Annotated in this window: 104 protein-coding genes, 2 tRNA genes and 1 riboswitch (2 of these 107 cut by a window edge); of the genes, 48 read left to right on the top strand and 58 right to left on the bottom strand. The window is 69.8% G+C overall.

All coding sequences use genetic code 11. The annotated features are described in order from the left end of the window. On the top strand, positions 1-483 hold the final stretch of the coding sequence (locus ADK65_RS12960; RefSeq protein WP_053670493.1) for a glycosyltransferase family 87 protein. It extends 1,032 nt beyond the left edge of the window; the window shows 483 of its 1,515 coding nt (coding positions 1,033-1,515); its start codon lies off the left edge, out of view; its stop codon occupies positions 481-483. A 102-nt stretch (positions 484-585) separates the two neighbouring features. Here ADK65_RS12960 and ADK65_RS12955 read toward each other — a convergent pair whose 3' ends face one another. The 3 genes from ADK65_RS12955 to ADK65_RS12945 form a co-directional block, all read right to left on the bottom strand. Next, positions 586-1,617, bottom strand: coding sequence for an alanine racemase (locus tag ADK65_RS12955; RefSeq protein ID WP_053670130.1), 1,032 nt, complete (start codon positions 1,615-1,617; stop codon positions 586-588). 81 nt (positions 1,618-1,698) lie between these two features. After that, positions 1,699-2,820 carry a peptidoglycan bridge formation glycyltransferase FemX gene (femX, locus tag ADK65_RS12950; protein WP_031137685.1) on the bottom strand — a complete coding sequence of 374 codons (1,122 nt, stop codon included), beginning with the start codon at positions 2,818-2,820 and terminating at the stop codon, positions 1,699-1,701. A 169-nt stretch (positions 2,821-2,989) separates the two neighbouring features. Next, a complete protein-coding gene (locus ADK65_RS12945) occupies positions 2,990-3,295 on the bottom strand; it encodes a hypothetical protein (protein ID WP_053670129.1) in 306 nt (101 codons plus the stop codon). Positions 3,296-3,557: 262 nt separating this feature from the next. On the opposite strand from ADK65_RS12945, the gene rpsF reads away from it, so the two are divergent. From rpsF to rplI, 4 genes are all read left to right on the top strand, one after another. Next, positions 3,558-3,848: a 30S ribosomal protein S6 gene (gene rpsF / locus ADK65_RS12940; protein WP_030847098.1), complete on the top strand. Its 291-nt coding sequence runs from the start codon at positions 3,558-3,560 to the stop codon at positions 3,846-3,848. Positions 3,849-3,918: 70 nt separating this feature from the next. Then, complete coding sequence (locus ADK65_RS12935) at positions 3,919-4,506, top strand: single-stranded DNA-binding protein (protein ID WP_053670128.1); 588 nt, start codon at positions 3,919-3,921, stop codon at positions 4,504-4,506. A gap of 45 nt (positions 4,507-4,551) precedes the next feature. After that, entirely contained in the window at positions 4,552-4,788 is a 237-nt protein-coding gene (gene rpsR / locus ADK65_RS12930; protein ID WP_003949403.1) for a 30S ribosomal protein S18, read from the top strand. Positions 4,789-4,806: 18 nt separating this feature from the next. Then, entirely contained in the window at positions 4,807-5,253 is a 447-nt protein-coding gene (rplI, locus tag ADK65_RS12925) for a 50S ribosomal protein L9 (protein WP_033309881.1), read from the top strand. A 167-nt stretch (positions 5,254-5,420) separates the two neighbouring features. Here the strand turns inward: rplI and ADK65_RS12920 are convergent, their stop codons facing one another. Next, complete coding sequence (locus ADK65_RS12920; protein ID WP_053670127.1) at positions 5,421-6,758, bottom strand: MATE family efflux transporter; 1,338 nt, start codon at positions 6,756-6,758, stop codon at positions 5,421-5,423. Between the two features lie 460 nt (positions 6,759-7,218). Here ADK65_RS12920 and dnaB point away from each other — a divergent pair, with 460 nt between their 5' ends. Further along, complete coding sequence (dnaB, locus tag ADK65_RS12915) at positions 7,219-8,700, top strand: replicative DNA helicase (RefSeq protein WP_053670126.1); 1,482 nt, start codon at positions 7,219-7,221, stop codon at positions 8,698-8,700. A gap of 69 nt (positions 8,701-8,769) precedes the next feature. Next, on the top strand, positions 8,770-10,155 hold the full coding sequence (locus ADK65_RS12910; RefSeq protein ID WP_053670125.1) for a serine hydrolase domain-containing protein: 1,386 nt from the start codon (positions 8,770-8,772) through the stop codon (positions 10,153-10,155). 56 nt (positions 10,156-10,211) lie between these two features. On the opposite strand, the gene ADK65_RS12905 is transcribed toward ADK65_RS12910, so the two are convergent. Both ADK65_RS12905 and ADK65_RS12900 read right to left on the bottom strand, forming a co-directional pair. Further along, entirely contained in the window at positions 10,212-10,664 is a 453-nt protein-coding gene (locus ADK65_RS12905) for a GNAT family N-acetyltransferase (protein ID WP_053670124.1), read from the bottom strand. A gap of 63 nt (positions 10,665-10,727) precedes the next feature. Continuing rightward, positions 10,728-11,192, bottom strand: a complete 465-nt coding sequence (locus tag ADK65_RS12900; RefSeq protein ID WP_053670123.1) for a MarR family winged helix-turn-helix transcriptional regulator — start codon at positions 11,190-11,192, stop codon at positions 10,728-10,730. Between the two features lie 141 nt (positions 11,193-11,333). On the opposite strand from ADK65_RS12900, the gene ADK65_RS12895 reads away from it, so the two are divergent. After that, positions 11,334-12,542 (top strand): MFS transporter, encoded by a 1,209-nt coding sequence (locus ADK65_RS12895; protein ID WP_053670122.1) that lies wholly within the window; start codon positions 11,334-11,336, stop codon positions 12,540-12,542. 67 nt (positions 12,543-12,609) lie between these two features. After that, positions 12,610-13,032 carry a GlcG/HbpS family heme-binding protein gene (locus ADK65_RS12890; RefSeq protein WP_053670121.1) on the top strand — a complete coding sequence of 141 codons (423 nt, stop codon included), beginning with the start codon at positions 12,610-12,612 and terminating at the stop codon, positions 13,030-13,032. 68 nt (positions 13,033-13,100) lie between these two features. Here ADK65_RS12890 and ADK65_RS12885 read toward each other — a convergent pair whose 3' ends face one another. Further along, complete coding sequence (locus ADK65_RS12885) at positions 13,101-13,964, bottom strand: GNAT family N-acetyltransferase (RefSeq protein ID WP_053670120.1); 864 nt, start codon at positions 13,962-13,964, stop codon at positions 13,101-13,103. A gap of 570 nt (positions 13,965-14,534) precedes the next feature. Between ADK65_RS12885 and ADK65_RS12880 the strand changes: the two genes are divergently transcribed. Next, positions 14,535-16,172 carry a globin domain-containing protein gene (locus ADK65_RS12880; protein WP_078955940.1) on the top strand — a complete coding sequence of 546 codons (1,638 nt, stop codon included), beginning with the start codon at positions 14,535-14,537 and terminating at the stop codon, positions 16,170-16,172. Between the two features lie 9 nt (positions 16,173-16,181). On the opposite strand, the gene ADK65_RS12875 is transcribed toward ADK65_RS12880, so the two are convergent. From ADK65_RS12875 to ADK65_RS12855, 5 genes are all read right to left on the bottom strand, one after another. Further along, positions 16,182-16,664 carry an NUDIX domain-containing protein gene (locus ADK65_RS12875; protein WP_053670118.1) on the bottom strand — a complete coding sequence of 161 codons (483 nt, stop codon included), beginning with the start codon at positions 16,662-16,664 and terminating at the stop codon, positions 16,182-16,184. Between the two features lie 131 nt (positions 16,665-16,795). After that, entirely contained in the window at positions 16,796-17,701 is a 906-nt protein-coding gene (locus ADK65_RS12870) for a LysR family transcriptional regulator (protein WP_053670117.1), read from the bottom strand. Between the two features lie 196 nt (positions 17,702-17,897). Then, positions 17,898-19,100 carry a cystathionine gamma-lyase gene (locus tag ADK65_RS12865; RefSeq protein ID WP_234352863.1) on the bottom strand — a complete coding sequence of 401 codons (1,203 nt, stop codon included), beginning with the start codon at positions 19,098-19,100 and terminating at the stop codon, positions 17,898-17,900. Beyond that, entirely contained in the window at positions 19,097-19,588 is a 492-nt protein-coding gene (locus ADK65_RS12860; RefSeq protein ID WP_053670115.1) for a low molecular weight protein-tyrosine-phosphatase, read from the bottom strand. Before ADK65_RS12860 ends, ADK65_RS12865 begins: the two co-directional genes overlap by 4 nt. 6 nt (positions 19,589-19,594) lie before the next feature. Continuing rightward, positions 19,595-19,972: a phage holin family protein gene (locus ADK65_RS12855; protein ID WP_053670114.1), complete on the bottom strand. Its 378-nt coding sequence runs from the start codon at positions 19,970-19,972 to the stop codon at positions 19,595-19,597. 60 nt (positions 19,973-20,032) lie between these two features. On the opposite strand from ADK65_RS12855, the gene ADK65_RS12850 reads away from it, so the two are divergent. The 4 genes from ADK65_RS12850 (at position 20,033) to ADK65_RS12835 (ending at position 22,316) form a co-directional block, all read left to right on the top strand. After that, positions 20,033-20,350, top strand: coding sequence for a cupin domain-containing protein (locus ADK65_RS12850; RefSeq protein WP_053670113.1), 318 nt, complete (start codon positions 20,033-20,035; stop codon positions 20,348-20,350). Between the two features lie 164 nt (positions 20,351-20,514). Continuing rightward, positions 20,515-20,727, top strand: coding sequence for a DUF5326 family protein (locus ADK65_RS12845; protein WP_020271174.1), 213 nt, complete (start codon positions 20,515-20,517; stop codon positions 20,725-20,727). Positions 20,728-21,045: 318 nt separating this feature from the next. Further along, entirely contained in the window at positions 21,046-21,783 is a 738-nt protein-coding gene (locus tag ADK65_RS12840) for an IclR family transcriptional regulator (protein WP_267889727.1), read from the top strand. A gap of 98 nt (positions 21,784-21,881) precedes the next feature. Next, positions 21,882-22,316 (top strand): SsgA family sporulation/cell division regulator, encoded by a 435-nt coding sequence (locus tag ADK65_RS12835; RefSeq protein ID WP_033309865.1) that lies wholly within the window; start codon positions 21,882-21,884, stop codon positions 22,314-22,316. Positions 22,317-22,441: 125 nt separating this feature from the next. On the opposite strand, the gene ADK65_RS12830 is transcribed toward ADK65_RS12835, so the two are convergent. Continuing rightward, positions 22,442-24,163, bottom strand: a complete 1,722-nt coding sequence (locus ADK65_RS12830) for a YibE/F family protein (protein ID WP_053670111.1) — start codon at positions 24,161-24,163, stop codon at positions 22,442-22,444. A gap of 72 nt (positions 24,164-24,235) precedes the next feature. Continuing rightward, a riboswitch (TPP riboswitch) is annotated at positions 24,236-24,425 on the top strand. Here ADK65_RS12830 and thiC point away from each other — a divergent pair. After that, positions 24,418-26,202 carry a phosphomethylpyrimidine synthase ThiC gene (gene thiC / locus ADK65_RS12825; RefSeq protein WP_053670110.1) on the top strand — a complete coding sequence of 595 codons (1,785 nt, stop codon included), beginning with the start codon at positions 24,418-24,420 and terminating at the stop codon, positions 26,200-26,202. (Overlaps the previous riboswitch by 8 nt.) Positions 26,203-26,347: 145 nt before the next feature. Here the strand turns inward: thiC and ADK65_RS12820 are convergent, their stop codons facing one another. From ADK65_RS12820 to ADK65_RS12810, 3 genes are all read right to left on the bottom strand, one after another. Further along, positions 26,348-27,214: a hypothetical protein gene (locus ADK65_RS12820; RefSeq protein ID WP_053670109.1), complete on the bottom strand. Its 867-nt coding sequence runs from the start codon at positions 27,212-27,214 to the stop codon at positions 26,348-26,350. Positions 27,215-27,397: 183 nt separating this feature from the next. Continuing rightward, positions 27,398-28,486, bottom strand: a complete 1,089-nt coding sequence (locus tag ADK65_RS12815) for a metallophosphoesterase (RefSeq protein ID WP_107092276.1) — start codon at positions 28,484-28,486, stop codon at positions 27,398-27,400. A 276-nt stretch (positions 28,487-28,762) separates the two neighbouring features. Continuing rightward, positions 28,763-29,878, bottom strand: coding sequence for a LacI family DNA-binding transcriptional regulator (locus tag ADK65_RS12810; protein ID WP_078955939.1), 1,116 nt, complete (start codon positions 29,876-29,878; stop codon positions 28,763-28,765). Between the two features lie 431 nt (positions 29,879-30,309). On the opposite strand from ADK65_RS12810, the gene hisC reads away from it, so the two are divergent. Then, positions 30,310-31,389, top strand: coding sequence for a histidinol-phosphate transaminase (gene hisC / locus ADK65_RS12805; RefSeq protein ID WP_053670106.1), 1,080 nt, complete (start codon positions 30,310-30,312; stop codon positions 31,387-31,389). Positions 31,390-31,440: 51 nt separating this feature from the next. On the opposite strand, the gene ADK65_RS12800 is transcribed toward hisC, so the two are convergent. Continuing rightward, on the bottom strand, positions 31,441-31,833 hold the full coding sequence (locus ADK65_RS12800; protein ID WP_053670105.1) for a cyclophilin-like fold protein: 393 nt from the start codon (positions 31,831-31,833) through the stop codon (positions 31,441-31,443). Positions 31,834-31,982: 149 nt separating this feature from the next. Between ADK65_RS12800 and ADK65_RS12795 the strand changes: the two genes are divergently transcribed. The 4 genes from ADK65_RS12795 to ADK65_RS12780 all read left to right on the top strand — a co-directional run bounded on the left by ADK65_RS12795 (position 31,983) and on the right by ADK65_RS12780 (position 39,213). After that, positions 31,983-33,491: a cytochrome ubiquinol oxidase subunit I gene (locus ADK65_RS12795; protein ID WP_053670104.1), complete on the top strand. Its 1,509-nt coding sequence runs from the start codon at positions 31,983-31,985 to the stop codon at positions 33,489-33,491. A gap of 20 nt (positions 33,492-33,511) precedes the next feature. Beyond that, complete coding sequence (gene cydB, locus ADK65_RS12790; RefSeq protein ID WP_053670103.1) at positions 33,512-34,516, top strand: cytochrome d ubiquinol oxidase subunit II; 1,005 nt, start codon at positions 33,512-33,514, stop codon at positions 34,514-34,516. A 12-nt stretch (positions 34,517-34,528) separates the two neighbouring features. Continuing rightward, entirely contained in the window at positions 34,529-38,044 is a 3,516-nt protein-coding gene (gene cydD / locus ADK65_RS12785) for a thiol reductant ABC exporter subunit CydD (protein WP_053670102.1), read from the top strand. A gap of 101 nt (positions 38,045-38,145) precedes the next feature. Further along, positions 38,146-39,213: a M23 family metallopeptidase gene (locus ADK65_RS12780; protein ID WP_053670101.1), complete on the top strand. Its 1,068-nt coding sequence runs from the start codon at positions 38,146-38,148 to the stop codon at positions 39,211-39,213. A 20-nt stretch (positions 39,214-39,233) separates the two neighbouring features. Here the strand turns inward: ADK65_RS12780 and ADK65_RS12775 are convergent, their stop codons facing one another. The 4 genes from ADK65_RS12775 to ADK65_RS12760 form a co-directional block, all read right to left on the bottom strand. Next, on the bottom strand, positions 39,234-40,103 hold the full coding sequence (locus ADK65_RS12775; protein ID WP_053670100.1) for an HAD-IIB family hydrolase: 870 nt from the start codon (positions 40,101-40,103) through the stop codon (positions 39,234-39,236). A gap of 151 nt (positions 40,104-40,254) precedes the next feature. Continuing rightward, on the bottom strand, positions 40,255-41,157 hold the full coding sequence (locus ADK65_RS12770; RefSeq protein ID WP_053670099.1) for an LLM class flavin-dependent oxidoreductase: 903 nt from the start codon (positions 41,155-41,157) through the stop codon (positions 40,255-40,257). Between the two features lie 84 nt (positions 41,158-41,241). Beyond that, positions 41,242-41,790 (bottom strand): RNA 2'-phosphotransferase, encoded by a 549-nt coding sequence (locus ADK65_RS12765; RefSeq protein ID WP_053670098.1) that lies wholly within the window; start codon positions 41,788-41,790, stop codon positions 41,242-41,244. Positions 41,791-41,965: 175 nt separating this feature from the next. After that, positions 41,966-43,723 (bottom strand): SDR family oxidoreductase, encoded by a 1,758-nt coding sequence (locus ADK65_RS12760; protein ID WP_053670097.1) that lies wholly within the window; start codon positions 43,721-43,723, stop codon positions 41,966-41,968. A 168-nt stretch (positions 43,724-43,891) separates the two neighbouring features. Here ADK65_RS12760 and ADK65_RS12755 point away from each other — a divergent pair, with 168 nt between their 5' ends. From ADK65_RS12755 to ADK65_RS12730, 6 genes are all read left to right on the top strand, one after another. Further along, positions 43,892-44,860 carry an ABC transporter ATP-binding protein gene (locus tag ADK65_RS12755; RefSeq protein ID WP_053670096.1) on the top strand — a complete coding sequence of 323 codons (969 nt, stop codon included), beginning with the start codon at positions 43,892-43,894 and terminating at the stop codon, positions 44,858-44,860. Beyond that, positions 44,850-45,767 (top strand): hypothetical protein, encoded by a 918-nt coding sequence (locus tag ADK65_RS12750; RefSeq protein WP_053670095.1) that lies wholly within the window; start codon positions 44,850-44,852, stop codon positions 45,765-45,767. Before ADK65_RS12755 ends, ADK65_RS12750 begins: the two co-directional genes overlap by 11 nt. Continuing rightward, positions 45,764-46,675: an ABC transporter ATP-binding protein gene (locus ADK65_RS12745; protein WP_053670094.1), complete on the top strand. Its 912-nt coding sequence runs from the start codon at positions 45,764-45,766 to the stop codon at positions 46,673-46,675. Before ADK65_RS12750 ends, ADK65_RS12745 begins: the two co-directional genes overlap by 4 nt. Before the next feature lie 9 nt (positions 46,676-46,684). Beyond that, positions 46,685-47,404 carry an ABC transporter permease gene (locus ADK65_RS12740; protein WP_053670093.1) on the top strand — a complete coding sequence of 240 codons (720 nt, stop codon included), beginning with the start codon at positions 46,685-46,687 and terminating at the stop codon, positions 47,402-47,404. A gap of 101 nt (positions 47,405-47,505) precedes the next feature. Further along, positions 47,506-47,715, top strand: coding sequence for a hypothetical protein (locus ADK65_RS12735; RefSeq protein WP_053670092.1), 210 nt, complete (start codon positions 47,506-47,508; stop codon positions 47,713-47,715). A 286-nt stretch (positions 47,716-48,001) separates the two neighbouring features. Then, a tRNA-Ser gene (locus ADK65_RS12730) sits at positions 48,002-48,088 on the top strand. 21 nt (positions 48,089-48,109) lie between these two features. Here ADK65_RS12730 and ADK65_RS12725 read toward each other — a convergent pair. The 9 genes from ADK65_RS12725 to ADK65_RS12685 all read right to left on the bottom strand — a co-directional run bounded on the left by ADK65_RS12725 (position 48,110) and on the right by ADK65_RS12685 (position 58,049). After that, positions 48,110-48,928, bottom strand: coding sequence for an HAD family hydrolase (locus ADK65_RS12725; protein ID WP_053670091.1), 819 nt, complete (start codon positions 48,926-48,928; stop codon positions 48,110-48,112). Next, positions 48,925-50,202 (bottom strand): serine--tRNA ligase, encoded by a 1,278-nt coding sequence (serS, locus tag ADK65_RS12720; RefSeq protein ID WP_053670090.1) that lies wholly within the window; start codon positions 50,200-50,202, stop codon positions 48,925-48,927. Before serS ends, ADK65_RS12725 begins: the two co-directional genes overlap by 4 nt. 540 nt (positions 50,203-50,742) lie before the next feature. After that, a complete protein-coding gene (pheA, locus tag ADK65_RS12715; RefSeq protein ID WP_053670089.1) occupies positions 50,743-51,675 on the bottom strand; it encodes a prephenate dehydratase in 933 nt (310 codons plus the stop codon). A 62-nt stretch (positions 51,676-51,737) separates the two neighbouring features. Next, the gene (gene efeB, locus ADK65_RS12710) at positions 51,738-53,036 is read right to left on the bottom strand and encodes an iron uptake transporter deferrochelatase/peroxidase subunit (protein WP_053670088.1); all 1,299 of its coding nucleotides are present in this window, start codon (positions 53,034-53,036) and stop codon (positions 51,738-51,740) included. Positions 53,037-53,042: 6 nt separating this feature from the next. Then, positions 53,043-55,139, bottom strand: a complete 2,097-nt coding sequence (locus ADK65_RS12705) for a copper resistance CopC/CopD family protein (protein ID WP_053670087.1) — start codon at positions 55,137-55,139, stop codon at positions 53,043-53,045. Between the two features lie 13 nt (positions 55,140-55,152). Beyond that, positions 55,153-55,626, bottom strand: a complete 474-nt coding sequence (locus ADK65_RS12700) for a copper chaperone PCu(A)C (RefSeq protein WP_053670086.1) — start codon at positions 55,624-55,626, stop codon at positions 55,153-55,155. Beyond that, positions 55,623-56,276 (bottom strand): SCO family protein, encoded by a 654-nt coding sequence (locus tag ADK65_RS12695; RefSeq protein WP_053670085.1) that lies wholly within the window; start codon positions 56,274-56,276, stop codon positions 55,623-55,625. Before ADK65_RS12695 ends, ADK65_RS12700 begins: the two co-directional genes overlap by 4 nt. Before the next feature lie 94 nt (positions 56,277-56,370). After that, the gene (locus tag ADK65_RS12690) at positions 56,371-57,108 is read right to left on the bottom strand and encodes a YcnI family protein (protein WP_053670084.1); all 738 of its coding nucleotides are present in this window, start codon (positions 57,106-57,108) and stop codon (positions 56,371-56,373) included. Between the two features lie 119 nt (positions 57,109-57,227). Further along, positions 57,228-58,049 carry a hypothetical protein gene (locus ADK65_RS12685; RefSeq protein ID WP_053670083.1) on the bottom strand — a complete coding sequence of 274 codons (822 nt, stop codon included), beginning with the start codon at positions 58,047-58,049 and terminating at the stop codon, positions 57,228-57,230. Between the two features lie 245 nt (positions 58,050-58,294). Between ADK65_RS12685 and ADK65_RS12680 the strand changes: the two genes are divergently transcribed. After that, entirely contained in the window at positions 58,295-58,759 is a 465-nt protein-coding gene (locus tag ADK65_RS12680) for an ATP-binding protein (RefSeq protein WP_053670082.1), read from the top strand. A 68-nt stretch (positions 58,760-58,827) separates the two neighbouring features. Here the strand turns inward: ADK65_RS12680 and ADK65_RS12675 are convergent, their stop codons facing one another. From ADK65_RS12675 to ADK65_RS12665, 3 genes are all read right to left on the bottom strand, one after another. Continuing rightward, positions 58,828-61,821 carry a glycine--tRNA ligase gene (locus ADK65_RS12675; protein WP_053670081.1) on the bottom strand — a complete coding sequence of 998 codons (2,994 nt, stop codon included), beginning with the start codon at positions 61,819-61,821 and terminating at the stop codon, positions 58,828-58,830. A gap of 180 nt (positions 61,822-62,001) precedes the next feature. Then, a complete protein-coding gene (locus ADK65_RS12670; RefSeq protein ID WP_053670080.1) occupies positions 62,002-63,465 on the bottom strand; it encodes an aminopeptidase P family protein in 1,464 nt (487 codons plus the stop codon). 76 nt (positions 63,466-63,541) lie between these two features. After that, the gene (locus tag ADK65_RS12665) at positions 63,542-65,056 is read right to left on the bottom strand and encodes a PP2C family protein-serine/threonine phosphatase (protein WP_078955938.1); all 1,515 of its coding nucleotides are present in this window, start codon (positions 65,054-65,056) and stop codon (positions 63,542-63,544) included. Positions 65,057-65,559: 503 nt separating this feature from the next. Between ADK65_RS12665 and ADK65_RS12660 the strand changes: the two genes are divergently transcribed. Both ADK65_RS12660 and ADK65_RS39225 read left to right on the top strand, forming a co-directional pair. Continuing rightward, complete coding sequence (locus tag ADK65_RS12660; RefSeq protein WP_053670078.1) at positions 65,560-66,225, top strand: bifunctional DNA primase/polymerase; 666 nt, start codon at positions 65,560-65,562, stop codon at positions 66,223-66,225. Between the two features lie 454 nt (positions 66,226-66,679). Next, entirely contained in the window at positions 66,680-66,997 is a 318-nt protein-coding gene (locus ADK65_RS39225; protein WP_234352862.1) for a hypothetical protein, read from the top strand. Positions 66,998-67,248: 251 nt separating this feature from the next. Here ADK65_RS39225 and ADK65_RS12650 read toward each other — a convergent pair whose 3' ends face one another. The 3 genes from ADK65_RS12650 to ADK65_RS12640 form a co-directional block, all read right to left on the bottom strand. Further along, positions 67,249-68,238, bottom strand: coding sequence for a DUF5926 family protein (locus ADK65_RS12650; RefSeq protein ID WP_053670076.1), 990 nt, complete (start codon positions 68,236-68,238; stop codon positions 67,249-67,251). 161 nt (positions 68,239-68,399) lie between these two features. Further along, positions 68,400-69,038 carry an ATP-binding protein gene (locus ADK65_RS12645; RefSeq protein WP_053670075.1) on the bottom strand — a complete coding sequence of 213 codons (639 nt, stop codon included), beginning with the start codon at positions 69,036-69,038 and terminating at the stop codon, positions 68,400-68,402. Positions 69,039-69,206: 168 nt separating this feature from the next. Next, positions 69,207-70,034, bottom strand: a complete 828-nt coding sequence (locus ADK65_RS12640) for a glycerophosphodiester phosphodiesterase (RefSeq protein WP_053670074.1) — start codon at positions 70,032-70,034, stop codon at positions 69,207-69,209. A gap of 287 nt (positions 70,035-70,321) precedes the next feature. Here ADK65_RS12640 and ADK65_RS12635 point away from each other — a divergent pair, with 287 nt between their 5' ends. The 3 genes from ADK65_RS12635 (at position 70,322) to ADK65_RS12625 (ending at position 72,941) form a co-directional block, all read left to right on the top strand. Next, positions 70,322-71,737, top strand: a complete 1,416-nt coding sequence (locus ADK65_RS12635; RefSeq protein ID WP_053670073.1) for a S1C family serine protease — start codon at positions 70,322-70,324, stop codon at positions 71,735-71,737. Between the two features lie 63 nt (positions 71,738-71,800). Continuing rightward, positions 71,801-71,887 (top strand) — tRNA-Ser (locus ADK65_RS12630). A 367-nt stretch (positions 71,888-72,254) separates the two neighbouring features. Further along, the gene (locus tag ADK65_RS12625) at positions 72,255-72,941 is read left to right on the top strand and encodes a GAF and ANTAR domain-containing protein (protein ID WP_234352861.1); all 687 of its coding nucleotides are present in this window, start codon (positions 72,255-72,257) and stop codon (positions 72,939-72,941) included. Between the two features lie 84 nt (positions 72,942-73,025). On the opposite strand, the gene ADK65_RS12620 is transcribed toward ADK65_RS12625, so the two are convergent. From ADK65_RS12620 to ADK65_RS12590, 7 genes are all read right to left on the bottom strand, one after another. Then, entirely contained in the window at positions 73,026-74,420 is a 1,395-nt protein-coding gene (locus tag ADK65_RS12620; protein WP_053670072.1) for a tyrosine-type recombinase/integrase, read from the bottom strand. Further along, positions 74,414-74,626 carry a helix-turn-helix transcriptional regulator gene (locus ADK65_RS12615; protein ID WP_053670071.1) on the bottom strand — a complete coding sequence of 71 codons (213 nt, stop codon included), beginning with the start codon at positions 74,624-74,626 and terminating at the stop codon, positions 74,414-74,416. Before ADK65_RS12615 ends, ADK65_RS12620 begins: the two co-directional genes overlap by 7 nt. Beyond that, positions 74,617-76,077 (bottom strand): replication initiator, encoded by a 1,461-nt coding sequence (locus tag ADK65_RS12610; RefSeq protein ID WP_053670070.1) that lies wholly within the window; start codon positions 76,075-76,077, stop codon positions 74,617-74,619. Before ADK65_RS12610 ends, ADK65_RS12615 begins: the two co-directional genes overlap by 10 nt. A gap of 147 nt (positions 76,078-76,224) precedes the next feature. Continuing rightward, positions 76,225-76,947, bottom strand: a complete 723-nt coding sequence (locus ADK65_RS12605) for a DUF2637 domain-containing protein (RefSeq protein WP_053670069.1) — start codon at positions 76,945-76,947, stop codon at positions 76,225-76,227. A gap of 47 nt (positions 76,948-76,994) precedes the next feature. Further along, the gene (locus ADK65_RS12600) at positions 76,995-78,416 is read right to left on the bottom strand and encodes an FtsK/SpoIIIE domain-containing protein (protein ID WP_078955937.1); all 1,422 of its coding nucleotides are present in this window, start codon (positions 78,414-78,416) and stop codon (positions 76,995-76,997) included. Then, positions 78,413-78,625, bottom strand: a complete 213-nt coding sequence (locus ADK65_RS12595) for a hypothetical protein (protein ID WP_053670068.1) — start codon at positions 78,623-78,625, stop codon at positions 78,413-78,415. Before ADK65_RS12595 ends, ADK65_RS12600 begins: the two co-directional genes overlap by 4 nt. Then, complete coding sequence (locus tag ADK65_RS12590; protein WP_053670067.1) at positions 78,622-78,972, bottom strand: hypothetical protein; 351 nt, start codon at positions 78,970-78,972, stop codon at positions 78,622-78,624. Before ADK65_RS12590 ends, ADK65_RS12595 begins: the two co-directional genes overlap by 4 nt. A 170-nt stretch (positions 78,973-79,142) precedes the next feature. On the opposite strand from ADK65_RS12590, the gene ADK65_RS36630 reads away from it, so the two are divergent. Next, the gene (locus tag ADK65_RS36630) at positions 79,143-79,628 is read left to right on the top strand and encodes a GntR family transcriptional regulator (RefSeq protein WP_063788006.1); all 486 of its coding nucleotides are present in this window, start codon (positions 79,143-79,145) and stop codon (positions 79,626-79,628) included. An 894-nt stretch (positions 79,629-80,522) separates the two neighbouring features. Here the strand turns inward: ADK65_RS36630 and ADK65_RS12580 are convergent. From ADK65_RS12580 to ADK65_RS12570, 3 genes are all read right to left on the bottom strand, one after another. After that, positions 80,523-81,365: a protein kinase domain-containing protein gene (locus tag ADK65_RS12580; RefSeq protein ID WP_053670066.1), complete on the bottom strand. Its 843-nt coding sequence runs from the start codon at positions 81,363-81,365 to the stop codon at positions 80,523-80,525. A gap of 70 nt (positions 81,366-81,435) precedes the next feature. After that, positions 81,436-81,879 carry a glycine-rich domain-containing protein gene (locus tag ADK65_RS12575; RefSeq protein WP_053670065.1) on the bottom strand — a complete coding sequence of 148 codons (444 nt, stop codon included), beginning with the start codon at positions 81,877-81,879 and terminating at the stop codon, positions 81,436-81,438. Positions 81,880-82,084: 205 nt separating this feature from the next. Next, the gene (locus tag ADK65_RS12570) at positions 82,085-82,327 is read right to left on the bottom strand and encodes a hypothetical protein (RefSeq protein WP_053670064.1); all 243 of its coding nucleotides are present in this window, start codon (positions 82,325-82,327) and stop codon (positions 82,085-82,087) included. Positions 82,328-82,440: 113 nt separating this feature from the next. Between ADK65_RS12570 and ADK65_RS12565 the strand changes: the two genes are divergently transcribed. Further along, positions 82,441-83,781, top strand: a complete 1,341-nt coding sequence (locus ADK65_RS12565; RefSeq protein ID WP_053670063.1) for an NsdA — start codon at positions 82,441-82,443, stop codon at positions 83,779-83,781. Here ADK65_RS12565 and ADK65_RS12560 read toward each other — a convergent pair. Together ADK65_RS12560 and ADK65_RS39915 are read right to left on the bottom strand one after the other, a co-directional pair. After that, positions 83,759-84,292 carry an NUDIX hydrolase gene (locus ADK65_RS12560; RefSeq protein WP_053670062.1) on the bottom strand — a complete coding sequence of 178 codons (534 nt, stop codon included), beginning with the start codon at positions 84,290-84,292 and terminating at the stop codon, positions 83,759-83,761. The two genes, ADK65_RS12565 and ADK65_RS12560, sit on opposite strands and share 23 nt — an antisense overlap. Before the next feature lie 305 nt (positions 84,293-84,597). Continuing rightward, positions 84,598-84,729 carry an Imm32 family immunity protein gene (locus ADK65_RS39915; protein ID WP_420709026.1) on the bottom strand — a complete coding sequence of 44 codons (132 nt, stop codon included), beginning with the start codon at positions 84,727-84,729 and terminating at the stop codon, positions 84,598-84,600. A gap of 918 nt (positions 84,730-85,647) precedes the next feature. Between ADK65_RS39915 and ADK65_RS38535 the strand changes: the two genes are divergently transcribed. After that, complete coding sequence (locus ADK65_RS38535; protein ID WP_159038775.1) at positions 85,648-86,268, top strand: hypothetical protein; 621 nt, start codon at positions 85,648-85,650, stop codon at positions 86,266-86,268. A 701-nt stretch (positions 86,269-86,969) separates the two neighbouring features. Beyond that, entirely contained in the window at positions 86,970-88,736 is a 1,767-nt protein-coding gene (locus tag ADK65_RS38530; protein ID WP_159038774.1) for a hypothetical protein, read from the top strand. Between the two features lie 508 nt (positions 88,737-89,244). On the opposite strand, the gene ADK65_RS37045 is transcribed toward ADK65_RS38530, so the two are convergent. Further along, complete coding sequence (locus tag ADK65_RS37045; RefSeq protein ID WP_159038773.1) at positions 89,245-89,595, bottom strand: STAS domain-containing protein; 351 nt, start codon at positions 89,593-89,595, stop codon at positions 89,245-89,247. Between the two features lie 226 nt (positions 89,596-89,821). On the opposite strand from ADK65_RS37045, the gene ADK65_RS12545 reads away from it, so the two are divergent. From ADK65_RS12545 to ADK65_RS12530, 4 genes are all read left to right on the top strand, one after another. After that, positions 89,822-90,214: a hypothetical protein gene (locus tag ADK65_RS12545; RefSeq protein WP_053670059.1), complete on the top strand. Its 393-nt coding sequence runs from the start codon at positions 89,822-89,824 to the stop codon at positions 90,212-90,214. 1,002 nt (positions 90,215-91,216) lie between these two features. After that, positions 91,217-92,008 (top strand): alpha/beta fold hydrolase, encoded by a 792-nt coding sequence (locus tag ADK65_RS12540; protein ID WP_053670058.1) that lies wholly within the window; start codon positions 91,217-91,219, stop codon positions 92,006-92,008. Between the two features lie 434 nt (positions 92,009-92,442). Next, the gene (locus tag ADK65_RS12535; RefSeq protein ID WP_053670490.1) at positions 92,443-93,927 is read left to right on the top strand and encodes a peptidoglycan D,D-transpeptidase FtsI family protein; all 1,485 of its coding nucleotides are present in this window, start codon (positions 92,443-92,445) and stop codon (positions 93,925-93,927) included. A 259-nt stretch (positions 93,928-94,186) separates the two neighbouring features. Further along, positions 94,187-94,945, top strand: coding sequence for a glycosyltransferase family 2 protein (locus ADK65_RS12530; protein ID WP_053670057.1), 759 nt, complete (start codon positions 94,187-94,189; stop codon positions 94,943-94,945). On the opposite strand, the gene ADK65_RS12525 is transcribed toward ADK65_RS12530, so the two are convergent. From ADK65_RS12525 to ADK65_RS12515, 3 genes are all read right to left on the bottom strand, one after another. Beyond that, positions 94,940-95,701 (bottom strand): PIG-L deacetylase family protein, encoded by a 762-nt coding sequence (locus ADK65_RS12525; protein ID WP_053670056.1) that lies wholly within the window; start codon positions 95,699-95,701, stop codon positions 94,940-94,942. The genes ADK65_RS12530 and ADK65_RS12525 overlap by 6 nt on opposite strands. A gap of 30 nt (positions 95,702-95,731) precedes the next feature. Beyond that, a complete protein-coding gene (locus ADK65_RS12520; protein ID WP_053670055.1) occupies positions 95,732-95,926 on the bottom strand; it encodes a ferredoxin in 195 nt (64 codons plus the stop codon). 146 nt (positions 95,927-96,072) lie between these two features. Continuing rightward, positions 96,073-96,540: a hypothetical protein gene (locus ADK65_RS12515; protein WP_234352860.1), complete on the bottom strand. Its 468-nt coding sequence runs from the start codon at positions 96,538-96,540 to the stop codon at positions 96,073-96,075. A gap of 445 nt (positions 96,541-96,985) precedes the next feature. Between ADK65_RS12515 and ADK65_RS12510 the strand changes: the two genes are divergently transcribed. Further along, positions 96,986-101,209, top strand: coding sequence for a PD40 domain-containing protein (locus ADK65_RS12510; protein WP_053670053.1), 4,224 nt, complete (start codon positions 96,986-96,988; stop codon positions 101,207-101,209). 189 nt (positions 101,210-101,398) lie between these two features. Here the strand turns inward: ADK65_RS12510 and ADK65_RS12505 are convergent, their stop codons facing one another. The 4 genes from ADK65_RS12505 to ADK65_RS12490 form a co-directional block, all read right to left on the bottom strand. After that, a complete protein-coding gene (locus tag ADK65_RS12505) occupies positions 101,399-101,971 on the bottom strand; it encodes a GNAT family N-acetyltransferase (protein WP_053670052.1) in 573 nt (190 codons plus the stop codon). Positions 101,972-102,051: 80 nt separating this feature from the next. Then, entirely contained in the window at positions 102,052-102,576 is a 525-nt protein-coding gene (locus ADK65_RS12500) for a DinB family protein (protein ID WP_053670051.1), read from the bottom strand. 9 nt (positions 102,577-102,585) lie between these two features. Then, on the bottom strand, positions 102,586-103,050 hold the full coding sequence (locus ADK65_RS12495) for a hypothetical protein (RefSeq protein WP_053670050.1): 465 nt from the start codon (positions 103,048-103,050) through the stop codon (positions 102,586-102,588). Positions 103,051-103,087: 37 nt separating this feature from the next. After that, positions 103,088-103,954 carry a bifunctional DNA primase/polymerase gene (locus tag ADK65_RS12490; RefSeq protein WP_053670049.1) on the bottom strand — a complete coding sequence of 289 codons (867 nt, stop codon included), beginning with the start codon at positions 103,952-103,954 and terminating at the stop codon, positions 103,088-103,090. Positions 103,955-104,324: 370 nt separating this feature from the next. Here ADK65_RS12490 and ADK65_RS12485 point away from each other — a divergent pair, with 370 nt between their 5' ends. The 6 genes from ADK65_RS12485 to ADK65_RS12460 all read left to right on the top strand — a co-directional run bounded on the left by ADK65_RS12485 (position 104,325) and on the right by ADK65_RS12460 (position 109,908). Beyond that, a complete protein-coding gene (locus ADK65_RS12485; protein ID WP_053670048.1) occupies positions 104,325-104,651 on the top strand; it encodes a hypothetical protein in 327 nt (108 codons plus the stop codon). A gap of 184 nt (positions 104,652-104,835) precedes the next feature. Further along, the gene (locus tag ADK65_RS12480) at positions 104,836-105,750 is read left to right on the top strand and encodes a bifunctional MaoC family dehydratase N-terminal/OB-fold nucleic acid binding domain-containing protein (protein ID WP_053670047.1); all 915 of its coding nucleotides are present in this window, start codon (positions 104,836-104,838) and stop codon (positions 105,748-105,750) included. Further along, a complete protein-coding gene (locus ADK65_RS12475) occupies positions 105,747-106,175 on the top strand; it encodes a MaoC family dehydratase (RefSeq protein ID WP_053670046.1) in 429 nt (142 codons plus the stop codon). The genes ADK65_RS12480 and ADK65_RS12475 overlap by 4 nt, the downstream gene beginning before the upstream one ends. A 55-nt stretch (positions 106,176-106,230) precedes the next feature. Beyond that, positions 106,231-107,403 (top strand): lipid-transfer protein, encoded by a 1,173-nt coding sequence (locus ADK65_RS12470; protein WP_053670045.1) that lies wholly within the window; start codon positions 106,231-106,233, stop codon positions 107,401-107,403. 132 nt (positions 107,404-107,535) lie between these two features. Continuing rightward, the gene (locus ADK65_RS12465) at positions 107,536-108,096 is read left to right on the top strand and encodes a SigE family RNA polymerase sigma factor (RefSeq protein WP_053670044.1); all 561 of its coding nucleotides are present in this window, start codon (positions 107,536-107,538) and stop codon (positions 108,094-108,096) included. A 126-nt stretch (positions 108,097-108,222) separates the two neighbouring features. Beyond that, entirely contained in the window at positions 108,223-109,908 is a 1,686-nt protein-coding gene (locus tag ADK65_RS12460; RefSeq protein WP_053670043.1) for a long-chain fatty acid--CoA ligase, read from the top strand. Between the two features lie 30 nt (positions 109,909-109,938). Here ADK65_RS12460 and ADK65_RS12455 read toward each other — a convergent pair whose 3' ends face one another. Continuing rightward, complete coding sequence (locus ADK65_RS12455) at positions 109,939-111,138, bottom strand: MFS transporter (RefSeq protein ID WP_053670042.1); 1,200 nt, start codon at positions 111,136-111,138, stop codon at positions 109,939-109,941. Positions 111,139-111,268: 130 nt separating this feature from the next. Between ADK65_RS12455 and ADK65_RS12450 the strand changes: the two genes are divergently transcribed. Further along, positions 111,269-111,847: a TetR family transcriptional regulator gene (locus ADK65_RS12450; RefSeq protein WP_053670041.1), complete on the top strand. Its 579-nt coding sequence runs from the start codon at positions 111,269-111,271 to the stop codon at positions 111,845-111,847. Positions 111,848-111,862: 15 nt separating this feature from the next. On the opposite strand, the gene ADK65_RS12445 is transcribed toward ADK65_RS12450, so the two are convergent. Beyond that, positions 111,863-114,117, bottom strand: the 3' portion of a protein-coding gene (locus ADK65_RS12445; protein ID WP_078955935.1) for a PAS domain-containing protein. Its footprint extends 2,632 nt past the window's final position; only the last 2,255 of its 4,887 coding nucleotides appear in the window; its start codon lies beyond the right edge, outside the window; its stop codon occupies positions 111,863-111,865.

Here is a 114,117-nt window from a genome sequence, read left to right as displayed (position 1 = left end):
TTCGCTCAGCTCGCCTTCCTGATCGTCGCGGCGTTCATCCTCACCAACAAGGTCTACTCGCCGCAGTACGTCCTGTGGCTGGTTCCGCTGGCCGCTCTCGCCCGTCCGAAGTGGCGGGACTACCTGATCTGGCAGGCCTGCGAGGTGGCGTACTTCCTGGGGATCTGGCTGTACCTCGCGTACACGACCAGTGGAGAGGCCCACAAGGGGCTGCCCACCGACGGCTACCACTGGGCGATCGGCCTGCATCTGCTGGGGACCCTGTACCTGTGCGTGATGGTCGTGCGCGACATCTTCATGCCGGAGCGGGATCCCGTGCGCCGGACCGGTGACGACGACCCCTCGGGCGGAGTCCTCGACGGCGCCGAGGACGTCTTCGTCCTCGGTCCAGCGGCCCGCCCACGGCAGCACGAGACCATCCGGTCTCACGGCGGGACGCCGGTCGAATGGGGAAGGCCTGACGCAACGGGCGGTTCGCTCTGAGCGAACGGCGCGAGACGCCGTAGCCGGGAACGCCGAAGGCCGTACACGGGAAACCGTGTACGGCCTTCCTGCTGTCTTGCGCGGGACGGTGCGCCGCGAGGGTCAGCGGTCGACGATCCGGTCGAACTGCGTGGTGGTGTGCCGCAGATGGGCCACCAGCTCCTCGCCGACCTTCGGCTCGGGCGCGTCCGCCGGGACGAACAGGATCGACACCTGCATGTGCGGTGGCTCCGCGAACCAGCGCTGCTTGCCGCCCCAGACGAACGGAGAAAGGTTCCGGTTCACCGTCGCGAGGCCGGCGCGGGCCACCCCCTTGGCGCGTGGCATGACACCGTGGAGGGCCTTGGGGGCCTCCAGACCCACTCCGTGCGACGTACCGCCCGCCACGACCACCAGGAAGCCGTCGGAGGCCGCCTTCTGCTGCCGGTAGCCGAAGCGGTCGCCCTTGGCGACGCGTGTGACGTCCAGGACCGCGCCGCGGTACTCGGTGGCGTCGTGGTCCCCCAGCCACAGCCGCGTGCCGATGCGGGCCCGGAAGCGGGTCTGCGGGAACTGCTGCTGGAGCCGGGCGAGGTCCTCGGCCTTGAGGTGACTGACGAACATGGTGTGCAGGGGCAGCCGGGCGGCGCGCAGCCGGTCCATCCAGCCGATGACCTCCTCGACGGCGTCCGAGCCGTCGGTGCGGTCCAGCGGGAGATGGATGGCGAAGCCCTCCAGGCGGACGTTCTCGATGGCGGCGTGCAACTGCGCCAGGTCCTGCTCGCTGATGCCGTGCCGCTTCATCGAGGACATCACCTCGATCACCACCCGGGCGCCGACCAGGCCGTACACACCGTCTATCGACGACACCGAGCGGATGACCCGGTCCGGCAGCGGCACCGGCTCCTCGCCCCGCCGGTACGGCGTCAGCACCAGCAGGTCACCACCGAACCAGTCCTTGATGCGGGCGGCCTCGTACGTGGTGCCGACGGCCAGGACGTCCGAACCCAGCCGCGTGGCCTCCTCCGCAAGCCGCTCGTGCCCGAAGCCGTAGCCGTTGCCCTTGCAGACCGGTACGAGGCCCGGGAACTGCTCCTGCACGTGCTTGTGGTGCGCACGCCAGCGCGCGGTGTCGACGTAGAGCGTGAGCGCCATGGCCGGACCTGGAACCTTTCTCGTGGTGCCGTGTATCGGCGGTTTCCGTGTGTCAGAGGTATGGAAGCACTGAACAGGACATCAGCGACGCGACATGTAGATGTCGAGCGCCTTGTGCAGCAGCTTGTTCAGCGGGAAGTCCCACTCGCCGAGGTACTCGGCCGCCTGGCCGCCGGTACCCACCTTGAACTGGATCAGACCGAAGAGGTGGTCGGTCTCGTCCAGCGAGTCGGAGATACCGCGCAGGTCGTAGACGGTGGCACCGAGCGCGTAGGCGTCGCGCAGCATCCGCCACTGCATGGCGTTCGAGGGGCGCACCTCGCGGCCGATGTTGTCGGAGGCGCCGTAGGAGTACCAGACGTGGCCGCCGACGATCAGCATCGTCGCGGCGGACAGGTTCACGCCGTTGTGGCGGGCGAAGTACAGCCGCATGCGGTTGGGGTCCTCGGTGTTGAGGGCCGTCCACATGCGCTGGAAGTACGACAGCGGGCGCGGCCGGAAGTGGTCGCGTACGGCGGTGATCTCGTACAGCCGCTGCCACTCCTCGAGGTCCTGGTAGCCACCCTGGACGACCTCGACGCCGGCCTTCTCGGCCTTCTTGATGTTGCGGCGCCACAGCTGGTTGAAGTTCTTGTGGACCTCTTCCAGGGAACGGTTCGCCAGCGGTACCTGGTACACGTAACGCGGCTGGACGTCACCGAAGCCGGCGCCGCCGTCCTCGCCCTGCTGCCAGCCCATGCGGCGCAGCTTGTCGGCCACCTCGAAGGCGCGCGGCTCGATGTGGTCGGCCTCGATGTCGCGCAGGCGCTTGACGTCCGGGTTCTGGATGCCCTGCTTGATCGAGGGGGCCTCCCAGCGCCGGATGATCACCGGCGGGCCCATCTTCACGGAGAACGCGCCCTGCTGCTTCAGGTGCGCCAGCATCGGTTCGAGCCATTCCTGCAGATTCGGCGCGAACCAGTTGATGACCGGGCCCTCGGGCAGGTAGGCGAGGTAGCGCTTGATCTTGGGCAGCTGGCGGTAGAGGACCAGACCGGCGCCGACCATCTCGCCCGTGCGGTCGTCGAACCAGCCGAGGTTCTCGGAGCGCCACTCCGCCTTGACGTCAGCCCAGGCCGGGACCTGCATGTGGCTCGCCGAGGGCAGGCTCTGGATGTAGGCCAGATGCTGCTCGCGACTGATGGTCCTCAGGGTCAGGCTCATTTAGGGGCGCTCCTCGGGCTGGTGTGTCCCCATGGGTACAGGGGCTCCGGCTCTCGCGCGAAGCCTACTGCGCCGTGGGAGCGCGCCGGTTGGGCGTACGGGGGCTGCGCCCCGGCCCGAGGCCGACCGGGGCGTGGTACCGGTCTTCGGATGAGGAGGTGTCCGGGCCTCAGCCGATGAGTCCGCCGTGTGCCATGCCCAGGAAGAACCCGACGCCGGACGCGCCCAGGCCGAGGATGAGACCGAAGCGCTCCCGGGTGGTCTCCGAGATCCACTGGCCGTACGCACCCGTGAGGATGCCCACCAGGCCGGCCCAGGAGCTGAGTACATGCAGGTCTTCGTCGATGATCGCCGTGAGGAACGACAAGAGGCCCAGCACCAGGGTCACCGCGAGCAGGGCGTCCTGGAGGGGGTGGGGCTTGCCGTCCGTGGCGAAGAGGCCGCCGCCGGTGTTGGGTCGCAATGCCTGTGCCATAGGGCACCTCCTGCGAAAGTCGGCGCATCGTAGCGCCATACGCACCCGATGTGTACAGATTGGCTGCCCTGACGGCCGGATTTCAACCGCAAGCCGCTGTGCGGGTACTCTGTACCGTCCGCACCGGTGTCTGCCCACGTCATGGCAGGGGCTTCTCCTCAGAACCCCGATTGTCAGTGGTGGCCGATACCGTTGCCACGCATCACAACCCTCCTGCCACGGAACGACCGTGGCCGCTGAGTCCAAAGGAGGTGGGTTCCACATGCGTCACTACGAGGTGATGGTCATCCTCGACCCCGAGGTCGAGGAGCGCGCTGTCTCTCCGCTGATCGAGAACTTCCTCTCTGTCGTCCGTGACGGCGGCGGAAAGGTCGAGAAGGTCGACACCTGGGGCCGTCGTCGTCTCGCGTACGAGATCAAGAAGAAGCCCGAGGGCATCTACTCGGTCATCGACCTGCAGGCCGAGCCTGCGGTCGTCAAGGAGCTCGACCGCCAGATGAACCTGAACGAGTCGGTCCTCCGGACCAAGGTCCTCCGTCCCGAGACCCACTGAGCTTCCCGGCTCAGCTGATCCCGGGATTCGAGTAGTAAGCAGCCAGAGCAAACCCGCCGAGAGGTTCCCCATGGCAGGCGAGACCGTCATCACGGTCGTCGGCAATCTTGTCGACGACCCCGAGCTGCGCTTCACCCCCTCCGGTGCGGCGGTCGCGAAGTTCCGTGTCGCGTCCACCCCCCGCACCTTCGACCGCCAGACGAACGAGTGGAAGGACGGCGAGAGCCTCTTCCTGACCTGCTCGGTCTGGCGTCAGGCGGCGGAGAACGTCGCCGAGTCGCTCCAGCGAGGCATGCGCGTCATCGTGCAGGGCCGGCTGAAGCAGCGGTCCTACGAGGACCGTGAGGGCGTCAAGCGCACGGTCTACGAGCTGGACGTCGAGGAAGTCGGCGCCAGCCTGCGCAACGCCACGGCCAAGGTCACCAAGACCACCGGCCGCGGCGGACAGGGTGGCCAGGGTGGCTACGGCGGTGGCGGCGCCCAGGGTGGCGGCGGCTGGGGCGGCGGCCCCGGTGGCGGCCAGCAGGGTGGCGGCGCTCCCGCCGACGACCCGTGGGCGACCGGCGCTCCCGCCGGTGGCAACCAGGGCGGTGGCGGCGGCTGGGGTGGAAACTCCGGCGGCGGTGGCGGCGGCTACTCGGACGAGCCCCCCTTCTAAGGGCGGGTTCGCACCCACACTTCTTGATCACACAGGAGAAACACCATGGCGAAGCCGCCTGTGCGCAAGCCGAAGAAGAAGGTCTGCGCATTCTGCAAGGACAAGGTCACGTACGTGGACTACAAGGACACGAACATGCTGCGGAAGTTCATTTCCGACCGCGGCAAGATCCGTGCCCGCCGCGTGACCGGCAACTGCACGCAGCACCAGCGTGACGTCGCCACGGCCGTGAAGAACAGCCGTGAGATGGCGCTGCTGCCCTACACCTCCACCGCGCGATAAGGGAAGGGTGACCGACTCATGAAGATCATCCTCACCCACGAGGTCTCCGGCCTCGGTGCCGCGGGCGACGTCGTCGACGTCAAGGACGGTTACGCTCGCAACTACCTGATCCCGCGGAAGTTCGCTATCCGCTGGACCAAGGGTGGCGAGAAGGACGTCGAGCAGATCCGTCGTGCTCGCAAGATCCACGAGATCCAGACCATCGAGCAGGCCAACGCTGTGAAGGCCCAGCTCGAGGGCGTCAAGGTCCGTCTGGCCGTGCGCTCCGGCGACGCCGGTCGTCTCTTCGGTTCTGTCACCCCGGCCGACATCGCTTCCGCGATCAAGGCTTCCGGTGGCCCCGAGGTCGACAAGCGCCGCATCGAGCTCGGCTCGCCGATCAAGACGCTGGGCGCTCACGAGACGTCCGTGCGTCTGCACCCCGAGGTTGCCGCCAAGGTCAACATCGAGGTCGTCGCGGCCTGAGTGCCGCGCTGAAGCAGTAAGCGATGGGGCCGCACCCTCAGGGGTGCGGCCCCATTCGTGTTCTCCGGCGCCGACTTGCCGGGTGGGCGTCTGTTTCACGTGAAACACCGCGTTCTGCGGTGCACTCCCTGTTTCACGTGAAACAGGTGCCGTTTCACGTGAAACGGTCAGCGGGTCGCGCCCGTCACGATCCAGCGGCCCGAGCGGGTGCGAAGCCACAGGGTCAGCATCCGCACGATCATCATCAGCGTCATCGTGGCCCAGAGGGCGGTGAGCCCACCGCCCAGCACGGGGACCAGTAGAGCGGCCGGCGTGAATACCGCCAGGGTGAGCAGCATCGCCCAGGCGAGGTAAGGGCCGTCGCCGGCGCCCATCAGTACGCCGTCGAGGACGAAGACGATGCCCGAGATCGGCTGGGAGAGGGCGACGATGATCAGGGCGGGCAGCGCCACATCCATGACGGCCGGGTCGCCGGTGAACAACGGCAGGAAGGCCGGCCGGGCGAGCAACACCACGACGCCGAGGACGACGCCGACGGCGATACCCCACTCCACCATGCGGCGGCATGCCTCCCGGGCGCCCCGAGAGTCACCGGCGCCGAGGTAGCGACCGATGATGGCCTGACCCGCGATGGCGATGGCGTCGAGGGCGAAGGCCAGCAGGTTCCACAGGGAGAGGATGATCTGGTGGGCAGCGATGTCGGCATCTCCCAGACGGGCTGCGACCGCGGTGGCGATCATCAGGACCGCCCGCAGTGAGAGGGTACGCACCAGCAGGGGCACACCGGCCTGTGCGGAGGCCCTGATCCCGGCGGCATCCGGACGCAGCGAGGCGCCGTGCTTGTGTGCCCCCCGCAGAACCACCATGAGGTAGACGGCGGCCATGCCGCACTGGGCGATGACGGTGCCCCACGCGGAACCGGCGATGCCCAGATCGGCACCGTAGACGAGCCCGACATTGAGAGCACCGTTGGCGACGAAGCCCGCGATGGCGACATAGAGCGGGGTTCTGGTGTCCTGCAGCCCGCGCAGGACACCCGTCGCGGCCAGGACGATGAGCATGGCCGGTATGCCGAGTACGGAGATGCGCAGATAGGTGATCGCGTAGGGAGTTGCCGCGTCCGAAGCGCCGAAGAGGTCCACGAGGTGGGGTGCCGTGGGCAGGGCGGCGGCGACGACGGCGGCGCCGAGGAGCAGTGCCAGCCAGATACCGTCCATGCCCTGCCGGATGGCTGCTCGGAGATCGCCCGCGCCGACACGACGAGCCACCGCGGCCGTTGTGGCGTAGGCCAGGAAGACGAAGACACTGACGGCGGTCATCAGCAGGGCCGAGGCGATGCCCAGACCGGCGAGTTGGGCCGTGCCCAGGTGCCCCACGATCGCGGTGTCGGCCATGAGGAAGAGGGGCTCTGCGACAAGGGCACCGAAGGCAGGCAGGGCCAGCGTGATGATCTCTCGATCGTGCTGTCTCCGGCCGGAGGGGTGGCGCGCGGGGGCCTGTGTCATGTGCACTAATCTAATCGTCCACAGGTAAGAGATGCAAAGGATCTGAGACCCTTACTCTTCGTCTCGGTGTGCGTACTGCTGTGCACTGTTCGAGGTGATCTTGCGCCGGTTGGGAAAGTTTTTCTTCTGCACAGCCCGTGGACGGCAAAGATGCAGGTCAAGACGCCTGCCTGACTGAGGGGGTCAGCTTGTTCACAGGCCTGTCCACCGGCTCGTGCACAGGTTTCGCGGAGTTCTCCACAGCATCTGGGCCGTCGTCCACATGGCCTGTGGATAACCAGATTGGCTGACGGTGCCGACGGGCCTACGGTAGTCCGGCGCCCGCTCCGTCCGCCGGTTTCCCAAACGCCACAAAACCGGCGCGAGGCAACCGGAGTTGGGCCTCTTATTTGTCAGTGCCGTGCCGTAGAAAAGAGGGGCACGGCTAGGTCTGCTTCGGCGGACGGGAGGAGGTCGCTCGGTGAGTATTTCCGAGCCCTTGGACGACCCGTGGGCCGACAGCGGTCCCAGTGATCGTCTGCCCGCTTCCCGCCGACGTGGTGAGGGAGGCCGGGGCCGCGACGAGCAGCACGAGCGCGGCAGGGACAACGGCGCGTGGGACGGTGGATCGTCCCCGTCCTTCGAGCGGGTGCCGCCGCAGGACATCGACGCCGAGCAGTCCGTCCTCGGTGGCATGCTCCTGTCCAAGGACGCCATCGCCGACGTCGTCGAGATCCTCAAGGGCCACGACTTCTACAAGCCGGCCCACGAGACGATCTACCAGGCTGTCCTCGACGTCTACGCCAAGGGCGAGCCGGCCGACCCCATCACGATCGCCGCCGAGCTGACCAAGCGTGGCGAGATCAACAAGGTCGGCGGCGCCTCATATCTGCACACGCTCGTCCAGACAGTGCCCACGGCGGCCAACGCGGCGTACTACGCGGAGATCGTTCATGAGCGGGCCGTCCTGCGCCGCCTGGTCGAGGCCGGTACGCGCATCACGCAGATGGGATACGCGGCCGACGACGATGTCGACGAGATCGTCAACCGCGCCCAGGCGGAGGTGTACGCGGTCACCGAGCAGCGCACCAGTGAGGACTACCTCCCGCTCGGCGACATCATGGAGGGCGCGCTCGACGAGATCGAGGCGATCGGCTCGCGCAGCGGCGAGATGACCGGTGTGCCGACCGGGTTCACGGACTTCGACTCGCTCACCAACGGCCTGCACCCGGGACAGATGATCGTCATCGCTGCCCGTCCCGCCATGGGCAAGTCGACGCTGGCCCTGGACTTCGCCCGGGCCGCGTCGATCAAGCACAACCTGCCGAGCGTCATCTTCTCCCTGGAGATGGGGCGCAACGAGATCGCGATGCGCCTGCTGTCCGCCGAGGCCCGCGTCGCCCTTCACCACATGCGGTCCGGCACCATGACGGACGACGACTGGACGCGCCTGGCGCGTCGGATGCCCGAGGTGTCGTCCGCACCGCTCTACATCGACGACTCCCCGAACCTGTCGATGATGGAGATCCGCGCGAAGTGCCGTCGGCTGAAGCAGCGCAACGACATCAGGCTCGTGATCATCGACTATCTGCAACTGATGCAGGCCGGAGGATCCAAGCGCTCCGAGAGCCGTCAGCAGGAGGTCTCGGACATGTCCCGGAACCTCAAGCTCCTGGCCAAGGAGCTGGAGGTGCCGGTGATCGCGCTCTCCCAGCTCAACCGTGGCCCCGAACAGCGCACGGACAAGAAGCCGATGGTGTCCGACCTGCGTGAGTCGGGCTCCATCGAGCAGGACGCCGACATGGTGATCCTCCTCCACCGCGAGGACGCCTATGAGAAGGAGTCACCGCGGGCGGGTGAGGCGGACATCATCGTGGGCAAGCACCGAAACGGTCCCACGGCGACGATCACGGTCGCCTTCCAGGGGCACTACTCACGATTCGTGGACATGGCCCAGACCTGAGCCGACAGGTCGCACAGGCCTGCCCGAATGTGCTCGACGCGGGACTGGCCGGCCGGGTGGACTGGTCCCATGACGACATCTCAGGAAGAGTTGCTCCCCGGCACCCGTCGCGCTTTGTCGCACCGGATCGCCGTCGCGCAGGCAGAGGGGCGGGCGCCCTCGCTCGTCGCGGCCGTCGTGCGCGACGGTGCGACGGTGTGGACGGGCGCACGGACTTCGGTGGAGGGGCACGCGCCGGACGAGAACGTGCAGTACCGGATCGGTTCGATCACCAAGACCTTCACGGCGGTTCTCGTGCTGCGGCTGCGCGACGAGGGCGCTCTGGATCTGGACGATCCGCTCGAGAAGCATCTGCCGGGCACCGGCGTGGGGGAGGCGACCGTCGCCGAACTCCTCGCCCACTCAGGGGGACTGGCGGCCGAGGCCCCGGGCCCGTGGTGGGAGCGGAGCCCCGGATCCCTGCGGCCCGAACTGGCCGACGTGCTGGGTGACCGGCCCCTGCTGACTCCGCCGGGCCGCCGGTTCCACTACTCGAACCCGGGCTACGCCGTGCTCGGCGCGCTAGTCGAGAAGCTTCGCGGGGCTTCCTGGGAGGACGTCCTTCGTCGTGAGGTGCTCGTCCCTCTTGGTCTGCAGCGCACCAGTGTGCGGCCGCAGGCGCCTCACGCGGGGGGCTGGGCCGTGCATCCCTGGGCCGACGTGATGCTTCCCGAGCCCGCCGAGGATCTGGGGCTCATGGCGCCGGCCGGTCAACTCTGGTCGACGAGTGGTGACTTGGCGCGGTTCGCCTCCTTCCTGCTCAACGGCGACGAGCGGGTGCTGAGCGCCGGTTCGCTGAGGGAGATGAGGACGCCGGCAGCGCCCCACGAGACGGCGGATGTGGCGAGCGGTTATGCCTACTGCCTGGGCATGGAGATCCGGCGACGCAGCGGGCGGTCCCTCGTCGGCCATACCGGGTCGCTGCCCGGCTTCCTCGCCTGCCTCATGATCAGCATCGAGGACGATGTGGCAGCCGTCACCCTGGCCAATGTCACGTCAGGACCACTGCTGTTCCCCGTTGCCGCCGATCTGGTCCGGATCGTCGCCGAGGCGGAGCCGCGTATCCCGGCACCATGGAAGCCGCTCCGTGACGTCGACCAGTCGCTGCTGGAGCTGACGGGACAGTGGTACTGGGGGACTCACGCCTTCGCTCTGCGACTGACGGCCGACGGGCTTGTATCGCTGGGGCCGTTGACCGGCGGAGGCCGTCGCTCCCGGTTCCGTGCGAACGGTGACGGCACGTGGACGGGGCTCGAGGGCTACTACGCCGGTGAGCTTCTGAAGGCCGTACGGCGGCCGGACGGGTCCGTGAGTCACCTGGACGTCGGATCGTTCGTGTTCACGCGTCAGCCGTACGACGAGGGTGCTCCGGTACCGGGTGGGGTCCACCCCGAGGGATGGCGCGGGATCGGTTAGCGCAGTGAGGTGTGGGCGTCCTGTTTCACGTGAAACAGGACGCCCACACCGCTCGGTCACAGCTGGAGCTTGAAGCCTGTGTGGGACGCCGTGAATCCAAGCCGCTCATAGAAGCGGTGGGCGTCGGCGCGGGTCTTGTCAGAGGTCAGCTGGACGAGCTGGCACCCCTCGTTCCGGGATGCTTCGATCGCCCACTGGATGAGCTGGGTTCCCAGACCGCTGCCGCGCTCGTCCGCATGGACGCGCACCCCTTCGACGATCGACCTGGTTGCACCCCGGCGGGAGAGCCCGGGAATGATCGTGAGCTGGAGCGTGCCGACGACCCTGCCCTCCCGGACCGCCACGACCACGTGCTGATTCGGATCGGTGCTGAGCCGCTCCAGCGCGGCCAGGTACGGAGTGAGGTCGTTCGGTGACTCGCGCTGCGCGCCCAGTGGGTCGTCCGCGAGCATGGCGACGATCGCTGGGACGTCGTCGGCCGCGGCGGCCCGTATCTCAAGATCTCCCATGGGCGCACCTTACGCACAACCGGCGGTGCTCGGATGCCAGGCGTCGGCTTGAGTTCGGGCGCCCTATGCGGGAACCGGGGCCTTCAGCGTCTCCACGACTCGGACCAGGGGTGCCAGCTCGGGGTTCTTCGCCGCTTCGTCCAGGGCCTCGCGCAGGGCGGTGTCGTTGGTCGGACGCGCCGCTTCCAGCAACGCGAGGCCTGCAGCGGTGACGTTGGTGTAGATGCCCCGGCGGTCGGTGGGGCACAGGTAGCGCTCCAGGAGGCCCCGGTCTTCGAGTCGGGTGACCAGGCGCGTGGTGGCGCTCTGGCTGAGAACGACCGCGTCGGCGACCTGCTTCATCTGCAGGTGCCCCCCGTCGCCGTCGTGCTGCCGGCTGAGTACGTCCAGCAGGGAGTACTCGCGTGCGCTGAGGTCGTGCCCGGCTTGCAGGGCGCGCTCGATGTGCGCCTCGATCCTCCCGTGGAGCAGGGAGAGGGCGCACCAGCTCTGGGCGAGAGCGGTGAGCGCGGGGTCCGTCGCTGTCATTGGCGTTTCCTCCGTCCCGGAGCGGCTGACATCCAGAGTAGAGCAACACCGCAATTGACGGCGCTTGCATATAGCCAGCGTCTGCAATTATTGTGAACGCACTCAAAGCGCTCCTGCAATCGTCTGGAAGGTACCCCCTCCATGCCTCTCGCGCTTCTGGCCCTCGCGATCGGGGCCTTCGGGATCGGGACCACGGAATTTGTGATCATGGGCTTGCTGCCCGAGGTCGCGGCCGACTACGGGGTGTCCATCCCCACTGCCGGTTACCTGGTGACCGGCTACGCGCTCGGCGTCATGTTCGGCGCGCCGCTGATGACCGTGCTCGGCACCAAGATCTCCCGTAAGCGGATGCTGATGCTGCTGATGGGCCTCTTCATCCTGGGCAACCTGCTCTCGGCACTGTCCCCCGCCTTCTCCGTCATGCTGATCGGCCGGATCGTCGCCTCGCTAGCTCACGGCGCCTTCTTCGGTATCGGGTCGGTCGTCGCGGCGGACCTCGTCGCTCCGGACAAGAAGGCCGGGGCCATCGCGATGATGTTCACCGGTCTGACCGTCGCCAATGTCGTCGGTGTCCCGCTGGGCACGCTCGTCGGACAGTCCGTCGGCTGGCGGGTGACCTTCGGCATCGTCGCCGCCCTCGGCGTCGTCGGCCTGGCCGGCATCGCCCGGCTCGTCCCGGACATGCCCAAGGCGGAGGGCGTGCGTCTGCGCCATGAACTGGCCGCGTTCAAGAACGTTCAGGTCCTCCTCGCGATGGCCATGACCGTTCTGGGCTTCGGCGGTGTCTTCGCGGCCATCACCTACATCGCGCCGATGATGACCCATGTCGCGGGCTTCGCCGACGGTTCCGTCACCTGGCTGCTGGTCCTCTTCGGCCTCGGCATGGTCGGCGGCAACCTGGTCGGTGGAGCATTCGCCGATCGCGCCCTCATGCCCATGCTGTATGTCTCCCTGAGCGCCCTGGCCGTCGTCCTGGCCCTGTTCACCCTCACCGCCCACGACAAACTGCTCTCGGCGGTCACCATCGCGCTGATCGGTGCTCTGGGTTTCGCCACCGTGCCACCGCTGCAGAAGCGCGTGCTCGACCAGGCGCACGGCGCCCCGACCCTGGCCTCCGCCGTGAACATCGGCGCCTTCAACCTGGGCAACGCGCTCTCCGCCTGGCTCGGTGGCCTGGTGATCGCGGCGGGCCTCGGCTACACGGCCCCCAACTGGGTCGGTGCCGCCCTGGCGGCCGCCGCTCTGGTCCTGGCCATCCTCTCGGCTGCCCTGGAGCGGCGCACCGATGGCCCCGGCACTGTCATCAGGGGGGCCGCACCAGCCGAGCATCGTGCTGCCGTCCACCACTGAGCAACGGGACCACATCCACCGGCCGCACGACCCGCATCGACCGCAATTCCTTCAGGAGAACCTCTTCATGAGCACCACCACCGCAGTCACCCCGCTGACCACTCAGGACGCCGACGTTCTCGTGGCCGCTGCCCACCGTGCCGCCGAGGTCGCAGGCGTCACCGTCAGCGTCACCGTCCTGGACGGGGGCGGCCATCTGCTCGCCTTCCGGCGTGACGACGAAGCCGTGCTGATCTCCGGTGAGACCAGCACCCGCAAGGCCTACACGGCTCTCCAGCTGAACGCGCCCACCGCCGACCTGGTGGACGCGGTGCAGCCCGGAGGCCTCTTCCACACGCTGCCGACCGCGCTCGACCGGCCGCTGCTGTTCATCGCCGGTGGCGTACCGGTGCACCGCGACGGCCGGCTGATCGGCGCGATCGGTGTCGGCGGCGGTGCCCCGGAGCAGGACCACCGCTTCGCCACGGCCGCCGTGCAGGCTCTCACCTGACCCGGTCCTCACAGCGCGGCGACGCCGGTTCCCTGTTGAGGGAACCGGCGTCGCCGTGTCGGGGCTCGTCAGCCCGCCGCGACCGTGACCGGTGCGAACCGCCGGCTCCAGTCGCCGGGCAACTCGGCGATCCCGTACGTCATCACCGCGTTGAAGGCGACGGATTGCAGGCCGCGCTCCTTCACCCACGCGAGAAGGTCCTCGTGCCGCACGTCGATGTCAGTACGCAGGGGACGGTCGGTGTGGGCGGCGAGGGAGGCGATGAGAGCCTTGGCCACCGACGTGTCGCGAGCGATGAGCGGCCCGACGACGTGGGTGTCCATGTTGGGCCAGGCGGCCGCGTACCCGATGATCCGTCCGCCGTCCTCGGCCACACGCAACTGGTCGGCGAAGGCCGGCAGTCGGGTGACGATGTGGGTGCGGTCGCTCCCGAACACCTGCTCGTCGAGACTGAGGATCGCGGTGAGGTCCTCGGCGGTCGCGGCTCGGGTGGTCACCTCCGGCTCCGGCCCACCGGGAGTGAAGCGCCCGCAGACCATCTCGGCCCGTCCGGTGACCTTGAAGCCGAGTTCCTCGTAAAGGGGGCGGCCGTTCGGTGTCGCGTGCAGGGTGAGGGGCGTGGTGCCCATCGCCGAGACGACGTGACGCATCAGCCGGCGTCCCACGCCCTGCCGGGCGTGCCGCCCGGCGACCAGGACCATGCCGACCGCGGCGAGGGCGGGCTCTTGCGGTCCGTACTCGGTGACGACGCAGGCGCTCACGAGGCCACCCTCGGGGTCGTCGATGCCGTAGCCCTTCCCGGCAGTGAGGAGGAAGCCCCACTTGTGCTCCTCCCGTGGCCACCCCCGATCCTCGGACAAGTCGGCGCAGGCGGCTTGATCGTGGAGCGTCAGACGGCGGATGGGCCATGAGGCAAGGGAAGGAGTCGGCACGCACGTCAGGCTGTCCGACGAGGCCCCCTGACGTCCACCTGTTTCAGGAGAGACGTGTGAGCTTTTGGCCAGTTGTCGCCGCCCGCACAGACCAAGGACCAGTGCCGGACGTTTCACGTGAAACAGGTAAGAACATCGAGCGTCCCGGCGGGACGGTGAACGGGCTTTCCGGCTTGAGGGTTGGTGGCCTTTGGCGATTTGCGCCAGGCCCGCATTCGTGACGAGAGGAGGGGGGACTTGTGTGCACGGCAGTGGCCGGTAGGGTCGAGTCCGGTTCGCACCGGGGACGGGACGCCCCGTCCCGTTCGGGGCGCTGCGGGGCAATGCAGCCTAACGGGACGGAGAGATCTAAGACCCGCGTTTCCGGGTATACGCCGAAAGTGGCCAGGCGGGTGGAAAGCTCGATGAGAGTCACTGCGGCCAATGTCACACTCTCGCCCTACTTGTCCGTACGGAGCCGGAATACGGGTTGAATGTGGCCGCATTGGCCGCGACAAGGATGGGAACGCAGACCGTCCACGGGGGAAGCAGGCACCTTCCGACTCCGGAAGTGCGCAGACCGACCGAAAGATGCTCGAGGCGAGGCACACCATGGACGCTCCGACCACCACGTCGGCCGACAACGGCACTTCTGGCGGCGGGGGCGACTGGTTCACGCCCCGCAAGATCCCGGCGCCAGTACCGGACACCGACGCCGGGGCGCCGGACAGCACGGCGGAAGGGCGTCGACCGGCCACGATCCGCCCGGTGGGCAGGCCCGGGTCCGCCCCGGAAGCACCGGCAGACGGCACGCCCGGCCCTCCCGGCTCGGCGACCGGCAGCCCGGGCGTCGGCGGGCCCGACCAAGGGCGTGAACATCCGGACGCGGTATCCGCATCCGGGCCCCCGGCCACACAGCACGCTCCGGCCCCCTCCGCGGCTCCCGGCCCCGCTATCGTCCCGCCGTCGGGCCCCGCACCCACGGCACTCACCCCGACGCCCTTCGTCTCCACCGTCGCCCCTCCGCCCACTCCCGCCGAACAGCGGGTGCCCGCCCAGGAACACGCACCGGTGTCACCCTCGACTCAGGCCGCCACCGCACCGGCCGAAGAGGGCTCCCCCGACGCTCTCCTCATCCGCCGCACCATGGCCGAGGTCGCGCCGGTCGCCGACAAGGTCACGTCGTACTTCTACGCCCTGCTCTTCGTCCGCCACCCCGACCTGCGGTCGCTGTTCCCGGCCGCCATGGACACCCAGCGGGACCGGCTGCTCAGAGCGCTGCTCACAGCCGCCGAGCACATCGACAACAAGGACGTCCTCGTCGACTACCTGCAAAAGCTCGGCCGGGGTCACCGCAAGTACGGGACGCGACCCGAGCACTACCCGGCCGTCGGCGAGTGCCTCATCGGCGCGCTGAGCAAGTACGCCGCCGGGGTGTGGAACGGGGAGATGGAGGCGGCCTGGATCCGGGCCTACACCACGATCTCCCAGGTCATGATCGACGCTGCGGCCGCGGACGAACTTCGTGCCCCCGCCTGGTGGTACGCCGAGATCGTCACGCACGACCTGAGAACGCCGGACGTCGCGGTGGTCACCGTCCGGCCCGACCAGCCGTACCCGTTCCTCGCCGGGCAGTACACGAGCGTGGAGACGCCGTGGTGGCCGCGTATCTGGCGGCATTACTCCTTCGCGTCGGCGCCCCGGTCCGACGGTCTGCTGTCGTTCCACGTCAAGGCCGTACCGGCCGGCTGGGTTTCCAATGCCCTGGTGCACCGGGCCCGTCCCGGGGACATCATCCGGCTCGGCCCGCCCGCGGGTTCCATGACCGTCGACCACACCACCGACAACGGCCTGCTCTGCCTGGGCGGTGGCACGGGCATAGCCCCCATCAAGGCTCTGGTCGAGGATGTCGCCGAGCACGGGGACCGCCGGTCGGTCGAGGTCTTCTACGGTGCCCGCACCGACCACGACCTGTACGACATCGACACCATGCTCCGCCTCCAGCAGACCCACCCCTGGCTCTCGGTCCGCGCGATCATCGACCAGCAGGCGCACCTGCAGCTGCCGGACGCCATACGCACCTACGGGCCGTGGGACGAGTTCGACGCCTACCTCTCGGGCCCGCCCGGCATGATCCGCAGCGGTGTGGACGCCCTGCGCGACATCGGAATCCCCTCGGACCGCATACGGCACGACTCCGTGGAGGAACTCGTCGCGGCCGGAAGCTGACCAGGCGTCTCAGCCCAGGTCCGGCGCGTGCATGGCGAGGACGCCCTCGATGTTCCCGTCCAGGTAGTGCCGCAGCGACAGCGGCACGAGATGAACGGAGGCGATTCCGACCCGGGTGAAGGGCACGCGCACGATCTCGTACTCACCGACCGGCTCGTCCACCTCGGGGCCGTGGCGCAGGGAGGGGTCCATGGACTCCAGACGGCAGACGAAGAAGTGCTGCACCTTCACCCCGGTCGCGCCGCCGTCCTCCCCTATGTGCTCCATGGTGTCCACGAAGCAGGGCACGACATCGGTGATCTTCGCGCCGAGTTCTTCGTACACCTCGCGGTGCAAGGCATCGACGACGGTCGAGTCCTTGGGCTCGACCCCGCCACCGGGGGTGAGCCAGTAAGGATCCACACCCGGCTTGGTGCGCTTGATCAGGATCAGGTCGGCACCGTCCAGCAGAACGGCGCGGGCGGTGCGCTTGACCACGGGTCGCACGGTCATGAGTGAAATGTGGCCCGGCTGGTTCCACGTGAAACATCGCGGAACGTCACCGGCCGAGCTCCCGGAGTGAGACACGGCCCCGAGCGCCCACAGCTCACGTCCGTGCGACCCGGCACAGGTATCCGAGCGTCTCAGCACCAGTCGGCAGAGGATCGCAGCAACCAGTCATGAGCCCGCGCTATATGGGGCATCGCAAGCGTCCCGGTCCGGACCACCAGGAAGTACGTCCGCAGCGGCGGCACCGCCGGCTCGTGCAGCGCGACGACATCGCCCCGCTCCAGCGCCGCCGCGCACAGATAGCGGGGAAGCACCGCCAGGCCGGCACCTGCCACCGCGCAAGCCAGGACCGCACGCAGGTCGGGGACGATCACGGTGCCCGGGGCGGACGGGTGCGAGTCGAAGACGGAGGCCCAGTAGCGGGAGACGAACGGCAGCGACTCGTGCACCTCCACCACCGGCACCTTCTCCAGGGCCGGTTCCGGACTGCGGTCGGGCTGCCCGGGCCCGGTCTGCTCACACCAGCGCGGGGCGGCGACCAGAACATGCTCCTCGTCGCAGAGCGCAGTCGCCGTGAGCAGGGCACCGCGTGGCTGAGCCGTACTGATGGCCAGATCATGATGCCCGGCGGAAAGCCCTTCCAGCGTCTCCTCGGCGGTCCCGAACGAGGCGCGCAAGGCGAAGCCCTGGCCGTCCTCACCGGTCAGTTCCGTGAGGGCGGGCAGCGCCCGTTCGGCGGTGAACTCCAAAGGGCCCGCGAGGTGCAGCGTCCGTAAGGAGGAGTCGTCGTCGAGGCCGGACTCGGTGATCTCCACCAGGGCGTCGAGATGAGGTGCGGCCTTGTGGGCGAGTTCGTCGCCGATGCTCGTCGGGGTCACACCACGGGCCTGCCGCAGGAACAGAGGGCGGCCCAGCTGCCGCTCCAGCGTCCGTATCTGCGAGGTGACGGCAGGCTGGGAGAGGCCGAGCAGGGCGGCGGCCCGGGTGAAGGAGCCGGCCCGGTGCACGGTTACGAAGGTCCGCAGCAAGGCCAGATCCACCGCGGACTCCCCTCGTCGGACCCTGCTCCCTGCCCCGGCCGGTGCTCAACTATAAATAAGTCGATAGGTTCCTGTCGCTACTGTGATTGGACACTGACAGAGAGTCAACTAGCCTTGGTCACGCGGTTCTTGCGCGCGGAACCGGAGGACGGTCCGAGCCACGAGGGGGGAGGCTCGGACCGTCCGCGGGGGGTGGTCAGGCGGCCGACTCGTCCAACGCGCGCAGTACATCCGCCACCAGGTCCTCGGGATCCTCGGCGCCCACCGACAGCCGGATGAAGCCCTCCGGCACGGCGTCTCCGCCCCAGCGGCCACGCCGTTCGGCCGTGGACCGCACGCCGCCGAAGCTCGTCGCATCGTCCACGAGGCGCAGCGCCTCGAGGAACCGGTCGGCACGCGCGCGGGTGGGCAGCGTGAACGACACGACGCAGCCGAAGCGCCGCATCTGCCGCGCGGCGACCTCGTGGGCGGGGTCGTCGGCCAGCCCGGGATAGCGCAGCCCTGCCACGTCGGGCCGCTCGCGCAGCGCCTGCGCGACGGCAAGGGCCGTGGCGCTCTGCCGGTCGACCCTCATCTGCAGCGTCGCGATCGAACGGTGCGCGAGCCAGGCCTCCATGGGCCCGGGAATCGCACCGGCGATCTTGCGCCAGCGGCGCACGGCAGCCATGGCCTCGGCGTGCCGGCCGACCACATAGCCCAGCAGGACATCGCCGTGGCCGGTGAGCTGCTTGGTGCCGCTGGCCACGGCGAAATCCGCGCCCAGCTCCAGCGGACGCTGACCGAGCGGCGTGGCGAGGGTATTGTCGACGGCCACCAGGGCACCACGCGCGTGTGCCGCCTCGGCGAGCCGCCTGATGTCGCATACGTCGAGCCCGGGATTGGAAGGTGTCTCGATCCACAGCAGCCTCGCACCGTCGAGGACGTCGAGCTGGGCGTCCCCGCCGGTGGGCGCCGTGCGCACCTCGATGCCGTACGCCTCCAGCTGAGCGCGGACCAGCGGCAGCGCCTGGTAGCCGTCGTCGGGCAGGACACACACGTCGCCGGTGCGCAGCTGGGAGAAGAGCACCGCCGAGATCGCCGCCATGCCCGAGGCGAAGACGAGCGTCTGCGAGCCGCCCGCGTCGGGCGCCTCCAGTTCGCCGACGGCACGTTCCAGCAGCGTCCAGGTCGGGTTCTCGTCGCGGCCGTACGTGTAGGGACCCGTCGGGTCGCCCGGGAGATGGAAGTGGGCCGCGAACACCGGGCCGGGCAGGGTGGGTTCGTGCTTGACGGGCTCGGGCAGCCCGGCCCGCACCGCACGCGTGCCCTCACCGGCGCCCGCTGCCAGGCCCGCGAGTCCCGTCACCTCGCGCGCGGCACCCGTCACGTCATCCCTGGCACCCGTCGCGGAATCACTCATGCCGCCTGTCCCTCCACGTCCTCGCGCACGGCCGCGAGCAGACCGGTGCTCGCCGCCTCCACCATCTCAAGGCACTCCTCGAAGCCGTCCATCCCCCCGTAATAGGGGTCCGGTACGTCGAGGTCGTCGCCGGCGGCGGGATCGTACGAGCGGAGCAGCCGTACCTTCGCCGCGTCCTGCTCGGTGGGCGCGAGGCGGCGCAGGGCCCCCAGGTGGCCGGAGTCGAGGGCGATCACCAGGTCGAGGCGGGAGAACCACGACGACCGGAACTGCCGGGCTGTGTGGCCGCCCGGGTATCCGTTGTCCTCCAGGACGGCCACGGTGCGCGGATCGGCGCCGTCTCCCTCGTGCCAGCCGCCCGTACCGGCGCTGTCGACCTCCACCAGCTCGTCCAGACCGGCCTCGGCCACCCGCGCACGGAAGACGATCTCGGCCATCGGCGAGCGGCAGATGTTGCCCGTGCAGACGAAGCAGACCCGGTACGTCATGTCCGCTCAGTCCCCGTCGGGCAGGATGACGTGCAGCGCCCAGGAGACGACCGAGATGATCAGGCCGCCCACGACCGCCGTCCAGAAGCCGTCCACGTGGAAGCTCAGGTCGAGCTTGTCCGCGAGCCACGAGGTGAGCAGCAGCATCAGCGCGTTGACGACCAGCGTGAACAGGCCGAGGGTCAGTATCAGCAGCGGCAGGCTGAGAAGCTTGACCACCGGCTTGACCAGGAAGTTCACCAGGCCGAAGAGCAGCGCCACGATGATCAGGGTGGCGAACTCCTTGCCCGTGCTGTCACCGGTCAGGGTGATCTTGTCGAGCAGCCATACGGCGACCGCCAGAGCGCCCGCGTTCGCGATCGTCTTGACTAGGAAATTCATCATGTGTCTGATCGTGGCAGACCTGATCGGACACGGGCACAAGAGGCAGGGGCGGACAAGGCGATGAAAGCATTCCGGCTGGACGAACTGGAGGCCGAGCGCGCCGCCAACGAGGGCGCCTACCTGCAGTTTCTGCGCGAGCAGAACATGTCGGTCGGCTTGTACGCCCTCGACGCGGGCGAACAGGATCCACAGAAGCCGCACAATCAGGACGAGGTCTACTTCATCGTGAGCGGCCGGGCCGCGATCACCGTCGGACTGGAGACGACCCAGGTGGCGCGCGGCAGCGTGATCTACGTGCCGGCGGGCGTCGCCCACAAGTTCCACCACATCACCGAGGATCTGAGGGTGCTGGTGGTCTTCTCTCCACCCGAGAGCTGAGGCAGCGTCTCGGGGTTCTCTAGGGGATCGGTCAGGGGAGGACAAGGGATGCGAGGCACCCGTTCGACCCCTCGCGGACCTAGCATCGGGTGCAGGACATCAGAGATCCGACAGGACCGACAGAACCCGGCACTCGAACGGGCGGAGAGGTAAGGACGAGGGCGATGCGAGAGATCTTCACGGGACTGCCGTGGTGGGTGAAGTGGATCGCGGTGCCGGTCATCGCCCTCGTCGTGTTCGGCGGGCTGATCGCCAGTGTGGTCGGCTTCGTCATCGGACTGCTCTTCAAGGTGCTGGTGTTCGTGGCCCTGGTCGGCGGACTGATCTACGTCGTACGCAAGTTCACGTCGAGCTCCTCGTCGCGCAGCGACTGGTGAGACCGGTGGGAAACCGGTGGGGGTAGCGGGACACGCCTGGAATCACCGGTTCCCTCGGGCGGGGGAAGTTTCCCTGTGGGGCCGTCTGCACGCGGTGGCAGGCGAATAGAGTCCGGAACTCGACGCGGGGACTTCCCCGCGAGCGGCATACACCCCCACCCGTGTTCCTCCGCACGGGTCTGCCCCCTCGCGCTTCGGGAGAGCCCCTTGGTCCCGGCTGACACCGCACCCGTCCACCTCGGCAGCGTCCCCGCGCAACCCCGCTCGGCGGCGCCTTCCGGACCACGGCCTCCCGCTGCCGCACCTCCTCCGCCGACCCTGATCGGATCCGTGCAGCGCGCGATGCGCCTGCTGGAGACCGTCGCCGCGCACGAGTACGGCGCCCCGGCCAAGCAACTGGCCCGTGAGACCGGGTTGGCGCTGCCGACGACGTATCACCTGCTGCGCACACTCGTGCACGAGGGCTATCTGCGCCGGGACAAGGGCCTGTTCTTCCTCGGTGAGGCGGCCGAGCGGCTGAGCGGCAGCGGGGCGCGGCAGAAACGTCGCAGCACGATCGTCGACGCCCTGGCGCACTGGCGGGACACCCTGGGCGTGCCCGTGTACTACGCGGTCTACCGCGAGGGCGAGATCGAGGTCATGTGCGTCTCCGACACCCCCGTCAATCCGGCGGTCGAGGAATGGGCCGACTTCCGGGAGACCGGACACGCGCACGCGGTCGGACAGTGCCTGCTGTCCCAAGTGGACGAGGAGACCCGCCGTGACCACCTCGACCGCTACCCCGTGCAGCCCCTCACGCCGTACACGGTGCGCGACAACCACAGCCTGCTCAGGCGCCTGGAGCGGATCCGGCGGATGGATCCGGTGACCGAGCGCCAGGAGTACGCCCTGGGCGCGGTCTGTGCCGCGATCCCCCTCACCCTCGGCACAACGGCAGCGACGATGGCCATCTCACTCCCCGCACACCAGGCCGACCGGTTGCTGCCCGCGGCCCGGCAGTTGCAGGCGGAGATGGGGCGGCGGCTCGGCTCACTCGCGCTCTCTATCAGTATGTGAAAACTCACTCCTTGTGATCTGCTGTGTACGTTCAGCAAGATTCCACCAAGTGTCAGAGGTTTGTTCCCGGCCAGTAACGGCGATTGACGGGGTTATCGATGCGCGAGTCCGTACAAGCAGAGGTCATGATGAGCTTTCTCGTGTCCGAGGAGCTCTCCTTCCGCATTCCGGTGGAGCTGCGCTATGAGTCCAGTGATCCCTATGCCGTCCGGCTGACGTTCCACTTGCCCGGTGACGCCCCGGTGACGTGGGCTTTCGGGCGGGAATTGCTGATCGACGGGGTCGGCCGGCCGTGCGGGGAGGGCGATGTACGCGTCACGCCCGTCGAACCCGACGCGCTGGGCGAGGTGTTGATCCGGCTTCAGGTGGGCAGCGACCAGGCGCTGTTCCGGTCGTCGACCGCACCACTCGTCGCTTTCCTCGACCGCACGGACAAGCTGGTGCCGCTGGGCCAGGAGGGCTCGCTCGCCGACTTCGACGCGCACCTCGACGAGGCCCTGGACCGCATTCTCGCCGAGCAGGGCGCCGGCTGAGACATGGCCCGGCAGCACGGTGGAGTAACGCTTCACCGGGCACCGCCGAGCTGTGCAGGAACGCTTCCTCCTGAGATCGTCCTACGATCTTCCTCCGACGGCGGGACGCCCTGGACACTCAGGCGTCAGCGCTTGCGGCGCCTGCCCCTTCCCCCGCGCGCCGGGACCGTGGAGGCCTCCGGGACGGGTACCGCGCCGGGACGGTCGGCCGAGACCACCAGCGCCGCCAGGGCGGTGGTGACCGGCACCGAGGCGACCAGGCCGATCGAACCGACCAGTGTGCGCACGATCTCCTCCGCGACCAGCTCGCTGTTGGCGACCGTCCCCACACTGCTCTGCGCGATGGAGAACAGCAGCAGCAGAGGCAGCGCGGCACCCGCGTAGGCGAGGACGAGTGTGTTGACGACCGAGGCGATGTGATCGCGGCCGATCCGGATGCCCGCCCGGTAGAGCCCCCGCCAGCCCATCGACGGGTTGGCCTCGTGCAGCTCCCAGACCGCCGAGGTCTGCGTGACCGTGACGTCGTCGAGTACGCCGAGCGAGCCGATGATGACGCCGGCCAGCAGCAGACCGCTCATGTCGATCGTCGGGTAGAGGCCGTGGATCAAGCCAGTGTTGTCATCGGTGTTCCCGGTCAGAGCGGCCCAGTCGATGAACACCGAGCCGAGAATGCCGATCAGCAGCAGTGAGATGAGGGTGCCGAGCACCGCCACGGACGTCCGGGCGGACAGGCCATGACACAGGTACAGGGCGATGAGCATGATGGCGCTCGCGCCCACCACGGCCACGACCAGCGGGTTGGAGCCCTGAAGGATCGCGGGCAGGATGAAGAAGTTCAGCACCATGAAGCTGATGGCCAGGGCGACCAGCGCCATGACCCCTCGCATGCGCCCGACGATCACCACGGCCACGGCGAAGATGCCCGCGAGCAGTGCCATGGGCAGCCGGCGGTTGATGTCGGTGACCGAGTACTGCAGGTCCTTCGGAGCCGAGGGCTCGTAGGCGACCACGACCTTCTGGCCCTCGTGCAACTGGCGGGACTGGTCGGGCTGGACGATCTCGGTGAACGTACGGCCCTTGTCGTCGCCGCTGTCGACCCGGATCGTCGCCCGCTTGCAGGTGCCCTTCTCCTCCTGCACCGCGGAGGAACCCTCGGCCGTGGAGGTGTCACCCGTGGGCGGCACACCCGAAGCGCCGGCCTCCTTGCAGCTCACCTCGACCACCTTGGTGACGGTGGCGTCCTGCGTCTGCCGGTCGAAACCGACACCGGTCCGCTCGTGCGCCGGAGCGCCGCCGGGCCACAGCACGGCGAGACCGACCAGCACGGCAGCGGCGAACGGGATCAGGATCGCCGCGATGACCTTGCGCAGATGCTGGGAGACCGGCGTGGCCGGACCGTGACTGTGAGAGTGCCCGTGCCCGCCCCCCGCGCCGGAACCCGGGCCATGGCCGTGTCCGTCGTCGTCGCCGCCGTGACCGTGGCCCTGTCCGCCGGACCCGTCGCCTCGGCCGTGGCCGTGACCGCCGCCTCCGGTGGGCCCTGGTCCGTACCCGCCGTCGGCTTCCTGTCCGGGGCCCTGCCCACCGAGGGGGCCACTGTGACCGGGATGACCGCCCGGAGAACCGGTGCCCCGGCCGCTGCCGGAGCCCGTCCCATACTCACCGCGGTCTCCAGGGCCGAACCCCCCGCCTTGCCCGTATCCGAGCTCAGGGCTCTGCCGCCTGGTCGGCCCCTGCCCGGCTCCGGCGGCGAAATCATGGCCGTCACCACGGCCGTTGCCGTTTCCGGCGCCGGACCCGCGGGGCGGTTCGGGCGGTGGGAAGGAGGGACGCTGCGTCGTGGTCACCGCCCGATCATCGCAAGAACGAGGGGGGCCCTCTGTTCACCGCGCCAGAATTGCCGCTAGCGTGGGGGCACCTTTTGTACACGCGGGAGCTCGGAGCACCGGGCTGAGAGGGCGCTGACCTCCGTCCCAGCGATGTTTCACATGAAACATCGCCGGAGTCGAGTGATGTTTCACACGAAACATCGCCGGACGGAAAACGCTGCGTCGACCGCCGAACCTGTTACCGGGTAATGCCGGCGTAGGGAGTAGGTCTCATGACCAACAAGGACGCACGCACGCCTGCCTCCGTCCAGGACGAGACGTCCGAGGAGGCCGGGAAGTCCATCGGCTGGCACAAGGCGTACATCGAGGGCACCCGCCCCGACCTGCGCGTGCCGGTCCGTCAGGTGCACCTCACCAACGGCCGGTCGGTCACGCTGTACGACACGTCGGGCCCCTACACCGATCCACTCGTCGACACCGACGTCCGCAGGGGTTTGTCGCCGCTGCGCGAGAACTGGATCATCGCCCGCGGCGACACCGAGGAGTACGCGGGCCGCCCCGTCCGTCCCGAGGACGACGGCATCAAGCACACCTCGCCCCGGGGCGGTCTCCGCAACCTCGACGCCGTCTTCCCCGGCCGGCCCCGCCAGCCGCGCCGGGGCAGGCGCGGAGAGGCGGTCACCCAACTCGCGTACGCCCGCCGCGGCGAGATCACGCCCGAGATGGAGTACGTGGCCATCCGGGAGAACGTCTCGCCCGAGGTGGTCCGCGACGAGATCGCCGCAGGCCGGGCCGTGCTGCCGGCCAACGTCAACCACCCGGAGATCGAGCCGATGATCATCGGCAAGCGATTCCTGGTGAAGGTCAACGCCAACATCGGCAACTCGGCGGTGACCTCCTCCATCGAGGAGGAGGTCGAGAAGATGACCTGGGCGACCCGCTGGGGCGCCGACACGGTCATGGACCTGTCCACCGGCCGCAACATCCACACCACGCGTGAGTGGGTGCTGCGCAACTCCCCCGTGCCCATCGGCACCGTGCCGCTCTACCAGGCCCTGGAGAAGGTCGACGGCCGGGCCGAGGAGCTGACCTGGGAGATCTACAAGGACACGGTCATCGAACAGGCCGAGCAGGGTGTGGACTACATGACGGTCCACGCGGGTGTGCGCCTGCCGTACGTGCCCCTGACGGCGAACCGCAAGACCGGCATCGTCTCCCGCGGCGGCTCGATCATGGCGGCCTGGTGCCTCGCGCACCACAAGGAGTCGTTCCTGTACGAGAACTTCGAGGAACTCTGCGAGATCCTCGCCGCGTACGACGTCACGTACTCGCTCGGGGACGGCCTCAGGCCCGGGTCGATCGCGGACGCCAACGACGAGGCGCAGTTCGCGGAGTTGCGCACGCTCGGGGAACTCAACCGGATCGCGAAGCGTTTCAACGTTCAGACCATGATCGAGGGCCCGGGCCACGTCCCGATGCACAAGATCAAGGAGAACATCGACCTTCAGCAGGAGATCTGCGATGAAGCTCCGTTCTATACGCTCGGCCCGCTGACCACGGACGTCGCCCCGGCGTACGACCACATCACCTCCGGCATCGGTGCCGCGATGATCGCCTGGTGGGGCACGGCGATGCTGTGTTACGTCACGCCCAAGGAGCACTTGGGCCTGCCGAACCGTGACGACGTCAAGACCGGTGTCATCACCTACAAGATCGCCGCCCACGCAGCGGACCTCGCCAAGGGACATCCGGGTGCGCAGGAGTGGGACGACGCGCTGTCGGACGCTCGTTTCGAGTTCCGGTGGGAGGACCAGTTCAACCTGGCCCTCGACCCGGACACGGCACGGGAGTTCCACGACGAGACCCTGCCGGCGGAGCCCGCCAAGACGGCTCACTTCTGCTCGATGTGCGGTCCCAAGTTCTGCAGCATGAAGATCTCGCAGGACATCCGCCGGGAACACGGCGGCACACGGGCCGAGGTCGAGGAGGGCATGGCCCTGAAGTCGAAGGAGTTCGCGGCGAGCGGGAACCGCGTGTACCTGCCCATCGCGGACTGACCGCCGCGCACAGGCGGGGACCGACGGGCCCCGCGCCCCATCCGGCCCGGGGCCGACCGGCCCCGGGCTGTGGGACGTGCCGAGCGAGGAGCCGCCCGGGGTCTCACCGCCCGTGGCGGGCGGGGTGCCCGGGAGGCTCCCGTGGTCACTCCGGCTGGTGCTCCGGTCCTCCGAAGTCCGGGCTGGTGTAGTCCGGGCTGCTGAAGCTGGGGCGTGAGCCGCGGTCGCCGTCGTCCGGGCTGGTGAACCCCGGGCGACCGTAGCCGAGGTGCGGCATGCGGCTGACCGGCGTGGACGAGGGCGAGGGATGCAGCGCGGCGGCCGCGCCGGGATCGGCGAGTGCCTCCCGCAGGAAAGGCAGGATGCCGCGTTGCAGCAGGGCCTCCTGCCAGGCCTCCTTGGCCTGGGCCACCTCGCCCCGCAGTTCGCCGTACGGCCCGCCCTCGGCCGTGGGTTTGTTGCGCAGAGCGGTGAGCAGCAGTCCCACCGCGGCGACGAGGATCGCGACCGCGGTCACGGCACCGAACACCCAGCCCGTGGTGAGCATGGTCCGGGCGAACCCCTGCTCGGGGTCGAGCATCCGAAGGATGTAGCCGACGAGCAGGAAGATCGCCGCGGCGGTACCGGCAAGGACGGGTGCCAGGACGGCGACGACGGCGACGGCGCCCGCGCCGGTCGTCTCGGCGACTCCGCCGACGGTGGCAGCGAGCCCCGAGGCACCCGCGCCGGGCTCCAAGGAGTCGGACCCGCGCCCGGCCGGTGAGCCGGCCGACGCCGGCTGACGCAGTTCGTCGCGGACCTTGACGTAGTGCTGGTACTCGGTCGAGGCGGCCGCCGTGATGAGCGCGGTGGCGCTCAGCGCCATGGTGCGCAGCTGTTCGGGGTTGAGCCGCTGTCCGACAGCGGCCAGTTCCGGACGGTGTGGTGCGGAGCGCAGCGCCTCATCGAGGATCCGCTCGTACTCCTGGCGGTCCTCGCTCAGCAGGTGCTGCGGAACGCTGTTCATGTGCATCCCCCGATGCTCCGTAGGGCTTGGGGCTCGGCATGCTGACGAGCCGTCGGGCAGAAACGGAGGGGAGCCTGCTACGGATAGGCCGATGGTAGAGCGGTGAGGGTATGCGGTGACAGGGGGTTTACCGAAATTGGCCCCTCACCGGCCCGGTCCTCCGACCGGGGACGCCTGCCCGGTGAACGGTCACGTATTGAGCGGCAGTTGCTGGACCAGCAGCTTTCCGGCCATGGTCACACCGCCGTCCATCGCGATGGCGAGTCCGTCGGCGTAGACGTGCGGTCCCTCGATCACGGGGTCGCGGTTGTCCTCGTCGTCCTCGGAGCCGACCTCGCCCAGCAGATAGGGGATCGGGCTGTGCCCGTGAACGATGCGGGTGCCCCCGTACGTATCGAGCAGGGAGCGCACGGCGTCCGCGCCGCCCTCGTCGCGGAAGGAGAACCGCTTGGTGAACTTGCGGAACAGGTCCCAGACCTCGTCGGCGTCGTTGCGGGTGATCGTCTCGCGGACGGTGTCGTTGACCTCTTCGATGGAGCGGCCGTAGTCGAGATAGGCGGTGGTGTCGGAGTGGACGAGCAGGTGGCCGTCGACCTCCTCGATGGCGTCCAGGCGGGACATCCACTGCAGGTGGTGGTCCTGGAGGCGGTCCATGTCGGTCTTCTGGCCGCCGTTGAGCAGCCAGGCAGCCTGGAAGGTGGCGGTGCCCGCGCCGGAGTTGACGGGTGTGTCGCCGAACCGCTTCGCACCCAGCAGCAGCAGTTCGTGGTTGCCCATGAGCGCCTTGCAGTAACCGCCGGCCGCGGCGGCCTCGGCGGACAGCCGCATCACCAGGTCGATGACGCCGATGCCGTCAGGGCCGCGGTCGGTGAAGTCGCCGAGGAACCAGAGCCGGGCGGTGCCCGCGCACCAGTTGCCGGCGGCGTCGAGCAGGCCCTTCTCCTGGAGGGCCGACACCAGCTGGTCGAGGTAGCCGTGCACGTCACCCACGACGTACAGCGGGCCCTGCCCGGTGGTGGACTGTGGGGCGGCGGTCTCGGGATCCACGGTCACCTGAACAGTGTCACCCCGATTGATGACGGGAAGGTCGCGCTGGGTCGGCGTGTATCCCTCGGGGTAGGTCTCCTCGGGCGGTGGGGCGACCTCGCCGGGGTGGACGCTGTGGACGTACGGACCGGCCTCGTGGACGTACGCGGGCACCCGGAAGTCGCGCAACGTCGCCGTCCGCTCCACCTCGGGTCCCTGACCGGCCCCCTGAGTCATCGACCCCTCCACCATCGCGCCGCATTGCACCGCATCGGACTGCCTGGTCGTAGCGGCCCGCGGGTGTCGTGGGCCCATCATAGGAATGCGGATCGTGCCATGTGATGACCCAGGGGTGGTGAATCAGAGCAAGAGTCCAGTTCACCGTGGCTTTCGCCCCGATTGGGCCGGGCTTCGACCGCCGTGTGACCGCCCGCGATCTTCTTCTCTTCGCGAGAACGATCCCTTCTCTCCGGGGGACCGGCCCTGTTTCTCCCCAGGAGGGAGTCCTTCCTCTTGTCGGTGCCGGGCCTAGCCCGGTGTCCTCGGTGAGCGCGGAGGGCTGACCGTCGTGCGCGGCGGGCGTCGCTGGGACGAGGTGCGCACGATCAGCTCCGTCGGTATCACCTGTTCCACCGGCTGGTCGGCTTCCACTCCCTCGATGGCGTCGATGAGGAGCTGCACCACCGCGGTGCCGATGCGGCGGGGTTTCAGGGAGAGCGTGGTGATGGGCGGCTCGGTGTTGGCGTACACCGTGGACTCGCTGCAGCAGACCAGCAGCAGGTCGTCCGGGACACGCAGGCCGTAGCGGCGGGCGGCGGCGAGGAGATCGGTGCCGTTCGGGTCGAACAGTCCGTAGACCGCGTCGGGCCGGTCGGGTCGGGCGAGGAGCCGGTCGGCGGCGACGGCGCCCGCGCACGGATCGTGCGCCGGGTAGGCCTCGTACACCGGATCCTGGCCGACGCGCTCGCACCAGCGCAGGTAGGCGGTGGTCGACAGGTGGGTGTAGGTGTCCGTGGTCGTGCCGGTCAGCAGGCCGATACGGCGGGCGCCGGCGGCGGCCAGGTGGTCGAGGATGCCGAGGACGGCGGCTTCGTGGTCGTTGTCGACCCAGGCGGTGACCGGCAGCGCACCGGCCGGGCGGCCGTCGGAGACCACCGGCAGGCCCTGCCGGACCAGCTCGCTGACGACCGGGTCCTGGTCGGAGGGGTCGATGACGACCGTGCCGTCGAGGGCGACGTTCGACCACACGTCGTGGCGGGATGTGGCGGGCAGGATGACGAGGGCGTAACCGCGGGCGAGCGCGGCGGAGGTGGCGGCTCGCGCCATTTCGGCGAAGTAGGCGAATTCCGTGAAGGTGAAAGGTTCATCCCCGTACGTGGTCACGGTCAGGCCGATGAGGCCCGATTTGCCGGTACGGAGGGTCCGGGCGGCGGCCGAAGGCCGGTAGCCCAGGCGGTCGGCGACTTCCCGGACATGGCGCCGGGTGGCGTCCGGGAGCCGTCCCTTGCCGTTGAGGGCGTCGGAGACGGTCGTGATCGAGACTCCGGCGGCGGCGGCCACGTCTCTGATGCCGGCCCGACCCGGTCGACTGCCTCGCCGTGAGGTTTCCGCGCGGCTCACCTGATGCTTCCCTGCTGCTGTCATGGCGAGCCGATAGTAGGGCTCATGCCGTGGGGTAGTGCGGACGCATATGCACGCGTTGACAGGCACGTTTCTGCATGATCATTTAACCCCAACCACCTTGGAAGTCATGGGTGTTGAGCGCTTTCTTGGTAGTACGTGGTGTGTCGGCGCGTACGGGCCTGGCGACCGGCCCAGGTTGCGATGAGGTCTCAACTCACCTGCACGAGGGACGCGCGCCACGGCGTGCACCACCGGCGCATAGATATATGTGCGGCGCGCCCCCGGATTCATACGCCTTGGTGCGGTGATGCCCCAGATGCCGCAGGGACAGGGGAGGACCAGGCCGGCTGCTCGGGCATGGCTATACGCAGCGGCGCCGAATCCTCATAAGGTGAGGAGTATTGGATGTCGGCGGCGGTCATGGGCCGCCGGTCTTCACGAGGAGGACTGCGGTGAGCGAGACGAGCCCCAAGCTGCGCGCCGAGCTGGAGGGGATCCCCACCTACAAGCCGGGCAAGCCCGCCGCGGCAGGTGGTCCGGTGGCCTACAAGCTGTCCTCCAACGAGAACCCCTATCCGCCGCTGCCTGGCGTCATGGAGACCGTGACGGCGGCGGCCTGCAACTTCAACCGCTACCCGGACATGGCCTGTACGGCGCTGATGAACGAGCTGTCGGAGCGGTTCGGAGTGCCTCTCGCCCACCTGGCCACCGGCACCGGCTCGGTCGGTGTCGCCCAGCAGCTGATCCAGGCAACCTCAGGGCCCGGTGACGAGGTGATCTACGCCTGGCGGTCCTTCGAGGCCTATCCGATCATCACGCAGATCAGCGGCGCGACGTCGGTGCAGGTGCCGCTGACGCCCGGGGATGTGCACGACCTCGATGCGATGGCCGACGCGATCACCGAACGGACCCGGTTGATCTTCGTCTGCAACCCCAACAACCCGACCGGCACCGTGGTGCGGCGAGCAGAGCTGGAGCGCTTCCTCGACCGGGTCCCGCGCGATGTCCTGGTGGTCCTCGACGAGGCGTATCGCGAGTTCATCCGCGACCCCGAGGTGCCGGACGGCGTCGAGCTCTACCGCGACCGGCCCAACGTCTGTGTGCTGCGTACCTTCTCCAAGGCCTATGGTCTGGCGGGTCTGCGGGTCGGTTTCGCCATCGCCCACGAACCGGTGGCCGCGGCGCTGCGCAAGACGGCGGTGCCGTTCGGCGTGAGCCAGCTCGCGCAAGAGGCGGCGATCGCCTCGATGCGGGCCGAGGACGAACTCTTCGGCCGGGTGGGCTCGTTGGTGTGCGAGCGCACGCGCGTGGTCGACGGGCTGCGCTCGCAGGGCTGGACGGTTCCCGATACCCAGGCCAACTTCGTCTGGCTGCGGCTGGGGGAGCGTACGGTCGCGTTTGCGCAGGCCTGCGAGCAGGCGGGTGTGGTGGTCCGGCCGTTCCCGGGCGAGGGTGTGCGGGTGACGGTCGGGGAAGCCGAGGCGAACGACATCTTCCTGAAGGTGGCGGAAGGGTTCCGTAAGGAGCAGTAGGGCTTCAGTGCCGGCCGGGAGGCAGCGCGCCGCATCACTCCGCGAGCCTGGTCAGGCGTCCAGGACTTCCACGCGGACGGGGTCTCCGTCCCGCATGGTCGCGAGCAGCCCGGGATCGCCGTCGAGGCGCCCCAGGACATTGCACGGGCCGGCGAGGCGGCATTCATCGCCCCGTGAGATCGGAGTGGGGCCGTAGGGGAGAGCGAGGGCATCGCCGTCGGTCCAGAAGGCGACGGTGCCCGGCTCGACGACCTCTTGGGCGCCTGTTTCACGTGAAACCGACACTCCCGTGTCGAAGTACACCTCGGCGCCCCAGGTGCGGGCCGTGGAGACGAGCGGCAGCGCCTGGACGAGAGCGTGGCTGGTCGGGGTGTCGTCGAGCGAGGCGGTGAGATGGCCCGCGGGCCAGGAGATCCGTATCTGTAGCGGCGTCGGTGCGTGCATGCCACTGATTCAACAATATGTTGAAGTTGGAGCCAAGAGTCTCACTGTGACGGGGGAGACAGGGACCCCCTCAAGGCGCTCGAAAGTGCGTGCTGCATAATGGCTTGTGAATGTGAACGCTTTCACAAGCGTATGTAAGGAGCGGCGACGTGGACCTGGCTTTGGCGCCGGAGACCCTGGCGCGATGGCAGTTCGGAATCACCACCGTCTACCACTTTCTGTTCGTCCCCCTGACGATCTCCCTGGCCGCGCTCACGGCCGGTCTGCAGACGGCGTGGGTGCGGACGGAGAAGGAGAAGTACCTCCAGGCGACCAAGTTCTGGGGCAAGCTCTTCCTGATCAACATCGCGATGGGTGTGGTCACCGGCATCGTGCAGGAGTTCCAGTTCGGCATGAACTGGTCCGACTACTCGCGTTTCGTCGGTGACGTCTTCGGTGCGCCGCTCGCCTTCGAGGCACTGATCGCGTTCTTCTTCGAGTCCACCTTCATCGGCCTGTGGATCTTCGGCTGGGACAAGCTGCCGAAGAAGATCCATCTGGCCTGCATATGGATGGTCTCCATCGGCACGATCCTGTCGGCCTACTTCATCCTCGCGGCCAACTCCTGGATGCAGCACCCGGTCGGCTACCGGATCAACGAGGCGAAGGGCCGGGCCGAGCTCACCGACTTCTGGCTGGTGCTGACCCAGAACACCGCGCTCGCCCAGGTCTTCCACACGCTCACCGCGGCGTTCCTGACCGGCGGCGCCTTCATGGTCGGCATCGCCGCCTTCCACCTGGTCCGCAAGAAGCACGTCCCCGTGATGAAGACCTCGCTCCGGCTGGGCCTGGTCACCGTCGTCATCGGCGGCCTCCTCACCGCGATCAGCGGTGACGTACTCGGCAAGATCATGTACCAGCAGCAGCCGATGAAGATGGCCGCGGCCGAGGCGCTGTGGGACGGCGAGAAGCCGGCTCCCTTCTCGGTCTTCGCCGTCGGCGACGTCGACAAGGGCCACAACAAGGTCGCCATCGAGATCCCCGGCCTGCTGTCCTTCCTCGCGAAGGACGACTTCAGTTCGTACGTGCCCGGCATCAACGACGTCAACAAGGCCGAGCAGGAGAAGTACGGGCCCGGCGACTACCGGCCCAACATCCCCGTCGCCTACTGGGGCTTCCGGTGGATGATCGGCTTCGGCATGACGTCGTTCGCCATCGGTCTGGCCGGACTGTGGCTGACCCGCAAGAAGTTCATGCTGCCGCAGCACCTCAGGGTGGGCGACGACGAGGTGCCGCATCTCGTCCTGCTGCCGAAGAAGGCGCTCGGCCCGACCCTCACCAAGTGGTACTGGCGCATCGCGATCCTCACCCTGGGCTTCCCGCTGATCGCCAGCTCATGGGGCTGGATCTTCACCGAGATGGGCCGCCAGCCGTGGGTCGTCTACGGCCTGTTCCAGACGCGTGACGCGGTCTCCCCCGGCGTCTCGCAGGCCGAGGTGATCACCTCGATGGTCGTCTTCACCACGCTGTACGCCATCCTCGCCGTCGTCGAGGTCAAGCTGCTGGTCAAGTACGTCAAGGCGGGCCCGCCGGAGCTCACCGCGGCCGACCTCGACCCGCCCACGAAGATCGGCGGCGACTCCCGGGACGCCGACAAGCCGATGGCCTTCTCGTACTAGGCCGAGGGAGCTGCACAGTCATGGAACTGCACGACGTCTGGTTCGTCCTGATCGCCGTCCTGTGGACCGGCTACTTCTTCCTGGAGGGCTTCGACTTCGGGGTCGGGGTGCTCACGAAGCTCCTCGCCCGTAACCGGCCCGAGAAGCGGGTGCTGATCAACACCATCGGCCCTGTCTGGGACGGCAACGAGGTGTGGCTGCTCTCGGCGGCCGGCGCGACCTTCGCCGCCTTCCCCGAGTGGTACGCCACGCTCTTCTCCGGCTTCTACCTGCCCCTGCTGCTCATCCTGGTCTGCCTGATCGTCCGGGGTGTGGCCTTCGAGTACCGCGTGAAGCGGCCCGAGGAGAACTGGCAGCGCAACTGGGAGACGGCGATCTTCTGGGCTTCGCTGCTGCCCGCGTTCCTGTGGGGCGTCGCCTTCGGCAACATCGTTCGGGGCGTCAAGATCGACCAGGACTTCAACTACGCCGGCGGCGTCCTGGACCTCCTCAACCCGTACGCGCTGCTCGGTGGCCTGGTCACGCTGTCGCTGTTCACCTTCCACGGAACGGTGTTCGTCGGGCTCAAGACAGTCGGGGAGATCCGGGAGCGGGCGCGGAAGCTGGCGCTGCGCGTCGGAGCGGTGACCGCTCTGCTGGCGCTCGCCTTCCTGCTGTGGACGCAGTCCGACCGGGGAGACGGGTCGTCGCTCATGGCGATGGTCGTGGCCGTGGCCTCGCTCCTCGTGGCCCTGGTCGCGGCACGGGCCGGGCGTGAGGGATGGGCGTTCGCGCTGTCGGGGCTCACCATCGTGGCCACGGTGGCGATGCTGTTCCTGACGCTCTTCCCGAACGTCATGCCGTCGACGCTGAACCCGGACTGGAGCCTCACGGTCACCAACGCCTCGTCCAGCCCGTACACACTGAAGATCATGACCTGGTGTGCCGGGATCGCCACCCCGGTCGTCCTGCTCTACCAGGGCTGGACGTACTGGGTGTTCCGCAAGCGGATCGGTACGCAGCACATCGCCGAGACCGTGCACTGAGGTGTGTTTCACGTGAAACCGATCGATCCGCGTCTGCTCCGGTACGCCCGCGCCACCCGTGTCTTCCTGGTGGCGGTCGTCGCCCTGGGGGCGGTGGGCGCGGGCTTGGTCATCGCACAGGCGATGCTCATCGCCGAGGTGGTGGTCGGCGCGTTCCAGCACCGCATGGCGGTGTCCGAACTGACCACTCCTCTGGTGCTGTCGGCCGGTGTCGCGGTCGGCCGGGCGCTGGTCGGCTGGCTCACCGAACTCGCCGCGCACCGGGCCAGTGCGGCCGTGAAGTCCGAGTTGCGGGGACGGTTGCTGGAGCGCGCCGTCGAACTGGGTCCGGGCTGGCTGGCCGGTCAGCGGACCGGCTCGCTGGTCGCCCTGGCGACCCGGGGCGTCGACGCCCTCGACGACTACTTCTCGCGGTATCTGCCGCAGCTGGGTCTCGCGGTGGTCGTGCCGGTGGCGGTGCTGGCGCGGATCGTCACCGAGGACTGGGTCTCCGCGGCCATCATCGTGGGCACCCTGCCGCTCATCCCGGTCTTCATGGTGCTGATCGGCTGGGCCACCCAGTCCCGGATGGACCGTCAGTGGCGGTTGCTGTCGCGGCTGTCCGGGCACTTCCTGGACGTCGTCGCGGGCCTTCCGACGCTGAAGGTCTTCGGACGGGCCAAGGCGCAAGCCGAGTCGATCCGCCGCATCACCGGCGAGTACCGCCGGGCGACCATGCGGACGCTGCGGATCGCCTTCATCTCCTCGTTCGCCCTGGAACTGCTTGCGACGATCTCGGTGGCACTGGTCGCGGTGACGATCGGCATGCGGCTGGTGCACGGCGAGATGGATCTGTACATCGGTCTGGTGATCCTGATCCTCGCGCCCGAGGCGTATCTGCCGTTGCGGCAGGTCGGGGCGCAGTACCACGCGGCGGCGGAGGGGCTCGCCGCCGCCGAGGAGATCTTCGAGGTCCTTCAGACGCCCCGGCCGGCGTCCGGCTCCGAGGCCGTGCCGGAGGGTGCGCTGTCGTTCGAGGGCGTGACCGTCCGCTACCCGGGGCGGTCGGCGGACGCCGTTGCCGACGTGAGCTTCGGTGTCGAGCCGGGGGAGACGGTCGCGCTCGTGGGACCGAGCGGCGCCGGTAAGTCGACCCTGCTGAGCGTCCTGCTGGGGTTCGTGCGACCGGCCGAGGGCCAGGTGCGGGTCGGAGGTGTCGACCTCGTCGATGCCGACCTGGAGCAGTGGCGCTCCCGGATCGCGTGGGTGCCGCAGCGGCCGCATCTGTACGCGGGGACGATCGCCGAGAACGTACGGCTGGCGCGGCCCGGTGCCGACGACGACTCCGTACGGCGGGCGCTGCGGGACGCCGGGGCGCTGGAGTTCGTCGACGCGCTGCCCGAGGGCGTGCAGACCGTGCTCGGAGAGGACGGCGCCGGGCTGTCCGCCGGGCAACGGCAGCGGCTCGCACTGGCCCGCGCGTTCCTCGCCGACCGGCCCGTGCTGTTGCTCGACGAGCCGACGGCGGCGTTGGACGGGGCCACCGAAGCCGAGGTCGTCGCGGCGGTGCGGCGGCTCACGACCGGCCGGACGGTGCTGCTCGTGGTGCACCGGCCGGCGCTGCTGGACGTCGCGGACCGCGTGGTGCGGCTGGAGAGCAGGGACCGGGCGGCGCGGCCGGCGGAGCCCGCGACCACCGCTGCCCTGCCTGTGACGTCCGCCGCGGCCCCGGCGACCGGCACCGCGTTCGTGGAGATCGAGCAGCCCGCTCGGGATGAGTCCGTCGGAGGGACGGCTCAGGGCGGTGTCCTCACGCGCGTCCGCGCGATGTCCGGTGCCCGGCGCGGGCGGCTGGGACTCGCGCTGCTGCTCGGGAGCCTGGCCCTGGGGAGTGCCGTGGGACTCATGGCCACCTCGGGGTGGCTGATCTCGCGGGCCTCGCAGCAGCCGCCCGTGCTGTATCTGATGATGGCCGTCACCGCGACCAGGGCGTTCGGAATCGGGCGGGCCGTTTTCCGCTACGCCGAGCGGCTGGTGTCGCACGACGCCGTGCTGCGGATGCTGGCGGACACCCGGGTCGCGGTGTTCCGCAGGCTGGAGCGGCTGGCACCGGCCGGACTGCGCCGGGCCCGCCGGGGCGATCTGCTCTCCCGGCTGGTCGCGGACGTGGACACACTGCAGGACTACTGGCTGCGGTGGCTGCTGCCGGCCGGGGCCGCCCTGGTCGTGTCCGCCGCGTCGGTCGGCTTCACCGCGTGGCTGCTGCCCGAGGCCGGGGCGGTGCTGGCGGCCGGACTCCTGGCGGCGGGGGTCGGTGTACCCCTGATCACCGGCGCGGTGGCCCGCAGGGCCGAACACCGGCTGGCACCCGCCCGTGGGGCACTCGCGACGCGGGTGGCCGATCTGCTCACCGGAACCGCGGAACTGACCGTCGCCGGTGCGCTGCCCGCGCGGATCACCCAGACGCGCGAGGCCGACCGGGCGCTGACCCGGATCGCCGCGCGGGCGGCCACCGCCACCGCGCTGGGCGACGGCCTCACCGCGCTGATCTCCGGGCTGACCGTCACGGCCGCGGCGCTGGCCGGCGCGCAGGCGGTCGCCGCCGGGCGGCTCGACGGCGTGGCCATGGCCGTCGTCGTCCTGACTCCGCTCGCCGCCTTCGAGGCCGTGCTCGGGTTGCCGCTCGCGGTGCGGTACCGGCAGCGCGTGCGCCGCAGCGCGGCGCGGGTGTACGAGGTGCTCGACGCCCCGGAGCCCGTGGGGGAGCCGGAGCGGCCCCGCCAGGCACCCGCGTCACCGTTCCCGGTCGTCGTCCGGGGGCTGACCGCCCGGCACGCCGGCCAGGACAGGGTGGCGCTCGACGGGCTCGACCTGACCCTCGACGAGGGGCGCAGGATCGCCGTGGTCGGCCCCTCCGGCTCCGGCAAGACCACGCTGGCGCAGGTGCTGCTGCGGTTCCTCGACGCGGAGGCCGGCTCGTACACCCTCGCGGGCGTGGACGCGTCCGGGTTGCGGGGCGACGCCGTACGAGGGCTCGTCGGGCTGTGCGCGCAGGACGCGCATCTCTTCGACAGCTCGCTGCGCGAGAACCTGCTGCTGGCCAGGAAGGACGCCACCGAGGAGCAGCTGCGCGCCGCGCTGGGCCGCGCCCGGCTGCTGGAGTGGGCGGACGGCCTGCCCGACGGTCTGGACACCCTCGTCGGCGAGCACGGGGCGCGGCTGTCGGGAGGCCAGCGGCAACGACTCGCGCTGGCCCGGGCGCTTCTCGCCGACTTCCCCGTCCTGGTGCTGGACGAGCCCGCCGAGCACCTGGACCTGGCGACGGCCGACGCGCTCACCGCCGATCTGCTGGCCGTCACCGAGGGGCGGACCACGTTGCTCATCACGCACCGGCTGGCGGGCCTCGACGGAGTCGACGAGGTGATCGTGCTGGACCGGGGGCGGGTCGTGCAGCGCGGCCGGTACGCGGAGCTGCTGGCGGTGGAGGGCCCGCTGCGGGAGATGGCGGAGCGGGAAGCGGCCGCGCAGTCGCTGGTGGGAGCGCGGTAGCGGCCGTGAACGGTGTGCACTGGGCCGTTCGGCGCAGCCGGTCCCCCAGCCGCAGGACCTGAACAGGACCGGGCCCGCGCTGCTGGGCGACGATCGCTGACATGCGCTCATATCGCCGCCTTCGGCTGCTGGTTCCGGTCCTGCTGTGTGCGCTGACCGTGCTCGCCGCCCGGCCGACGGCAGCGCCCGGGGAACCTGGTAGCGGCACGGGTACGGGAGGGGACACCAGCCTCAGCGCCGAGGTGGCGCGGCTGTACGAGGAGGCCGCGGTGGCGACACAGCAGTACGAGGCCGGCCGCCGGGAGGCCGAGGAACAGCGGGCCGAGGTCCAGCGGGCGGAGGAACTCCTGGACGCGCAGCGGCGGCACATCGCCGCACTGCACGAGGACCTCGGCCGGATCGCCCGGGCCCAGTACCGCAGCAATGGTGGCCTGCCGGTGGCCGCGCACATGATCCTCGCCGACAGCCCCGACAGCCTGATGCGAGGTCAGCACGCCTTCTCGCAGGCCGATCTCGCCGTGAACAACGCGATCTCCAGGAACCGGCGGGCCGAGGCGCGGCTGGCGGCGGACGAGGCCAGGGCCGCGGACCGGTGGCAGGCCCTGGAGCGGCGCAAGACCCAACTCGCCGGACTGAAGGCGGACATCGAACAGAAGCTGGAGTCGGCGCGCTCACAGCTCCAGGGTCAGGCGGACGCCGCGGCCGCCGCCGGGGCGTGCAGCGGAGCCGTCCGGCTCGACCAGCCGGAGACGGGGTTCACCGAGGACGACTGGGTCGCGCCGGTCGAGACGTACGAGCTGTCCGCGTCCTACGGCAGCGGCGGTCAGCGGTGGTCGAACCGGCACACCGGGCAGGACTTCGCGGTGCCGATCGGCACGCCCGTGCGGGCCGTGGGTGCGGGCCGGGTGGTGCGGGTGTCCTGCGGCGGCGCCTTCGGCATGGAGGTCGTGCTCGAGCACGCGAACGGCTACTACACGCAGTACGCCCATCTCGCTTCGCTCGCGGTCGACCCGGGGGAGCACGTCAGGCCCGGGCAGTGGATCGGCCAGTCGGGCACCACGGGCAACTCCACCGGGCCGCACCTGCACTTCGAGGCCCGGGTCACCGCGGAGTCGGGCTCGTCGGTGGACCCGGTCTCGTGGCTGGCGGCGCGTGGGGTGTCCCTCTGAGACGCCCCGGCTCCGCCGGGCTATGCCAGTTCCGCCAGCAGTTGCTCGATCACGACCGCCACCCCGTCCTCGTTGTTCGCCACCGTCCGGCCCGAGGCGGCGGCGATGACGTCGGGGTGCGCGTTGCCCATCGCGTACGAGCGGCCCGCCCAGGTCAGCATCTCCACGTCGTTCGGCATGTCGCCGAAGGCGACGACCTGCTCGTGCGAGATGCCGCGCTCGGCGCAGGACAGGGCGAGGGTGCTGGCCTTCGACACGCCCGGGCCACTGATCTCGAGGAGGGCGCTGGGGCTGGAGCGGGTCACACCGGCGCGGTCGCCGATGGCGAGGCGGGCCAGGGTCAGGAAGGCGTCGGGGTCGATGTCGGGGTGGTAGGCGAGGATCTTCAGCACCGGCTCGGCGGCGGCCCGGTGGTCCGGGCCCAGCAACTCCTCGGCCGGGGCGAGGCTGTCCGGTGTCTCCATGTGCAGCTTCGGGTACGCCGGCTCCTGGTAGAAGCCGTAGGTCTGCTCCACCGCGTACACCGTGCCCGGTGCCGCTTCGCGCAGCAGCCGTACGGCGTCCAGTGCGTTCTCCCGGGCCAGTTCCCGTACCTTCACGAACCGGTGGGCACCGGGGCCGCCGTGCAGGTCGACCACGGCGGCGCCGTTTCCGCAGATCGCCAGGCCGTGACCGTGCACATGGTCACTGACGACGTCCATCCAGCGGGCCGGGCGGCCCGTGACGAAGAAGACCTCGATGCCCGCCTCCTCGGCGGCGGCCAGAGCGGCGACGGTACGCGGGGACACCGACTTGTCGTCGCGCAGCAGAGTGCCGTCGAGGTCGGTGGCGATCAGTCGCGGCGGGAGGGTCTCGGCCGCGGTCTCGGGCTGTCGGGTCGCTGAGGTCACCCGGCCATTGTCCCGCACATGCCCGCACGGGCGTGCGGGGATCCGCACAGGTGAGTGGACAACGCTCCCACCAGGAGCCCCTCACGTGCAGCCGCTCCCCACGGGCCCTGAGCAGGCGCCGTCGGCAGCGGCCCTCGTGTGTCCCTCCGCCTCAGCGCAGCTGCGCCGGCGCCTCCATCGCGATCTGCTCGAAGACCTTCTCGTCCGCGGCGAAGGGGGAGTCGGGGATCGGCCAGTGGATCACGATCTCCGTGAAGCCCAGTTCCCCATGCCGTCCGGCGAAGTCCACGAACGCGTCCAGGGACTGGAGCGGGGCGACACGGTCCGGCGTGAAACCGGTGAGCAGCACCCGATCGAGATCGGTCATGTCCCGGCCGACCTCGGCGCAGATGTCGTCGAGCCTCTCCGCCTGCCCGCGAAGGGCCTGGACCGACTGCTCGGGCGTGCCGTTCTCGTAGAGCTTGGGGTCGCCGGTGGTCACCCACGCCTGCCCGAAACGGGCGGCGAGGCGCATCCCGCGTGGACCGGTCGCCGCCACGGCGAACGGCAGCCTGGGGCGCTGCACACAGCCGGGAATGTTCCGCGCCTCGTGGGCGGAGTAGAAGTCGCCCTCGTACGAGACGGCGTCCTCGCAGAGCAGGCGGTCGAGCAGTGGGACGAACTCGGCGAAGCGGTCTGCGCGCTCGCGCGGGGTCCACGGCTCCTGGCCGAGCGCGGTGGCGTCGAAGCCGGAGCCGCCTGCGCCTATGCCCAGCGTGACCCGCCCGCCGGAGATGTCGTCGAGGGAGATGAGCTCCTTGGCGAGCGTCACAGGGTGCCGGAAATTCGGCGAGGTCACCAGCGTGCCCAGCCGCAGCCGGTCGGTGACGCTCGCCGCGGCCGTGAGCGTCGGCACGGCGCCGAACCACGGACCGTCGCGGAAGGTGCGCCATGACAGGTGGTCGTAGGTGTACGCCGTGTGGAAACCGATCTGCTCGGCGCGCGTCCAGGCCGCGCGGCCGCCTTCGTGCCAGCGGCGGTACGGCAGGATCACGGTGCTCAGACGCGGACTCATGACACCGAGCCTAAGGGAGGCCGGTGGGTCACCCGTGTTTCACGTGAAACCAGTCACTCTGAGTGTCCGGTCACACCGATCAGGTCAGTGCGGTCCGGGCAAGCGCAGGTAGCGCGGCGGTACGGCCTGGGTGAGCCACACCCCGTTGGCGCTGACGTGGAAGATGTGGCCGTCGGCGTGCATGGCCGCGGCGTCCACTTCGAGCACGACCGGCTGCCCCCGGCGGGATCCGACCCGGGTCGCCGTCTCCCGGTCGGGTGAGAGGTGCACGGCATGCCGGTTCATCGGACGGAGTCCCTCGGCCCGGATCGCATCCAGACTGCGGGCGACAGTGCCGTGATAGAGGTGCGCGGGCGGGGTGGCCGGCGCGAGCCCGAGATCGACTTCCACGCTGTGGCCCTGGCTGGCGCGGATGCGGGTGCCCTCGACGGCGAAGCGCCGCTTGTCGTTGGTGGCGACGACATGGTCCAGTTCGTCGCGGGTGAACCGGAAACCGTGGGCGGCGGCCGCGGCGATCAAGGTGTCGATCTCCACCCAGCCGGCCTCGTCGAGGCTGAGCCCGATGCGTTCCGGCTGGTGGCGCAGATGCTTCGACAGGTACTTCGACACCTTCACGGTGCGTCTTTCGTCCATCCCACCAGAGTGCGGGAGAGACGTGAATCACGCGATCGAGTTTCGGCACCAAGGTTTGATCCACAGCCAAGTATGGTTATCCACAGGGGAATCGGCGGTTCTGTGGACAACTGGCCCCCACCGCAGGGAGTTTGGGGCTCTCAGGCTCAGGCCGTCGATCTCAGGGGCCTCGGCCTCATACCGGCGGCTTCAGTCGCGCGAGGCCCAGCAGTGCCCCCGGCGCCCACCGTGACAGCCATCGCGCACCCCACGCCTCCGGCGTCACCGGCATCACCGCCTCATTGCGCGTGACCGCCCGCAGGATGGCACGGGCGACCTTCTCCGGCGGATAGTTCCGCAGGCCGTACAGGCGGGCGGCGCGCTTCCGCAGCCGCTTCTCCTCCAGGGCGTCGACCCCGGCGAAGTGCGCCGTCGACGTGATGGCCGTGTTCACGATGCCGGGGCAGACCGCCGTCACGCCGATCCCCCGCCCGGCCAGCTCCGCCCGCAGGCACTCGCTGAGCATCAGCACGGCCGCCTTGGAGGTGCTGTACGCGGGCAGCGCCCGGGACGGCTGGTACGCCGCGGCCGAGGCCACGTTGACGATGTGGCCGCCCTGCCCGCGCTCGGCCATCCGACGGCCGAAGAGCCGGCACCCGTGGATGACACCCCACAGATTGACGTCGAGGACCTTCTTCCAGTCCTCCGCAGTGGTGTCGAAGAAGGAACCGGACAGTCCGATCCCGGCGTTGTTCACGAGGACGTCCGGCACCCCGTACTCGGTGGTGACCCGGTCGGCGAACTTCTCCATGGCCTGCTCGTCGGAGACGTCGACCGTTTCGGCCCAGGCCCCGGGGGCGCCCAGCAGACGGCAGGACTCGGCGGTACGACCCGCCGCCTCCGCGTTCCGGTCGGCGGCCACGACGCGCGCGCCGGCCTCGGCGAACGCGAGCGCGGTCGCCCGCCCGATACCGCTGCCCGCCCCGGTGACCAGCACGAGCTGCCCGCCGAACCGCTGGGCGTGCTCGCCGGTGGCCGCCACCGGGTGCCTCCCGCTCTCGACGGACGTCACGAACTCCTCGATCCAGGCGGCCAGTCGGTCGGGGCTGGTCCGCGGGATCCAGTGCCCCGCCCGGATCGTCCTGCGGGTCACCTGCGGAACCCACTGCTCCAGCTCGTCGTGGAGCCGCTCCGAGAGGAACCGGTCCTGCAGAGGCGTGATGATCTGCACGGGCGCGTGGGCATGCGCGTCCGGGCGGGGCGTCCGCAGCCGGGGCCGGACGTTGTCCCGGTACAGCCAGGTCCCGTGGGCCGCGTCCGACGACAGGGAGGCGGTGGGGTAGTCGCCCCGGGGCACCTTCTCGGCGCGCTCCAGCATCCGCGGCCAGCGCTTGCCGAGCGGGCCGCGCCAGGCCATCTCGGGCAGCAGGGGCGTGTGCAGCAGGTAGACGTACCAGGACCGGGCGCCCTGCCCGAGCAACTGGCCGATCCGGCGCGGGGTGGGCCGCTTCAGGCGCCGGTCGATCCAGTGGCCGAAGTGGTCGAGGGACGGCCCGGACATCGAGGTGAACGAGGCGATGCGGCCCCTGGTGCGCTGCACGGTGGTGAACTCCCAGGCCTGCACCGAGCCCCAGTCGTGTCCGACCAGGTGCACCGGCCGGCCCGGGCTCACCGCGTCCGCGACGGCCAGGAAGTCGTCCGTCAGCTTCTCCAGCGTGAACCCGCCCCGCAGCGGCCGCGGCGCCGTCGACCGGCCGTGGCCGCGGACGTCGTACGCCACCACGTGGAAGCGTCCGGCGAGCCGCCCGGCGACCTCGGACCACACCTCCTTGCTGTCGGGGTAGCCGTGCACCAGGACCACCGTCGGCCGCCCCGGATCACCCATCTCGGCCACGCACAAGTCGACTTCGCCGGTCCGTACCCTGCGCTCCCGCGCGCCCGTCCGCAACGTCATCCGGTGAATCTGGCAGTTGTTAGAGAGTTCGTCAATAGAGGGTTCGAGGCCGTGGTAACCCTGAAGAACCAGCTCCCCTAGGGGCCCGTAATACTCAGGGTTGACCCGAAGACAGCTCTGCGGAGTGATGCCCGCCACGCGCGCGGCACCTACCTTCGGAGGGTGACTGTGATCGCGACCGAAAGCCTGAGCAAGCGGTTCCCCCGGGTGACCGCGCTTGACCGGCTCTCCGTGGACGTCGGGCCCGGTGTGACCGGACTCGTCGGAGCCAACGGAGCCGGCAAGTCCACACTGATCAAGATCCTGCTGGGTCTGTCCCCCGCCACCGAGGGCCGCGCCGAAGTGCTCGGTCTCGACGTCGCCACCAAGGGCGCCGCCATCCGCGAGCGGGTCGGCTACATGCCCGAGCACGACTGCCTGCCGCCGGACGTCTCGGCCACCGAGTTCGTCGTCCACATGGCGCGCATGTCCGGCCTGCCGCCCACCGCCGCGCGCGAGCGCACGGCCGACACCCTGCGCCACGTCGGCCTGTACGAGGAGCGCTACCGTCCCATCGGCGGCTACTCCACGGGCATGAAACAGCGCGTCAAGCTCGCCCAGGCCCTCGTCCACGACCCGCAGCTGGTCTTCCTGGACGAGCCGACCAACGGCCTCGACCCCGTCGGCCGCGACGAGATGCTCGGCCTGATCCGCCGGATCCACACCGACTTCGGCATCTCTGTCCTGGTCACCTCCCACCTGCTGGGCGAGCTGGAGCGCACCTGCGACCACGTCGTCGTCGTGGACGGCGGCAAGCTCCTGCGCTCCAGCTCCACCACCGACTTCACGCAGACCACCACGACCCTCGCGATCGAGGTCACCGACACCGACGAGCACCCGGACGGCACCCGGGCGGTCCGCGAGGCGCTGCACGCGCGCGGCGTGAGCGTCGAGGACGGCAGCGGCCTGCCGGGCGCCGGCCACGTCCTGCTGCTCACGGCGCAGGGCGAGGAGACGTACGACCTGGTCCGCGACGTGATCGCGGACCTCGGTCTCGGCCTGGTGCGCATGGAGCAGCGCCGGCACCATATCTCCGAGGTCTTCACCAGCAGCGACGAGCGCGAGCAGCGGAAGGAGGCGGTCGGCCATGGCGGTTGAGCACTCCACGGGGAACCCCGCCCCGGCACCGGGTGACCAGACCCGCATCCACAACATCGGCTACCGCAACTACGACGGCCCGCGCCTCGGCCGCGCCTACGCCCGCCGCTCCCTGTACTCGCAGTCCCTGCGCGGCTCCTACGGCCTCGGCCGCTCGGTCAAGTCCAAGGTGCTGCCGATGCTGCTGTTCGTGGTGATGTGCGTGCCCGCGGCCATCGTCGTCGCCGTGGCGGTCGCCACCAAGGCCAACGCCCTCCCGCTGGACTACACGCGCAACGCCATCGTCATGCAGGCGGTCATCAGCCTGTACGTCGCCTCGCAGGCACCCCAGTCCGTCTCGCGGGACCTGCGCTTCAAGACCGTGCCGCTGTACTTCTCGCGGCCCATCGAGACCGCCGACTACGTCCGCGCCAAGTTCGCGGCACTGGCCTCGGCGCTGTTCATCCTCACCGCGGCACCCCTGCTCGTACTCTACGTGGGCGCGCTGCTGGCCAAGCTCGACTTCGCCGACCAGACCAAGGGATTCGCTCAGGGACTCGTCTCCGTGGCACTGCTCTCACTGCTGTTCGCCGGCATCGGCCTGGTCATCGCGTCCTTCACCCCGCGCCGCGGCTTCGGCATCGCGGCCGTGATCGCCGTGCTGACCATCACCTACGGCGCGGTCTCCACCCTCCAGGCCATCGCCGACGCCCAGGGCAGCGGCGACGCCGTGCCGTGGATCGGGCTGTTCTCGCCGATCACGCTCGTCGACGGCGTGCAGTCCGCGTTCCTGGGCGCGACGTCCGCCTCCCCCGGCGGGATCGCCCCGAGCACCGCCGAGGGCGTCGTCTACGTCGTCGTCGCCCTGGGCCTGATCGCGGCGAGCTACGGCCTCCTGATGCGCCGCTACAAGAAGGTGGGACTGTGACCACGCTCAACATCGACCACGTCTCCCGCTGGTTCGGCAACGTGGTCGCCGTCAACGACATCACCATGACCATCGGCCCCGGGGTCACCGGCCTGCTCGGCCCCAACGGCGCCGGGAAGTCCACCCTCATCAACATGATGGGCGGCTTCCTGGCCCCCTCCACCGGCACCGTCACCCTCGACGGCCAGGCCGTGTGGCGCAACGAGCAGATCTACCAGCACATCGGCGTCGTGCCCGAGCGCGAGGCGATGTACGACTTCCTCACCGGCAAGGAGTTCGTCCTGGCCAACGCCGAGCTGCACGGCCTCGGCGCCAAGGCGGCCCAGAAGGCGCTCGCCACCGTGGAGATGGAGTACGCCCAGGACCGCAAGATCCAGACGTACTCCAAGGGCATGCGCCAGCGCGTGAAGATGGCCTCCGCCCTGGTCCACGACCCCTCGCTGCTCCTGCTGGACGAGCCGTTCAACGGCATGGACCCGCGCCAGCGCATGCAGCTGATGGACCTGTTGCGCCGCATGGGCGACGAGGGCCGCACGGTGCTGTTCTCGTCCCACATCCTCGAAGAGGTCGAGCAGCTCGCCTGGCACATCGAGGTCGTCGTCGCCGGCCGGCACGCCGCCAGCGGCGACTTCCGCAAGATCCGCCGCCTGATGACCGACCGGCCGCACCGCTACCTGGTGCGCTCCAGCGACGACCGCGCCCTCGCGGCCGCGCTCATCGCCGACCCGTCGACCGCCGGCATCGAGGTCGACCTCGCCGAGGGCGCGCTGCGCATCCAGGCCGTCGACTTCGGCCGCTTCACGGCCCTGCTCCCGCGGGTGGCCAGGGACCACGGCATCCGGCTGCTCACGGTCTCGCCGTCCGACGAGTCCCTCGAGTCCGTCTTCTCGTACCTCGTCGCGGCGTAGGAGGCCCTGATGTACGACCCCACAGTCGCCCGGCTCACCTACCGGGCCCTGCTCGGCCGCCGCCGGGCCCTCATCCTCGGTGCCCTGCCGATGCTGCTGATCGTGATCGCCGTGGCGGTGCGCGCCCTGGCAGGCGCGGACGACCAGACGGCGTCCGACCTGCTGGGCGGCCTCGCACTCGCCACGATGGTGCCGATCATCGGCGTCATCGCCGGGACCGGCGCGATCGGCCCGGAGATCGACGACGGCTCGGTGGTGTACCTGCTGTCCAAGCCGATCAAGCGACCGACGATCATCTTCACCAAGCTGATCGTCGCGATCGCCGTGACGATGGTGTTCTCGGCCGTGCCGACGCTCATCGCCGGCTTCATCCTGAACGGCAACGGCCAGCAGGTCGCCGTCGCCTACACGGTGGCCGCGCTGGTCGCGTCCATCGCCTACGCGGCCCTGTTCCTGCTGCTGGGCACGGTCTCCCGGCACGCGGTGGTGTTCGGCCTCGTCTACGCGCTGGTCTGGGAGGCCCTGTTCGGCTCCCTGGTGCCGGGCGCGCGCACCCTGAGCGTCCAGCAGTGGTCGCTCGCGGTGGCCCAGAAGGTGTCCGGCGGCGACCTGGTCTCCTCGGACGTGGGCCTGACCACGGCGACGGTGCTGCTCGTCGCCGTCACGGTGCTGGCCACCTGGTACGCCGGGCAGAAACTGCGCTCCCTGACGCTCGCGGGCGAGGAGTGACGTGCCCCCGCCCTGACGGTGGCTTCATCTCCGCCGGGGCACACTGGGCCGACGGGATGTAGGGGAAGCACAACGGGAGTTGGACGGCTGGGAGGACGGGAATGGCGAGCGAGAAGGACGACTTCGAGGACGTCGTACTGGATGAGGACTTCATACGCTCCGCCGAGACCTCCGAGCCGTCCGCCCGGGCCCGGATGCTCGCCGCCAAGTGGCGGCGCGAGCAACCGGAGCCGCAGCCCTGGCGCTCCGACGAGCCGCCCGCGGGCTGGTTCTTCAGCAAGTCCCGGCGGCGCAGACGGCGCAGGAAGTAACCGGAGCACCACCACGGATCGACCGCCGATTTAATCGGTGGCGGCCCCCTTCACCCGGCGGGCACAGTGGGTGTCGTCACGGCCGGGCGAGGAGCCCGGCGCCACGGTCTGGGAGAGGAGCGGGGCGATGTCCATGCACGGCAGTACGTCCAGCTCCCTTCAGGGCAGCCCGCGGCGGGATCCGGAGTAGTCGCTACCGCTCCGTTGAACCCGCCCCGCACGGGGAGCTGCCCGGGGCGGCCGCTTCGAGCACGCGAACCGCACATTCGCGTGAGGCCGCCCACCCGGAGGATTGGCCGAGTGGTAAGGCACTGGCTTGCTAAGCCATGGTCGGGTCGAAAGGCCCGCGCACGTTCGATCCGTGCATCCTCCGCCGCGCACACGCTACGAAGACTCAGCCCAGCAAACGCTCCAGCACCACCGCGATCCCGTCCTCGTCGTGGGAGGACGTCACCTCGTCGGCCACCGCCTTCAGTTCCTCGTGGGCGTCCGCCATGGCGACGCCGTAGGAGGCCCAGGCGAACATCGGTATGTCGTTGGGCATGTCGCCGAAGGCGATCGTGTCGGCCGCCTTCAGACCGAGCCGGCGGGCAGCCAGGGACAGCCCCGTCGCCTTGGACAGACCGAGGGGGAGCAGCTCGACGATGCCCGCGCCCGCCATCGTGACGGTGACGAAACCGCCGGCGGTGCGCGTGGCCGCCTCGCAGAGCTCGTCGTCGGACAGCGTCGGGTGCTGGATGTACAACTTGTTCAGAGGCGCGGCCCACAGGTCCGACGCGTCCGTGAAGGGTGTGGCGGGCAGGCTGCCCGTGACCGCGTAGCCCGGGCCCACCAGCACCTCGCCGTCGAGGCCGTCGCGGCTCGCCGCCAGGTGGAGCGGGCCGACCTCCGCCTCGATCTTGGCCAGCGCCACCCCGGCCAGCTGCCGGTCCAGCGTCACCGACGTCAGCAGGCGGTGCGTGCCGGCGTCGTAGACCTGGGCGCCCTGGCCGCAGACGGCCAGGCCCTGGTAGCCGAGGTCGTCGAGGATGTGCCGGGTCCACGGGACCGCGCGGCCGGTGACGACGATGTGCGCGGCGCCCGCCGCGGTGGCAGCGGCGAGCGCGTCACGGGTGCGCTGCGACACCGTGTCGTCGGAGCGCAGCAGTGTCCCGTCGAGATCGGTGGCGACGAGCCGGTACGGGAAGGCGTCCGGGGAAGCCGTGTCGCTCACTTCGCCACCGGCTCCAGGACCTCCCGGCCGCCCAGGTACGGACGGAGCACCTCGGGCACGCGCACCGAACCGTCGGCCTGCTGGTGGTTCTCCAGGATCGCCACGATCGTGCGCGGGACGGCGCAGAGCGTGCCGTTGAGCGTGGCCAGCGGGCGGACCTGCTTGCCCTCACGGACGCGGATCGACAGGCGGCGGGACTGGAACTCGGTGCAGTCCGAGGTCGAGGTCAGCTCGCGGTACTTGCCCTGGGTCGGGATCCACGCCTCGCAGTCGAACTTGCGGGAGGCCGACGAGCCGAGGTCCGCGCTCGCCACGTCGATCACGCGGAACGGCAGCTCCAGCGAAGTCAGCCACTGCTTCTCCCACTCCAGCAGGCGCTGGTGCTCGGCCTGCGAGTCCTCGGGAGCGACGTAGGAGAACATCTCGACCTTGTCGAACTGGTGCACGCGGAAGATGCCCCGGGTGTCCTTGCCGTGCGAGCCGGCCTCGCGGCGGAAGCAGGGCGAGAAGCCCGCGTAGCGCAGCGGGAGGCGGTCGGCGTCGAGGATCTCGTCCATGTGATACGCCGCGAGCGCCACCTCGGACGTGCCGACCAGGTAGAGGTCGTCGTCGGCGAGGTGGTAGACGTCCTGTGCGGCCTGGCCGAGGAAGCCGGTGCCCGCCATGGACTGGGGGCGGACCAGCGCCGGGGTCAGCATGGGGGTGAAGCCGGCCGCGGTGGCCTGCGCCATCGCCGCGTTCACCAGGGCGAGCTCCAGGAGCGCGCCCACGCCGGTCAGGAAGTAGAAGCGCGAGCCGGAGACCTTGGCGCCGCGCTCGACGTCGATGGCGCCGAGGAGCTGGCCGAGCGCCAGGTGGTCCTTGGGCTCGAAGCCCTCGGCGTCGAAGTCGCGGATCGTGCCGTGCGTCTCGAGGGTGACGAAGTCCTCCTCGCCGCCCACGGGCACGTCCGGGTGCACGAGGTTGCCGAGTCGCTGGAGGAGCTCCTGGGTCTCGGTGGCGGCCGCGTCGCGGTCCGCGTCGGCCGCCTTGACGTCGGCGGCGAGCTGGCCCGCCTTCTTCAGCAGCTCGGCCTTCTCGTCGCCGGCCGCCTTGGGGATGAGCTTGCCGAGCGCCTTCTGCTCGGCGCGGAGCTCGTCGAAGCGGACGCCGGACGACCTGCGCCGCTCGTCGGCAGACAGGAGGGAGTCGACGAGCGCGACGTCCTCTCCACGGGCGCGCTGCGACGCGCGCACACGGTCGGGGTCCTCACGGAGCAGGCGAAGGTCAATCACGCGCTCAAGGCTACCGGTGTGCGACGACCGCCCACGACTCACTATTCCGCTGGCGGCTTACGTACCGTTATGAGCGAAATGCGCGCAGTGTCAATAAAGAAGACGTCTTTCCCTGGAACGTGGCACTCGACGGGCGTCCGCTTGACTCTAGTCCCTTGGGCGGCAAGGGACTTGGGCCTCGGTTGTCCACAGCGATGCACATCCGGGTCAGAGTTATCCACAGGCTGTGTGGAAGATCTGTGGACTACGGAATTGATCACTCCGAATGGTCGGACCGTCCCAGGAATTCCCAAGACAAACCCCCTCTACTCTCACTTTCGAGTGGAAGTGGGTCACCTCTAAGGGTTACGCAAGGGGAAACGGTGGACGAAGGGTGACCTGCCCAGCGATGGGCGCATCAAGGGCTTGTAGGGCGATTTGTCGACTGACGCGCGGTTCGTTGTCGACTTGTCCCCAGGTCGAGAAGCGGACCTGTGGATAACTTCTGTGGATAACGACAATCAGCCGATGTGAGCAGCTCGGAGCGGGCGGGAAGCCGGACTAGAAACGCCCGTCCTGACACCGCGCGACCCAGTCCGCCGCCCCGGCGAACTCCTCGTCGGACGTCCCCAGCCGTGGCGGCTGCACCTCCCCCGGCCGCATGTCCGCGCGCGGGTAGGAGCCCAGGTAGCGCACCTGAAGGCAGATCCGCTTCAGACCCGCCAGGGCGTCGGCCACCCGGCGGTCGGAGATGTGGCCCTCGGCGTCGATGCAGAAGCAGTAGTTGCCGATGCCGGCGCCGGTGGGCCGGGACTGGAGCAGCATGAGGTTGATGCCGCGGGTGGCGAACTCGCCCAGCAGGTCGCGCAGGCCACCGGGGTGGTCGTCGCGCTGCCACAGCACGATCGAGGTCTTGTCCGCGCCCGTCGGCGCCGCGGGCCGGGCGGGCCGGCCCACCAGCACGAACCGCGTCTGGGCGTTCTCCGCGTCGTGGATCTGGGTCTCCAGGGCCTCCAGACCGTAGCGGGCGGCGGCGAACTCTCCCGCGAAGGCGGCGTCGTACTGCCCCTCCTGGACCAGTCGTGCGGCGTCCGCGTTCGAGGCGGCGGACTCCCAGTGCGCGTCGGGGAGGTTCTTCTTCAGCCAGTTGCGCACCTGCGGCTGCGCGGCTGGGTGGGCGGAGACGGTCTTGATGTCCGACAGCTTCGTGCCCGGGCGGACCAGCAGGGCGAAGGTGATGGACAGCAGCACCTCGCGGTAGATCATCAGCGGCGCGCCGGCGACCAGCTCGTCGAGGGTGGTGGTGATACCGCCCTCGACGGAGTTCTCGATCGGCACGAACGCGGCCTCGGCCTCGCCGGCGCGTACCGCGTCGAGCGCGGACTGGACGGACACGTACGGGATGAGCTCCCGGGTGGCGGCCTCGGGAAGCGTGCGCAGGGCGACTTCGGTGAAGGTGCCCTCAGGGCCGAGATACGCGTAGCTCGCTGGCATGACCTCACCCTAATGGGCCCGCGGAGGCCCTATCCCCCACAAGCACACACAAGGGTGAACCCTCACCCCTCGAGCAACTTCTGCCCCACGTACTCTCCCTCCGCGGCACCGCCCGGCACCGCGAACAGTCCGCTCGACTCGTGCCGGATGAACTGCGACAGGGCGTCGCCGCGGTCGAGCTTGCGCTGCACCGGCACGAAGCCGCGCAGGGGATCGGCCTGCCAGCAGATGAAGAGCAGACCCGCGTCGGGCACTCCGTCGGCGTCGATGCCGTCGTGGAAGGAGAAGGGGCGGCGGAGCATCGCCGCGCCGCCGTTCTGGTCGGGCCGGGTGATGCGGGCGTGGGCGTTGATCGGGACGACCAGGTTGCCCTTGGCGTCCGTCTTCTCCAGGTCCATCGCCGTCGTCTCGGTGCCGCCGGACAAGGCGGCCCCGTCGGACTTGCGGCGCCCGATCACGTCCTCCTGCGCCTTGACGGAGAGCTGCTCCCAGTCGTCGAGGAGCATGCGGATGCGGCGTACGACGGCGTAGGAGCCGTTCGCCATCCAGGCCGGTTGGCCGTTCTCCGGCTTCTCCGGCACGAAGACGCGCCGGTCGAAGTCGGGCTCGGACGGCTTGGGGTTGCGGGTGCCGTCGATCTGGCCCATCAGGTTGCGGGCCGTCATGGGGTGGGAGGTGGCGCCCGGTGAGCGGTTGAAGCCGTTCATCTGCCAGCGCACCCTGGCGGCCCGGCCCGCGTCCTTCTGGATCGCGCGCAGGGCGTGGAAGGCGACCAGCGCGTCGTTGGCGCCGATCTGCACCCACAGGTCGCCGTTGCTGCGGTTCTTGTCGAGGTGATCGGAGGAGAACTCGGGCAGCGGGTCCAGGGCGGCCGGACGCTGCTTCTCCAGGCCGGTCCTCGCGAAGAAGCTGTGGCCGAAGCCGAAGGTGATCGTCAGGGACGAGGGTCCGGCGTCGCGGGCGACGTCCGTGTCCCCGTGGGCGCTCGGCTCACCCGCCATCAGCCGCCGGGCCGTCTCCGACCAGCGGCGGAGCAGCGCGGCGGCCTCCTTGCGGCCAGCGCCCGCCGCGAGGTCGAAGGCGACGAGGTGGCCGCGTGCCTGGAGGCCGTCGGTGATGCCGGGCTGATGTTTCCCGTGAAACATCTTCCGGCCCGTGCCCAGGGAGGTGAGCGGAGCGGCCGCTTCGGAGGGGGCGGCGGCGTAACCCACGGCGGCGCCCGCCGTGCCGAGGACGAGTCCGGTGGCCCCGGCGGTACCGAGCAGCCGCCGCCGTGAGATGCCCTCGTGGGTGGCGGCCGCTTCGCTCTCCCCCGGGGATGCCTCGGGGGTACGGGCCTTCGGAAGGGACTGGTCGGGCATGGTCGTTCAGCCGATCTGCGCGTTCTTGGAGACGGTGACCTCGTCGATGTCGGAGGTCCGCACGGTCACGTCGACCTGCCAGTCGCCGGCCATGGGGATCTGCACTCCGTTCGCCGACCAGTGTCCGGTCGCGAGGTGGTCGGGGACGACGGGCAGAGGCCCGATGTCCTTGGCTTTCAGGGTGAACTCGACCTTGACCTCGGGGATGTCGAAGGCCCGGCCGTTGGGCCGCTCCACGTAGACGTGCATCTCGTTGTCGCCGACGCGTGCGGGGTCGATGTCGATCGTGACGATGCCCTTGCCGTCCTCGCCGCCGGTGTCGAACGGCATGTTCAGCGTCAGTGCCCCGGACGCGCCCGGGTCGGCGGAGGCGGACGCCGAGGACGAGGCGGCCGCCTTGGCCTCCTGCTCGGTGCGTCCCGGCTCGGTCTGCGTCAGCACGGTGGTGACGGCGAGCAGCACGACCGCGACGCCCGCCTCGGCCAGCACGGAGCGGCGCAGCCCGAAGCGGTTCGGATCGGCGTCCCGCATCCGCTTTCGCAGGGCGGCGTCACGGGCGGCCTGCTGCCGGGCGAGCTGAGCGGCGCGCTCGGTGTCTGCGGGCTCGGAGTCGGCGCGCTCGGTGTCTGCGGCCTCGGTGTCTGCGGGCCCGGTCTCGGGCTGCTCGCCGGGGCCGGGGCCGAGGCCGGAGCCGGACTCGTCGTCACCCTCGCTCCGGCCGGGGGCCACCCGGTGGCCTACGACAGCGGCTTTCACGTCTTCGGTGCCGTCCCCCGTGCCCTCCGTGCCCTCCGTGCCCTCGCCCTCCGCGCCGTCCGCCCGCGCGCCGACCCGCTCCTTCTCCCGTTGCGCGGACACGGCCACCGGCGTCGTCTGCGCCAGCCGCCCCGTCCACCGGCGCGAGATCCACGCGACGCCGACCAGGACGACCACGAGGGCGATCTTGGCGAGGAGAAGCCGGCCGTAACGGGTGTCGGTGAAGGCCGACCAGGAGCCGAGCTGGCGCCAGGACTGGTACGTCCCGGTCGCGATCAGGGCGAGGACGCTGCCGAAGGCGACCTGGGAGAAGCGGTGTACGGCCGGTGCGTCGACGGGCGTCTCGGCGGGCGCGCGGTACAGGGCGACCAGCAGCGCGCCGAGTCCGCCCAGCCAGGCGGCGACGGCCAGCAGATGGAGCACGTCGACCGGCATGGCGATGCCCGCCTGCAGGCCGACGGAGGCGTGCTCGGACATGGCCCAGCTCGCCGCGAGCCCGGCCGCCACGACGACGCCGCCGATCGCGAGCCCGAAGGTCAGGTCCCGCTTCTCCTGGGCGTCTTCCCGCTTGTCGTACGCGCCGAAGAGCACGGCGATGAACAGGGCCGCCGCGGCGAGCAGCAGCAGCCGGGAGACCAGGGCCGCGCCGGTCTTGGTCTGCAGCACCTGACCGAGCAGGGACAGGTCGAAGACGTCGGCGATCTTCCCGGAGCCCGTGAAAGAGCCGCGCAGCAGCAGCAGCGCGAGGGTTGCCGCGGTGAGCGCGACCCAACCGGAGACGACGTACCGCTGCACCGGCCGCACCCCCGAACCGCGCCGCCAGCAGGCGAGCACGAAGGCGGCGCCGCCGGCCATCACGATGAAGCCGGCGTAGGACACGTACCGCCCGAAGCCGTAGAGCCAGCCCACGACGCCGTCGTCCGTCGACTGCCCGGAGACCGATACGGAGGTCTTGGAGGGGGCGCCGATGGAGAAGGTCCAGGCGCCGGCGACGGGATGGCTGTCCGCCGAGACGACCTGGTAGGCCACGGTGTACGTGCCGTCGGGCAGACCCGAGTGCAGCGGCACGGCATACGTCGTGCCGCTGACGTTGGCCGGCTTGGCCGTGTCGACGCGCTTGCCCTCGGGGTCGAGCACGCGCAGTGAGTCGCCGGACAGCGCGACCTGCTCGGAGAAGGTGAGCGAGATCCGGGCCGGGGCCTTGTCGACCACCGCCCCCTGCGCGGGGTCGCTGCCGGTCACCGCGGCGTGCGCGGAGGCCGGGCCGGCTCCGGCGAGCAGGGCGCAGGCCGCGGCCAGGAGCAGCAGCACCAGTGTCCGGACGCGGGGGGCGATGGTCTGCGTCACAGGGGTCCCTCCCTCAGTGTCCGGTCTTCGGGGTGTAGGTCGGCGCCTTCACCGGCATCTCGACCTGCACCGGGTCGGAGTGCGCGAAGTGCAGCTCGACGGAGACCGTCTGGCCTTCCTTCGGCTTGCTCTTCAGCTGCTCGAACATCAGGTGGTCACCGCCGCTCCTCAGTTCCAGCCGGCCGCCCGCGGGGATCTTGAGGCTCTTGACCTCCTGCATGGCCCCGTCGACGGTCTCGTGGACGGTGACCTGCCCGGCGACGTCGCTGGTGACCGAGGTGAGCTCGTCGGCGGCGCCGCCCTTGTTGGTGACGGTGAGGAAGCCGGCCGCCATGTCGTCGGACACCGGCTGCGGCATGTAGGCGGAGCCGGCGGAGAGGTCCGGCTTGCCCGAGCCGCTTCCGCCGCCGGAGTCCGAGCCGCCGCAGCCCGCCAGGGCGAGTGCTCCGGCTATGACCAGGGCCGCCGGGCCGAGCCGTCGCCTCACGGGTTCTCCCCCTTGACGATCTTGGGGAGGTCCTTGGTGTAGTCGTCGACGTTGGCGTCCTCGCCGTAGAGCACATAGCCGCCGTCGGTCTTCGGGGAGAACGCGATGACCTGGGTGCCGTGCTCGGAGATGAGCTTGCCGTTCTTGTCCTTGCGTGTCGGCTCGATGGAGATGCCGAGGGTGCGGGCGCCGGCCTGAATGGTCGGGAAGTCGCCGGTCAGGCCGATGAACCGGCTGTCGATGCCCTTGAGCCACTTGCCGAGCTCGGCGGAGGTGTCGCGCTTTGGATCCGTCGTGACGAAGACGACCCGGAGTTCGTCCTGCTCGGCCTTGGGCAACTGCTTCACGGCGACGGCGATGTTGCTCATCGTCAGTGGGCAGACGTCGGGGCAGTGGGTGTAGCCGAAGTAGATCAGCGTGGGCTTGCCCGCGGTCTCCTTGCGGAGGTCGTACTTCTTGCCCTGCGTGTCGGTGAGAACCAGGTCCGGCTTCTCGAACGGCTTGTCGAGGACGGTGGCGGCCCTGTCGGAGCCGGCCTCCTCGGACACCACGGAGACGGGCTTGTCGCTGTCGTCGCCGCTGCCGCAGGCGGTCAGGGTCAGGGAGGCGGCGGCGAGCAGCGCGGCCGCGGCGAAGGTCTTGGTGCGCATAGAAAAATGTCCCAGATGTCGGTGACCCGGCGCGCACCGGGGGCGCCCCCGCCCGGAAGCGGGGGACCGGCGCGCGCCGTCAACGGAAGCAGGCTCAGGCGTCGGACCGCCGGCGCCCGGCGAGCACGCCGTAGGCGACGCCCGCCGCGCCGACCACGATGCCGACGATGCCCAGGACGCGAGCGGTGGTGTCGGTGCCGGCGGAGGAGTCGGCGGCGGTGGTGTCTGCGGAGGTCTTCTCGGCCGGCTCGGAGCCGGAGTCGTCGTCGGCGGCCGCGCCGTGGTGGCCGTCCTCGGAGGCCGCGGAAAGCTCCAGCACGGGGGCCGGGTTGTCGGGCTCCTCCTTGCCCTTCTGCGGCACCTCGATCCAGCGGACGACCTCCTTGTTGGAGTACGTCTGCAGGGCCTTGAAGGCCAGCTGGTCGGTGTCCTCGGGCAGCTGGCCGACGGAGAGCGGGAACTTCTCGAAGTAGCCGGCCTCGATCCCCTTGCCCTCGGCGGTCCAGGTGACCTTGGTGACGGCCTCGGTGATCTTCTCGCCGTGCATCTCCAGCGGCTTGTCCAGCTTGGACTTGGTGACGTCGATCTTCCAGCCCGGCATGGGCTCCGGCATGACGGAGGCCAGCGGGTGGTCGGTCGGGAAGTTGACCTCGAGCTTGGTGGTCGAGGCGTCGTCGCGCTCGTTGGGGACCTTGAAGTCGATGACCGCGTAGCCGCCCTTGGCGGCCGTGCCCTCGGGCTGCACGGTGACGTGCGCGAAGGCGGGGGCGGACAGGGCGAGAACGGTGATACCGGCGGCGGCACCGGCCGCGACGATACGGGAAGCCTTCATGGAAGGGGCACTCCGCTGTGAGTCGGTCTGGATGTGGAAGGAGGGAGGCGCGCACACGCGCGTACCGCACGACGGCGGCCCCTCCTCCGCGGAAGCGGAGTGGTGGTGGTCGCGTCGCGTCAGGCGGCGAGGGCGAGTGCGGCTGCGGAAGCCGTGGCCGTCGGCGGGCCGCGCCGGATCACCGTGTGCTGGAGCGCCGCCGTGCGCGGCATCGGGTGCGCGGACCGCGGGGTGTGTGCGGGGCGCGGGCCGACGTCCGGGGCTCCCGGAAGCCCGGCGCGCAGGGCGCGGACCAGGGCGAGAGCGGCCCGCAGGGAGCGCATCAGCGCCCCCTCGGCGACTCCCTGTGCCGAGAGCTCGGTGAGCCGCAGCAGAGCCAGGTCGCCGTGGCGCAGCAGCCAGCCGGCGGCGAGCGCCGCGAGGAGGTGGCCGAGCAGCATCGGCAGGGACGGCCACAGCGACGCCGACGACCCGGACACGGCGTCCGCGGCCGGATGCGTGTGCGCCCCCGTGGGCGGCTGGATCCGGGCGTCGGTGAGGATTCTGTGGGCCTGCGCCGGGCTGATCGCCGCCGCCGTCGTGCCACATACGAACCGCGCGGCCTGCTGGACCAGAGCGGCGTCACTCCCGCCCGCCGGTGCCGAGGACGTGACGGCGCCCGTACCGTGCTGGCCGAGGCCGAACAGCGTGTGCAGCACCGTCTGGCCGACCGCGAGCAGAGCCGTGATCCCCGCCAGCGAGCGCACCCGCCCGGCGAGCGGAGCCGCCACGGCGGTTACTCCGAGGAATCCGGCACCCAGCGTCCACATCGGGATGCCGTCGCAGGAGGCGAGCGCGTGACCTGCCCCGGCCAGCACGACGCAGACCGCGGCGAACACCGCGGCCCGCAGGATCCGGAGCGTGTGTCCGGAGCGCGCCGCGCGCGCGTGGGGGGCAGTCATGGCGGGCTCATCATCGCACTGGCTTCGCAGGCCTCGTGCGGCAGGTCCACAAGATGCCCTACGGCCGGAACATCACGCTCTGGCCCCGCGCGCCCCCGGATGCGCCGATATCTTCCCCCCATATACACCGATCAGGACCAGCGCGCATCCGCCGTATGGGCGGCGTCACGTCAACTTCGCGCTTACGCAGGGGGACTCGGGGCAATACGTAACGGTATGTCGAGCCGCAGCCAGGAGGCTGGAGCATGAGCATCTGGTGGTCACTCCATCTGCGGCGCGAAGCTGCGAGCGTGCCGCTCGCCCGCCGCCTCCTGATCGGCACGATGGAGACCGCGGGCGTCGACCCGGACATCTCCTACGACCTCTCCGTCGCCCTCAGCGAGGCGTGCGCGAACGCCGTGGAGCACGGTGGGGACACGGGGCGCGGCCCCGGTTCGGAGGCGTACCGGGTCACCGCGTACCTCGACGGCGAGAGGTGCCGGATCGAGGTCGCCGACGCGGGCCCGGGCTTCCCCGCGGCCTCCGCCGGCCCGTCCCGCCCGCCGATCCGCCCCGCTCATTCCGACGCGGAGAACGGCAGGGGGCTGTGTCTCATCGAGGAGCTCGCCGACCACGTCCAGATCGGCAACAAGCCGGGCCGGGGCGGGGCCGTGGTGAGCTTCGACAAGGTCCTGAAGTGGCGCTCCGGCGCTCCGCTGATGGCGGTCTGACCTGCGCAGGGCGGTGTTTCACGTGAAACAGTGCGTTTCACGTGAAACACCGCTCGTGCTCCGCAGCCCTACAGTGCCTGCCAGTCCAGCGTCGTACGCGCCAGCCCCGCCACGTCCGTCAGCAGCGCCAGCCGTGCCGCCCGGATCGCAGGGTCGGGGTCCATGACCAGCACCTCCTCGAAGAAGGTCCCGATCGCCTCGACCAGAGGGGCGGAGACCTCGATCAACGCGCCGAGATCGTCCTCCCGCCCCTGCAGCGCCTGACGCACGGCCTGCGTGCTCTCGGCGAGCGCCAGTTCGGCGGGAGCGGTCAGCAGGGACCCGTCGGCAGCCTCGACACCACCCTCGGGCAGGATGCGCACCACCCGCTGGAAAGCGGCGGCGAGCGCCTCGAACGCCTCGGTGTTGACATGCCGCTCCAGCGTGGTGAGCGTGCGATCGCCGTGGGCGGGCCGGTCGGCCCACACCAGGACGGCCTGGACGAGCCGGTGCTCGTGCCCGGCGTCCGTGAGCTGCTGCTCGTAGCGCCGGGTGATGAGCTCGGCGGCTTCGGCGACCCGTTCGGCGGGCACCTCGACGCCCTGCGCGGCATACCGTACGGCCGCCGCGCGCAGGCCCTCGCTGACCCGCACCCCGGCGACGGCGGGCACGCTCCGCAACACGTTGAGCAACCCGATCGCGGCCCGGCGCACCCCATAGGGGTCGGAGCTCCCGGTCGGCGCGGCGCCGATCAGGAACATGCCCGTCACCAGGTCGAACCGGTCGGCGAGGGACAGCACGGCCCCCGCGTCCCCGGCCGGCAGGGCGCCACCGGCCGAACGGGGCAGCTCCATCTCGGCCAGCGCACGGGCGACCTCGGCGGACTCCCCGGCCCGGCGGGCGTACTCCTCGGCCATGACCCCGGCCAGGCCGGAGAACTCGATCACCATCTGCGAGGCCAGGTCGAACTTGGCCAGCGCGCCGGCCCTCCGCACGACCTCCAGCGACTCCTCCGGGAGCCCGGCCCGTCCGGCCAGGTCCTGGGCGAGGGAGGCGAGCCGGACCGCGCGGTCGGCGACCGTCCCGAGCCGGTCCTCGAAGGTCAGCTTGTCCAGCCGGCGCCGAAACTCCTCCGGCGCCACCTTCAGGTCCGCCCGCCAGAAGAACGCGGCGTCCTCGTAACGGGCCCGCAGCACCGCCTCGTTGCCCGCCCGCACCACGTCGTCGTCGCACAGGGCGTTGGCGAAGGTCACGAAGTGCGGCATGAGCCGGTCGCCGTCCAGCACCGGCAGATAGCGCTGGTGCTTGCGCATCACGGTGGTCAGGACACTCGCGGGCAGTTCGAGGTAGCGCTCGTCGAACGAGCCCCGCACGGCGTACGGGAACTCCAGGATGTCGGTGATCTCGTCGATCAGCCCGGCCTGGTCCTCCACGTCGATGCGCCCGCCCACCTCGGCCGCCGCCTCCAGGGCGCCCCGCACGACCGCGCCGCGCCGGGCCTCACGGTCGAGCAGGATGCCGTGCATGTGCAGGAAGTGCGGGTAGCCCTCGGCGGAGGTCACCCGGACCTCCGGGTAGGGAGCCTGCCGCTGCACCCGCGTGGTGTCGCCGGACGACAGGGAGGACACCACCACGGGCAGCGGGGTGCGCCCCAGCAGCGCGAGCAGCCAGCGCACCGGACGCGAGAACGACAGCCCCGGGTCGCTCCAGCGCATGTTGCGCCCGGCCCGCAGCCCGGAGACGACCTCGGCCAGCAGCTCGCTGAGCACCTCGACGGCCGGACGTCCCTCTTCGTGGCGGGTGACCGCCACGTACTCGACCCCGTTGGCCTCCACGACCCGCACGTCGGCCGGTTCGGCACCCTGGCTGCGGGCGAAGCCCAGCAGCGCGGGCGTGGGAGCGCCTTCCTTGTAGGCGGCGGCGACCTTGGGCCCGCGCACGGTCCGCATGGTGTCGCGCTCGCGCGGCTGCACGCCGTCGACCGTGATCACGATCCGGCGCGGTGTGGCCATCACGTTGATCGCGCCGTGCCCCAGCCGGGTCGCGGCGAGCTTGGCGGTGACCGACTCGCGCACCGCCTCGGTGGTGGCGGGGACGTCGGCGTACGGCAGCTCCTCCACGCCGATCTCGAACAGCAGTGTCTCGACGCCCGGCACCTTGGGCAGCATGGCCCGCTCGGCCGGGGCCGGCGCCGCCGCGCGCCCGAGCGGATGCTCCAGCGCGGCCCGCCGCCGCTCCCACAGCTTGGCCGTCTCGTGCGTCAGCCCGCGCATCAGCGAGAACGCCTTGGCCCGCTCGGTGGTGCTGATCGCCCCGCGCGCGTCGAGCACGTTGAAGGTGTGGCTGCACTTCAGTACGTACGTGTACGCCGGTACGGGCAGCTCCAGGTCCAGCAGGCGCCGGGCCTCGGCCGCGTACGACTCGAACAGCCGGTGGTTGGTGTCGATGTCGGCGTCGTCGAGGTAGTAGCGGCTCATCTCGTATTCGCTCTGCCCGAACACCTCGCCGTAGGTGATCCCCGGCGCATAGGCGATGTCCTTGAAGTGGGACACGCCCTGAAGGTTCATCAGGATGCGTTCGAGCCCGTACGTGATCTCCACCGACACCGGGTCCAGGGCGACGCCGCCGACCTGCTGGAAGTAGGTGAACTGGGTGATCTCCATGCCGTCCAGCCAGACCTCCCAGCCCAGCCCCCAGGCACCGAGCGCGGGAGAGGCCCAGTTGTCCTCGACGAACCGCACGTCGTGCGCGTTGAGATCGACACCCAGGGCGCGCAGACTGCCCAGGTACAGCTCCTGCGGGTTGCCCGGATCGGGCTTGAGGATCACCTGGAACTGGGTGTGGGTCTGCAGGCGGTTGGGGTTCTCGCCGTAACGCGAGTCGTCCGGCCGCACGCTCGGCTCCACGTAGGCGACGCTCCACGGCTCGGGACCCAGCACCCGCAGGGCCGTGGCCGGGTTGGCCGTACCGGCTCCGACCTCGGTGTTCAGCGGCTGCGTGATCATGCAGCCGTTGTCGCTCCAGTACTTCTGCAGGGTGAGGATGGCGTCCTGCATGGTCAGCGCCGTCGATACGTTCGTCATGGTGATCGCGCCTGTTCCCCGAGTCGGACCGGCAAGGTCGGCCATGATCTCATACGTCAACTTGCGCTGACCTGCTGTTTCTTGCCGACCGGGCGCGGACCTCAGGGGAGCGCCGCAAAAGGGCGCCCTACGGCTCCGCCGCGGGGGTGCGGCCGGCTCCCGCACCCCCGCATCCGGAACTCAGCCCTTGACGGACGCCATCCAGGCCTCGACCTCATCCGACCGGCGAGGCAGCGCCGCACTCAGGTTCCGGTTGCCGTCCTCCGTCACGAGGATGTCGTCCTCGATCCGTACCCCGATGCCCCGGTACTCCTCCGGCACGGTCAGGTCATCGGCCTGGAAGTACAGCCCGGGCTCCACGGTCAGGCACATCCCCGGCTCGAGGACACCGTCGACGTACGCCTCGACCCGCGCGGCAGCGCAGTCGTGCACGTCCATGCCGAGCATGTGCCCGGTGCCGTGCAGCGTCCAGCGCCGCTGCAGACCCAGCTCCAGCACCCGCTCCACGGGCCCCTCGACGAGCCCCCACTCGACGAGTCGCTCGGCCAGCACCCGCTGGGCGGCGTCGTGGAAGTCGCGGTACTTCGCGCCCGGCCTCACCGCCGCGATCCCGGCTTCCTGGGCCTCGTACACGGCGTCGTAGATCTTGCGCTGGATGTCGTCGAAGCGGCCGTTGATCGGCAGCGTCCGCGTGACATCCGCTGTGTAGTACGTGTGCGTCTCCACACCCGCGTCGAGCAGCAGCAGCTCGCCCGAGCGCACGGCTCCGTCGTTGCGCACCCAGTGCAGCGTGCAGGCGTGCGGCCCGGCCGCGGCGATCGTGCCGTAGCCGACGTCGTTGCCCTCGACGCGGGCGCGGAGGAAGAAGGTGCCCTCGATGTACCGCTCGGAGGTCGCCTCGGCCTTGTCGAGGACCTTCACCACGTCCTCGAAGCCGCGCACGGTCGAGTCGACCGCCTTCTGCAGCTCGCCGATCTCGAACTCGTCCTTGACCAGGCGCGCCTCGGAGAGGAAGACCCGCAGCTCCTCGTCCCGCTCGGCGGTGACCTTGTCGGTCAGGGCCGCCTCGATGCCGGCGTCGTACCCGCGCACGACCCGCACCGGTCCGGTGGCCTCGCGCAGGGCGCCGGCCAGCTCGCGGACGTCGGAGGCGGGGATGCCGTACAGCTTCCCGGCCTCGGTGAGGGAGTGCCGGCGGCCGACCCACAGCTCGCCCTGGCCGTCCAGCCAGAACTCGCCGTTCTCGCGGTCGGAGCGCGGCAGGAGGTAGATCGTCGCCTCGTGGCCCTCGGCCGTGGGCTCAAGGACCAGGACGCCGTCCTCGGTCTGGTTGCCGGTGAGGTAGGCGTACTCGACGGAGGCGCGGAAGGCGTACTCGGTGTCGTTCGAGCGGGTCTTCAGGTTGCCCGCGGGGATCACCAGACGCTCGCCCGGGAAGCGCGCGGACAGCGCGGCCCGGCGGGCGGCGGTCTCGGCGGCCTGGGGGATGGGCTCGAGGTCGCGCAGCTCGGTGTCCGCCCAGCCGCTCTTCATGTTCTCGGCCAGCTCGTCGGACACGCCCGGGTACAGTCCGTTCTTCCGCTGCTTGATCGGCTCTTCGCTCTCGTCCGGGGTCGCCGGTGTGAGCTCCTCGGCCACGGTCATCCTCCTCGATAACGGCACTGGACCACCGTCCACTGTACGGCGGTGGGGAAGGGGCCCAGGGCGGTGACGAGGAGCGTTACCCGAACCGGACCGCCAGCAGCACGACGTCCTCCGCACCGTCGGCCGCGTCCAGCCCGTCCGGCAGCACGCTTCGCAGAACGTGGTCGGCGATGGCACCGGGCTCGCCGCGCAGGGCCCGGGGCACCGACGCCGCCGCCGCGTGCAGCCGGGCGAAAGCGCGGTCGGTGGCCTCGCCGGTGCGGTGCAGCAGCCCGTCGGTGTAGAGCAGAACCGTCTCTCCAGGCTCGGCGAGGATCTCCACGCTGGGCGCCTCCCAGCAGGCGAGCATGCCCAGCGGGGCGGAGACGGACGTCTCGGCGAACTCGGTACGGCGCTGTCCGATCAGCAGCGGCGGGCTGTGCCCGGCACCGGCCAGCGTGATCTTGCGCGCGGCCGGCTCGCAGTAGCCGAACAGTGCGGTGGCCGACCGGGCCGGTTCGGTCAGCCGCAGCAACAGCTCCAGATCGGACAGGACGGCGACCGGATCCTCCCCCTCCATCACGGCGTACGCGCGCAGCGACGCTCGCAGCCGCCCCATCGCGGCGACCGCGCTGGGACCCGAGCCCGTGACGGATCCGACGGCCAGACCGAGGGCGGAGTCGGGCAGCGGCAGCGCGTCGTACCAGTCGCCTCCGCCGCGCGGGCCGGTGCGGTGCCGAGCCGCGAGCTGGACGCCGGGAACCCGGGGCAGCCGCGCGGGCAGCAGCTCCTCCGACATCGTGGCCATGGACGTGCGGGTGCGTTCCAGTTCGAGGAGGCGGGCCAGGTGCTCGGCGGCGTACCGCGCGTAGAGCCCCGCGAGATGGCGCTGCCGCTCGCCCGGTTCGGCGGGCTCGTCGTAGAGCCAGACGGCGGCGCCGAGGCGGACGGCGGTGCCGGGGGTCAGGGGGAGCGCGTAGCTGGCGGCGTAGCCGAGGCGGGCCGCGACCTCGCGGTGGCGGGGGTCGAGCCCCTCCTGGGCGAAGAGGTCGGGCTCGGCGATGCCGTCCTCGTCGCCGGGCAGCCCGTCGAGGATCCGGCCGTAGGACAGGGCGCTGCGCGGCACGGTCTCGATGTGGCCGAGATCGGCGCGGGCGAGGCCCAGGCCGGTGGTGGTGTCGGGGCCGAGTCCGTCCCCGGGTTCCAGGACGACGAGGCCGCGCCGGGCACCCACCAGGGCGGCGCCGGCCCGCAGCACCTCCTGGAGCGCCTCGTCGAGCGTGGTGGTGCGGGCCAGGCGTTCGGTGAGCTCGTGCAGGGTGGTGAGGTCGGAGACCCAGCCGGCGAGTCGGTCCTGGAGCACGGCACCGGCAGGGGCGGGGGGGTTCGCGGGTACGGCCGGGGGCGAGCCCGCCGCCACGGGCGCGACAGTGTGTGCGGGCGCCGGAACCGTTGAATCGATTCCGGCCACTTTCGGAGGGTGCGGAGCGTTCATGGCGTCCGGCCTTCCCACCGGCACGTACTGCTCAAAAGCATCGCAAACCCCCATGTCATTCTGCGTCGCTAGCAGTGTCTCCACATGTACACGCACTCGTGAGGAGATGTCCAGCATTGTCCTGCTGGGATTCCTGGTGTCCGTGTGATGCGAGGGGACAACTTCCCTTCCTCTTGCGGAAATGCAAATTTGGCTTAAAACTGCCTCAGGGGACGGCTTATTGCGGTCGACTGGGGCTGCTCGACGGAGCGTCACAACGGTCGTGATGGGTACGTACTCGGTGAAGGCCAGGGGTGGTTGGGAACCACCCGGAACCTGGTGACGGAACCGGGCGTCCTATCCACCGACGACCGTGCCCCATCCTCCCGTGGCGGAGGCGGAGAGAAATACGCGCGACGGCAAACGCCATACTTCGCCACCCCCTACGCCAGCCCGTGCTTTCGACAGACGCAGTATGGGCGGGACGGCCGCGGAGGCAGCCCAAGCTCGGCCCATAGGGGTTCCCCTTGCTTCGCGCAGGGGTGTGATGCGCCAACAGGTACGCACAGTGAAGTGATCGACACATGATGTGATGTGGACCACGGTGTTGCCAGGCGTGCAACGGAAAGGAACGAGCGCTCATGCGCGAGATCCTCGGAAGGCGACGCAGGCTCCTGCCCCAGCGCAGCGACGGGAAGCCTGAGCTGATCGACGCGGCCCTGACCTACGCGACGCAGTGGCAGTGGCCCGTACTCCCGGGCGTGGCGGCGGACCCGCAGGGGCACTCCCGCTGCAGCTGCCCCGACCCCGACTGCACGGTGCCCGGCGCGCACCCCTTCGACCCCGGCCTCCTCGCGGCGACCACCGACGGACGCATGGTGCGCTGGTGGTGGGCCAACCGGCCGACCGCGCCCATCGTGCTGGCCACCGGCGGTCACGCGCCCTGCGCGGTCTCGCTGCCGGCCCCGGCGGCCGCCCGCGCCCTCAAGGCGCTCGACCAGACGGGCATGCGGCTCGGCCCGGTCGTCGCCTCCCCCGCCCGCTGGGCGATCCTCGTCAAGCCGTACTCCATGGAGCAGCTCGGGGAACTGCTCTACGCCAAGGACTTCGTGCCCGGCTCGCTCCGCTTCCACGGCGAGGGCGGCTACCTGGCACTGCCGCCCTCCGAGACCGGCCAGGGCGAGATCCGCTGGGAGCGCGCACCGCTGCCCGGCTCGGCCTCGCCGTGGGTGCCCGATGTCGAGGCCGTGGTGGACGCCGTGGTCGAAGCGCTCACTCGTACGGGTGTGAGCGCGCCCGAGTTCTAGGGCTGTCGGGCGCGCCGAGCCCGGCGCCCGCCCAGGCGCGTTAAGTTCCGGAACCATGCGGCGTCACGCCCGGGGCCGCTCCCGGGACCCTCGAAAGATCAGACTGTTCGCCCTCGCGGGCGTCGTGGTGGCGTGCGCGATCGCACTGCCGCTGGCAGCGGCGTCCGCGGGGCAGGTGGAGTCGGCGGGGGCCCAGCGCGCTGCGGTTTCGGTGGGCGCGGGCGCCCGAACGTCCGATACCGGTGCGGCCTCCCGCTCGTCCGGTCTCGGGGCCGGCGCCCGTTCGTCCGATTCCGGTGCCGACTCTCGCTCGTCGGGTTCCCGTCCGGGTACCGACTCTCGCCCGTCGGGTTCCGCTGCCGTACGGCCTTCCGCGCGTGCCGATGGCAAGGCGCCCGGGGCGTCCTCCGGCGCCCCCGGCCTTCCGGCGCTCGGCCAGGGCCTGTCGACCGCCGTGCGGTGCGGTCCCGAACTCGCCTCACCCGACGGCGTCGAGGCGCAGACCTGTGTGGTGACGCAGGGGGCGCAGACGTGGGCGCGGACCTACTACCGCAATACGACGGGTGGGGCGCTGGACGCCACACTGACCCTGATGAGTCCCGGCGATCGCACGGTGCGGATGAGGTGTGCCCTGGAGGCGGGGGACGAGCCGGGAACGTGTGAGACGCCCCGGGAGCCCGCACGCGGGAAGCCGGCGGCGTACACGGCCGTCGCGGAGTTCGCCGAGCGGGGCGGGCGGGGGCCGCTGCTGCTGCGCTCGGGAAGCAACTAGCCTGCGCAAAAGGGTAGTTGAGGATCCGCTGCGTGCCGTGAACGGAAGCGGAGACGCAAAGACCCGGTTGCTGGCGACGGGGGATGCACCAGCAACCGGGCTACGGGAACGGTAACAAGAGATCGGCGGTTCGCAAATTCGAACTCGCCTTTCCGGTCACCGACTGGCTTGTCCGCAACGGGAGTTGTGATCCGACGGGGCGCACGAGGCCGACCGGCCGGGGGCCGGCCGGCACGATCCCGGAGCGGCCGTCAGCTGAGCGTGACCTGCCGGTTGGTGAGACCGCCACGGGCGCGGCGCTCGTCCGCGGTGAGCGGCGCGTCCGTCGCCAGGGCGGCGGCGAGGCGCTCGGCGAACTCCGCCGCGGGCTTCTCCACGTCCTCGGCGGTGACCCCGCTGGGCAGGTCCCACACCGGCACCGTGAGCCCGTGAGCACGGAACGAACCCACCAGGCGAGTGCCCTCGCCGAGGCTGGAACGGCCCGCGGCGTGCAGCCGGGCGAGGGCGTCCAGCAGCAGCTCCTCGGCGTGCGGCATGACCCATCGCAGATGGTTCTTCTCCGGCGTCTCGCACCAGTACGCGGCGTCCACGCCCTGGAGCTTGACGGTCGGGATGGCCGCCGAGTTGGCCCGCTCCAGGGAGGCGGTCACGTCGGGCGTGGCGTTCTCCGGGTCCGGCACCCAGAACTCGAAGCCGCTGTGCACTTCTGGCTCGAAGGCGCCGTCGGGGGCGAGCAGATCCTGCAGCCGAGGACTGCCGGCCGGGGCGCGGCGGCCCTGGACGGGCGTGCCGGGCTGGGCTTCGAGGGCGCGCTGAAGGGTGTCGGCGAGGTCGCGGCTGATGTCACCGGAGGAGGTGTCGTTCTGCAGGCCGAGCAGGACCGAGCCGTCGTCGCGACGTAGTGCCGGCCATGCCATGGGAAGGACCGTGGCCAGGGTGACCGCCGGGACGCCCTCGGGCAGGCCGTCCTTCAGGGTCAGCTCGACCGTGGCCGCCGGGACCAGCTCGCGCAGGGCCACCCAGTCGCACTCGCCGGGCAGGCCCTCGAAGGGGCGGTGCACCAGCTCGGTGGCGGCGTGCGAGGCGGCCCGGCCGTGACAGGCCTTGTAGCGGCGGCCGCTGCCGCAGGGGCAGGGCTCACGGGCGCCGACGACCGGAACGTCTCCCTCGGCACCTGCGGTGCGGGCCCCGCCCGTGGTCTGCGGGCGCTTGGCCTTCGTCTGGGGTCGCTGCTTGGCCATCGATGGGTCTCCCGGTTACGGCTCGTCTCGTACGGTCGCGAGCCTAGCCGTTCGTGACCCGGGCCACGGGGTCCTGTGGACAACACCCGACCCGCGCGGCGTACGCGCCCGATCCCCTCGGCCACCGTCCCGGTCGCCGCGCGTCTCGGTCCTGGCCGGTGTCAGTCCATGTCCTCGAAGGCGTCCGCGAAGTCCAGCCCGGGTATCTGGGAGACCGCGGGCGCGGCGACGCGCGTCGCGAAGTCGTCGCGGCGGTGGCCGGCGTCCGGATCGTGCACGTCGTCGTGGACGATGACCCACACGGTGACCTCACCGCGGATGCCGTCCCGTACGCCCCAGTCGTCGGCGAGGGCGGTGATGATGTTCAGCCCGCGGCCGCCGTGCGCCGTGACCGACGGGGTCGCGGGGGCGGGGCGGGTCGGGCCGCCGCCGTCCGTGACCTCCACGACGAGCCGGCCGGCCGGCTCCACGCGCCACGCCGCACGGACGTCACCGTCACCGGACAGCGCGTCGCCCAGGGGTCTGCCGTGCTTGCACGCGTTGCTCAAGAGCTCGGAAAGGATCAGTACGGCGTCGTCGATGACCGATTCCGCGACTCCACCTCCGCGCAACTGCGTACGCATCCGGTGTCGCGCTTCCCCCACGCCCGCAGGGCCATGGGGAACGGCCATGCTCGACGACGTGGGCACCTCCTGTGCCACCACCAACGCCACCCCCGAGACCTCCTTCGCCCCACGCCACGGTGTGGATGCCCCATTGGCCTGTACCGGAAACCGGCCAATCCACGCCCGGTGACGCATTCACCACGACCGAATACGGATCGAACGCGCCGGAGCACTCCCTGTAATCAGTGGCTGGAAATCGTCGGTGTGGCGGAGAAGCGAGGATCCCGCCCGGCGCGGTGCGGGGTCAAGAGGTGTGCGTGGGGCTGGTGGGGCGTGAGAGGCCGGTCGCGCCGGGGCCGGACGTCAGCGGCCGAGCTGGTCCAGCACCGCGCGCGGGCGGTTGGTGATGATGGCGTCCACGCCCAGCTCCACGCAGTGGTCGACGTCCCGGGGCTCGTTCACGGTCCACACGTGCACCTGGTGGCCGGCCTGCTTCAGCCGCTCGATGTACGTGGGGTGGTTGCGCACGATGCGGAGGGAAGGACCCACGATCCGCACGCCCGGCGGCAGCCGTCCGTCGCGCAGCCTGGGTGAGAGGAACTGCGTCAGGTAGACCGTCGGAAGCGTCGGCGAGGCGGCCCGCACGCGGTGCAGGGAACGGGCCGAGAAACTCATGACCCGTACCTGCGACTCGGCGGCGGAGGCCGGGGCGTCGAGGCCGAACCGCTTCAGCAGGTCCAGCAGCCGGTCCTCGACCTGCCCGGCCCAGCGCGTGGGGTGCTTGGTCTCGATGGCCAGTTCCACGCGGCGTCCCGCGTCGGCGACGAGTTCCAGCAGCCGCTCCAGGGTGAGCACGGACGTCGCCTCGCGGTCCTCGGGTCGGTGCTCCCAGTCGGGCTCCTCGTCGCGCCCCTTCCAGGCCTCGCCCGTCTTCCAGGAGCCGAAGTCCAGGGCGGCGAGGTCGGCCAGCTCCAGTGCGGAGACCGCGCCGCGGCCGTTGGACGTACGGTTGATCCGGCGGTCGTGGACACACACCAGGTGGCCGTCGGCGGTCAGGCGCACATCGCATTCGAGGGCGTCCGCGCCGTCCTCGATGGCCTTGGTGTACGCGGCCAGGGTGTGTTCCGGGGCGTCCTCGGAGGCTCCGCGGTGGGCGACGACTTGAATCACGTGCTGTCGTGCGTGGGTCACCGCGTCATGGTGCCACCGAGTGCGGGTACGCGTCCGGTCGGACGGACTCGACGGAGACGCAGGTCCGGACGGAGGCATTGGGATTGCATCCTTTTCGCCGGTAATGACCTATATAAAGAATGGCCTCGGACGCACAGGCACCGCTTATGGTGCCCTGACGGCCGGTGGGAAAAGCTGACGGCATACAAAGGGACAAGCTCAGCTGTATCGCGCCGGACCCGTCGACCGGCGTGAAAAAGCGTGAACGCATGCGACCCGGAAACGGCCGTGGATCTAGGAGAGAAGCTGTGAGCACCGAGAACGAGGGCACCGCGGTACCCCCCGCCCCGTCCGCACCCCCCGTGCCGGTGGACGCTCCCGCTGCCTCGGCGCCCCAGGGACAGGCCCCCCAGGGGCCCTACGGGCAGGACGCTCAGGGGCAGGCCCCCCAGGGGCAGGGCGGCGCCGGCCACCCCGGCTCCTCTTCCGCCCCCGACCCGTCCTGGCCCCCGCCCCCGCCGCCGACCGCCCCGTACGGCGACGGCGGTTCCGGGTCCGGAGCGGGCGGCTGGGGTGCGTCGTACCAGCAGCCGGCGCCGGCGTCCGGGCGCAGGCGCGGCGGTCTGGTCGCCGCGGTGCTGGTGGCCGCGCTGGTCGCGGGCGGCGTGGGCGGCGGGCTCGGGTACGTGCTGGCGAAGGACAACGACGAGAGCACCGGTTCGACGACGGTCTCCGCCTCCTCCAACGGCGGCGACGTCAAGCGCGACCCGGGCACGACCGCGGGTGTCGCCGCCAAGGCGCTGCCGAGCACGGTCACGATCGAGGCCGAGAGCACCAGCGGCGAGGGCGGCACCGGCACGGGCTTCGTCTTCGACAAGCAGGGCCACATCGTCACCAACAACCACGTGGTGGCGGACGCGGTGGACGGCGGCAAGCTGACGGCGACCTTCCCCAGCGGCAAGAAGTACGACGCCGAGGTGGTCGGTCACGCGCAGGGCTACGACGTGGCGGTCATCAAGCTCAAGAACGCCCCCTCGGACCTGAAGCCGCTCACCCTCGGCGACTCGGACAAGGTCGCCATCGGCGACTCGACCATCGCGATCGGCGCCCCGTTCGGCCTGTCCGACACGGTGACGACGGGCATCATCAGCGCCAAGAACCGCCCGGTGGCCTCCAGCGACGGCAGCGGCAGCCAGGCGTCGTACATGAGCGCCCTGCAGACCGACGCCTCGATCAACCCGGGCAACTCCGGCGGTCCGCTCCTGGACGCGCGGGGCAACGTCATCGGCATCAACTCCGCGATCCAGTCCACCGGCAACGGCGGCTTCGGCACCGGGCAGTCGGGCTCGATCGGCCTGGGCTTCGCCATCCCGATCAACCAGGCCAAGTACGTCGCCCAGGAACTGATCAAGAACGGCAAGCCGGTGTACGCGAAGATCGGCGCTTCAGTGTCGCTGGACGACGGCTCCGACGGTGCGCAGATCACCGACCAGGGCGCGGGCGGCGCGGCACCGGTCGAGCCGGGCGGCCCGGCGGCCAAGGCGGGCCTCAAGCCGGGCGACGTCATCACCAAGCTCGACGACCGGGTGATCGACTCCGGCCCGACCCTGATCGGCGAGATCTGGACGCACCAGCCCGGCGACAAGGTCACGATCACCTACGAGCGCGGCGGCAAGCAGCACACGGTCGACGTCACGCTCGGCTCCCGCGTCGGCGACAACTGATCCACACCCGCCCGCACCGACCCGTTACCCTTGTCCCCGCGCCGCCGATCACGGCCGGCGCGGGGAGGTGTGCCCGAGCGGCCGAAGGGAACGGTCTTGAAAACCGTCGTGGCAGCGATGTCACCGTGGGTTCAAATCCCACCGCCTCCGCGCAGGTCATAGATGTTGCAGGTCAGAAGGGGTGCCTCTCGATGAGGGGCGCCCCTTCTGCATGCGCCTGTCTCACCTTGATCCGGCCCTGTCGCGTTGTGGATCAGTGCGGGTGGACCAGGCGTGGACCACGAAGGCGCGAGAAGTAGCAGGTCAGGCGTGGTCTGGGTCACGGGTGGCATCTCGGTCCACCGCGGTTAGTATGCCGCCCCCTGGCCGGTCCCACTCCCATGCCCTCAGGCCAGTCGTGCCCGGCCTCTGGCATGAGGTGTCAGCCCCATGGGCTTGACCGTCACCTATGTCACAGCGTGGCTCCGGAAAAGCGGGATAGCGGGATAAAACTGGGCGCGACGAGAGAGGAAGAAAGGTGGACTGGAGACAGTTCGCCCAGCAGATGGCGTCGATGGCACGGGATCTGCTGGCTCAGGATTCGGTGGCAACCACACTGGAACGGATCACCGCTTCGGCCACCGAGCTGGTCGACGGTTGTGACGCGGCGGGCATTCTCGTGCTGCACGGCACGAAGGTCGAAACCCTAGCTCCCACACACGAGCTGGTAACCGATAACGACCGGCTCCAAGAACGCCTCGGACAAGGCCCCTGCTTCGACGCCGCCCACAGCTCGCACGGCGAGCGAGTATTCCGCATCGCCGACCTCACCAGCGAGCAGCAGCGGTGGCCCGCCTACGCCCCCCTGGCCCACAAGCTCGGGGTGGGCAGCATGATGGGCTTCCTGCTGTTCACCGACGACGAAGACCTCGGCGCCCTGAACCTCTACTCACGCGAACCCGGCAAGTTCACCGCCACGAGCGAGATGGCCGGCCTGCTGCTGGCCTCCCACGCCGCAGTCGCATTCTCCAGCGCCCGCACCCACGCCCAGCTGGAGCAGGCCGTCGCCACCCGCCACACCGTCGGCGAAGCCATGGGCATCCTCATGGGTGCCCGCCGCCTCACCGAAGACCAAGCCTTTGACGTTCTGCGCCGCTACTCGCAGGAGCAGAACATCAAACTTCGTGAGGTCGCAAGCCGTATCTGCGAACAAGGCACCCTCTGACCTCTGCGGCCAAGCTTGCACGAGCAGCGGACGGGCGCCGCCCTGCATCGATGGGGCGGCGCCTTGGTTACCGGGTTGCTCGGTTCAGTCGCTGTCGGCAGCCTCCAAGGCCCGTTCGATCTGCTGGTTCGCCCGCTGCTGATTGCGGTGAATCGCCTTGGCGTAGAAGCGGAAGAGGACAGCGATGCTGTGGCCGGCCCTCCGCGCCACCTCGGCCGGGGAGACGCCGGACTCAAGCCAGAGCGAGACGCCCGCGTGGCGCAGGGAGTACGGCACCTCAGCCAGGGGGGAGGCCGCTTCGGACTCGGTCAGCACCGCCAGTCGAGCCACCTTCCAAACCTCCCCGTACTCCTTGGAGAGCAGACCGCCACCCTGGGCCGCACGGAACAGCCGACCGTCTTCAGACGTGCCGAACTCCTTGATGTGCTCGCGGACCAGGCGCACCAGGACGGGGGGAATCGGTACCGGCCGGGTCGCCTTGCGAGCCCGCTTCTTCAGGCCGCGCGTATCGAACGACTCACCGGTGTCGGTCCATCCAGAGCCGACGCGGGGCGTGCTCGTCGACAGCAGCACTTCTCCCCAGCCTTCTGCGGGCAAGGTGAAGTCCTCTTCCCGAAGGTTGGCCGCCTCTCCAGGACGGTTGGCCGCGTAGTAGAGGCACCCGAAGAACGCCATCAGGTGCCGTCCGCGTGCCCCCTGCTCGCCCACGGCGTCGATCAGCGCCTTCGCCAGCTTCGGGCCGGGCACGAACCGGAAGTCGATCTCGTCGTCCGTCTCGGGCGGGGTCCAGTCGACCTTGTCGAGGGGAAGGGTTGTCAGCAACTCCCGTTCCACCGCGTATCGGAGGCAGTTGCTGAAGACCGTCCGCTTGCGGTTCACCGTGTTCTCGGCAGCAGGCGTGCCGTCCTGCTTCAGCTTCAGCGCGTCGAGCGCCGTACGCACCACCGAGGGCGTGTTGAGCGCGGTGATGTCGACGGACTTTCGGCTGATCCAGTTGAGCGCCGCCACGATGCCGTCGGGAGGTTCCTCGACGTCGATACGGGGCTTCAGAGTCCCGTCGTCGCCGAGGACGAAGCGGTAGACCCACGAGTAGAGGGCGATGCGGAGCACCTTGGGAGCGGGGGCCGCGCGGTTGTCCTTGATCAGCTTCGGCGTGATGGTGGCCAGCGTGTCAGCGATGCTCGCGCGGTGCTTGGCCGAGGCGCCGGGCCACTTCATCTCGGCATAGGCGCGAGTGTGGGCGTACCAGGTCGTGGAGTTGAGCGCTTGCACCTCGGAGGCGGGCAGGCCGGTTTCCGTGTCGAACTGCTCGCGGTTGCGCAGAGCGGCAAGCAGCTCCGAGCGCCGACCGTCGGCCTGAGCCTTGATCTTGTAGCTCTTGGAGAAGGGCCGGGGGCCGACCCGCCAGCGGAGCTGATAGGCGGCTGCACGGTTGGGGCGCTTGCGGATGCCCCAGACCTGTACGTCGTAGGTCAGCACGCTTCCTGCACCTCGCAGGAGTCGAACCAGGCGTCGAGGTCGGCCCGGCGTATGCGGATCTGGCCGTTGGGAAGCTTCAGATGCCTGGGCGCCTGGCCCCGAGCGCGCATGCGGTAGAAGGCTGCGCGGGACACCCCGATCTCAGCCAGCGCTTCCCCCAGCTTCAGCGTCTTCCTGTCGGCCTTGGTCGGAGTGGTCACAGCCATGGATCTCCTTCGGACTTGATGCGTTGGGCATGGGCGATGTCGTGGCGGACCTGGGCGGCGAGCAGTTCCTCGCCGGGGCGGTAGCCGCTGGCGAGGTAGGTCCACGAGGAGGCGGTGACGAGGCTGGTCTCGTCGGTGGCGGGAAGGCCGACGCGGGCACGGGAGGCTTCGGCCTGGGCGAGGCGCCAGGCGCGGCGTACGTCGCGGAGGGCGCCGAGGGTGGTGGAGTAGGCGCGTGACTTGCTGGAGAAGTGGCCGCGGAAGCCGAGCATGTGGGCCCACTTCCAGAGCTTGAGTTCGGCGAACTCCGGCAGGTGACCGAGGGCCCAGGCGGTACGGATCATCTGCCGTACGTGCTGCTGTACGGGGAGGGCCTTGATGGGTTCGGCCTGTCCGGTGCCGTCGCAGTCTGGGCACCGGTCATGGAAGCGGTCAGGACCGAGTACGTAGCCGCGTCCGGCGCAGGGGCGGCACCTCAAGGTGCGGTCCACGGTGCCCGTGCCTTCAGCGCTCTTGGTCGCGTACTTGGCGACGTATCCGGCGACCTTGGCATCGGTGAGTTCGCCGTCGCCCAAGGCGGAGATCTGGTCGACCTTGAACCGGTCGCCCCACTTGATCACGCGCTCACCGATGGCGTCAGACTCGACAGTGAGCCGGGCCCGCTCAACCGCCAGACCCACAGCGACCTGGAGGGCGTCGAAGGTGGCCCAAGGCGGAGGCGAGGTGGTGTGGCCGTCGGGTCCGTCGAAGCGGATCACGGCGTGGAAGTGGACCAGGCCGCGCTTCTGGTACTCGGCGACCTTGGCGAAGGAGACGCGGAGAGCGGAGTTCAGTGCCTTCTGCGTCATGCCGAGGTGCTCAGCCAGGGCGCGGCGTAGGTAGGTGGTGAAGCGCCCCCACAGCTGCCCCGCGTGGGCGTTCCAGAGCACGGCGCCCGTGTAGTCGTATGTGGCCGGGTCCAGCGGGGTGCCCAAGGTGGGGTCGTCCTCGGTGTGATGGCTGCCGCAGCCGCAGGGGCGGGTCTTGCCCGTGCTGTCGGTCTTGCGGTTGTGCACGGGGCCGAAGGACGGGGCAGTGAGGGTGACGAAGGCGCGGGGGTGGTCGCGGACGGTTTCGGCGACGTTCTTGCCGCCGGACAGTCCGGCCCTGATCAGGTGGTAGGTGTCGGCGGCGTAGACGCGGGAGCAGGCGGGGCAGCGGGAGGCACGGCGGTTGCCGCAGGTGGTCAGGAGGCGTCCGGAGGGCTCGTCTTCGGAGCGGTAGGAGCGAACTACTTCCTTGGTCGCCGAGTCGGTGGTGATCGTCCAGCCGTGGAGGTTGACGGGGTTCGTGCAGCCGCGCAGGTTGCGGACCTGTTCCGTGACGCGGTTGAAGTCGTTGGTGTTGGCCAGCTCGATCAGGTCCCGCAGGCCGGCGCTGACGACGTGCCGCAGGTCGAGGGGGCGGCGCATGAGTGGCGGGGTGTCCTTTCTGGCGTCAAGGTGGGCCCGCGGGCAGCAGCGATTCAGTGCGCTCGGGCTGCTGCCCGCAGGCATGGCGGGGCGCCCAGGGGAGGGGCGGGGATCGTGGAGCCGGAGAGGCCGGCGGAGGGTGCTGCCCTACAGGGCGGCGTGCAGGGCAGTGGCCATGGGCAGGCCGATGCCGAGTCGCGTCTTCAGCTGGGCCGGAGTGATCGCTTCTCCGTGCTCGGCGTGATGGGACGCGGCGATGGAGCGTGCTTCGGTCAGCAGCGGCTCAGGCACCTTCGGTGCAGGCGGGGCGGGACTCGGGGCGGTGCGTGGAGTCACTGAGGTCGGGACGGGGCCCGAAGCGACGGGCGGAACCAGGTCGGCGGGCGGTGTGGCAGCCGGGGCCTTGACGACGGCCGTTACGGGCTCTGCTTCGGACACCGTTGCTTTGGAGGCCGAGTCAGCGGAGCGCGAGACGGTCTGGAAGGCGCGCAGCAGCTGCGGCCCGACCGTGCCCCAGCCCAGCAAGAGCAGAGGAGCCACGGCGTCCACGGCTGCCCGGCCGTAGTGTCCGGCAGCGATGGGTTCGGCGACGTTCAGGGCCAGCGTCAGCAGTCCGGAGAAGTGCATCAGCCGAGTAGCGGCTGTCATCTGTTCGGCAGGCAGACCGCGCAAGGAGAGGTAGCGCAGGGCAACCAGCAGGCCGACCACGGAAAGATCCACCATCGGGGCGATGAGCGGTGCGATCGGTGCGGGGATGCCCAAGCGAAGGGCGAGAGACCAGACGTTGCCGAAGGAGAAGACGAAGGCCAGCACGGCAATGATGATCAACACGGCGGTGATGGTGCGCTGAGTGATCCGGTCCTCTGTCAAGGGATTCACCTCCCTTCAGTGCTGTGTGACGGGCCCTGGGTCGAGGGTCAGGCGGCGTCGGCGGCGGGCTTCTTCAGATCGACTTCCTTGTCCCACATGCGCGGGCCCAGGAGGGCTTCCAGGAGCGCGGAGGGGTCGGCGGTCAGGCGGGCGGTGCTGTCGGCGATGCGGGCTGCATCGGCGTCGGAGACGTACGGGGTGCGGATGCGGGTGAAGCCGGGCTGCGACTGGTGGTTCATCGAGGCGACGCCGACATAGGTCGGGTCCTGGAGGTTGACCGGGTTGGCATCGGGCCACTCCCGGATCTCCTCGCCCAGTGCGGCGACAGCGGCCTCAACGGTCTTCTGGGCGAAGCTCAGGCCTACGGGGCACACGTCACGGATGAAGGTCGGGATCGCATCGCCGGTGGATTTCTGTGTGGCGAGGATGACGAGCATCCCCACCGAGCGGCCCTTTTTCACCAGGTCCTCGACGAGCCGGGCGTTCTCCGCAGCGAGAGCGGCGAGCTTCTTGGTCTTCGGGTCGCTGCCCTTGTGGTCGCGGAAGTACGTGTGTGCTTCGTCGATAACCAGCACGACCAGCGGCCAGTTCTCCGACGGGCCCTCATCCCACATGGACTTCACGCCGAGCGCCTTGCGTACCCAGGTCGACCGGAGGCGCCGCAGTTCCACCAGGTCCCGGAACAGCTTGTTGGCCTCTTCCAGGTCGTCCCCGACGAAGGCGAACATGCGCTGCACCCAGTCGGCATAGTCACCTTCGTATGCGGCGGACACCTTGCCGTCCGCGCAGGCGAATTGCACGCAGGGGGAAGGCGCCCAGTCCGAGAGAAGCCGGTTGATCAGGCTCGTCTTGCCGAAGCCTGGGAGGCCGGCCACGGTCACTCCGGGCACCTGTGTGAGGTCTACCGAGACCGGCTGTGCGTATTCGTCCAAGCCCAAGTCCCACTGGGCCGTCTCGTCCGGCACGTCCCCCGTGGGTCGGTGCTCAGTGGGGAGCTTTAGCGGATCGAGTCGCACGCCCCGGATGATGACCTGTCCGGGCTTGTCCTGCGTGATCGCGACCCGCGTGCACCTCCAGGCGTCGGCCAGATGCGGGGCCGCCTTCTGGAACTGCGCCAGGCCCACGCCGGGTAGGCAACTCGCACGCGCAATCACGCCGTATGCGTCGTGAGTGACCTTGAGAGCCGGGATGAGGACGCGAGGCTTGATCGGCTTGCCGTCGGTGTTCGCCAGCGACGCGAGTGCAGTCGGAGTCTTGTCCGTGGCCGCCAGCTTGAGCATCGGCGCGAGCCGCTTCCAGCCCCACCGCACCCGAACGGCTTGCCGGATGGACTGCCGGGTCATGGCGTCGGCGCGCAGGTAGCGGACTATCCACCACACCGCCCAACCGACGAGGAGCACCAGCGCCATGTCGACCACCAGGGAGCCGTAAGGGAAGGCCCCGTCTGCCGGGCCGTTCGGACCGTTCATTTGCTGCGCTCCAGAGGGTTGTAGAGGAAGGCCGCTAGGGCCGATTCGAGAGCCGCCCGGTCGGCCGAGGCGTCGAGGCGGGGATAGCCGTAGCCGACGAGCACGCCCGCCACCGAGGTCACGAGGGATTCGGTGAACCGGGCGTCCGGCCCGGCGTGAGCCAACGGGTAGTTGCGCTCAGCGCCGGACCGGGGAGCCGTGCCGCTCACGCCGCTTCAGCAGCCGGGACCATCAGGTCCAGTCGGTCCGCGCGGTAGGCGATGCCGTCCGAGAGCGAGCCGTTGAAGATTCGCGCCCACGGCGTGGCGAACAGCTCCACCGGCATGACCGGGACACCGGGCTTGAGGCCGTCAGGGAGACCGGTCTCCGGGACGGTGATCTTCAGCGCTTCGGCGCGGCCCTCCTCCATGAAGAAGAGGGTGATCGTGTAGAGCTTCGCGCCGGTCTCACGGTCGGTGGCGAACTGCGTCTTCTCCTGGTCCGCGTACTTCGGCACCGGCAGGGTTCCGACCATGAACGACGAGGTGGGGAGCAGGCCAACACGGATGCGTGCCATGGGAGTTGCTTCCTTTCGGTTGCGCTCCGCCAGGTGACGGGGCGTGATCACCATTGAACATAGCTGACCTAGCACTATCAAGTGTGTGTGGTGAGCTAGGTGTCGACTGACGTAGGCCACCTATGTCAGTGGGGTGTGCTAGGGGTGCTAAGGATCGCTACTCTTGGGCTATGAGCCCCGCGCCAGAGAGCAAGCAGGACCGTCGGCCGCCGTATCAGCACGCTGCCGACGAGCTTCGGCGCGACATCCTGCAGGGGCGGATCAAGCCGGGCGAGCAGATGCCGTCCATTCGCGAGCTACAGGAACGCTTCGGCGTGGCCAACATGACCGCGAGGGGCGCGCTCAACGTTCTGCGCGACGAAGGCTTGATCTACACGATCCATGGGCGAGGCAGCTTCGTAGCTGACCATGACGCCGCCGGCGAGTTCTCGGCGGGCTACACCCCGCCAGCCTGGTACCTCGCCAACAGGGACAAGACGCCCCCTCAGGCTGAGCAGATGGAGGGAGGCCCCGACGGTTCCGAAGCCACCGGGGCCACCCTCACTGAGATGCTCACTGCTCTACGTGACGAGCTCCGTTCCCTCAGCGCTGATCATCAGGAACTGCGGCGTGAGGTCGAGGAGCTGAAGTCTCAGCAATCGAAGTCGCAGTCCTGAGCTGAGCCACTTCCTCACGTAGTGCTCTGGTCTCCTCGCTGAGGCGACCGACCACGGCCCGCATCTCTTGGATCAGCGCGGCCACTTGATCCGCGTCTTCGAGGTGAATGCTGGTCAACCCCATCTCGTAGTCCGCTATGTGCTCGGCCATGTCTCCCGCTTGCCGCCCGTGCCGTCGATGCGTTTTCGCGCTGCCGCGCTTCCTCCCAGCCGCTGAGCGCCTCCGTGACGTTGAGCGGATCCTTCGCTGATCCGCCATCGCCCTGCCCTGCGGAGCTGTTCAGAGTTTCTTTACTGGATCAAGGCGGCCCGCCTACGGCGGGCCGCGCGCGCTGGCGGCCCGTGGCCGCCGCCGCTCCTTGTCTCCGCCACCGCTCCGGCGGCCCCCCGCCGCTCAGCGCGCACAACCGCCAGGGCGGACAACCAGACCAGCGAGCAACGCGTCCACCGCCGAGCACCAGGACCAGGCCGGGACGAGCCAGGCGTGACCGCGACACCAGACCGCCCACAGTTCCGATCCGCACGACCGATGGTGTCGCAGGGCACGTCGGCAACGCTCATGCAAGATCGAGGACTCGGCCGTGACGTTCGGAAGAAGCGTGGCTGAGGACGGTGAGTGGTTGCTGGAAGCACACGTGGCGGGTGCTCGTTCGTCTCGCCCGCCGTCATGGCTGACTTTCGGTGGCTCAGGTCAAGCCCCTTCCTCGCTGGACAACATGAAGCCGAGGGCCCGCACCCGCATCCGAGCACGCCAACTGCCCCGGCTACCATCGGCACCGGGGTCCTGATCAGGGCTTCCGCGACCGGACCACCCGGAATGCTGTCCAGGCTGAGGGGTGGTCCGGTCTTGCGTTGTTGGTCTTAGTTGTGCGAGCGCCGCCGGGCGAACCGGCTCTAGAGGCGGCTCAGGGCCTTACCCACCTCGTAGATGGTCGGCCGGTCTTCGGGAGCATGGCTGAGCATCGCCTCGATCAACTCGCCCAGCTCATCGGAAGCCTTGACGGGGCGACGTCTGCCCTCGGCCACGGCCTTTCTCTGGACGGGGCGTGGAGCGTGGTCCGGGTACTCGATAGCCCGCCAACCAGTGGCCGAGATGAGCAGCGAGGCGCCGAGGGCGTAGACGTCGGCTTCCGGCGTGGGCTCGGCTTCACCCGTGGCGAGCACGCTGCGCGCGATCTCCGGTGCCTCGTAGTGGACGAGGCAGCCGCGGAACGGGAAGTCGTACCCTTCCGGGACGTGGCCGCCTCGGGCTAGAGCCAGGTCGATCAGATGCGTCCGCTCCGGCCCGACGATGAAGTGGGCGGGCTGTACGTCGCCGTGGGCCCAGCCCTTGGCGTGCAGTTCGGCCAGGACCTCGACACAACCCAGCGCCACACGGGCGTCCGGTGCGATGGACGGATCCTTCCTACGGAAGGGCTCCCACAGCTGGTGCAGGTCCGGCCCTTCATGCCACGGCTGGAAGTTCCACGTCCCGCGCTCCCATTCTCCGTACGCGAAGTCGTCGCATCCGAGCCGATGCAGCACGGCACCCTCGCGGGCGGGCGCGAGGGCGGTCCAGGGCTGGGCGGGCCAGTCGGCCGTAGCCTCGATCGGATAGCCGACCTTGACGGCGTATTGACCTCGATGGCTCTGCACCTCCCAGACCATGGAGCCCCGGCGGTTCAGGACCAGGCGCTGAGACGTGGGCATCAGGGCGTCGAGCACCACGATCGGCAGTTCAGAGGGTGAGCCGGACAATGTCTCTTCTCCTTCCGGGCGAACGCGGCCGACCACGAGTCGAGGCCGGCCGCGCCGCTGCTGTCTTGTGCTATGCCTGGCCGTACGGGCGGCCGCAGTCGGAGTCGCACTGGGCAAGGTTCGTGCCGTCCACGGTCCACAGGTCATCGAAGACCATGAAGCCCGCCGTCTTCATGGCGCGTGCCGAAGCGGCGACCTGCTTCGGGTCGCGGACCCCGCCACCGGGCTTCGGGTTGTGGTGCAGGAAGCGGCCCGCGAACCGCTCGCACAGGCCGGCGTACTCCTTCGTGTGCAGGATGAGCGCGTGCAGTCCCAGGTCCACGTCATCCGACGGAACCATGGGGACGATCGCGGTGGCTGCGGTGACCACGAAGGCGACCGCCTGGTCCGCGATTCGCTCGGCACGCTCGGGTGGCTGCCCGTTGTGGACGACCACGAAGTGGGCGAGGCTCTGGAACAGTTCCTCGCCAGCCACCGCGCGGCCGGTCCTCTGGTCGTTCGCCGTTGCCGTCATGCGAGTACTCCTTCTGGATTGTGGAGCGTGGCACTTGCGGGTTTGGGAGGCCGCCCCGTCCGGAGGTGGGGGGAACCAGGAATGAGCCCCCGTCCGGGGCGGCCGGTCTACTGGCCGACAGCGAGAGCCATGCCGATCACCAGGCCGCATGACCCGCTGATCACGATGATGAAGAGGACTCCCGCGTATCGACCGATGGCGCGCATCACAGGCCGTCCCTGCTGTTGCCGTTCTTGACGGCCAGGCGGGCGCTCAATTCCTCCCGAGCGCTCGGCTGCACCACCTTGTCAGGCATGGCATCCCACTCCCGGCCGCCGCCGATGGGCCGTATCTGCACTCGGCCGCCGAGCTCACCCATGACGATGCCGATACGTCCCTTGGCGGTGTCCTTCGCCAGTTCACCGATGCCTGGTCTGGTCTGCTGGTTGCTCGCCATGCAAGGGAGCATCGCGATCGGCGGGCCGCCGCTAAAAGGTCAGGCTGATTACCCAACTTGGGTAACATCGCCGGAAGTAGAGAACCAGCGACGTTGCGTAGCCCTCGCAGTTTGGGAGCTTGCCGATGCCCGACCCGGACCGGCCGCAGGAACTGCCGGCCAGGCTGCTCACCGATCCCGAGATGATCGATGCGTGCCGGGTCCGGGACTTTGCCAGAGTCTTCCGGCTGGTGAAGGTCAGGGCGGGGATCTACCCGTCGATGATCGCCCGGCGTTGTGACCTGACGCCGAGCCGCGTGGGCGAAGTCATCGCAGGCCGCAGGCACTTGCTCCACATGGATGTCGTTGAGCGAATCTCAGACGGCTTGCGCATCCCAGGGGACATGCTCGGGCTTGCCCGCCGAGCGTGGGAGACGCCACAGGTCCTCGCGGTCGACGAGCGCGAGGCGCCCCAGGTGCCGGAGCAGGAGCAGCAGGCCCCCGCGTCTCTGCCAGGGCCCGACGTGGACGGCATCTTGGCCTTGGCTACGCGAACCAGTCTGAACAAGGCCACCCTTGAGGCCTTTCGCTCTTCTATCGAGGACTACTGGCGACGAGACGACCAGCACGGCGGCGAGGCACTGCGGCCCGCCATTGTCGGGCAGCTCCGTCATGTCGTCGGGCTCTTGAAGGAGAGCCGACCGCCGTCCATCCAGAACGGCCTTTACGGAATCGCGGCCGAGCTGGCACGCCTCACAGGCTGGACCTACTTCGACGCCCGCCAGTACAGCCAGGCACGCGCGTACTTCACCGAGGCCCTGCAACTGGCGAAGGAGATCGACGACCGGCAGTTCATGGCCAACGTCCTCGCCTGCATGAGCTTGCAGGCGACCTACCAGGACAAGCCCGCGGACTCGTTGGCACTCGTGACCGCAGCCCAGGATCAGGCTCGGTCAGCACTCGGCAGCACGCCGCGCGTGATGTCGATGCTGGCCATGCGGGAAGCGTTCGCCCACGCCACCCTCGGCAATCGCGATGACACGCACCGGGCGATCGGGGAAGCGCACAGTCAATTCGAGCAGATTGGTGCGAGCGATCCGGACCCCTCATGGGTGACCTACTTCGACGAGCCGAAGCTCATCGTGGACACGGGCATCGCTCACGGCCGTCTGGGCGAAGCGGCAACCGCTGAACCCTTGATCGCCGATGCCCTACGGCGGGAGCACCACACCAACCAGCGAGGCCGCGCCTTCCACTCGTTCTGGCTGGCTCGTACGCAACTGGACCAGGGCAAGCTTGACCAGGCGTGCCACACCGCCACGCAAGCTCTTGAGCCCGCGTCGGCGGTTGCCTCCGAGCGGGTGTCAGGGCACCTCAGGGAGTTCTACGACCAGCTGGCCCCACACAGGCAGGAGCCCGTAGCCCTTGCCTTCGAGGCGCGGCTACGGGAACTCCTCCCGCCGGTCAGCGGATCGCTTCGTCCATGAGCAGGTAGAGCAGGCCGACGAGCGAACCACTACTCACGATCTCGCGGCGGTCTATCATCCCGCGCACCTCTGAGAGGGGGATCCACTCGATGCGGTCGGACTCGTTCTTCTCCGTGGGCGGGCCTGAGTAGGTAGCGCCGTCGATGCGGAAGACGTGGTGCTGCGAGTCTGTGATGCCATTCGCCGGCTCGGCGTAGATCAGGGGCTTGATGGGGCCGGGGCGCCAGCCGGTCTCTTCCAGGACTTCGCGGGCCGCTGCTTCCTCCGGGGTCTCGCCCTCCTCGACTAGGCCCATGGGCAGTTCCCAGGCCCACGATTCCGTGATGAAGCGGTGCCGCCACATCATCAGGACCTCTTGGCGGTCATTGACTACGGCGGCAACGGCCAGGTGCCGGAGGCGTACGACGTGGTACTCCCACCTGCGTCCATCAGGCTGCTGGACGTCGACCAAACACAGATTCACCCAAGGGTTGGTGTAGACCTGTCGCTCACCGTGGGTCTTCCACTCCATACCTGCGGCCCCTCTCGATCGGTCTCCAGGATCTCAGACCGGCCCGCAGGCAGGTGCAGGTTCCCCTTTTTGCGTCACCTTGACGAGATGTGCTGCGATGGCCCTCTTCCGGCTAGAGGACGAGCGTCAGGCGAATTGAACCCAGGAGCGGTGGCAGGGTGAGCTCACCGGGGGAACTCTGCTTGGGAAGCTGAGGGTTCTTAGGGCTTGCTCCGGCTTGACCTGCGGCGGAGACACGCAGATGCGTGGTAGGCGGTCGATTGGTTCCTGCTGTTCCCGTGGTTCCCCGCACGATCTGGCACGCGTCATTCGTCGTCGCATCGCTCCAACACCAGGCTTGCGGAACCCTCTTCAAGTCCGTTGTTCTCCTCCAGGTGGAGATGGGCGCCGTCCGGCGTACCGTCCTGGGCAAATGTGAGGAGGAGGTGGCTGGCCAGGGCTGTGGTCCTCCGCAGCGGCCCGGGTCACGTCTCGTTCGGCTTGCCTGGCGACTTGACTGGTACTCCTCGGACGCGACTGCGCATCGGGACGCGTGCGTTTCGCGAACCCTGCGCAGCGAGTGGCATGAAGGCGTCTATGACGTCGTCAGCTCGCCGCTGTGAGCGAAAGCCCCTCATGAATTTGCGTAGATATTTCCTTTAGTAGCACGTCTCGATATTCCTGAAGGAATTCACCTGAGGCTGCATTGCCTACTTCTCGACCTTCTATAAAAACTTTCATTTTGCCAAGGTACGCACGCCCCCCGGGAACTGCCCTATAAATCCTTTGGGTCGCGCGTATAAGACTGTCGAACTTTCCGCGGTTAAGTCCTGGAGCTACTTCTCGCACCAGCACCATACAGCCGCCAGGATCTGGCTTGCAGTGAATTCTGAACTCCGCCAGTGCCGAACTTTTTACTGGGAATACTTGCAAAGGGCGAACTCGCAGAGTATAGCTGTTTGCGTCCGCTTCGATTATCTGGCACCGAAATCTACGTTTCATGACAGGTAGACGCCCAAATTTCTCTGCAACGTGCACCTCTACTCGCGGAAGAGATTCTTTGCACAGCGCTCTGAAGCACACCATTTGACCTTGGGCGTAACGAACGTGTGTGTCTATCATGCTCCCTCCCGATGTTAGAGAGCGACTGACTTCAATCAGATTAACAAGGATCGATCGCGCCAGCAATTCGAGGATCAGAGACCACTGCCTGCCGACCACCCCCCCATTGAGTCCGTACCTGGCGACTCTCGCTTGGACGGGCATCGTGCTTGAGTGACAGGTTGTGGTTTGTGTGCTCTCCCGTATGCGATCTACGTCGGCGAGTGAGACGCTAGTTGCACGTCAAGCAAATCACGAAGTACCGGAGAGAAGTCATGGGCTCCATACAGCTAATAAGCAGCGAAGATGTGAAAATTCACCCAGAGGAATTTGCTGGATATGTGGAACGCCCCCACGGCGTTGAAATCTCCGACATGCTCGAAATCAGGGGCAATGAGATTCTGGCCCTCGATATCGAAATGGACGACAGTGGTGAAGCTGTCGACCTGTGGCAACTGTACCGAGACCATAGAGGGGAATATGACGCTTCAGTGACTCGATCCGTTAAGGAGGTCATTGGTGACGACGCGGACGTAATTATATTTATTAGGGCGGGTAGCTTTCACATCTCAGGTGGTTTCAGCTCATCGTGGGGCAGATGGTTCAGTGTGCGTCGAATCATTGATGGAATAGTTGGGGCGGTGAAGAAAACCACCAGCAGGCTTGTCGATCTAACTGGTGAATTTAGGCCTACCGTAAAGGCTTTCGTTGAAGTTGTAGAAATGGCAAACAGTCTAGCTAACGTTGCTAGGCAGCTCTGGAATTTCTGGATTGGCGGACCATCTGGCGGCGGGGGCGAGAGCTCATACTCCTCATCCTGCGCTTCAGTTGTTATCGAATGGGTGAGGAAGCTGTTTCGGGGCCGTGGGTACGACTACGGGTTTGGGGCGATGTAACCGCCTCAGGTCGGTGGAACGGCTTGGGCGGAGCCGCTGAGGTACAAGTGATCATGGACCGTAGGCTCCCGGCACGGCGGGCAGTCTGTGGACCTGCCCGCCCGGAGCGCGGCGTTGGGGCCATGATCTTCGAGGTTCGTGCCGAAGTGGCTTCGTAAGGCCTCGGAGCTGTCCTCGCGCTCTCAGCTTGGGAAGCTAAGGTGATCTAGGATTTGCTATGGGGATGACCTGCCGGCAAAGCGCTGTCGGCGCTTAGCGGCTGTCGAATTGGTTCCCTCTTGTTTCTCCGAGGTTCCCCGGAGAATCTGGCATGCGTCTGGCACAGACCTCTCTGGCACGGACCTCTTCGTCCCGGACTGTCGGCTGAGTGGTCGTTGAGGTCCCGCGCGCTGGTCAGTCGGCCGCTGACCCCGCGGTCAGAGGGCTTGCTGTACTTCGCTGTTTAACCGCAGAGCGCACCGCAACTGCTCTGCGGGACTCTGACAGGACAGCTTCCCTACGGCTCGCTAGCCTTGGATGTGAGAGCCGCCATATCGGAGTGTAAGCCTGGGGTCATCGCCCGCCGGGACGACACCGGTCGTTGCCGGTTCAAACATACCTCGATGAGGCGAGGGGACTTAGGCCTCAAGGTCACGACATATTACTGGCCTTGCAGATACTTGCGAGTAATGAGCAAGCTCTGCGAACGGACGGAGTGAATTATGGCTTCGCCTGAGCGGTATAACATCGAGCATGCAGTGATTGATGTCGAATATGCGGGCGGTGAACTGTCGCCGGGGTCAATATTTAGCAGTATCACCGGCGGCCCCGGAATTGCCAAATGGAGAATGCTCGCCCATATACAAAGCCCGGAAAGTCGGCACCCCGTTCACGATGACTATGTGATTGAGTTTCAGGCCCCCTTGGGTCGAGATCTCGATAACTTGCAAGCGCTTGGGCCGTGGCTCGAAGACATGCAAAATGCCCGTAGAGAAGTGCAGCACGCATTGCTCACGGACGGCTGGCGTCCATCGGGTCATGGCGCCGCTCATTGGTGGTCTGATGAATATGAAAGATCTGTGCCGAGGGCGTCTGAACGTCAACCACTAAAGAGCAGGGACTCAGATGCCGGCGTTTGGCCTCACCAAGTACCGAGCCCCTCGCTTGGAAAGCAGAGCGACATTGCAACAGAATTCAGGGAGTCGGAGGAGATTCCTTGGTGGATCCAAATTGGCTCCAAAAGAAGCGCTGTCCAAGTTGGTGTCTACTCAGAGGACGGCAGCTTTCTTCCTCGCGTAAATAAGTGGATTACGCTTCTCGTGAGCGTAGCAATATGCGGCGCTTTCATGCTAGCTGCGGAGACGGAAAATATACTTCCCTTGCTGGCGATTGGTGCATTTTTTGGCGGCATAATTGTAGCTACCCCAATATGGAGGGACAGGCTCGGGTGGAAGGTGGCTCTGACGGCCTGGCTGATTGGGTGCGCTGTGGCAATTGGATTGCACTTTGCAAATATGTCGACACGTCAGGTAGTAGGGCTCGCGGTACTAGCTGTCGTTGTTGCAGGATGGATAATGCGGTTCTATGGAGAGTCGAGCTCCATGCCGGAATCCGAAAGGACATGGAGAAGCACCGTTAGGGCCGTCGGGATCTTTGCTGCTATTTCCATCGGTGGACTCATCGCCTCGCTAGGCCTCTTCGTTGGTCCCTCTGAGTGGTATCCATCGTTCTCCCAGGCCCTGCAGTGGGTGCTTCTGTTGATCGCTGCAGGTGGCGCCATTTCGGCCCTTGTGGTTGCGGCAATGGCTGGTTTCTCTCATACGAGTGATCTTCCGGTTCGCCGAGAGGCTATTCGGCCTGAACGCAAGTATGTGCATAAGTCGGGCCAGGGGTCTGGAAGTACTCCTAAAGCATTCAATGAGATGATCAACCGTATCAGCGTTGTTGTGGCAGTCAGCATTGAGAACTTGTGGGCGAATGTGAAGTACACGCTTCGCATCATTGTGTGCGCAGTTCAGAACTTCTTTTCGGCTGCCGCCATGGCATTGCGAAAGTCAATTCAATACGGAAAGGGGTTTGCTCTTGAATCTGCAAGAGTGGTCCTAGTTCCAGCGGTCACGGTTGCACTGGCTGGCTGGCTACTGCTCGTATGGTCAGAACAGAATCTTGTATATCTAGTGCATGGATCCTTTTCGTCCTTGTTTGCGTCTATCGGATCGGCACTTGGTGTGGTGCTCGCCCTTTCGGTGACATGGATGGCGCTGTCTGGTCGCCCAGCCGGTGAATCGATGAATGCTGCCCGAGCGTCGGCTTTGTATAGCCTATCGCCCATGCTGTTTTTGATTGCCGTCGGTGGATGGATCGTCGGCATTCCCGGAACTTTGGGATATACCCGTATTCACGTGGGATGGATCACGGGCGGTGCTACTCTAATCCTGATCATCGGCTTTATTGCGGGGAGGAAAGAGTTTCAGCATCGAGAGAAGTGACGCGCACGGGCGCCCAATGGCGTGGCTGCGCTATACCGCGCCTACGCGGCGAGTTTCGGCCGACTGAAGCACCCTGGGCCAGAAGAATGTAGGTCGGTGGAACGGCTTGGGGGTGGCGCTGCTTTGGCGTGAGTGATCATGGACATAAGCTTTCGGTGCGTCGGGCAGTCTGTGGACCTGCCCGGTAAAGCACGACGTCGGGGCCATGATCTTCGAGGCTCGCGCCAAAGTGGCTCCGTAAAGCCGTGGAGCCGACCCCCCGCTATGACGTAGCCCTTCTCTGGCCTCAGGAGGCTGATCACCGTGCGCGCGGCCCGGAGCGAGCCGCCTTGATGAAGTAGGAAAAGTCTTACCGCAGTGCAGTCCCCCTCATCGTTCACGCAAAGGGCACGTGTGGCTCTCTCGCGTTCTCAGCTCCTCTGCGCCCGAAGCGCTACCCCGGGCCCTGCTCGGCTCCCATGCGGTGCTCTGAGCTGTCCTGGCGCACTCGCCTGTGCGAGCCACGCCCTTATCCGACCAGGGCTGCTTCAGCCTCCGTGACCGTGTCGTACAGACGCAGGACTTCGTCAATACCGGTCATCTGAAGCACCTGACGCACGAACGATGGCAGGCATGCGAGGACCAACGTCGCTCCCGTCTGCTCCGCGTCTCGCCGTGCGGCCAGGAGGACGTTCAATCCGGATGAATCGCAGAACTGCACACCGGACATGTCCAGCACGATGCATTGAGCACCGGAGTTCACTAGTTCCAAGATCTGCGGTGTGAGGATCCTGTCGGTCAGGTGGTCCATCTCGCCGCGCACCTGCGCCACTAGGCAGGGGGCAGTGCGGACTGTTTCTACTGTGGGATCGGCACCCACGACCCACCACCTGTCACTCACGGCCCATTGCGGATGCGGGCAGTGCCGTTGTGTCCATGCCCGAGGAACGCATCGTCGCTGCGGCCCGAGTGCCACGCTTTCACGACCTCACGCGCATCCGCCGTCCATTGAGGTAATTCGGCTATTCCGCAGATCAAGGATTGCCGCCACCCGACCGCGCGTCACTGAGCGCTATCAAACCTCACCACTTGTAATAATAGCCTTCGTGCAGCCGCTGCCCGTTCCGTGCCCCGCTCACCTCATCCCGGTCGCCACCGGCACCGGCGCGTTCCACGACGCGTACCGGAACGCCATGATGAACAGCGCCGTGTTCGTCGTCATCGAACACGAAGGAAACCGGTGGACCGTGAAGGCGGACACGCTCACTGCCGGCCCCAGCCACCTAGTCACCGACGCAGTCAACGAGGAAGTCCGGGCCGCGATCACCCGCCTCGTGGAAAGGAACGAAGTCGACTGGGGCGCTTACATGGGACCCGTCTACTTCATGATGCACGGGGTGCGGAACGAAGAGCGAGCCCGCGAACTCGCCGCCGCGCTCCAGGCCGCCCTGTACGGAGACCTGGAATCCCTGACCCAGGCCGTCCCTCTCACTGCTTGACCGCACGCAGGCGCGGGTGCGTCCTCGGCTGCACCGGCGTACGACCTCGCCACCACCTACCTCAGCTCCCATCCCGTACGCCGTCGCCCCACACGCGGTCGAGCGGGCGTGGTTCCTGGCGTCCAGGTGGAGCGCGCCACTGTACGAACGACCTGGACGCCAGGGGCCGCGTCTGCTCGGCTCTGCCTGGGTCGATTGTGTGCGGGACGGGAGCCCCCAGCATCCGCCACGACGGCCCCGCGGTCGGCGACGGCGCCCCCCTCCCCCCGGTGCCGGCCGAGCCCCCGCCGGAGGCACTGTTCTGACCGTGGCCGCACTCTGCGGTGATCGGCTCATGGCCACTGGCCCTATCTACATGTGGGCGCGCGTCGGCGCAGCGCGGGCGGAGCGGGCCGGAGGCAGGAGCGGCGCCGCGGCGGAGCCGGGAGCGCGCCCGGCGGAGCGGAGCGCAGCCGGGGCTTGGACCAGCAGAGAAGGTTGTCACTCAGGGGCGCCCACAAAGGGAGTGGACCCCGTGTGGACCGTGGACACCGCACGCCGCGTGGGGCCGAAAGGCCGAAGCCGCGCCGCCCCAGGTGGGACGGTGCAGACGCCGGTTCCCCGAGCGGCCGAAGGGAACGGTCTTGAAAACCGTCGTGGCAGCGATGTCACCGTGGGTTCAAATCCCACCGCCTCCGCGCGATGAGTAATGAGAATGGCCCCTGACCTGGTACAGGTCAGGGGCCACTCTCACCTCCGTATCCCGCAAATGCCCGGTGTTCCCCGTGTGGTCCCGCTCGGAGGCCCAGCTGGGGCACGGCGCATCCGGCAGGCGTACCGGGTCCTGGCACAGATCATGAGGGAAGCTCGGTGAGTAAACGGGCGGACGTCACGCTGCGAGGCTTGGCGGGACTGGCGAGTAGGCCTCGTCTCTCCGAACTCACCTACGTGGACCGATGAGTTGGGCAGACCCTCTCGGTCTACTCTCTCGGCAACCGAGTGATCTCGAGAAGGGTGAGGCGAATGGGATACGCGGACGTCAACGGACTGTCCCTGTACTTCGAGGAGCACGGTTCCGGGGCGGGGGAGCCCTTGGTGCTGCTGCATGGCGGCATCGGGGCGGGCGAGATGTTCGCGCCCGTCCTGCCCGTGCTGGCCGAGCAGCGGCGCGTCATCCTGGTCGACCTGCAGGGACACGGGCGCACGGCGGACATCGACCGCCCGCTACGGCCGCATCTGCTGGCAGACGACGTGGCCGCCCTGATCAAGCACCTCGGACTGCCGCGGGCGGATGTGATGGGCTACTCCCTCGGGGCGGATGTGGCCCTTCGTACCGCGATCCAGCACCCTGCTCTGGTCCGCCGCCTGGTGGTGGTCTCCACCCCGGCCCGGCGGGACGGCTGGTTCCCGGAGGTCGTGGCAGGGATGGACCAGATGAGCGCGGCGGCAGCCGAGCCGATGAAGCAGTCTCCTGTCTACGAGCTGTACGCGCGGCTGGCACCCCGGGTGGAGGACTGGCCCGTACTGATCGGAAAGATCGCCGAGCTGAAGCAGCAGGACTACGACTGGACATCCGAGGTATCGGCCATCACCGCACCGGCTCTGCTGGTCTTCGGGGACGCCGACGCGGTACGGCCCGCGCACATGGCGGAGTTCTTCGCCCTGCTGGGGGGCGGCTTGAAGGACGCCGGCTGGGACGGGTCCGGTCGTCCGGCAGCCCAGCTGGCCGTCCTGCCGGGCGCCACCCACTACGACATCCTGGCCTCGCCGTTGCTGGCAGGAGCGGTCTTGCCGTTCCTTGACGCCTCGGCCTGAGGAATCAGAAAGTGGTGCGGCTTGCTCCACAGAGCGAGCCGCACCAGTTCCTCGTCTGCCCTCAGCCGGGGCAAGCGGAGTTGTTGGAGAAGGAGTGCGAGCTCCACGAGTTTGCCTCGCTGAACCGGCTCCGGTGAGAAACAGACGTGTCGGGGTCGTGATTCCACGTCGAATGCACCGTGTTATCGATCGCGACGCTGGTGCGTCGTAGAGACAAACCCTTCCCCGCCGTTCGCAGTCTCACAGACACCGTATCCTCAACTGCCCAAGCAGAGACGCTTGATCGCCGATCCGAACGGCAGGTTGAGGCTCTTGGCCGTCGTCTAGGGTGAAGGCATGTTGCGAGGACGCATCTCCATATCCGGCCGGCTGAGCGGACGCGGTGGCTCCCCTTCCAGGGGCACCGCGTCCTCGTGCGTGGATGGAGGGTGCTGGTGAACAAGCCGCTGAGGGCTGTGGCGATCTTTTGCGGGTTGCTGATGCTCGGCCTGCTGTTACGCGCGAATTGGCTGCAATACGTTCGAGCTCCGGAACTTGCCGCCGACCAGGAGAATCGGCGGGTGCGGATCGAGCAGTTCGCTTCCCCACGCGGGGACATCGTCGTAGGGGGCGAGGCCGTCACCGGCTCCACCGAGGTGGGTACCGACCTCAAGTACAAGCGCACCTACGTCAATGGCCCGATGTACGCACCGGTTACGGGATACGCGTCGCAGGCGCAGGGCATGACGCTTCTGGAGCGGACGTACGACGGCATCCTGACCGGAAAAGACGACCGACTGGCTTTCCAGCGGTTCGCCGATGTCGTCAGCGGCAAGGGCCACCGCCCCGGTTCGATCGTCACCACCATCGATCCGCGGGCGCAGAAGGCGGCCTACGACGGTCTGACCGGGCTGAAGGGCGCAAGGGGGGCCGCGGTCGCTCTGGATCCCGAGACGGGGAAGGTGCTGGCCTTGGTTTCAGCGCCTTCCTACGACGCGTCGCGGTTCGCCGGCAGCACGTTCGACGACTCGGATCGGTTCGTGGCACTCGACAAGGACAAGCGCAAGCCACTGGCCAACCGGGCGCTACGAGAGACCTTTCCCCCCGGTTCGACCTTCAAGATCCTCACGGCAGCGGCCGCCTTGGAACACGGGGTCGTCACCGACATCGATGCCCGTACGGACGCGGTCTCCCCCTATCAGCTGCCACAGTCGAGCAACAAGATCGGCAGTGAGGCTGGTGACGCCACCTGCGACAAGGCGTCGTTGAAGACCGCGATGCAGTACTCGTGCAACAACGTGTTCCTCGACGCTGCCGCAAAGCTCGGCCAGGACAAACTGCGTGAGACGGCTGAGAAGTTCGGCTTCAACGATGACGTCTATTCCGACGACTTCGGCGACCTGCTCGCCACCAGGAGCATTTACCCGGAGAACCTCGACAAGCCCGGCACCGCGCTCACCGGCATGGGCCAGGGCAGCCTCACGAGCACACCGATGCAGATGGCCATGGTCACCGCCGCACTGGCCAACGACGGAAAGCTGATGCAGCCCTACATCGTCGATGAAGTGCGTGGCCCGGATCTCGGTGTGCTGGAGAAGACCGAGCCCGCGGCAATCGGGCAGGCAGTCTCCGCCGAGACCGCTCAGAAAGTCCAGCAGATGATGGAGTTCACCGCCAGGGAAGGAAGCGCCCGCCGCGCCCAGATCGACGGGATCACTGTCGGGGGCAAGACCGGCACCGCTCAGCGTGGTGTCGACGTGGCCGAGCAAGTGCCCTACGGCTGGTTCGTCTCCTACGGCAAGAAGCAGGACGGCTCGTCGGTCGCCGTAGCCGTCTTCATCGACCCGACCGACATGGACATCTCGCGCGCGGACATCTCCGGTGGCCGTCTCGGAGCTCCCATCGCCCGTAGTGTCATGAAGGCGGTCCTGCAGTCGTAGCGCTCGCGTGGGCGCCGCGCTGCCGGAGGGGCAGGGTGGCGCGGCGGTGCGGGGCGGAGGGGCTCCTCGCTCGAACGGGGTCCGGTCCGGGAGGCCGTGGCGATGCCGGCCGGCGGTCATGTGCCGCCCACGATCTCGCCCGGGGGCTGTCACCTCGTTCCCGAACGGGGCGGCCAACGGCCGGGTACGCGGTGAGGATTACGATCGCCGGGGTGTGCCGGTCGGAGACCGGTGACGGAGAAGGGTGGGTGAGCGCCCAGTGAGTCGGCGCGTCGTCGTCGTCACCGCCGTGCACGGCCCCCACGCCCGGTTCCTGCCGGAGGCCTACGCGTCGTTGTGCGCGCAACGGCTTCCCGAGGGCTGGGAGTGGCACTGGGTCGTGCAGGAGGACGGGGAGAGCGACGGCGTCAGACCGTATGTGCCCGCGGATGCCCGGGTGACGTTCCGGCAAGGGCGGGCCGGAGGGCCCGGGGTCGCCAGGACCATGGCGCTGGCACACGGGGACGGGGCGTACGTGAAAGTCCTCGACGCGGACGACCGGTTGACGCCGGGCGCGCTCGCCCGGGATCTCGCCGTGCTGGAGGGGGACCCGGAGCTCGGCTGGGTCACCTCACGGGTGCTCGACCTCATGCCGGACGGGTCGACCGTCGGCTTCCCGGGCGATCCCGACCAGGGGCCGATCGAGCGCGGTGCCGTGCTCGCGCACTGGAAGGCCAACGGCTATCTCGCGCAGGTGCATCCCGCTTCGCTGTGCGTGCGCCGGGAGTTGCTGCTCGCCCTGGGCGGATGGATGGCGCTGCCCGCGTCGGAGGACACGGGCCTGTTGCTGGCGCTGAACGCGGTGAGCCGGGGGTGGTTCTCGCGGGACGTGGGCCTGCTGTACCGGAAGTGGGACGGGCAGGTGACCGGGCAGGCGGCCCACACCGACCGGGCCGAGCGCGAGGTGCGGATGGCCGTCGTGGAGGCCAGGGCCAGGGCGTTGTCACGGCTCCGGTGGGGTGCGCCGGCCGCGCTATGAGAGGAGCCCGGTCCGCGCGGGGGCCGTCGGCGTGAGGTCGTGGCGGGTGTACCACTCCGTGCCGAGCAGCCGTTGCCGTTCCGCCGTGGGGAGGGCGGCGATCAGGCCGGGTGCCGCTCCCCGTGCCACCTCCGTGCGGTGGGCCAGGATCGCCTGGATCTTCCGGTCCAGCCAGGGGATGACGTCGACGCTGGTCGTGACGCGTTCGTCGGGGACCGTGAGCACCGCCTTGCCCACGGGGGCCAGGTGTGCGCCCCAGGCCCGGGCAGCCGCGTGCGGATGCGTGGCCAGGTACAGGGCGCTCGGCTGCCAGGGCGCTCCGGCGTCCGGGTAGAGGCGTTCCAGACCGGCGGCGTGGACCGCGAGGGCGGTCACGCGATGGGTGTGCACATGGTCCTCGTGGCCGGTCAGGTTGCCGTAGGCGTCGTGGGTGACGACGATCTCCGGGCGGAAGTCGCGCAGGTGGGCGACCAGTTCCCCCACTGCCACGTCCAGTGGTACGTCGCACCAGCGCGGTCTGCCCGGGGCCGAGTGCGGGACACGGGAGTCGGCGTGTCCCAGCATGCGGGGCGGGCCCGCGCCCAGGACGCTGAGCGCCTCGGTGAGTTCCGCGGCGCGCGGGCTGTCCGCCGACCAGGTCGCCGTGACGACCGCGGTGTGCCCACCCGCGGACGCGTGGCGGGCGAGGGTGCCGCCCGCCATCAGGGACTCGTCATCGGGGTGGGCGAAGACTCCGAGCAGACTCGGTGCCGTCATCGGCTCTCGCTACGGCCGGTCCGGCGCCGACTACGGCGCCCCGGTGATGCGGATCGCCTGGCTCGGGCACCTCTCCGCCGCCTCCAGGACCTCGGGATCCTCGCCCGTCTCCTCGCGGCCCGGCCGGACGACCCCGTATTCGTCGACGAACTCGAAGACGGCCGGGACCCGGTGGGCGCACTCGGCGGACCCGTAGCAGAGCTCGCGGTCCACGAAGACCTTCATTCGCTTCTCGTCCCCCTCCCGACGGCACCGGCACCTCGCGGCCGTCCGGAGTTGACTGCCCAGCGGGGCACCGGCTGAACCGGCTGCCGGCTAGCGCGTGCTCCCCGCGGTCGCCAGCCAGGGGCACCGGCTGAACCGGCTGCCGGCTAGCGCGTGCTCCCCGCGGTCGCCAGCCAGTGGGCGACCCGGCGTACGGCGTCCTCGTCGAGGTGTTCCACCAACGCCCGGACGGTCGTGTCGTCCTCGGGGGAGAGGTCGTAGAGCCCCGCCTTGGTCAGGCCCGCCATGAGGACCTGGTGGCGGCGGCCGGTCATCCGTTCCGCGAGTCCGGCCGGTTCGGCGGGGGAGGGCTCGGGGCCCGGCCGTGCGACCGCGGTCTGCTTCAGTGGGGTGTCGAACCGGTGCCACGCGCCGTCCTTCGGCCCCCACAAGGCGACGGCCACCTCGTCGCCCCGGGCGCGCAGGGTCTGGGTCATCTCGCCGAGGGCGTACAGCACGGGCGCGCGGTGGGGCGATTCGGCGACCGTCCGCCAGGCTCCCTCGGCCGGCCGGTAGAACATCGCGACCCAGCGCGGAGCGCCCTGCGGTCGTGGGCTGTCGGGACGTGACTCCACTGCGCTCACCCCTGTGTGTCGCTGATGCGTCGTCCGGCCTCTGCTCGCGCCTCGCTCGTCGGTGCGGTACGGCAGGGGGACCATAGCTGACGTATCGTCAGTTTTCCAGGGTGGTCCGGAGGGTGGGGTACGCCGGATTCCGGGGCGGTCCGAGGGTGGGGTACGCCGACTTCCGGGGTTGCGCGGTGGGGCGCGCCGGGGAGGATCACCACATCGTCCGGCACCGGTCCCTCCCCTCGTGGGGACCGGTACCGAACGGTGGAGCCTCGTCGTCCGGTTCGGACGGAAGCCGGCCACACGGGTGCGCCGCTGCGTCCGGATCCTGCCATTTCCGGCCATGGAGGAGGAGGTTCCGGTGCCCATTGGGCGGCATCGCCGCAGGTCAGCGATATAGAGTGAGTTTTCCGGTCCGGACGTCCAGGCGTGGAAGTAAGGAGCTGAGACCTTGAGTTCCGACTCGGGGGCACGCACCGCCTTCGCGGAACGCCTCGCACTGCTGTACAAGGAAGCCGGCAACCCCCCTCTCAAGCGGGTGTCCGAGGCGGTCGTCAGGCTCCAGCGGGTCGACGAACGCGGGCGGCCCGTACGGGTGTCCGCGCAGCGCATCAGCGACTGGCGCCGGGCCCGGAACGTCCCGGCCCAGTTCCCCGCCCTCGCGGCGGTGCTGCACGTGCTGATCCCCGACGCGCGGCGCTCGCGTCCCACGCCGGTCTCCCCCGGTCTGTACGACCTCGGCCAGTGGCAGCGGCTGTGGGAACGCGCGGTGGCCGACCCGGTCGGTGAGCGCCCGGCGCCCTCCGCGGCAGAGGAGCGGTCCGCGGACGAGTCCGCGTCGACACCGGGCGGGGTGTGCCCGTACCGGGGCCTTGCCTCCTACCGCCGGGAGGACGCCCGGTGGTTCTTCGGCCGGGAGCGGAGCACGGACGCGCTCGTCACGCAGCTCGGGGCCGTCGCGGGCACGGGCGGCCTGGTCATGCTCGTGGGGGCGTCGGGCGCGGGGAAGTCCTCGCTGCTCAACGCCGGCCTGGTGCCCGCTCTGCGGGACGGCGCGCTGGGCGGTGACGACGGTGACGACGCTGCCGGCGGTGAGGGGAGTGGCCGGCCGCGAGAGGTCGTACAGCTCGTACCGGGAAGTGATCCGCTGACGGAGCTGATCCGGTGCATACCCGAGCTTGCCTCCGTCGTCCCGGTCTCGGGAACACGACCGGGCCCCGCCTCCGCAGCGAGCCCCGGGCCCACGCCCCATGGAGACCCCGGGCCCACACCCCATGGAAACCCCGGGCCCGCGCCCGCAGGCGCCCTCGACCCCCCACCCTCACCGGCAGGGCACCGCGCGCCGCACCCACCCCCTGTGCAACCCCCTGTTCCACCCCCCGCTCCATCAGCCCCGGCACCGGCACCGGCATCCGCCCCCGCCCCCGTGCCCTTCGCCGACGCCGTTCGTGCCGCCGTCGGTGGCTGGGCCCGGCGGGAAGCAGCCGGCGGGGCCCGTCCGGTCGTGATCGTGGACCAGTTCGAGGAGACGTTCACCCTCTGCCCCGACGAGGCGGACCGGCGGACCTTCATCGAGGTCCTGCACGCCGCCTGCTCACCCGCCGGTCCCGGCCGGCCGGCCCCGGCCGTCGTGGTGCTGGGCATACGCGCCGACTTCTACGACCGCTGCCTGCGGTACCCGGAGCTCGCCGACGCGCTCCAGCACCGGCACATGGTGCTCGGGCCGCTGACCACCGCGGAGCTGCGCGAGGCGGTGAACGGACCGGCCAAGGCCGTCGGCCTGGAGCTGGAACCGGGGCTGGCGGAGCTGATCGTCCGGGAGGTCAGTGCCGACGGCCCGGGCGGCGCGCACGACGCCGGTGTGCTGCCGCTCCTCTCGCACGCCCTGCTCGCCACCTGGCAGCGCCGGAAGGCGGGCCGCCTCACCCTGGCCGGCTACCGCGCGGCCGGCGGCATCCAGGGAGCGGTCGCGGCGACCGCCGAACGGGCCTGGACCGGCCTCGACCCGGCCGCGCGCACCGCCGCCCGGCTGCTGCTGCTCCGCCTGGTACGGCTGGGCGAGGACACCCAGGCCACCCGCCGCCGCGGAACCCGGCGTCAGCTCGCTCAGGAGTCGGCCGACCCGGGCAAGACCGAGGAGTCCCTCGAAACGCTGGTCCGCGCCCGGCTGGTGACGCTCGACGCGGAGACCGTCGAGATCACCCACGAGGCGCTGCTGCACGCCTGGCCGCGGCTGCGCGACTGGATCGACGAGGACCGGCAGGGCAACCTGCTGCGCCAGCGTCTGGAGGAGGACGGCCGGACCTGGGAGGAGTCGAACCGCGACACGTCCCTGCTCTACCGGGGCTCCCGGCTGGAGCAGGCCCACGGCTGGGCGAGATCCGCCGGGGACACGTTTCTGACCCGCAGCGCGGTGGAGTTCCTGGCCGCCTCGGTCCGGCTGCGCAGGCGGATCATCTGGATCAGCCGGGGGGCCGTGGCGACGCTGGTCGTCCTGGCGATGCTGGCCGTCGGATCGGCCGTGGTCGCCTGGAAGCAGCGCGACGAGGCCGTCTTCGAGCAGGTGCTCGCCCAGTCCGACCGTGTCCAGGACACCGATCCGTCGCTGTCCGCGCAGCTCGACCTGGTGGCGCACGAGCTGCGGCCCGGCGACAAGGGCGCGAACAGCCGCCTGATCTCCATCGTGAACGCCCCGCTCTCCACCCCCCTCACCGGCCACACGGGCGCCGTCTACCTCACGACGTTCAGCCCGGACGGGCAGGTCCTGGCCACCGCCAGCTACGATCGGACCGTACGGCTGTGGGACGTCGCCGACCCCAAGCGCCCCAAGCCCCTGGGCAAGCCCCTGACCGGGCACACGAGCTGGGTGAGCAGCGCGGTGTTCAGCCCGGACGGCCGGACGCTGGCCAGCGCCTCCGACGACGGCACGATCCGGTTGTGGGACGTGTCCGATCCCGCGCACCCGACATCGCTCGGCCGGCCCCTGACCGGCCACGACGGCACGATCTACCTGATCGCCTTCAGCCCGGACGGACGCACGCTGGCCTCCGCGGGCGACGACCACACCGTCCGGCTGTGGAGCGTGGGCGACCCGCGCCGGCCGCGGGCCCTGGGCAAGCCCTTGACCGGGCACAGGGCCGCCGTGCGCTCGGTGGCGTTCGGCCCGGACGGCCGCACGCTGGCCGCGGGGGGCGACGACGGCACGATCCGGCTGTGGGACGTGTCCGGCCCCGCGCGCCCGGAACCGGCCGGGAGGCCGCTGACCGGCCACACCACCACCGTGCACTCCGTGGCCTTCAGCCCCGACGGCCGCACGCTCGCCAGCGGCAGCGCGGACGGCACCGTACGCCTGTGGAACATGGCCGGTCCGGGCCGCCCGGCCCCGATCGGCGCGCCGCTGACCGGCCACACCGGGCCGGTCTGGTCCGTGGCTTTCAGCCCCGACGGGAACATGCTCGCCGCGGCGAGCGCGGACAGCACAGCGAGCCTGTGGAGGGTCAGCGATCCGCAGTACCCCTCGCAGGTCGGCGCGCCCCTCGCGGGCAGCAGCGGGGAGATGTACGCGCTCGGTTTCAGCCCCGACGGCCGTACCCTCGCGACCGGGGCGGGTGACAACAAGGTCCGTCTGTGGTCGCTGCCGACGTCGGACATGACCGGCCGGACCGGGGTGTTCAGGCCGGACGGGCGGCTGCTCGCGACGGCGGCACGGGACGGGCGGATCCGGCTGTGGGACGTGCGGACGCCCGGCAGGCCGGTGCGGATCGGTGCACCTTTCCGCCCGGGCAAGGGCGATGTGCGCTCCCTGGAGTTCTCCCCGGACGGCCGCACTCTCGCGGTCGTGACGGGCGAGAGGGTGGTGGAGCTGTGGAACCTCCGCGATCCCGAACACCCCGTCCGCCACGGCTCGCCCGCACCCCTGCGCATCCGGTACGCCGATCCCCTGGCGTTCAGCCCGGACGGGAAGGTCCTGGCCACTGCCTACGACGATCGCACCATCCGGCTGTGGAACCTCGGCGACCCGGCCCGGCCGCGCCCGCTCGGCAGCCCCCTCACCGGTCACAAGGGCTACGTCAACCACCTCGTGTTCAGCCCGGACGGCCGCACGCTCGCCAGCGGCAGCGCGGACGGCACGATCCGGTTGTGGAACGTGACCGAGCCCGGCGGGGCCACGCTGATCGGGGAGCCTCTCCGGGGCCACCTCGGAGCGGTCAACGCGCTCGCCTACAGCCGTGACGGCCACACGCTGGCCAGCGCCGGCGACGACAACTCCGTCCGGCTCTGGGACATCACGAATCCCGCCGAGGCCTCCCAGGAGGCGCTGCTCACGGGCCACACGGAGGCGGTCGTGTCGCTGACGTTCAGCCGCGACGGCCGCACCCTGGCCAGCGGCGGCAACGACAGCACCGTGCGGCTGTGGAACGTGGCCGACCCCTCGCACGCCACGGCGATCGGCCAGTCCATGAGCCCCAACTCCACGACCGGCACGTTTCTCGCGTTCAGCCCGAACAGCAACACGCTGGGGGTGTCGAGCGGCGCGGACACCATCCGGCTCTGGAACCTCGACGTCGACACGGCCGTCCGCCGTATCTGCGCGATGACCCGGGGCGTGCTGACGCAGGACACCTGGCGGGAGTACCTGCCCCGGCTCTCCTACGACCCGCCGTGCGACGACTGACCCGGCCGGTGCGGACAGACCGACACGACCGGTGCGGACAACAGGCCCGGCCCTCAGGACAGTTGCGTGAGACGAGTCACAACCGGGCTTTCCCGGTGGCCGGCCGGCACGCGGTGGGCAAGCGCTTGTTACCCTTGGCCATGGCTCGACCGCTGGTGCATCCCCCGTCGCCAGCGGTCGGGCCTTTTCTCAGCGCAGGTCGAGGCGCATCAGAATCCGGGGCTGACCGGCCAGGACCGAGTCCGTGTCCGCCGCGTGCGTGAAGCCGGCCCGTTCGAAGTTCCTGCGCAGACCCGCGTACGCCATCGTCGGATCGACCTTGGCGTCGCCGTTGTCCAGCGGGTACGCCTCGATCACCGGTGCGCCCCGCTCCCGGGCGAACGCGACCGCGCCGGCGATGAGGGCGTGCGAGACGCCCTGCTTGCGATGTCCCGGGCGGACCCGGACACACCACAGCGACCACACGGGCAGGTCGTCGAGGTGCGGGATCTTGCGGTTGCGGGCGAAGGAGGTGTCCGCGCGCGGGGCGACGGCGGCCCAGCCGACCGGTTCGGCACCGTCGTAGGCGAGCACACCCGGGGGCGGCTCCGCGCGGCACAGCCCGGCGACGTACTCACCGCGGGCCGGGCCGCGCAGTTCCTTGTTGAGCTTGGAGGGGATCCGGTAGCTCAGGCACCAGCAGACGTTCGCGCCGGGCGACTTCGGCCCGAGCACGGCACGGACGGCCTCGAAGTCCGCCGCCGGGCGCACGTCGATGCTCATGCCCCCACGATGCCACGGGCCGGTCGCTCGTGCCGCGCAGGAGCGGAGCACACCCCGGTGGAATGCCCGGGACCGGCGTTCTAGGCGGACGCCGCCCGCAGCAGCCGCAGTTGGCCGATCTCGCTGACGTTCTTCATCAGCTCCGCGTTCACCCAGGCCACCATGTGCTCGACGGTGTGCCCGGGGTCGTCCGGCCAGGGGAACGGGGCCGTGGCGTCGAGGTCCCGGTCGGTGAGGCCGTCCAGGACCTTCAGCCACTGGACGCGCAGGTCCCGCAGCCACGCGACCGTCGGGGCGCCCTCGCCGGGCCAGACGATGTCCTCGCGGTCGCGGGGCGGGCGGCCCTCGAGGTGGTCGAGGGCCACGCTCCACCACCAGCCGATGTGCCAGCTCACCCAGGCGAGGGTGGGGACGGGGACCGGGTCGGGTTCGGTGTCCGCCCAGTCCGGCACCCAGGTGCCGTCGGGGCCCCGGCGCATCGTCCAGCACAGCTCCGCGGGCTCCCAGAGGAAGTCACCGGGCTCCAGCCGCTCCAGGTGGTACTCGAACAAGGACCAGGTGAACTCGAACTGCCAGCGCGGAAGTTCGATGCGGGAAGCGCTCATCGGTCGACCCTACGGGGGCGACGGGGCGTCCCGGGCCAGTACCGCCCAGTCGAGGTCCCGCAGCGCCGGTTCGGCGTCGTGGTCCGAGGGCAGGCGGGGCGCGGACTCGAACCAGACGACGGTCAGGCGCGAGCGGTAGGCGACGGGGTCGTGGGACGGGTCCAGGGCCGTGGAGTGGAACGTGCCGAGGCAGGCCACCGCGGGCAGCACCTCGACCGGCCCGAGGCCGCCCGCGTACTGGTCGGGGTACTCGCGCCGCGGCGGGACGAGGTGCACCGGTGTGCCCGGGCGGGACCGCTCGGCGGCGTGCAGCAGGCCCCGGATCCGCAGGTCGTTCAGCGGCTTGCAGGGGTAGCCGTCCAGCAGGTCGCCGTACGTCGACGAGAACCGCAGCTCGGCGAGGTCCACCGGGCGGCCGGAGGCCAGGACGAGGCGGGCGAGCGCCAGGGCCGGCGCCTTTGCGTGGTCGTGCATCGAGGTCTTTCGCTGGTGGTCGTGGGCGGAGCCGTGCTCACGGCCGGTGCCCCGTCATCCGGGCCGCCGAGGCGATCGTGGCCCTGGCCTCCCGCTCGGACAGGCCGGTGGCCAGGGCCGCGTCGACCAGGGGGTCCACCAGCGCCGGGCCGATGCCGTCCTCGTAGGCCCGGCAGGCCGCCCAGAACAGGCGGGTGTTGCGCTGGCCCTCGTGCGCGGCCAGGACGAACTGGACCAGGCCCTGGGCGTGCCCGCCGGTCGCGGCGTGGACGGGGTGGCGGGAGCGGGGTGGCGGGATCAGCAGCCGCAGCAGGGAGCGCGGGCAGGGGGCGGGGGCCAGGTGCGCGGTGCCCGGGGCGGCGGCGTACACACCCTGGCCGGTGCGGGAGCCGGGGCCGACCAGGTAGCCGCCCGCGCCCCGGATGTCGATGCCGGGGGCGAGCCGGCCCGCCGAGTTGGGGACGACCACCTCGGGCGGGCCGCTCAGCCACAGATGCCGCCCGCCGGACGGGGTCACGACGACCACGGTGGGCGGGATCGTGAACAGGTGCCGCAGCGCCAGCTCGCGCAGGGCGGCCGTGGAGTCCGTGCCGGTCTTCACATCCAGGTCGAGGCCGATCAGATGGTGCGGGGGCAGCCCGCAGGCGATGCCGTAGCCGGTCGCCCAGGGCGCGGCGGCGAACAGCTCGCGGATGCGGTCCGGGTCGCTGGAGGCGTCGTAGACACCGTGCCCTAGGCGGCCGCACGCACCGTGGCAGGGGGAGGGGGCGGGGTCGTCGCGGTGCGGGGAGCGCAGTGCCGGGAGCTTGGAGCGGGACAGGGGGATGACGGCCAGTCCGCGTTCGGCGGCTGACAGGGCGTGTGCGAGGGCCAGCGTCGTGGCCTGCCGGTCGGTGGTGGCCATGCCTCTAGTTTCGTACGTACGTTCGAAAAAGGAAAGAGGGAGCGGGTGCGACGCGCCGGGGCCGGGTGGGGGCCGGAAAAAGTGCCGGAACGCTTCGCCCCTTGTGGCACCCGGTTTCGAACGCCCCCTGTCACTCCCGCCCGGTACGGAAGTGACAGGCAGGGGTTTATCGACTTGTTCTCACGCTTGCGTGCGAAAGGCGGCTTCCGGGGTGGTTCGCCGGGGATGCGGTGGGCAACTCTGGACTCGCGACGTCGAGCACCGCACCGGGGCGGTCGGCCAACTTCCCTGGTGACACCAGTGGTTCACGCACCGGACCGTCACGAGCCGGTGCGTCCTCGGTTCGATCAGTCCTGGAGGGACAAGGAACATGGCAAGCATCCGTACCGCCCGCGTCATCGCGGCCGTCTCCGCCCTTCCGCTCGCGGCCGCCCTCTTCGCCGGTGTCGCGACGGCGGACAGCGGCGCCTTCGCGGACAACGGATCCATCGCGTCGGCCACGGAGACCGAGCAGGGCATCCTCGGCAGCGGCGTCGGCGGCGACAACTTCGGCAACGCGGGCACCACCCAGCAGCAGGCCCTCGGTGACGGCGCCTCGAACCGGAGCAACACCGCGCAGGTCAACGGCTCGGAGTTCACCGCCGTCAACCAGGAGAACGCGGACACCACCGTCAACTTCACCCCGCTGTGGTGGTGAGCTGAGCGGGCCGGTGCGCCGACGCCGGCCCGGGTGCTGCGGGGGGTGTGCTTCGTGGGTCACAAAACGTCTGAGCGGCGGTACTCCGGTGCCGCCGCGCAGGCGTTTGCCTCGTGTCCCCCGGGTTCGGCCGGGGGCCCGCGGGGCTTGACGGAGCCGCATATCTGACGGACAGTCAGAAACTGTGAGTGGTGAGCCGGAGGTCCACGAGGAGTTCGAGGCGCGCCTGAAGGCCTACGAGGGCCTGCCGGCCGCCGACACGGGGGTCGGCCGCGATCCCGTCAACGAGCCGATGATCAGGCACTGGTGCGAGGCCATGGGCGACAACAGCCCCGCGTACACGGGCCCGGACGCCATCGCTCCGCCCACCATGCTGCAGGCATGGACCATGGCCGGCCTCACCCGCCGCCCGGAACGCACCGCGGCCTACGACGAACTCCTCGCCCTGCTCGACGCGTCGGGCCACGACGCGGTCGTCGCCACCGACTGCGAGCAGGAGTACCTGCGCCCGTTGCGCCCGGGAGACGAGATCACCTTCGACTCGGTGATCGAGTCGGTGTCCGGCCGCAAGACCACGAAGCTGGGGGTGGGTTACTTCATCACGACCCGCACGGACATCCACGCGGGCGGCGAGTTGGCCGGAACACACCGCTTCCGCATCCTCAAGTACGCCCCGGCACGCCGTCCTCCGGCACCGGCGGAACGCCGCCCCCGCCCCGTCGTCAACCGCGACAACACGGGCTTCTGGGAAGGCGTGGCCCGCCACGAACTCCTCATCCAGCGCTGCACGGCCTGCGACACCCTGCGTTTCCCCTGGCTGCCGGGCTGCAACACATGCGGCTCCCCGGACTGGGACACCGTCGGGGCGAGCGGCGAAGGCACGGTCTACTCCTACGTCGTGATGCACCACCCGCCCTTCCCGGCCTTCGAACCTCCCTACGCGGTCGGCCTGATCGAACTCGCCGAGGGCGTGCGGATCGTCAGCAACGTGGTCGGGGTGCCGTACGACAAGGTGCGGATCGGCATGCCGGTGCGGCTGGAGTTCCGGCGGTACGACGACGAGCTGGTGCTGCCCGTCTTCCAGGGGGTGACGTCGTGAAGGCCGGGGACCGGCTCCCGCCGCTGGAGATCCCGGTCACCCGCACCCTGATCGTCGCCGGGGCGATCGCCTCCCGCGACTACCAGGACGTCCACCACGACCCGGAGCTCGCGCGGCGGAAGGGCTCCCCCGACATCTTCATGAACATCCTGACGACCAATGGCCTGGTCGGCCGGTACATCACGGACCACTTCGGTCCGCGTGCGCGGCTGCGCCGGGTCGCCATCCGGCTCGGCGCGCCCAACCACCCCGGCGACACGATGGTGCTGACCGGCACGGTCGAGGAGGTCGACGGTGACACCGCGACGGTCCGGATCGTCGGCGCGAACGCCCTCGGCCGGCACGTCACGGGCACGGTGACGGTCATGGTCCCGGCCGGGACGGGAGAGGGCGTCCCCACGGGAGCAGGAGGCGACTCGGTATGAGCGGGAGAGGGCCGGGCGGTCCCGGTACCAGCCGGCGAGGGCGGGCGGTCCAGGCGTGAGCGGGCGGGGGCGGGGCGGTCTCGGTGGGTGCGCGGCCGTCGTCGGTGTGGGGGCCACCGAGTTCTCCAAGGACTCCGGCCGCAGCGAACTGCGCCTCGCCGTCGAGGCCGTGCGGGCGGCCCTCGCGGACGCCGGGCTGACCCCGGCCGACGTCGACGGGATGGTCACCTTCACCATGGACACCAGCCCCGAGATCACCGTCGCCCAGGCGGCGGGCATCGGGGAGCTCTCCTTCTTCTCCCGGGTCCACTACGGCGGCGGCGCGGCCTGCGCCACCGTCCAGCAGGCCGCCCTGGCGATCGCCGCGGGCGTGGCCGACGTGGTCGTCTGCTACCGCGCGTTCAACGAACGCTCGGGCCGCCGCTTCGGCTCCGGGGTGCGGCACCGGGAACCCTCGGCGGAGGGCGTGGCCCTCGGCTGGTCGCTGCCGTTCGGCCTGCTCACCCCGGCCTCGTGGGTGGCGATGGCGGCCCAGCGCTACCTCCACACCTACGGGCTGACCCCGGAGGCCTTCGGGCACGTGGCGGTCACCGGCCGGAAGTACGCGGCGACCAACCCGGCGGCCCACTTTCACGGCCGGCCCATCACGCTGGCCGACCACGCCGCCTCCCGCTGGATCGTCGAACCGCTGCGTCTGCTCGACTGCTGCCAGGAGACCGACGGCGGGCAGGCCCTCGTCGTCACCTCCGCCGAACGCGCCCGAGACCTGCCCCACCCGCCCGCCGTGATCGCCGCGGCCGCCCAGGGCGCCGGACGCGCCCAGGAGCAGATGACCAGCTACTACCGCGACGACCTGACCGGCCTGCCCGAGGCGGCGGTCGTCGCCCGCCGGCTGTGGCGCACCTCGGGGCTCGCCCCGGCCGACATCGACGTCGGGATCCTCTACGACCACTTCACACCGTTCGTGCTGACGCAGCTGGAGGAGTTCGGCTTCTGCGGCCCCGGCGAGGCGGCGGACTTCGTGGCCGAGGAGCGCCTGCCCCTCAACACGCACGGCGGACAGCTCGGGGAGGCGTACCTGCACGGCATGAACGGCATCGCGGAGGCCGTGAGGCAGGTCAGGGGCACGGCCGCGAACCCCGTACCGGGAGCGGAACGAGTCCTGGTGACGGCCGGGACGGGTGTGCCGACGTCGGGACTCGTGCTGACCGCGGACCCCCAGGGGTGAACCCGCAGTACCGCGGGCCCTTCGCTCCACCTACAGGAGGTGTGGCAGGCCCTACCCGTACAACCTGAGGGGGACTCCGCTTCGGGACCTGCGGCCGATCCGCCGGGGGCGCCCCGCTCATAGCGTTGAGCCATGACCACACTCGTCTGCACGAGCGCTTCGAAGGCGGCCGGACCAGCGGCGCAGACCCTTGCCTACCCGTCGTTCTCGTCGTACGTCAGGGCCCGCCAGCCGGTGCTGCTGCGTACCGCCCGCTCGCTCACCGGCAACCCGAGCGACGCGGAGGACCTGCTGCAGACCGCGCTCACCAAGACGTACGTCGCCTGGGAGCGCATCGAGGACCACCGGGCCCTCGACGGCTATGTGCGCCGGGCGCTGCTGAACACCCGGACCTCGCAGTGGCGCAAGCGCAAGGTCGACGAGTTCGCCTGCGACGAGCTGCCCGAGCCGGACCCGGTGCCCGGCGGTGACGACCCGGCGGAGCAGCAGGCGCTGCGCGACGCGATGTGGCGGGCGATCATGCGGCTGCCCGCACGGCAGCGGGCGATGGTGGTCCTCAGGTACTACGAGGACCTCAGCGAGGTCCAGACGGCCGAGGTGCTCGGCGTTTCTGTGGGTACGGTGAAGTCGGCCGTCTCCCGGGCGATCGGCAAGCTCCGCGAGGACGCTGAGCTGGGACTTGTCCGTCAGTGAGGCGGTTCGCCGCCCCCTTGTGAGGTGCCCCTCGGGCGTGGCGTGATCTGATCGATCACCCGGTCCTAGTGACATACCACGCGGTATGTGCGCAGAATCAGCGCAACCTTTACCACCGCGCAGGCAATGTCGCCCCGGGAGGACGCCGTGCTGAGCACCATGCAGGACGTACCGCTGCTGATCTCGAGGATCCTGACCCACGGGTCGACGATCCACGGGACATCACAGGTGACCACCTGGACCGGTGAGGACGAGCCGCACCGCCGCTCCTTCGCCGAGATCGGCGCCCGCGCGGCCCAGCTGGCCCACGCGCTGCGGGACGACCTCGGCGTCACCGGCGACGAGCGCGTGGCGACCCTGGCCTGGAACAACGCGGAACACGTCGAGGCGTACTTCGCGATCCCGTCCATGGGCGCGGTCCTGCACACCCTGAACCTCCGCCTCCCGCCCGAGCAGCTGGCCTGGATCGTCAACCACGCCGCCGACCGCGTGATCATCGCCAACGGCTCCCTGCTCCCCCTGCTCGCCCCGCTGCTGCCGCACCTGAAGCCGGTCGAGCACGTGGTCGTCACCGGCCCCGGGGACCGCTCCCTCCTCGCCGACGCCGGCGTCGGTCACATCCACGTTCACGAGTACGAGGACCTGATCGCCGGCAAGCCGACCTCGTACGACTGGCCCGAGCTGGACGAACGCCAGGCCGCCGCCATGTGCTACACCTCCGGCACCACGGGCGACCCCAAGGGCGTGGTCTACAGCCACCGCTCCATCTACCTGCACTCCATGCAGGTCAACATGGCCCAGTCGATGGGCCTGACCGACCAGGACACCTCGCTGGTCGTGGTCCCCCAGTTCCATGTGAACGCCTGGGGCCTGCCGCACGCCACGTTCATGACCGGCGTGAACATGCTGATGCCGGACCGCTTCCTCCAGCCGGCCCCCCTCGCCGCGATGATCGAGGGCGAGAAGCCCACGCACGCGGCCGCCGTGCCCACCATCTGGCAGGGCCTGCTCGCCGAGCTGACGGCGAACCCCCGGGACGTCTCCTCCCTCGGCCAGGTCACCATCGGCGGCTCGGCCTGTCCGCCCTCGCTGATGGAGGCCTTCGACAAGCTGGGCATGCGGGTCTGCCACGCCTGGGGCATGACGGAGACGTCCCCGCTCGGCACGATCGCCCGTCCGCCGGCCAGTGTGGCCGGCACGGAGGAGGAGTTCGCCTACCGTCTCACCCAGGGCCGCTTCCCGGCCGGAGTCGAGGCCCGCCTGTCCGGCCCCGGCGGCGAACGCCTCCCCTGGGACGGGGAGTCGGCCGGTGAGCTGGAGGTGCGCGGCCCCTGGATCGCGGGCGCCTACTACAACGGCCCCGACGGCGAACCGCTGCGCCCCGCCGACAAGTTCAGCGAGGACGGCTGGCTCAAGACGGGCGACGTCGGCACCATCTCCCCCGACGGCTTCCTCACCCTCACCGACCGGGCCAAGGACGTCATCAAGTCCGGCGGCGAGTGGATCTCGTCGGTGGAGCTGGAGAACGCGCTGATGTCCCACCCCGACGTCGCCGAGGCGGCGGTGGTCGCCGTCCCCGACGAGAAGTGGGGCGAGCGCCCCCTGGCCACGGTCGTCCTCAAGGAGGGCTCCACCGCCACCTTCGAGACCCTGCGCGCCTTCCTCGCCGACGAGGGCCACATCGCCAAGTGGCAGCTCCCGGAACGCTGGACGGTCATCGAGGCGGTCCCGAAGACGAGCGTCGGAAAGTTCGACAAGAAGGTCCTGCGCAGGCAGTACGCGCAGGGGGAGCTGGACGTCACCAGCCTCTGACCCGGCCGCGGACCGCCGTACGGCAGCACCTCACCGGCGTACGGCGGTCACGCCCCACCCGAGCACCAGCCACACCCCCGCCACGACACACACCCCGCCCCACCCGAAGTGGCTGAACGCGGCCCCCGCGAGGGCCGATGCGGTCGCGCCGCCCGCGAAGCCGGCGACCACATAGGCGGTGTTGGCCGTGGCGGGGGTGGCGGTCGCGGTCAGGGCGAGGGTCTGGTTGGCGACGTGGGAGGCGACCAGTGCCGCGTGCACGGCGACCGCCGCGGCGAACAACGCCCCCAGCACCTGCCCGCCCAGCCAGAACAGCGGCACGGACACGGCGGCGACCAGATACGCCGACCGCACGACCCGCGCCGCCCCGAACCGGTCCACGAGCCCGCCGGCCACCGGCGCCACCGCACTCGCCGTCAGGCCGAACAGCCCGAACAGCCCGGCGGTCGCGGTGGACAGTCCGTACGCCGGCCCGGTCAGCAGCAGCGCCAGCGAGGTCCACAGCGCGCTCCACGCGCCGAACATCCCGGCCTGCCGCACACACGCCCGCCACAGCTCCGGCGAGCTCCGCAGCACCGACGGCAGCGCGACCAGCCCGGCGAACAGCGGGCCCTCGGCGCGCTGCCGCGACGGCAGGACCACCGCCGTCGCGAGCCCCAGAGCGAGGGTGAGCACGGCCGCACCGGCGAACACCCACCGCCAGCCGAAGGCCTGCCCGGCCAGCCCGCCCAGCACCCGGGCCCCGACGATGCCGACGAACAGGCCCGCGATGACCGTCGCGACATGCAGGGCACGCCGCTCGGCGGGCGCCCGCTCGGCGACCAGCGGCACGAGCAGCTGGGGGATGACGGTGGCCGCCGAGGCGACGAACATCGCGACCGCGAGGGCCCCGGCGCCCGGAGCGGCCGCACCGGCTCCCAGGGCGAGGGCGGTGACGAGCGTGAGCCCGGCGACCAGCCGGCGCCGGTTCGCGCGGTCGCCGAGCGGTGCGAAGAACAGCAGGCCGACCGCGTAGCCGAGCTGGGCGACCGAGGCGATCCAGGCGATGGCCGAGGGCGCCGAGCCGAAGTCGCGGGCCATGAGCGGGAGCAGCGGCGCGGCGAGGTAGATGTTGGCGGCGGTGACCGCGCTGCACACGGCGAGCAGGGTGAGGAAGAGGCCCGGAGCGGGCGTACGAGCCTGTCGCGCGGAGCTCGTGGCCTGCGGGGCGGTGGTGGTCGCTGACGGCATGGGAGGGGACTCCTTGGAGTCGGCTCTAGCAACTAACTGGTTGGTTGGATAGCGGGGAAACAGTCTGGGCCGCCTCGTCGTTCCTTGTCAACCAAACAGTTGGTTACCCTGGCGCGCTACCCTCTCCCCCATGGCAGCAAGGGACCCCGAGGCCACCAAGGCCCGGATCTTCGAGGCGGCGGTCGCCGAGTTCGCCCGCCACGGCATCGCAGGCGCCCGCATCGACCGCATCGCCGCCGAGGCGAAGGCCAACAAACAGCTCATCTACGCCTACTTCGGCAACAAGGCGGAGCTCTTCGCGATCGTCCTCGAGAAGAAGATGCTCCATGTCGCCCAGGACGTCCCCGTGGCCCCGGACGACATCGAGGACTGGATCGACCGCGTCATGGACTACCACGCCGCCCACCCGGAGCTGCTGCGCCTGCTCTTCTGGGAGGGCCTGGAGTACGGCAGTGCCGAGCTGCCCCTCGAGACCGCCCGCCAGGAGCACTACGCCCGCAAGGTCGCCGCTCTCCAGGACGCCCAGGACCGGGGCGTCGTCGCGGACGCCATCCCGGCGGCCGACCTGCTGTTCCTGCTGACGGCCCTCGCCAACTGGAGCGCCGTCGTCCCGCAGATGCGGCGCATCCTGGTCGGCGAGGGCGAAGCGGACCGGGACCGCCTGCGCGCGTCGGTGAAGGAGGCGGCGCGCCGGCTCACGGCTCGGTAGGACGGGGCGAGGTGCTCAGTTGGTGCCGATCCGGCTGAGCAGGTCGACGATCCGGGACTGCACCTCGTTGCTGGTGGACCGCTCCGCGAGGAACAGCACCGTCTCCCCGGAGGCCAGCCGCGGCAGGTCGGCCTGGTCGACGGCGGCCGTGTAGACGACGAGCGGGGTGCGGTTGAGCTGCCCGTTCGCCCGGAGCCAGTCGACGATCCCGGCGGCGCCCTCCTGCCGCCGCTGCACCTGCAGCAGGTCCATCACGACCAGGTTCGGCCGGAACTGTCCCGCCAGCGTCACCGCGTCCGCGTCGCTCGCGGCCCGCGCGACCTGCATCCCGCGCCGCTCCAGCGTCGCCGTCAGCGCCAGCGCGATCTCCGCGTGCTCCTCGACCAGCAGGACCCGCGGCGGGTGCTGCTCGGTGTCGCGCGGCGCCAGTGCCTTCAGCAGCACGGCCGGATCGGCGCCGTACGCCGCGTCCCGCGAGGCCTGTCCGAGCCCGGCCGTGACCAGTACGGGCACCTCGGCGGCCACGGCGGCCTGCCGCAGCGACTGCAGTGCCGTACGGGTGATCGGCCCGGTCAGCGGGTCGACGAACAGGGCGGCCGGGAACGCCGCGATCTGCGCGTCGACCTCCTCGCGCGAGTTCACGATCACCGGCCGGTAGCCGCGGTCGCTCAGCGCCTGCTGGGTGCTGACGTCCGGCGCGGGCCACACCAGCAGCCGCCGCGGGTTGTCCAGCGGCTCCGGCGGCAACTCGTCGTCCATCGGCTGCGGCCGCGGCGGATCGGCCACCTCGACCGCCCCGCCGGGCCCGTCCAGCGGCTCGGGCCCCTCGGCGGCGTTCTCGTCCGGTGCGCCTATGGCGTACGACCGCCCGCCGCCCTCGGTCATCTGCGCGAGGCGTGACTGACCGGCGAGCGACGGCTGAGCCGGGACGGGTGCGGTGGCCGGGGCGGGGACCTGAGCGGCGACCGGCGGCGGCGTGTGCTCGGCCGGCGGATGCGGCCGCGCGGCCTGCTCCGGACGGGACCCCTGGCCCGCCGGACGCGGCTGCCCCTGCTCCGGGCGGGCCGCCTGGTCCGTACGCGCCGCCGGGTCGGGCGGCGTGCCGAGCTTGCGGCGCCTGCCCGATCCGCCCGGCTGGTGCGGGGGAGGCGTCGCCGACTGCGGGACTGCCACGGCCGACGGCTGCTGGACCTGGGCCGCCTGCCGGGTGAACGGCACACCCTGGCCGAGCGTCCGCACGCTGATCGCACGCCCCTGCGTGGAGTTCGGATCGACGGGTGCCGCCGACTCCGCGGGCAGCGGCTGAGCCACCCGCGGCGCGCCCTCCGGCGGCAGCGGCGTGCCCGGCGCGGGCGTGTGCTGCTGCGCGGGCCGGGGCGGAGTGCCGTTCGCGGGCGCCGGGTGCGCCACCCCGGCCCCCGGCGTGTCGTCGGCGGCGGGCCAGGGCCGGGCGGCCGGGGTACCGCCGTGCGGCGGGGTGCCGTGGCCGTCCGTGCCGTGGGCGTTCGTGCCGGGAGCCGTGGCTCCGTGGGCCGGAGGTCCCTGAGGCGGGATCCCCTGTGCCGGAGCCGCCTGGGGCGGAATCGGCTGAGCGGGCGCGCCCTGGAACGGGGCGCCCCGCCCGGGAGCGGACTCAGCGGGGAGCGGCCGGCCGGCGGCGGGCTGCTGCCCGGGTGCGGCGATGCCCTGCTGCGGCAGGGGCCGGGCCGGGGCCTGAGGCTGCAGGACCTGCCCCGGAAGGGCGGCCTGCACACTCTGCCCGAGCCCACCCTGAGCGGGTACGGACACGCCCTGCGCGGGCACGGCGTGGGCCTGCCCCGGCACGGCGTTCCCCTGCGGAGGAACGGTGTCGCCCTGGGCGGGAACCGGCCCGCCCTGCGGTGGCACGGCCGTACCCGGCGCGACGGGGGCGGCGGCGACACCGCCCTGGCCGGGCGCTACCTGCCCCACCGGGATCTGGCCGGTGGCGTCCTGCTGCGCGGGAACGCCCTGCGCGGCCGGGGCGGGCACGGCCCCTGCCGGCATGGAAGCGGCAGGCATGGCACCCGCAGGGACAGGGCCCGCGGGCGTGGCACCCGCCGGTGCGGCACCCGCCTGGTCGGCAGCTCCTGGCGCAGGCGCTCCGGCTTCCTCGCCGGGCTGCGGCGTGGCGACGGCCCGGCGCCGGCGTCCGGTCGGCGCACTGGTCGGATGCGGCTGCGGCGGCGTGTGATCGGCGGACTGGTCGTGCGGAACGGCATCGTGCCGTCCCTCATCGGCCGCCCCGGGAC

Source organism: Streptomyces sp. NRRL B-1140 (assembly GCF_001280065.1).
GTDB lineage: Bacteria > Actinomycetota > Actinomycetes > Streptomycetales > Streptomycetaceae > Streptomyces.
This window is presented reverse-complemented; position numbering and strand designations above follow the sequence as displayed.

Coding starts and splice junctions, on each gene's coding strand:
- ADK65_RS12955 (WP_053670130.1), bottom strand. CDS start 1,617: ATGGCGCTCACGCTCTACGTCGACACCGCGCGCTGGCGTGCGCACCAC.
- femX (WP_031137685.1), bottom strand. CDS start 2,820: ATGAGCCTGACCCTGAGGACCATCAGTCGCGAGCAGCATCTGGCCTAC.
- ADK65_RS12945 (WP_053670129.1), bottom strand. CDS start 3,295: ATGGCACAGGCATTGCGACCCAACACCGGCGGCGGCCTCTTCGCCACG.
- rpsF (WP_030847098.1), top strand. CDS start 3,558: ATGCGTCACTACGAGGTGATGGTCATCCTCGACCCCGAGGTCGAGGAG.
- ADK65_RS12935 (WP_053670128.1), top strand. CDS start 3,919: ATGGCAGGCGAGACCGTCATCACGGTCGTCGGCAATCTTGTCGACGAC.
- rpsR (WP_003949403.1), top strand. CDS start 4,552: ATGGCGAAGCCGCCTGTGCGCAAGCCGAAGAAGAAGGTCTGCGCATTC.
- rplI (WP_033309881.1), top strand. CDS start 4,807: ATGAAGATCATCCTCACCCACGAGGTCTCCGGCCTCGGTGCCGCGGGC.
- ADK65_RS12920 (WP_053670127.1), bottom strand. CDS start 6,758: ATGACACAGGCCCCCGCGCGCCACCCCTCCGGCCGGAGACAGCACGAT.
- ADK65_RS12910 (WP_053670125.1), top strand. CDS start 8,770: ATGACGACATCTCAGGAAGAGTTGCTCCCCGGCACCCGTCGCGCTTTG.
- ADK65_RS12905 (WP_053670124.1), bottom strand. CDS start 10,664: ATGGGAGATCTTGAGATACGGGCCGCCGCGGCCGACGACGTCCCAGCG.
- ADK65_RS12900 (WP_053670123.1), bottom strand. CDS start 11,192: ATGACAGCGACGGACCCCGCGCTCACCGCTCTCGCCCAGAGCTGGTGC.
- ADK65_RS12895 (WP_053670122.1), top strand. CDS start 11,334: ATGCCTCTCGCGCTTCTGGCCCTCGCGATCGGGGCCTTCGGGATCGGG.
- ADK65_RS12890 (WP_053670121.1), top strand. CDS start 12,610: ATGAGCACCACCACCGCAGTCACCCCGCTGACCACTCAGGACGCCGAC.
- ADK65_RS12880 (WP_078955940.1), top strand. CDS start 14,535: ATGCTCGAGGCGAGGCACACCATGGACGCTCCGACCACCACGTCGGCC.
- ADK65_RS12875 (WP_053670118.1), bottom strand. CDS start 16,664: ATGACCGTGCGACCCGTGGTCAAGCGCACCGCCCGCGCCGTTCTGCTG.
- ADK65_RS12865 (WP_234352863.1), bottom strand. CDS start 19,100: ATGAGTGATTCCGCGACGGGTGCCAGGGATGACGTGACGGGTGCCGCG.
- ADK65_RS12860 (WP_053670115.1), bottom strand. CDS start 19,588: ATGACGTACCGGGTCTGCTTCGTCTGCACGGGCAACATCTGCCGCTCG.
- ADK65_RS12855 (WP_053670114.1), bottom strand. CDS start 19,972: ATGATGAATTTCCTAGTCAAGACGATCGCGAACGCGGGCGCTCTGGCG.
- ADK65_RS12850 (WP_053670113.1), top strand. CDS start 20,033: ATGAAAGCATTCCGGCTGGACGAACTGGAGGCCGAGCGCGCCGCCAAC.
- ADK65_RS12845 (WP_020271174.1), top strand. CDS start 20,515: ATGCGAGAGATCTTCACGGGACTGCCGTGGTGGGTGAAGTGGATCGCG.
- ADK65_RS12835 (WP_033309865.1), top strand. CDS start 21,882: ATGCGCGAGTCCGTACAAGCAGAGGTCATGATGAGCTTTCTCGTGTCC.
- thiC (WP_053670110.1), top strand. CDS start 24,418: ATGACCAACAAGGACGCACGCACGCCTGCCTCCGTCCAGGACGAGACG.
- ADK65_RS12820 (WP_053670109.1), bottom strand. CDS start 27,214: ATGCACATGAACAGCGTTCCGCAGCACCTGCTGAGCGAGGACCGCCAG.
- ADK65_RS12815 (WP_107092276.1), bottom strand. CDS start 28,486: ATGGTGGAGGGGTCGATGACTCAGGGGGCCGGTCAGGGACCCGAGGTG.
- ADK65_RS12810 (WP_078955939.1), bottom strand. CDS start 29,878: ATGACAGCAGCAGGGAAGCATCAGGTGAGCCGCGCGGAAACCTCACGG.
- ADK65_RS12800 (WP_053670105.1), bottom strand. CDS start 31,833: ATGCACGCACCGACGCCGCTACAGATACGGATCTCCTGGCCCGCGGGC.
- cydB (WP_053670103.1), top strand. CDS start 33,512: ATGGAACTGCACGACGTCTGGTTCGTCCTGATCGCCGTCCTGTGGACC.
- ADK65_RS12780 (WP_053670101.1), top strand. CDS start 38,146: ATGCGCTCATATCGCCGCCTTCGGCTGCTGGTTCCGGTCCTGCTGTGT.
- ADK65_RS12770 (WP_053670099.1), bottom strand. CDS start 41,157: ATGAGTCCGCGTCTGAGCACCGTGATCCTGCCGTACCGCCGCTGGCAC.
- ADK65_RS12765 (WP_053670098.1), bottom strand. CDS start 41,790: ATGGACGAAAGACGCACCGTGAAGGTGTCGAAGTACCTGTCGAAGCAT.
- ADK65_RS12760 (WP_053670097.1), bottom strand. CDS start 43,723: ATGACGTTGCGGACGGGCGCGCGGGAGCGCAGGGTACGGACCGGCGAA.
- ADK65_RS12750 (WP_053670095.1), top strand. CDS start 44,850: ATGGCGGTTGAGCACTCCACGGGGAACCCCGCCCCGGCACCGGGTGAC.
- ADK65_RS12740 (WP_053670093.1), top strand. CDS start 46,685: ATGTACGACCCCACAGTCGCCCGGCTCACCTACCGGGCCCTGCTCGGC.
- ADK65_RS12735 (WP_053670092.1), top strand. CDS start 47,506: ATGGCGAGCGAGAAGGACGACTTCGAGGACGTCGTACTGGATGAGGAC.
- pheA (WP_053670089.1), bottom strand. CDS start 51,675: ATGCCAGCGAGCTACGCGTATCTCGGCCCTGAGGGCACCTTCACCGAA.
- efeB (WP_053670088.1), bottom strand. CDS start 53,036: ATGCCCGACCAGTCCCTTCCGAAGGCCCGTACCCCCGAGGCATCCCCG.
- ADK65_RS12695 (WP_053670085.1), bottom strand. CDS start 56,276: ATGCGCACCAAGACCTTCGCCGCGGCCGCGCTGCTCGCCGCCGCCTCC.
- ADK65_RS12690 (WP_053670084.1), bottom strand. CDS start 57,108: ATGAAGGCTTCCCGTATCGTCGCGGCCGGTGCCGCCGCCGGTATCACC.
- ADK65_RS12685 (WP_053670083.1), bottom strand. CDS start 58,049: ATGACTGCCCCCCACGCGCGCGCGGCGCGCTCCGGACACACGCTCCGG.
- ADK65_RS12680 (WP_053670082.1), top strand. CDS start 58,295: ATGAGCATCTGGTGGTCACTCCATCTGCGGCGCGAAGCTGCGAGCGTG.
- ADK65_RS12675 (WP_053670081.1), bottom strand. CDS start 61,821: ATGACGAACGTATCGACGGCGCTGACCATGCAGGACGCCATCCTCACC.
- ADK65_RS12670 (WP_053670080.1), bottom strand. CDS start 63,465: ATGACCGTGGCCGAGGAGCTCACACCGGCGACCCCGGACGAGAGCGAA.
- ADK65_RS12665 (WP_078955938.1), bottom strand. CDS start 65,056: ATGCTGGACATCTCCTCACGAGTGCGTGTACATGTGGAGACACTGCTA.
- ADK65_RS12660 (WP_053670078.1), top strand. CDS start 65,560: ATGCGCGAGATCCTCGGAAGGCGACGCAGGCTCCTGCCCCAGCGCAGC.
- ADK65_RS12650 (WP_053670076.1), bottom strand. CDS start 68,238: ATGGCCAAGCAGCGACCCCAGACGAAGGCCAAGCGCCCGCAGACCACG.
- ADK65_RS12645 (WP_053670075.1), bottom strand. CDS start 69,038: ATGCGTCACCGGGCGTGGATTGGCCGGTTTCCGGTACAGGCCAATGGG.
- ADK65_RS12615 (WP_053670071.1), bottom strand. CDS start 74,626: ATGGCTGTGACCACTCCGACCAAGGCCGACAGGAAGACGCTGAAGCTG.
- ADK65_RS12610 (WP_053670070.1), bottom strand. CDS start 76,077: ATGCGCCGCCCCCTCGACCTGCGGCACGTCGTCAGCGCCGGCCTGCGG.
- ADK65_RS12600 (WP_078955937.1), bottom strand. CDS start 78,416: ATGAACGGTCCGAACGGCCCGGCAGACGGGGCCTTCCCTTACGGCTCC.
- ADK65_RS12590 (WP_053670067.1), bottom strand. CDS start 78,972: ATGGCACGCATCCGTGTTGGCCTGCTCCCCACCTCGTCGTTCATGGTC.
- ADK65_RS36630 (WP_063788006.1), top strand. CDS start 79,143: ATGAGCCCCGCGCCAGAGAGCAAGCAGGACCGTCGGCCGCCGTATCAG.
- ADK65_RS12575 (WP_053670065.1), bottom strand. CDS start 81,879: ATGACGGCAACGGCGAACGACCAGAGGACCGGCCGCGCGGTGGCTGGC.
- ADK65_RS12570 (WP_053670064.1), bottom strand. CDS start 82,327: ATGCTCCCTTGCATGGCGAGCAACCAGCAGACCAGACCAGGCATCGGT.
- ADK65_RS12565 (WP_053670063.1), top strand. CDS start 82,441: ATGCCCGACCCGGACCGGCCGCAGGAACTGCCGGCCAGGCTGCTCACC.
- ADK65_RS12560 (WP_053670062.1), bottom strand. CDS start 84,292: ATGGAGTGGAAGACCCACGGTGAGCGACAGGTCTACACCAACCCTTGG.
- ADK65_RS38535 (WP_159038775.1), top strand. CDS start 85,648: ATGGGCTCCATACAGCTAATAAGCAGCGAAGATGTGAAAATTCACCCA.
- ADK65_RS38530 (WP_159038774.1), top strand. CDS start 86,970: ATGGCTTCGCCTGAGCGGTATAACATCGAGCATGCAGTGATTGATGTC.
- ADK65_RS12540 (WP_053670058.1), top strand. CDS start 91,217: ATGGGATACGCGGACGTCAACGGACTGTCCCTGTACTTCGAGGAGCAC.
- ADK65_RS12525 (WP_053670056.1), bottom strand. CDS start 95,701: ATGACGGCACCGAGTCTGCTCGGAGTCTTCGCCCACCCCGATGACGAG.
- ADK65_RS12520 (WP_053670055.1), bottom strand. CDS start 95,926: ATGAAGGTCTTCGTGGACCGCGAGCTCTGCTACGGGTCCGCCGAGTGC.
- ADK65_RS12505 (WP_053670052.1), bottom strand. CDS start 101,971: ATGAGCATCGACGTGCGCCCGGCGGCGGACTTCGAGGCCGTCCGTGCC.
- ADK65_RS12500 (WP_053670051.1), bottom strand. CDS start 102,576: ATGAGCGCTTCCCGCATCGAACTTCCGCGCTGGCAGTTCGAGTTCACC.
- ADK65_RS12495 (WP_053670050.1), bottom strand. CDS start 103,050: ATGCACGACCACGCAAAGGCGCCGGCCCTGGCGCTCGCCCGCCTCGTC.
- ADK65_RS12490 (WP_053670049.1), bottom strand. CDS start 103,954: ATGGCCACCACCGACCGGCAGGCCACGACGCTGGCCCTCGCACACGCC.
- ADK65_RS12485 (WP_053670048.1), top strand. CDS start 104,325: ATGGCAAGCATCCGTACCGCCCGCGTCATCGCGGCCGTCTCCGCCCTT.
- ADK65_RS12465 (WP_053670044.1), top strand. CDS start 107,536: ATGACCACACTCGTCTGCACGAGCGCTTCGAAGGCGGCCGGACCAGCG.
- ADK65_RS12460 (WP_053670043.1), top strand. CDS start 108,223: ATGTCGCCCCGGGAGGACGCCGTGCTGAGCACCATGCAGGACGTACCG.
- ADK65_RS12455 (WP_053670042.1), bottom strand. CDS start 111,138: ATGCCGTCAGCGACCACCACCGCCCCGCAGGCCACGAGCTCCGCGCGA.
- ADK65_RS12450 (WP_053670041.1), top strand. CDS start 111,269: ATGGCAGCAAGGGACCCCGAGGCCACCAAGGCCCGGATCTTCGAGGCG.